Origin of the sequence: Enterobacillus tribolii (genome assembly GCF_003363015.1) — a bacterium.
GTDB lineage: Bacteria > Pseudomonadota > Gammaproteobacteria > Enterobacterales > Enterobacteriaceae > Enterobacillus > Enterobacillus tribolii.
Genome location: NZ_QRAP01000002.1, coordinates 346,030 through 461,372 on the forward strand (window position 1 = coordinate 346,030; position 115,343 = coordinate 461,372).

At 57.1% G+C, this 115,343-nt stretch carries 100 protein-coding genes (2 of these 100 only partly in view); 58 read left to right on the forward strand and 42 right to left on the reverse strand.

Annotated elements, in window-relative coordinates; genetic code table 11:
* From murE to lpxC, 12 genes are all read left to right on the forward strand, one after another.
* Positions 1-163, forward strand: partial view of a UDP-N-acetylmuramoyl-L-alanyl-D-glutamate--2,6-diaminopimelate ligase gene (gene murE / locus C8D90_RS06320; protein WP_115457577.1) — the final stretch only. 1,325 nt of this gene lie to the left of the window's left edge; the window shows 163 of its 1,488 coding nt (coding positions 1,326-1,488); the start codon falls outside the window, past its left edge; its stop codon occupies positions 161-163.
* On the forward strand, positions 160-1,536 hold the full coding sequence (gene murF, locus C8D90_RS06325; protein ID WP_115457578.1) for a UDP-N-acetylmuramoyl-tripeptide--D-alanyl-D-alanine ligase: 1,377 nt from the start codon (positions 160-162) through the stop codon (positions 1,534-1,536). The genes murE and murF overlap by 4 nt, the downstream gene beginning before the upstream one ends.
* A complete protein-coding gene (mraY, locus tag C8D90_RS06330; RefSeq protein ID WP_115457579.1) occupies positions 1,530-2,612 on the forward strand; it encodes a phospho-N-acetylmuramoyl-pentapeptide-transferase in 1,083 nt (360 codons plus the stop codon). Before murF ends, mraY begins: the two co-directional genes overlap by 7 nt.
* Positions 2,613-2,614: 2 nt before the next feature.
* Positions 2,615-3,931, forward strand: a complete 1,317-nt coding sequence (gene murD / locus C8D90_RS06335; RefSeq protein ID WP_115457580.1) for a UDP-N-acetylmuramoyl-L-alanine--D-glutamate ligase — start codon at positions 2,615-2,617, stop codon at positions 3,929-3,931.
* Positions 3,932-3,942: 11 nt separating this feature from the next.
* The gene (gene ftsW, locus C8D90_RS06340) at positions 3,943-5,145 is read left to right on the forward strand and encodes a cell division protein FtsW (RefSeq protein ID WP_115457803.1); all 1,203 of its coding nucleotides are present in this window, start codon (positions 3,943-3,945) and stop codon (positions 5,143-5,145) included.
* Positions 5,142-6,206, forward strand: a complete 1,065-nt coding sequence (murG, locus tag C8D90_RS06345; protein ID WP_115457581.1) for an undecaprenyldiphospho-muramoylpentapeptide beta-N-acetylglucosaminyltransferase — start codon at positions 5,142-5,144, stop codon at positions 6,204-6,206. The genes ftsW and murG overlap by 4 nt, the downstream gene beginning before the upstream one ends.
* 66 nt (positions 6,207-6,272) lie before the next feature.
* Positions 6,273-7,763, forward strand: a complete 1,491-nt coding sequence (murC, locus tag C8D90_RS06350) for a UDP-N-acetylmuramate--L-alanine ligase (RefSeq protein ID WP_115457804.1) — start codon at positions 6,273-6,275, stop codon at positions 7,761-7,763.
* Positions 7,756-8,676: a D-alanine--D-alanine ligase gene (locus C8D90_RS06355; RefSeq protein WP_115457582.1), complete on the forward strand. Its 921-nt coding sequence runs from the start codon at positions 7,756-7,758 to the stop codon at positions 8,674-8,676. The genes murC and C8D90_RS06355 overlap by 8 nt, the downstream gene beginning before the upstream one ends.
* Before the next feature lies 1 nt (position 8,677).
* On the forward strand, positions 8,678-9,532 hold the full coding sequence (gene ftsQ / locus C8D90_RS06360) for a cell division protein FtsQ (RefSeq protein WP_115457583.1): 855 nt from the start codon (positions 8,678-8,680) through the stop codon (positions 9,530-9,532).
* Positions 9,533-9,538: 6 nt separating this feature from the next.
* On the forward strand, positions 9,539-10,795 hold the full coding sequence (ftsA, locus tag C8D90_RS06365; protein ID WP_115457584.1) for a cell division protein FtsA: 1,257 nt from the start codon (positions 9,539-9,541) through the stop codon (positions 10,793-10,795).
* 72 nt (positions 10,796-10,867) lie between these two features.
* Positions 10,868-12,019 (forward strand): cell division protein FtsZ, encoded by a 1,152-nt coding sequence (gene ftsZ, locus C8D90_RS06370; RefSeq protein ID WP_115457585.1) that lies wholly within the window; start codon positions 10,868-10,870, stop codon positions 12,017-12,019.
* 116 nt (positions 12,020-12,135) lie between these two features.
* Positions 12,136-13,053 (forward strand): UDP-3-O-acyl-N-acetylglucosamine deacetylase, encoded by a 918-nt coding sequence (gene lpxC, locus C8D90_RS06375; protein WP_115457586.1) that lies wholly within the window; start codon positions 12,136-12,138, stop codon positions 13,051-13,053.
* 3 nt (positions 13,054-13,056) lie between these two features.
* Here the strand turns inward: lpxC and C8D90_RS06380 are convergent, their stop codons facing one another.
* The gene (locus C8D90_RS06380; protein WP_115457587.1) at positions 13,057-13,584 is read right to left on the reverse strand and encodes a DUF721 domain-containing protein; all 528 of its coding nucleotides are present in this window, start codon (positions 13,582-13,584) and stop codon (positions 13,057-13,059) included.
* A gap of 46 nt (positions 13,585-13,630) precedes the next feature.
* Between C8D90_RS06380 and secM the strand changes: the two genes are divergently transcribed.
* The 3 genes from secM (at position 13,631) to mutT (ending at position 17,415) form a co-directional block, all read left to right on the forward strand.
* Complete coding sequence (gene secM, locus C8D90_RS06385; protein WP_115457588.1) at positions 13,631-14,140, forward strand: secA translation cis-regulator SecM; 510 nt, start codon at positions 13,631-13,633, stop codon at positions 14,138-14,140.
* 81 nt (positions 14,141-14,221) lie between these two features.
* Positions 14,222-16,930 carry a preprotein translocase subunit SecA gene (secA, locus tag C8D90_RS06390; RefSeq protein WP_115457589.1) on the forward strand — a complete coding sequence of 903 codons (2,709 nt, stop codon included), beginning with the start codon at positions 14,222-14,224 and terminating at the stop codon, positions 16,928-16,930.
* 89 nt (positions 16,931-17,019) lie between these two features.
* Positions 17,020-17,415 carry an 8-oxo-dGTP diphosphatase MutT gene (mutT, locus tag C8D90_RS06395; protein WP_115457590.1) on the forward strand — a complete coding sequence of 132 codons (396 nt, stop codon included), beginning with the start codon at positions 17,020-17,022 and terminating at the stop codon, positions 17,413-17,415.
* Positions 17,416-17,462: 47 nt separating this feature from the next.
* Here the strand turns inward: mutT and yacG are convergent, their stop codons facing one another.
* The 3 genes from yacG to coaE all read right to left on the reverse strand — a co-directional run bounded on the left by yacG (position 17,463) and on the right by coaE (position 19,100).
* Complete coding sequence (gene yacG / locus C8D90_RS06400) at positions 17,463-17,657, reverse strand: DNA gyrase inhibitor YacG (protein WP_115457591.1); 195 nt, start codon at positions 17,655-17,657, stop codon at positions 17,463-17,465.
* Positions 17,658-17,734: 77 nt separating this feature from the next.
* Positions 17,735-18,487: a cell division protein ZapD gene (gene zapD / locus C8D90_RS06405; protein ID WP_115457592.1), complete on the reverse strand. Its 753-nt coding sequence runs from the start codon at positions 18,485-18,487 to the stop codon at positions 17,735-17,737.
* Positions 18,480-19,100: a dephospho-CoA kinase gene (gene coaE / locus C8D90_RS06410; protein WP_115457593.1), complete on the reverse strand. Its 621-nt coding sequence runs from the start codon at positions 19,098-19,100 to the stop codon at positions 18,480-18,482. Before coaE ends, zapD begins: the two co-directional genes overlap by 8 nt.
* A 406-nt stretch (positions 19,101-19,506) precedes the next feature.
* Here coaE and C8D90_RS06415 point away from each other — a divergent pair, with 406 nt between their 5' ends.
* Complete coding sequence (locus C8D90_RS06415) at positions 19,507-20,550, forward strand: GMP reductase (protein WP_115457594.1); 1,044 nt, start codon at positions 19,507-19,509, stop codon at positions 20,548-20,550.
* A 48-nt stretch (positions 20,551-20,598) separates the two neighbouring features.
* Here the strand turns inward: C8D90_RS06415 and hofC are convergent, their stop codons facing one another.
* The 4 genes from hofC to nadC form a co-directional block, all read right to left on the reverse strand.
* Positions 20,599-21,795 carry a protein transport protein HofC gene (gene hofC / locus C8D90_RS06420; RefSeq protein WP_115457595.1) on the reverse strand — a complete coding sequence of 399 codons (1,197 nt, stop codon included), beginning with the start codon at positions 21,793-21,795 and terminating at the stop codon, positions 20,599-20,601.
* Positions 21,792-23,186, reverse strand: coding sequence for a type II secretion system protein GspE (gene gspE / locus C8D90_RS06425; protein WP_115457596.1), 1,395 nt, complete (start codon positions 23,184-23,186; stop codon positions 21,792-21,794). The genes hofC and gspE overlap by 4 nt, the downstream gene beginning before the upstream one ends.
* Positions 23,186-23,635 carry a prepilin peptidase-dependent pilin gene (ppdD, locus tag C8D90_RS06430; protein WP_115457597.1) on the reverse strand — a complete coding sequence of 150 codons (450 nt, stop codon included), beginning with the start codon at positions 23,633-23,635 and terminating at the stop codon, positions 23,186-23,188. Before ppdD ends, gspE begins: the two co-directional genes overlap by 1 nt.
* 250 nt (positions 23,636-23,885) lie before the next feature.
* Entirely contained in the window at positions 23,886-24,776 is an 891-nt protein-coding gene (nadC, locus tag C8D90_RS06435) for a carboxylating nicotinate-nucleotide diphosphorylase (RefSeq protein ID WP_115457598.1), read from the reverse strand.
* A gap of 148 nt (positions 24,777-24,924) precedes the next feature.
* Here nadC and ampD point away from each other — a divergent pair, with 148 nt between their 5' ends.
* Both ampD and ampE read left to right on the forward strand, forming a co-directional pair.
* On the forward strand, positions 24,925-25,506 hold the full coding sequence (gene ampD, locus C8D90_RS06440; protein WP_115457599.1) for a 1,6-anhydro-N-acetylmuramyl-L-alanine amidase AmpD: 582 nt from the start codon (positions 24,925-24,927) through the stop codon (positions 25,504-25,506).
* Positions 25,503-26,357 (forward strand): beta-lactamase regulator AmpE, encoded by an 855-nt coding sequence (gene ampE / locus C8D90_RS06445; protein WP_115457600.1) that lies wholly within the window; start codon positions 25,503-25,505, stop codon positions 26,355-26,357. The genes ampD and ampE overlap by 4 nt, the downstream gene beginning before the upstream one ends.
* 70 nt (positions 26,358-26,427) lie before the next feature.
* On the opposite strand, the gene C8D90_RS06450 is transcribed toward ampE, so the two are convergent.
* Positions 26,428-27,822, reverse strand: coding sequence for an amino acid permease (locus C8D90_RS06450; RefSeq protein WP_115457601.1), 1,395 nt, complete (start codon positions 27,820-27,822; stop codon positions 26,428-26,430).
* Positions 27,823-28,530: 708 nt separating this feature from the next.
* Between C8D90_RS06450 and pdhR the strand changes: the two genes are divergently transcribed.
* The 4 genes from pdhR to lpdA all read left to right on the forward strand — a co-directional run bounded on the left by pdhR (position 28,531) and on the right by lpdA (position 35,672).
* Positions 28,531-29,295 carry a pyruvate dehydrogenase complex transcriptional repressor PdhR gene (pdhR, locus tag C8D90_RS06455; protein WP_115457602.1) on the forward strand — a complete coding sequence of 255 codons (765 nt, stop codon included), beginning with the start codon at positions 28,531-28,533 and terminating at the stop codon, positions 29,293-29,295.
* Positions 29,296-29,443: 148 nt separating this feature from the next.
* Positions 29,444-32,107, forward strand: a complete 2,664-nt coding sequence (gene aceE, locus C8D90_RS06460; RefSeq protein ID WP_115457603.1) for a pyruvate dehydrogenase (acetyl-transferring), homodimeric type — start codon at positions 29,444-29,446, stop codon at positions 32,105-32,107.
* Positions 32,108-32,120: 13 nt separating this feature from the next.
* Positions 32,121-33,992: a pyruvate dehydrogenase complex dihydrolipoyllysine-residue acetyltransferase gene (gene aceF / locus C8D90_RS06465; RefSeq protein ID WP_115457604.1), complete on the forward strand. Its 1,872-nt coding sequence runs from the start codon at positions 32,121-32,123 to the stop codon at positions 33,990-33,992.
* A 255-nt stretch (positions 33,993-34,247) separates the two neighbouring features.
* Positions 34,248-35,672, forward strand: a complete 1,425-nt coding sequence (lpdA, locus tag C8D90_RS06470; RefSeq protein WP_162844369.1) for a dihydrolipoyl dehydrogenase — start codon at positions 34,248-34,250, stop codon at positions 35,670-35,672.
* A 96-nt stretch (positions 35,673-35,768) separates the two neighbouring features.
* Here lpdA and C8D90_RS06475 read toward each other — a convergent pair whose 3' ends face one another.
* Positions 35,769-35,987 carry a hypothetical protein gene (locus C8D90_RS06475; RefSeq protein WP_115457606.1) on the reverse strand — a complete coding sequence of 73 codons (219 nt, stop codon included), beginning with the start codon at positions 35,985-35,987 and terminating at the stop codon, positions 35,769-35,771.
* 396 nt (positions 35,988-36,383) lie between these two features.
* Between C8D90_RS06475 and acnB the strand changes: the two genes are divergently transcribed.
* Positions 36,384-38,981, forward strand: a complete 2,598-nt coding sequence (gene acnB, locus C8D90_RS06480; RefSeq protein ID WP_115457607.1) for a bifunctional aconitate hydratase 2/2-methylisocitrate dehydratase — start codon at positions 36,384-36,386, stop codon at positions 38,979-38,981.
* Positions 38,982-39,123: 142 nt separating this feature from the next.
* Entirely contained in the window at positions 39,124-39,489 is a 366-nt protein-coding gene (locus tag C8D90_RS06485; protein ID WP_115457608.1) for a YacL family protein, read from the forward strand.
* A gap of 12 nt (positions 39,490-39,501) precedes the next feature.
* On the opposite strand, the gene yddG is transcribed toward C8D90_RS06485, so the two are convergent.
* Positions 39,502-40,398: an aromatic amino acid DMT transporter YddG gene (gene yddG / locus C8D90_RS06490; protein ID WP_115457609.1), complete on the reverse strand. Its 897-nt coding sequence runs from the start codon at positions 40,396-40,398 to the stop codon at positions 39,502-39,504.
* Positions 40,399-40,598: 200 nt separating this feature from the next.
* Between yddG and C8D90_RS06495 the strand changes: the two genes are divergently transcribed.
* The 4 genes from C8D90_RS06495 to C8D90_RS06510 are packed head-to-tail and all read left to right on the forward strand — an operon-like array spanning position 40,599 to position 44,559.
* Positions 40,599-41,552 carry a 2-keto-3-deoxygluconate permease 1 gene (locus C8D90_RS06495; RefSeq protein ID WP_115457610.1) on the forward strand — a complete coding sequence of 318 codons (954 nt, stop codon included), beginning with the start codon at positions 40,599-40,601 and terminating at the stop codon, positions 41,550-41,552.
* On the forward strand, positions 41,549-42,811 hold the full coding sequence (gene dtnK / locus C8D90_RS06500) for a D-threonate kinase (RefSeq protein WP_115457611.1): 1,263 nt from the start codon (positions 41,549-41,551) through the stop codon (positions 42,809-42,811). The genes C8D90_RS06495 and dtnK overlap by 4 nt, the downstream gene beginning before the upstream one ends.
* Positions 42,771-43,784, forward strand: coding sequence for a D-threonate 4-phosphate dehydrogenase (locus C8D90_RS06505; protein WP_115457612.1), 1,014 nt, complete (start codon positions 42,771-42,773; stop codon positions 43,782-43,784). Before dtnK ends, C8D90_RS06505 begins: the two co-directional genes overlap by 41 nt.
* Positions 43,785-43,794: 10 nt before the next feature.
* The gene (locus tag C8D90_RS06510) at positions 43,795-44,559 is read left to right on the forward strand and encodes a DeoR/GlpR family DNA-binding transcription regulator (RefSeq protein ID WP_115457613.1); all 765 of its coding nucleotides are present in this window, start codon (positions 43,795-43,797) and stop codon (positions 44,557-44,559) included.
* Positions 44,560-45,281: 722 nt separating this feature from the next.
* Here the strand turns inward: C8D90_RS06510 and speD are convergent.
* The 3 genes from speD to C8D90_RS06525 form a co-directional block, all read right to left on the reverse strand.
* Positions 45,282-46,076 (reverse strand): adenosylmethionine decarboxylase, encoded by a 795-nt coding sequence (gene speD, locus C8D90_RS06515; protein WP_115457614.1) that lies wholly within the window; start codon positions 46,074-46,076, stop codon positions 45,282-45,284.
* Positions 46,077-46,121: 45 nt separating this feature from the next.
* Positions 46,122-46,979 (reverse strand): polyamine aminopropyltransferase, encoded by an 858-nt coding sequence (gene speE / locus C8D90_RS06520; RefSeq protein WP_115457615.1) that lies wholly within the window; start codon positions 46,977-46,979, stop codon positions 46,122-46,124.
* A 118-nt stretch (positions 46,980-47,097) separates the two neighbouring features.
* A complete protein-coding gene (locus C8D90_RS06525) occupies positions 47,098-47,445 on the reverse strand; it encodes a YacC family pilotin-like protein (RefSeq protein ID WP_115457616.1) in 348 nt (115 codons plus the stop codon).
* Positions 47,446-47,651: 206 nt separating this feature from the next.
* On the opposite strand from C8D90_RS06525, the gene cueO reads away from it, so the two are divergent.
* On the forward strand, positions 47,652-49,268 hold the full coding sequence (gene cueO / locus C8D90_RS06530; RefSeq protein WP_115457617.1) for a multicopper oxidase CueO: 1,617 nt from the start codon (positions 47,652-47,654) through the stop codon (positions 49,266-49,268).
* Positions 49,269-49,352: 84 nt separating this feature from the next.
* Positions 49,353-49,958 carry a nitroreductase family protein gene (locus C8D90_RS06535; RefSeq protein ID WP_115457618.1) on the forward strand — a complete coding sequence of 202 codons (606 nt, stop codon included), beginning with the start codon at positions 49,353-49,355 and terminating at the stop codon, positions 49,956-49,958.
* Positions 49,959-50,052: 94 nt separating this feature from the next.
* On the opposite strand, the gene C8D90_RS06540 is transcribed toward C8D90_RS06535, so the two are convergent.
* Positions 50,053-50,430, reverse strand: a complete 378-nt coding sequence (locus C8D90_RS06540) for a YkvA family protein (RefSeq protein ID WP_115457619.1) — start codon at positions 50,428-50,430, stop codon at positions 50,053-50,055.
* A 292-nt stretch (positions 50,431-50,722) separates the two neighbouring features.
* Between C8D90_RS06540 and hpt the strand changes: the two genes are divergently transcribed.
* The gene (gene hpt, locus C8D90_RS06545; protein WP_115457620.1) at positions 50,723-51,259 is read left to right on the forward strand and encodes a hypoxanthine phosphoribosyltransferase; all 537 of its coding nucleotides are present in this window, start codon (positions 50,723-50,725) and stop codon (positions 51,257-51,259) included.
* Between the two features lie 80 nt (positions 51,260-51,339).
* Here hpt and can read toward each other — a convergent pair whose 3' ends face one another.
* From can to creB, 4 genes are all read right to left on the reverse strand, one after another.
* On the reverse strand, positions 51,340-51,990 hold the full coding sequence (can, locus tag C8D90_RS06550; protein ID WP_115457621.1) for a carbonate dehydratase: 651 nt from the start codon (positions 51,988-51,990) through the stop codon (positions 51,340-51,342).
* A gap of 148 nt (positions 51,991-52,138) precedes the next feature.
* A complete protein-coding gene (creD, locus tag C8D90_RS06555) occupies positions 52,139-53,506 on the reverse strand; it encodes a cell envelope integrity protein CreD (RefSeq protein WP_115457622.1) in 1,368 nt (455 codons plus the stop codon).
* A gap of 81 nt (positions 53,507-53,587) precedes the next feature.
* Positions 53,588-55,009 carry a two-component system sensor histidine kinase CreC gene (gene creC / locus C8D90_RS06560; protein WP_115457623.1) on the reverse strand — a complete coding sequence of 474 codons (1,422 nt, stop codon included), beginning with the start codon at positions 55,007-55,009 and terminating at the stop codon, positions 53,588-53,590.
* Positions 55,006-55,704, reverse strand: coding sequence for a two-component system response regulator CreB (creB, locus tag C8D90_RS06565; protein WP_115457805.1), 699 nt, complete (start codon positions 55,702-55,704; stop codon positions 55,006-55,008). The genes creC and creB overlap by 4 nt, the downstream gene beginning before the upstream one ends.
* A gap of 273 nt (positions 55,705-55,977) precedes the next feature.
* Between creB and C8D90_RS06570 the strand changes: the two genes are divergently transcribed.
* From C8D90_RS06570 to C8D90_RS06620, 11 genes are all read left to right on the forward strand, one after another.
* Positions 55,978-56,925, forward strand: coding sequence for an ABC transporter ATP-binding protein (locus C8D90_RS06570; protein ID WP_115457624.1), 948 nt, complete (start codon positions 55,978-55,980; stop codon positions 56,923-56,925).
* The gene (locus C8D90_RS06575; protein WP_115457625.1) at positions 56,922-57,692 is read left to right on the forward strand and encodes an ABC transporter permease; all 771 of its coding nucleotides are present in this window, start codon (positions 56,922-56,924) and stop codon (positions 57,690-57,692) included. The genes C8D90_RS06570 and C8D90_RS06575 overlap by 4 nt, the downstream gene beginning before the upstream one ends.
* A 302-nt stretch (positions 57,693-57,994) precedes the next feature.
* Positions 57,995-60,418: a DMSO/selenate family reductase complex A subunit gene (locus tag C8D90_RS06580; protein WP_115457626.1), complete on the forward strand. Its 2,424-nt coding sequence runs from the start codon at positions 57,995-57,997 to the stop codon at positions 60,416-60,418.
* 14 nt (positions 60,419-60,432) lie between these two features.
* Positions 60,433-61,050: a DMSO/selenate family reductase complex B subunit gene (locus C8D90_RS06585; protein ID WP_115457627.1), complete on the forward strand. Its 618-nt coding sequence runs from the start codon at positions 60,433-60,435 to the stop codon at positions 61,048-61,050.
* Positions 61,051-61,053: 3 nt separating this feature from the next.
* Positions 61,054-61,824 carry a dimethyl sulfoxide reductase anchor subunit family protein gene (locus tag C8D90_RS06590; RefSeq protein WP_115457628.1) on the forward strand — a complete coding sequence of 257 codons (771 nt, stop codon included), beginning with the start codon at positions 61,054-61,056 and terminating at the stop codon, positions 61,822-61,824.
* 55 nt (positions 61,825-61,879) lie between these two features.
* Positions 61,880-62,467, forward strand: a complete 588-nt coding sequence (dmsD, locus tag C8D90_RS06595; protein WP_115457629.1) for a Tat proofreading chaperone DmsD — start codon at positions 61,880-61,882, stop codon at positions 62,465-62,467.
* A 776-nt stretch (positions 62,468-63,243) separates the two neighbouring features.
* Positions 63,244-63,927, forward strand: coding sequence for a vWA domain-containing protein (locus C8D90_RS06600; protein WP_230472963.1), 684 nt, complete (start codon positions 63,244-63,246; stop codon positions 63,925-63,927).
* 3 nt (positions 63,928-63,930) lie between these two features.
* A complete protein-coding gene (locus C8D90_RS06605; protein WP_115457631.1) occupies positions 63,931-64,704 on the forward strand; it encodes a PP2C family serine/threonine-protein phosphatase in 774 nt (257 codons plus the stop codon).
* Complete coding sequence (locus C8D90_RS06610; RefSeq protein WP_115457632.1) at positions 64,673-66,088, forward strand: DNA-binding protein; 1,416 nt, start codon at positions 64,673-64,675, stop codon at positions 66,086-66,088. The genes C8D90_RS06605 and C8D90_RS06610 overlap by 32 nt, the downstream gene beginning before the upstream one ends.
* Position 66,089: 1 nt before the next feature.
* Positions 66,090-68,483 (forward strand): energy transducer TonB, encoded by a 2,394-nt coding sequence (locus C8D90_RS06615; RefSeq protein ID WP_162844370.1) that lies wholly within the window; start codon positions 66,090-66,092, stop codon positions 68,481-68,483.
* Positions 68,484-68,859: 376 nt separating this feature from the next.
* Positions 68,860-69,504, forward strand: a complete 645-nt coding sequence (locus C8D90_RS06620) for an acyl-homoserine-lactone synthase (protein WP_115457634.1) — start codon at positions 68,860-68,862, stop codon at positions 69,502-69,504.
* Here the strand turns inward: C8D90_RS06620 and C8D90_RS06625 are convergent, their stop codons facing one another.
* From C8D90_RS06625 to C8D90_RS06650, 5 genes are all read right to left on the reverse strand, one after another.
* Positions 69,505-70,221, reverse strand: coding sequence for a helix-turn-helix transcriptional regulator (locus C8D90_RS06625; RefSeq protein WP_115457635.1), 717 nt, complete (start codon positions 70,219-70,221; stop codon positions 69,505-69,507). It lies immediately after the preceding gene.
* Between the two features lie 603 nt (positions 70,222-70,824).
* Positions 70,825-72,015 (reverse strand): MalY/PatB family protein, encoded by a 1,191-nt coding sequence (locus C8D90_RS06635; protein WP_115457637.1) that lies wholly within the window; start codon positions 72,013-72,015, stop codon positions 70,825-70,827.
* Positions 72,005-73,480 carry a Na+/H+ antiporter NhaC gene (nhaC, locus tag C8D90_RS06640; protein WP_115457638.1) on the reverse strand — a complete coding sequence of 492 codons (1,476 nt, stop codon included), beginning with the start codon at positions 73,478-73,480 and terminating at the stop codon, positions 72,005-72,007. The genes C8D90_RS06635 and nhaC overlap by 11 nt, the downstream gene beginning before the upstream one ends.
* A 117-nt stretch (positions 73,481-73,597) precedes the next feature.
* A complete protein-coding gene (locus C8D90_RS06645) occupies positions 73,598-74,632 on the reverse strand; it encodes a LacI family DNA-binding transcriptional regulator (RefSeq protein WP_115457639.1) in 1,035 nt (344 codons plus the stop codon).
* A 296-nt stretch (positions 74,633-74,928) separates the two neighbouring features.
* The gene (locus C8D90_RS06650; RefSeq protein WP_115457640.1) at positions 74,929-83,196 is read right to left on the reverse strand and encodes a non-ribosomal peptide synthetase; all 8,268 of its coding nucleotides are present in this window, start codon (positions 83,194-83,196) and stop codon (positions 74,929-74,931) included.
* A gap of 899 nt (positions 83,197-84,095) precedes the next feature.
* Here C8D90_RS06650 and C8D90_RS06655 point away from each other — a divergent pair.
* The 7 genes from C8D90_RS06655 (at position 84,096) to potE (ending at position 92,182) form a co-directional block, all read left to right on the forward strand.
* Positions 84,096-84,725: a LuxR C-terminal-related transcriptional regulator gene (locus tag C8D90_RS06655; protein ID WP_115457641.1), complete on the forward strand. Its 630-nt coding sequence runs from the start codon at positions 84,096-84,098 to the stop codon at positions 84,723-84,725.
* Positions 84,726-84,913: 188 nt separating this feature from the next.
* The gene (locus C8D90_RS06660; protein ID WP_115457642.1) at positions 84,914-85,972 is read left to right on the forward strand and encodes an alkene reductase; all 1,059 of its coding nucleotides are present in this window, start codon (positions 84,914-84,916) and stop codon (positions 85,970-85,972) included.
* Positions 85,973-86,688: 716 nt separating this feature from the next.
* Positions 86,689-87,141: a peptidoglycan-binding protein LysM gene (lysM, locus tag C8D90_RS06665; protein ID WP_115457643.1), complete on the forward strand. Its 453-nt coding sequence runs from the start codon at positions 86,689-86,691 to the stop codon at positions 87,139-87,141.
* A gap of 115 nt (positions 87,142-87,256) precedes the next feature.
* The gene (locus C8D90_RS06670; protein ID WP_115457644.1) at positions 87,257-87,652 is read left to right on the forward strand and encodes a YidB family protein; all 396 of its coding nucleotides are present in this window, start codon (positions 87,257-87,259) and stop codon (positions 87,650-87,652) included.
* Positions 87,653-88,066: 414 nt separating this feature from the next.
* Positions 88,067-88,171, forward strand: coding sequence for a leader peptide SpeFL (gene speFL / locus C8D90_RS06675; protein WP_115457645.1), 105 nt, complete (start codon positions 88,067-88,069; stop codon positions 88,169-88,171).
* 445 nt (positions 88,172-88,616) lie between these two features.
* A complete protein-coding gene (speF, locus tag C8D90_RS06680) occupies positions 88,617-90,785 on the forward strand; it encodes an ornithine decarboxylase SpeF (RefSeq protein ID WP_115457646.1) in 2,169 nt (722 codons plus the stop codon).
* 80 nt (positions 90,786-90,865) lie between these two features.
* Entirely contained in the window at positions 90,866-92,182 is a 1,317-nt protein-coding gene (gene potE / locus C8D90_RS06685; protein WP_115457647.1) for a putrescine-ornithine antiporter, read from the forward strand.
* Between the two features lie 47 nt (positions 92,183-92,229).
* Here potE and C8D90_RS06690 read toward each other — a convergent pair whose 3' ends face one another.
* Positions 92,230-92,658 carry a TOBE domain-containing protein gene (locus C8D90_RS06690; RefSeq protein ID WP_115457648.1) on the reverse strand — a complete coding sequence of 143 codons (429 nt, stop codon included), beginning with the start codon at positions 92,656-92,658 and terminating at the stop codon, positions 92,230-92,232.
* 80 nt (positions 92,659-92,738) lie between these two features.
* Between C8D90_RS06690 and C8D90_RS22090 the strand changes: the two genes are divergently transcribed.
* Together C8D90_RS22090 and nikR are read left to right on the forward strand one after the other, a co-directional pair.
* Positions 92,739-92,885, forward strand: coding sequence for a hypothetical protein (locus C8D90_RS22090; protein ID WP_162844371.1), 147 nt, complete (start codon positions 92,739-92,741; stop codon positions 92,883-92,885).
* Positions 92,860-93,306 (forward strand): nickel-responsive transcriptional regulator NikR, encoded by a 447-nt coding sequence (gene nikR / locus C8D90_RS06695; protein WP_115457649.1) that lies wholly within the window; start codon positions 92,860-92,862, stop codon positions 93,304-93,306. Before C8D90_RS22090 ends, nikR begins: the two co-directional genes overlap by 26 nt.
* Positions 93,307-93,339: 33 nt before the next feature.
* On the opposite strand, the gene mltC is transcribed toward nikR, so the two are convergent.
* The 3 genes from mltC to mutY all read right to left on the reverse strand — a co-directional run bounded on the left by mltC (position 93,340) and on the right by mutY (position 95,910).
* The gene (gene mltC, locus C8D90_RS06700) at positions 93,340-94,413 is read right to left on the reverse strand and encodes a membrane-bound lytic murein transglycosylase MltC (RefSeq protein ID WP_115457650.1); all 1,074 of its coding nucleotides are present in this window, start codon (positions 94,411-94,413) and stop codon (positions 93,340-93,342) included.
* Positions 94,414-94,483: 70 nt separating this feature from the next.
* A complete protein-coding gene (locus tag C8D90_RS06705; RefSeq protein ID WP_115457651.1) occupies positions 94,484-94,756 on the reverse strand; it encodes an oxidative damage protection protein in 273 nt (90 codons plus the stop codon).
* 41 nt (positions 94,757-94,797) lie between these two features.
* On the reverse strand, positions 94,798-95,910 hold the full coding sequence (gene mutY, locus C8D90_RS06710; protein WP_376744978.1) for an A/G-specific adenine glycosylase: 1,113 nt from the start codon (positions 95,908-95,910) through the stop codon (positions 94,798-94,800).
* 142 nt (positions 95,911-96,052) lie between these two features.
* On the opposite strand from mutY, the gene trmB reads away from it, so the two are divergent.
* From trmB to C8D90_RS06725, 3 genes are all read left to right on the forward strand, one after another.
* The gene (gene trmB, locus C8D90_RS06715) at positions 96,053-96,775 is read left to right on the forward strand and encodes a tRNA (guanosine(46)-N7)-methyltransferase TrmB (protein ID WP_260503105.1); all 723 of its coding nucleotides are present in this window, start codon (positions 96,053-96,055) and stop codon (positions 96,773-96,775) included.
* The gene (locus C8D90_RS06720) at positions 96,775-97,101 is read left to right on the forward strand and encodes a YggL family protein (protein WP_115457653.1); all 327 of its coding nucleotides are present in this window, start codon (positions 96,775-96,777) and stop codon (positions 97,099-97,101) included. The genes trmB and C8D90_RS06720 overlap by 1 nt, the downstream gene beginning before the upstream one ends.
* A gap of 228 nt (positions 97,102-97,329) precedes the next feature.
* A complete protein-coding gene (locus tag C8D90_RS06725) occupies positions 97,330-98,049 on the forward strand; it encodes a YggN family protein (RefSeq protein ID WP_115457654.1) in 720 nt (239 codons plus the stop codon).
* 58 nt (positions 98,050-98,107) lie between these two features.
* On the opposite strand, the gene C8D90_RS06730 is transcribed toward C8D90_RS06725, so the two are convergent.
* Both C8D90_RS06730 and C8D90_RS06735 read right to left on the reverse strand, forming a co-directional pair.
* Positions 98,108-98,341 carry a hypothetical protein gene (locus tag C8D90_RS06730; protein ID WP_115457655.1) on the reverse strand — a complete coding sequence of 78 codons (234 nt, stop codon included), beginning with the start codon at positions 98,339-98,341 and terminating at the stop codon, positions 98,108-98,110.
* A 239-nt stretch (positions 98,342-98,580) separates the two neighbouring features.
* Positions 98,581-99,987 (reverse strand): CBM96 family carbohydrate-binding protein, encoded by a 1,407-nt coding sequence (locus C8D90_RS06735; protein ID WP_115457656.1) that lies wholly within the window; start codon positions 99,985-99,987, stop codon positions 98,581-98,583.
* Positions 99,988-100,197: 210 nt separating this feature from the next.
* Here C8D90_RS06735 and C8D90_RS06740 point away from each other — a divergent pair, with 210 nt between their 5' ends.
* A complete protein-coding gene (locus C8D90_RS06740) occupies positions 100,198-100,773 on the forward strand; it encodes a hydrolase (protein WP_115457657.1) in 576 nt (191 codons plus the stop codon).
* Between the two features lie 42 nt (positions 100,774-100,815).
* Here C8D90_RS06740 and hemW read toward each other — a convergent pair whose 3' ends face one another.
* From hemW to C8D90_RS06765, 5 genes are all read right to left on the reverse strand, one after another.
* On the reverse strand, positions 100,816-101,946 hold the full coding sequence (gene hemW / locus C8D90_RS06745) for a radical SAM family heme chaperone HemW (protein WP_115457658.1): 1,131 nt from the start codon (positions 101,944-101,946) through the stop codon (positions 100,816-100,818).
* Positions 101,939-102,532: an XTP/dITP diphosphatase gene (locus tag C8D90_RS06750; RefSeq protein WP_115457659.1), complete on the reverse strand. Its 594-nt coding sequence runs from the start codon at positions 102,530-102,532 to the stop codon at positions 101,939-101,941. The genes hemW and C8D90_RS06750 overlap by 8 nt, the downstream gene beginning before the upstream one ends.
* A 15-nt stretch (positions 102,533-102,547) precedes the next feature.
* On the reverse strand, positions 102,548-102,841 hold the full coding sequence (gene yggU, locus C8D90_RS06755; RefSeq protein ID WP_115457660.1) for a DUF167 family protein YggU: 294 nt from the start codon (positions 102,839-102,841) through the stop codon (positions 102,548-102,550).
* Positions 102,838-103,392 carry a YggT family protein gene (locus C8D90_RS06760; protein WP_115457661.1) on the reverse strand — a complete coding sequence of 185 codons (555 nt, stop codon included), beginning with the start codon at positions 103,390-103,392 and terminating at the stop codon, positions 102,838-102,840. Before C8D90_RS06760 ends, yggU begins: the two co-directional genes overlap by 4 nt.
* 70 nt (positions 103,393-103,462) lie before the next feature.
* Complete coding sequence (locus tag C8D90_RS06765; protein WP_115457662.1) at positions 103,463-104,173, reverse strand: YggS family pyridoxal phosphate-dependent enzyme; 711 nt, start codon at positions 104,171-104,173, stop codon at positions 103,463-103,465.
* Between the two features lie 25 nt (positions 104,174-104,198).
* On the opposite strand from C8D90_RS06765, the gene C8D90_RS06770 reads away from it, so the two are divergent.
* On the forward strand, positions 104,199-105,194 hold the full coding sequence (locus C8D90_RS06770) for a type IV pilus twitching motility protein PilT (RefSeq protein ID WP_115457807.1): 996 nt from the start codon (positions 104,199-104,201) through the stop codon (positions 105,192-105,194).
* A gap of 69 nt (positions 105,195-105,263) precedes the next feature.
* Here the strand turns inward: C8D90_RS06770 and ruvX are convergent, their stop codons facing one another.
* From ruvX to C8D90_RS06795, 5 genes are all read right to left on the reverse strand, one after another.
* Positions 105,264-105,686 (reverse strand): Holliday junction resolvase RuvX, encoded by a 423-nt coding sequence (ruvX, locus tag C8D90_RS06775; RefSeq protein ID WP_115457663.1) that lies wholly within the window; start codon positions 105,684-105,686, stop codon positions 105,264-105,266.
* The gene (locus tag C8D90_RS06780; RefSeq protein ID WP_115457664.1) at positions 105,686-106,249 is read right to left on the reverse strand and encodes a YqgE/AlgH family protein; all 564 of its coding nucleotides are present in this window, start codon (positions 106,247-106,249) and stop codon (positions 105,686-105,688) included. Before C8D90_RS06780 ends, ruvX begins: the two co-directional genes overlap by 1 nt.
* Positions 106,250-106,368: 119 nt before the next feature.
* The gene (gene gshB, locus C8D90_RS06785) at positions 106,369-107,322 is read right to left on the reverse strand and encodes a glutathione synthase (protein ID WP_115457665.1); all 954 of its coding nucleotides are present in this window, start codon (positions 107,320-107,322) and stop codon (positions 106,369-106,371) included.
* A 57-nt stretch (positions 107,323-107,379) separates the two neighbouring features.
* Positions 107,380-108,111, reverse strand: coding sequence for a 16S rRNA (uracil(1498)-N(3))-methyltransferase (gene rsmE / locus C8D90_RS06790; protein WP_115457666.1), 732 nt, complete (start codon positions 108,109-108,111; stop codon positions 107,380-107,382).
* A 64-nt stretch (positions 108,112-108,175) separates the two neighbouring features.
* Positions 108,176-108,679, reverse strand: a complete 504-nt coding sequence (locus C8D90_RS06795) for a SprT family zinc-dependent metalloprotease (RefSeq protein ID WP_115457808.1) — start codon at positions 108,677-108,679, stop codon at positions 108,176-108,178.
* A gap of 543 nt (positions 108,680-109,222) precedes the next feature.
* On the opposite strand from C8D90_RS06795, the gene cadB reads away from it, so the two are divergent.
* Both cadB and cadA read left to right on the forward strand, forming a co-directional pair.
* Positions 109,223-110,545: a cadaverine/lysine antiporter gene (cadB, locus tag C8D90_RS06800; protein WP_115457667.1), complete on the forward strand. Its 1,323-nt coding sequence runs from the start codon at positions 109,223-109,225 to the stop codon at positions 110,543-110,545.
* A 70-nt stretch (positions 110,546-110,615) separates the two neighbouring features.
* Entirely contained in the window at positions 110,616-112,760 is a 2,145-nt protein-coding gene (gene cadA, locus C8D90_RS06805) for a lysine decarboxylase (RefSeq protein ID WP_115457668.1), read from the forward strand.
* A 111-nt stretch (positions 112,761-112,871) separates the two neighbouring features.
* On the opposite strand, the gene C8D90_RS06810 is transcribed toward cadA, so the two are convergent.
* On the reverse strand, positions 112,872-114,278 hold the full coding sequence (locus tag C8D90_RS06810; RefSeq protein WP_115457669.1) for a sugar porter family MFS transporter: 1,407 nt from the start codon (positions 114,276-114,278) through the stop codon (positions 112,872-112,874).
* Between the two features lie 358 nt (positions 114,279-114,636).
* Positions 114,637-115,343, reverse strand: the 3' portion of a protein-coding gene (gene metK / locus C8D90_RS06815) for a methionine adenosyltransferase (protein WP_115457670.1). 448 nt of this gene lie beyond the right edge of the window; only the last 707 of its 1,155 coding nucleotides appear in the window; its start codon lies off the right edge, out of view; it ends in the stop codon at positions 114,637-114,639.

The following is a 115,343-nucleotide window of genomic DNA, read 5'->3' on the forward strand; positions in this document are numbered from 1 at the left end:
TGGCCGCGCGGAAGCCGTGACCGGCGCCATCATGCAGGCCGCCGAAGGCGACGTCATCTTGGTGGCGGGGAAAGGGCACGAAGATTATCAACTGGTCGGCAGCCGCCGGCTGGATTACTCGGATCGCGTCACCGTGGCCCGTTTGCTGGGAGTCATCGCATGATCCCGGTTTCGTTGCAAACGGTCGCCGGGATTACCGGCGGTGAGCTTATCGGCGCCGATCGTGAGATTGGCGATGTCGTCATTGACTCGCGCAAGCCGACGCCCGGTTGCCTGTTCGTGGCGCTGAAGGGCGAGAAGTTCGATGCGCACGACTTTGCTGAACAGGCCGTCGCCAACGGTGCGGCGGCGTTGCTGGTCAGTAAACGCTTACCCATAGCCGCGCCGCAGGTACTGGTTGCGGACACCCGGATCGCGCTGGGGCAGTTAGGCGCCTGGGTGCGCGCGCAGTCAACGGCGCGTGTGGTGGCGCTGACCGGATCATCGGGGAAAACCTCGGTGAAAGAGATGAGCGCGGAGATTTTACGTCAGCGCGGCAACGTGCTGTCGACGGCTGGCAACTTCAATAACGATATCGGCGTACCGCTGACGCTGCTGCGTCTCGAACCGCAGCATGACTACGCGGTGGTGGAGCTGGGCGCCAATCACGTTGGCGAAATTGCGTATACCGTGTCGTTGGCGCGCCCGGAAAGCGCGCTGGTGAATAACCTGGCGGCGGCGCATCTGGAAGGGTTCGGTTCCCTGGCTGGCGTAGCGCGCGCCAAAGGTGAAATTTTTGACGCCCTGCCGGAAAACGGCACGGCGATTATCAACGCGGACAGCAATGACTGGCCGAACTGGCAGAGCAAGTTCAGCAGGCAGCGAATCTGGCGCTTTTCTCCGGATGGCGCCGGGCAGGCGGATTTCTTCGCCGCCGACGTTCAGGTGACCCAGCAGGGCACGGCGTTCACCCTGCATACGCCGTTTGGCGATGCGCCGGTGGTGATGCCGTTGCCGGGACGTCATAACATCGCCAACGCGCTGGCGGCGGCGGCGCTGACGATGTCCGTGGGCGCGACCCTTGAGGATGTGCGCAGCGGGCTGCAAAACCTGAAGGCCGTGCCGGGGCGCTTGTTCCCGATTCGCCTGTCCGGACAGAAACTGTTGCTGGACGATACCTATAACGCCAACGTCGGTTCCATGACCGCCGCGGCGCAGGTGCTGGCCTCCATGCCGGGTTACCGGGTGATGGTGGTGGGCGACATGGGCGAGCTCGGCGCGGAAGCCGAGGCGTGTCACCGTCAGGTCGGGGAAAATGCCCGGCTGGCCGGTGTGGATAAAGTTTTGAGCGTCGGCCGGCTCAGCCGGCTGATCAGCGAAGCAAGTGGTTGTGGCGAACATTTCGGGGACAAGGACGCGCTGATTGCACGCCTGCGGGATCTGTTATGCGAGCATGCGGCGATCACCCTATTAATCAAAGGTTCACGCAGTGCCGCAATGGAGCAGGTAGTGCAAGGGCTGTCTGTGCAGGATAAGCAGGAGAATCAATCATGTTAGTCTGGCTGGCCGAACATCTGGTCAAATTTTATTCTGGCTTCAACGTCTTTTCCTACCTGACGTTCCGGGCCATCGTCAGCCTGCTGACCGCGTTGTTTATCTCCCTGTGGATGGGGCCGAAACTGATTGCCTGGCTGCAAAAGCTGCAGATTGGTCAGGTCGTGCGCAACGATGGTCCGGAGTCCCACTTCAGCAAGCGCGGTACGCCGACCATGGGCGGCCTGATGATCCTCACATCGATCACCATCTCGGTGCTGATGTGGGCGTATCCCTCCAATCCGTACGTCTGGTGCGTGCTGTTTGTGCTGCTGGGCTACGGGGTGGTGGGCTTCGTCGATGATTACCGCAAGGTGGTGCGCAAAGACACCAAAGGGCTGATTGCCCGCTGGAAATATTTCTGGCAGTCGGTGATTGCGCTGGTCGTGGCCTTCGCGATGTACGCTATCGGCAAAGATACCGCGGCAACGCAGCTGGTGGTGCCGTTCTTTAAAGACATCATGCCGCAGCTCGGTCTGTTGTATCTGCTGCTGGCCTACTTCGTGATCGTCGGCACCAGCAACGCGGTGAACCTGACCGACGGCCTGGACGGCCTGGCTATCATGCCGACGGTGTTTGTCGCCGCCGGGATGGGTCTGGTGGCCTGGGCGACCGGCAACATGAACTTTGCTGCGTACCTGCACATTCCGTACCTGCGCCATGCCGGCGAGCTGGTGATCGTCTGCACGGCAATTGTCGGGGCCGGGCTGGGTTTCCTGTGGTTCAACACGTATCCGGCCCAGGTATTCATGGGCGATGTGGGATCGCTGGCGCTGGGCGGCGCGCTGGGCACTATCGCCGTGCTGCTGCGTCAGGAGTTTTTGTTAGTGATTATGGGCGGGGTGTTCGTTATGGAAACCCTGTCGGTGATCTTGCAGGTGGGCAGCTTTAAGCTGCGCGGCCAGCGTATTTTCCGTATGGCGCCGATACACCACCACTATGAATTGAAAGGCTGGCCGGAACCCCGCGTTATCGTGCGTTTCTGGATTATTTCACTGATGCTGGTCCTGATCGGGCTGGCGACGCTTAAGGTGCGTTAATAATGGCGGACTACCAGGGAAAGAACATCGTAATCATCGGGCTGGGGCTGACCGGTCTCTCCTGTGTCGATTTCTTCATGACGCGCGGCGTGGTGCCGCGGGTTGTGGACACCCGCGTGTCGCCGCCGGGCCTGGATAAGTTGCCGGAAAACGTAGAACGCCACCTGGGCGATCTCAATCAGGAATGGCTGATGCAGGCCGACCTGATCGTAGCCAGCCCCGGCATTGCGCTGGCATCGCCGGCGCTGAGCGCGGCGGCGGAAGCTGGCGTGGAAATCGTCGGCGACATCGAACTGTTCTGCCGCGAGGCGCAGGCGCCGATTGTGGCGATTACCGGTTCTAATGGTAAAAGCACGGTCACTACGCTGGTGGGCGAGATGGCGAAGTCCGCCGGCTGGGCCGTGGGCGTGGGTGGAAATATCGGTTTGCCGGCGCTGACGCTGCTGAAGGAAGAGTACCGGCTGTATGTGCTGGAGCTGTCCAGCTTCCAGCTGGAGACCACCTCCAGCCTGAAAGCGGCGGCGGCCACGGTGCTGAACGTTACCGAAGATCATATGGATCGTTATCCGCTGGGGCTGCAGCAGTACCGGGCGGCGAAGCTGAGTATTTATGAAAATGCTGCAGCCTGCGTGGTGAATGCCGACGACGCGCTGACGATGCCGGTGCGCGGCGCCGATGCGCGTTGCGTCAGCTTCGGGGTGGACGTCGGGGATTACCATCTCAATCACCAGCAGGGCGAAACCTGGCTGCGGGTGCGCGGAGAGAAAGTCCTGAATACCCGCGAAATGAAAATTTCCGGGCAGCATAACTACACGAACGCACTGGCGGCGCTGGCGCTGGCTGATGCGGCGGGCATCCCGCGCGCGTCCAGCCTGAAAGCGCTGACGACGTTCACCGGGTTGCCGCACCGTTTTCAACTGGCGCTGGAACGTAACGGCGTGCGCTGGATTAACGACTCCAAGGCGACCAACGTCGGCAGCACGGAAGCGGCGCTGAACGGCCTGCAGGTGCGCGGTACGCTGCATCTGCTGCTGGGCGGGGACGGAAAATCCGCGGATTTCACTCCGCTGCTGCGCTATTTGCAGGGCGACAATCTGCGTCTGTACTGCTTCGGCCGCGATGGCGATCGGCTTGCCGCGCTGCGTCCGGAGATTACGGAACGCACTGAAACGATGGAACAGGCGATGCGGCAGATTGCCGGCCGGGTGAAAGAGGGCGATATGGTGTTGCTGTCGCCGGCCTGCGCCAGCCTGGACCAGTTTAAAAACTTTGAACAGCGCGGCGATGAGTTCGCCCGCCTGGCACGGGAGCTTGGCTGATGCAGATTCGGTTGCCGCTTCCCCGTTTAGGACTGATTCGCCGCCTGCGCGAATGGGTCATGGGGTCGGGAGAAAGCGATACCGCTACCTTTGTTTTGTATGACCGCACGTTACTGTGGCTGACGTTCGGCCTTGCCGCCGTGGGCTTTATCATGGTGACGTCCGCGTCGATGCCGATCGGGCAGCGTCTGGGCGAAGATCCGTTTTTATTCGCCAAGCGTGATGCCCTGTATCTGGGCCTGTCGCTGGCAATCGCGATGATTACGCTGCGCATCCCGATGGAAATCTGGCAGCGTTACAGCAACATTATGCTGCTGATCGCGCTGCTGATGCTGGTGATCGTGCTGGTGGTGGGCAGCTCCGTCAACGGCGCTTCCCGCTGGATAGCCCTGGGGCCGCTGCGTATTCAGCCGGCTGAGCTGTCGAAGCTGGCGCTGTTTTGTTACCTCTCCAGTTATTTGGTGCGCAAGGTGGATGAAGTGCGCAACAACTTCTGGGGGTTCTGCAAGCCGATGGGCGTGATGGTGGTGCTGGCGGTGTTGCTGCTGGCGCAGCCGGACCTGGGCACGGTGGTGGTGCTGTTCGTCACCACGCTGGGGCTGCTGTTTTTGGCCGGCGCGAAGCTGTGGCAGTTCCTGGCGATCATCGGCTCCGGTATTTTCGCCGTGGTGCTGTTGATCATCGCGGAGCCGTACCGTATGCGGCGCGTTACGTCATTCTGGAATCCGTGGGCCGATCCGTTCGGCAGCGGCTACCAGCTTACCCAGTCGCTGATGGCGTTCGGCCGCGGCGAACTCTGGGGGCAGGGGTTGGGAAACTCGGTGCAGAAGCTGGAGTATTTACCTGAAGCGCATACCGACTTTATTTTCTCCATTCTCGGGGAAGAACTTGGTTATATCGGTGTGGTTTTGGCGCTGTTAATGGTATTCTTCGTGGCTTTTCGTGCAATGTCGATCGGACGGCGCGCGTTGGAGTGCGATCAGCGCTTCTCCGGTTTTCTGGCATGCGCCATCGGTATCTGGTTCAGTTTTCAGGCGTTAGTGAACGTTGGCGCGGCGGCCGGTATGTTGCCGACCAAAGGGCTGACGCTGCCTCTGATCAGTTACGGTGGTTCCAGCCTGCTGATTATGTCGACGGCGCTGACGTTATTATTACGTATTGATTTTGAAACCCGTCTGGCGAAAGCGCAGGCGGTGGTAAGGGGTTCCCGATGAGTGGCGAAACCAAGCGGTTAATGGTGATGGCGGGCGGGACCGGCGGACACGTGTTCCCCGGGCTTGCCGTCGCGCATTATCTGCAGGCGCAGGGATGGCAGGTGCGCTGGCTGGGAACGGCTGACCGTATGGAAGCGCAGTTGGTGCCGCAACACGGTATCGAAATTGACTTCATCCGTATTTCCGGCCTGCGTGGCAAAGGGCTTAAAGCTTTGCTGGGCGCGCCTTTCCGTATTATCCGCGCGGTGTGCCAGGCGAGAGCGATCATGAAGGCATACCGGCCGGACGCGGTGCTCGGCATGGGCGGATACGTCTCCGGTCCCGGCGGTATGGCGGCATGGCTGTGCGGTATCCCGGTGGTTCTGCATGAACAAAACGGTATTGCCGGCCTGACCAACCGCTGGTTGTCCCGTATTGCCCGCCGCGTGTTGCAGGCGTTTCCGGGCGCGTTTCCCGATGCGCCGGTTGTCGGCAACCCGGTGCGTGAGGACGTGCTGGCGCTACCCGTGCCGCAGCAACGGCTGGCCGGGCGCGAAGGACCGATCCGGGTGTTGGTGGTCGGCGGCAGCCAGGGCGCGCGCGTGCTCAATCAGACGATGCCGCTGGTCGCCGGACTATTGGGCGACAAAATAACGTTGTGGCATCAGGTTGGTAAAGGGGCGTTGCCCTCCGTGCTGGCCGATTATGAAAAAGCCGGACAAACCGGTCACAAGATAACGGAATTCATTGACGACATGGCGGCGGCCTACGGCTGGGCCGACGTGGTGGTATGCCGCTCCGGCGCGCTGACGGTCAGCGAAATCGCTGCGGCCGGCCTGCCGGCGCTGTTCGTGCCGTTTATGCACAAAGATCGTCAGCAATACTGGAATGCGCTGCCGCTGGAGAAAGCCGGCGCGGCAAAAATTATCGAGCAACCGCAGTTTACGGCACAGGCTGTGGCGGAGACCCTGTCCGGCTGGGACAGAGCGACGCTGCTGGGCATGGCCATGAAGGCGCATGAAGCGGCGATTCCGGACGCCACGGCGCGTGTAGCGGCGGTGATCGAAGAAGTTGCTCACTAATTTACCGAAGAGGGTCGGAAACGGCCTTCCGTGATGATGAAACACAGAGAAACAGTGAATAAGAACGTGAATACTCAACAACTGGCGAAACTGCGCACCATGGTGCCCGAGATGCGACGCGTCCGGCACATTCACTTTGTCGGCATCGGCGGTGCCGGCATGGGCGGTATCGCGGAGGTGTTGGCTAACGAAGGGTATCAGATCAGCGGTTCCGATCTGGCTCCGAACCCGGTGACGCAGCAACTGAGCGAGCTGGGCGCGGAAATTTATTTTCACCACCGCCCGGAAAACGTGCGGGACGCCAGCGTCGTCGTGGTTTCGACGGCGATTTCCGCGGATAACCCGGAGATTGTGGCGGCGCGCGAGCTGCGTATTCCGGTGATCCGCCGCGCGGAAATGCTGGCGGAGCTGATGCGTTTTCGTCACGGCATCGCCGTTGCGGGCACGCACGGCAAGACCACCACAACGGCGATGGTTTCCAGTATTTACGCTGAGGCCGGGCTGGACCCGACCTTCGTGAACGGCGGCCTGGTAAAATCTGCGGGCACGCACGCTCGGCTGGGTTCCAGCCGTTATCTCATCGCGGAAGCGGATGAGAGCGACGCCTCCTTCCTGCATTTGCAGCCGATGGTGGCGATTGTGACGAATATCGAAGCCGACCACATGGATACGTACCATGGCGATTTCGAAAATCTGAAGCAGACGTTCATTAACTTTCTGCACAACCTGCCGTTTTACGGCCGCGCGGTGATGTGCATTGATGACCCGGTGATCCGCGAGCTGTTGCCGCGCGTTGGTCGTCAGATCACCACCTACGGTTTCAGCGATGACGCCGACGTGCGGGTGGAGAATTACCAGCAGCACGGCGCGCAGGGTACGTTTGAACTGCTGCGTCAGGACAAGCCTGTGCTGACGGTGACGTTGAATGCGCCGGGCCGCCATAATGCGCTGAACGCGGCGGCGGCCGTCGCGGTGGCGACGGAAGAAGGGATCGAAGACGATGCGATCCTGCGTGCGCTGGTGAATTTTCAGGGTACCGGACGCCGTTTCGATTTCCTGGGTGAATTCTCGCTGGAGAACGTTAACGGAAAAGCGGGCAAGGCAATGCTGGTGGACGACTACGGTCATCACCCCACGGAAGTGGATGCGACTATCGACGCGGCGCGCGCCGGTTGGCCCGATCGCCGGTTGGTGATGGTTTTCCAGCCGCACCGTTATACCCGCACGCGCGATCTGTATGACGACTTTGCCCATGTGCTGGCGAAAGTGGACGTTCTGCTGATGCTGGAGGTTTATCCGGCCGGCGAAGCGCCTATTCCTGGGGCTGACAGCCGTTCCCTGTGTCGCACCATTCGCGGCAGAGGAAGACTTGACCCGGTGCTGGTCACCGAGGCGGCGCAGCTACCGGCCACGCTGGCGCAGTTTCTGGAGCCCGGCGATCTGATTTTGACGCAGGGTGCGGGTAATATTGGCAAAGTAGCGCGTACGTTGGCTGAATCGAAATTACAGCCGGTAAATGCAGAACCAACTAAATCGGATGAGAAGCATCATGGCTGAGAAAGTAGCGGTGTTATTGGGTGGTACCTCGGCAGAGCGCGAAGTGTCGCTGATGTCCGGCAAAGCGGTGCTCGAAGGGCTGCTTGAGGGCGGTGTTGACGCACATCCGGTTGATATTAAAGATTTTCCCGCCACCAAGCTGAAAGAAGCGGGATTTGATAAAATTTTCATCGCGCTGCATGGCCGCGGCGGCGAAGACGGCACCCTGCAGGGAGTGCTGGAGTTCCTCGGCCTGCCTTATACCGGCAGCGGCGTGATGGCTTCTGCCCTGACGATGGACAAACTGCGCACCAAGCTGGTGTGGCAGGCGTCCGGGCTGCCGGTGTCGCCGTTCGTACTGGTCACCCGCCGGGACTTTGACGCCGGACTGACGGCGGCGCTGCAGGAGAAGATCCGCGTGCTGGGGCTGCCGTTGGCGGTTAAGCCGAGCCGTGAAGGCTCCAGCGTTGGTATGAGCAAGGTTGAGCAGGCCGGTGATTTGCAGGCGGCGCTGGAAAAAGCGTTTGAACACGACGACGAAGTGTTGGTGGAGACCTGGCTGAAAGGCGCGGAATATACCGTGGCTTTCCTGGGCGACGAGATCCTGCCTTCCATCCGCATTCAGGCGGCCGGTACGTTCTACGACTATGAAGCGAAATATTTGTCGGACGCCACGCAGTATTTCTGCCCGAGCGGCCTGAGCGACGAGAAAGAGCAAGAGCTGGCCGAGCTGGCCCGCCAGGCCTATAAGGCCCTGGATTGCCGCGGCTGGGGGCGTGTGGACGTGATGGCCGACGAACACGGCAACTTTTATTTGCTGGAAGTGAATACCTCGCCGGGAATGACCAGCCACAGCCTGGTGCCGATGGCGGCGCGTCAGCGCGGGATGAGCTTCTCGCAACTGGTCGTGCGTATTCTGGGTCTGGCGGACTGATATGTCGCAGGCGGCTCTGAACGTGCGCAATCCGGAGAAGAAAAGCTCCGGCCGGCGTAGCAACGGAACTCAGCTGGCGGGGATAATTTTCCTGCTGATGGTGCTGGGAGCCATTGCCTGGAGCGGATGGATAGTGATTGGCTGGATGAAAGACGCCAGCCGTATGCCCCTGTCAAAGCTGGTGGTGACCGGCGAGCGCCATGTCACCACCAACGATGACATTCGTCAGTCGATACTGGCGCTGGGGGCGCCGGGAACGTTCATGACGCAGGATGTGGACGTTATCCAAAAACAGATTGAGCGCTTGCCCTGGATTAAACAGGCCAGCGTCAGAAAACAGTGGCCGGACGAGCTGAAAATCCACGTAGTGGAGTACGTACCGGTCGCCCGCTGGAACGACATGCGGCTGGTGGATGCGGAAGGTAAACCCTTCAGCGTACCGGCCGGGCGCACGGTGCCGCCGAACATGCCGCTGCTGTACGGCCCGGAGGGCGGCGAGCCGGACGTGCTGGAAGGCTATCGCACGATGAGCAAGACGCTGGCGGCCAGCCGGTATGTATTGAAATCCGTGTCGATGACCGCGCGGCACTCATGGCAGCTGGGGCTGGACAATGGCATCCGGCTGGAGCTGGGGCGCGACAATCCGGAACAGCGGCTGAGCCGTTTTATCGAGCTTTACCCGGCCCTGCAGCAGCAGGGGCTGGCGCAGAATCAGCGGGTGAGCTATGTCGATTTGCGCTATGACAGCGGGGCGGCGGTAGGATGGGTGGCGCTTCCGGTTGAAACGGAGCAGACGCCGCCGCAGGACGCGAGTCATCAACAGAATCAGCAACAGAATCAGGTACAGGCAGGCTAAACAACGATGATCAAGTCGACGGACAGAAAACTGGTAGTTGGACTGGAGATCGGTACGGCGAAGGTCGCCGCATTGGTAGGGGAAGTTCTGCCCGATGGCATGGTCAATATCATCGGCGTGGGCAGTTGCCCGTCGCGCGGTATGGATAAAGGCGGCGTGAACGATCTGGAATCCGTCGTAAAGTGCGTCCAGCGTGCGATTGATCAGGCCGAACTGATGGCAGACTGCCAGATTGCGTCGGTTTATCTGGCGTTATCCGGCAAACATATCAGTTGCCAGAACGAAATCGGGATGGTTCCTATTTCGGAAGAAGAAGTCACGCAGGAAGATGTGGAAAACGTGGTGCATACCGCCAAAGCGGTTCGCGTGCGCGATGAGCACCGTGTTTTGCATGTTATTCCGCAGGAATATGCCATCGATTATCAGGAAGGCATAAAAAATCCGGTTGGGCTTTCAGGTGTGCGCATGCAGGCGAAAGTACATCTGATTACCTGTCATAATGACATGGCGAAAAATATCGTTAAGGCCGTGGAACGCTGCGGGCTGAAGGTCGATCAGCTGATTTTTGCCGGTTTGGCCGCCAGCTACGCCGTGCTGACCGAAGACGAACGCGAACTGGGCGTTTGCGTCGTGGATATCGGCGGCGGCACGATGGACATTGCCGTATATACCGGCGGATCGCTGCGTCACACCAAAGTGATCCCCTACGCCGGCAACGTGGTGACTAACGATATCGCCTACGCGTTCGGTACGCCGCCGACGGATGCCGAAGCCATCAAGGTGCGCTATGGTTGCGCGCTGGGTTCCCTGGTCAGCAAGGATGAGAGCGTTGAAGTGCCGAGCGTGGGCGGTCGTCCGCCGCGCAGCCTGCAGCGCCAGACGCTGGCGGAGGTTATTGAGCCGCGCTACGTCGAACTGCTCAACCTGGTGAACGACGAAATTTTGCAGTTGCAGGAACAACTGCGCCAACAGGGCGTCAAACACCATTTAGCGGCGGGTATCGTCCTGACGGGCGGCGCGGCGCAAATTGACGGTCTGGCGGCCTGCGCCCAGCGCGTGTTCCATACCCAGGTGCGTATCGGACAGCCGCTGAACATCACGGGATTAACGGATTATGCCCAGGCGCCGTACTATTCAACGGCGGTTGGGTTATTGCATTACGGTAAAGAATCTCACCTCAGCGGCGAGGGAGAGGTTGAAAAACGTGCATCAGTCGGCAATTGGTTTAAGAAAATCAACAGTTGGCTGAGAAAAGAGTTTTAAAGTTTAGAAAAAGAGATCATTCTTAAATTTAACGATGGTCTCGCAGCGACAGGCACAGAACGGAGAGAAACTATGTTTGAACCTATGGAACTTACCAACGACGCGGTGATTAAAGTCATCGGCGTCGGCGGGGGCGGCGGTAATGCCGTGGAGCACATGGTGCGCGAGCGCATCGAAGGTGTTGAATTTTTTGCTGTTAACACCGACGCTCAGGCTTTGCGCAAAACCGCGGTGGGCCAGACCATCCAGATCGGCAGTGGCGTTACCAAAGGGCTGGGCGCCGGGGCGAACCCGGAAGTCGGCCGTAACTCTGCGGAAGAAGACCGCGACGCCCTGCGCGCCGCGCTTGAAGGCGCCGATATGGTGTTTATCGCCGCGGGTATGGGCGGCGGTACGGGTACCGGCGCTGCGCCGGTGGTCGCCGAGGTCGCCAAGGATCTAGGCATCCTGACCGTGGCCGTGGTCACCAAGCCGTTTAACTTTGAAGGCAAGAAGCGCATGGCGTTTGCTGAGCAGGGCATCGCCGAACTTTCCAAGCACGTTGACTCGTTGATCACCATTCCCAACGATAAGCTGCTGAAAGTTCTGGGCCGTGGTATTTCCCTGCTGGACGCTTTCGGCGCCGCCAACGACGTGCTGAAAGGCGCGGTACAGGGCATCGCCGAACTGATCACCCGTCCGGGTCTGATGAACGTCGACTTCGCGGACGTGCGTACCGTGATGTCTGAAATGGGTTACGCCATGATGGGCTCCGGCGTCGCCAGCGGTGAAGATCGCGCGGAAGAAGCTGCCGAAATGGCGATTTCCTCCCCGCTGCTGGAAGATATCGATCTTTCCGGCGCGCGCGGCGTGCTGGTTAACATTACCGCCGGCTTCGACCTGCGTCTGGATGAGTTCGAAACGGTGGGTAATACCATCCGTGCGTTCGCCTCCGACAACGCTACCGTGGTTATCGGTACGTCGCTGGATCCGGAAATGAATGACGAGCTGCGCGTTACCGTGGTAGCGACCGGCATCGGCATGGATAAGCGCCCTGAAATTACGCTGGTGCCGAACAAACAGCAACAGCAGCCGATCGATCAGCGTTACCAGCAGCACGGTTTGTCCCCCCTGACACAGGAAAGCAAGCCGGCGGCGAAGGTCGTGAACGATCAAAGCGCGCAGGGAAGTAAGGAACCTGACTACCTGGATATTCCGGCGTTTTTGCGTAAGCAGGCAGATTAAGCGTCAGAAAACTTGGTATCTCAGCTCTTTGTGCTAAACTGTCACGCCGCCTTTAATATACAATTGAGAATAGTTATTAAAGGTGGTTGGCTGGATATACACTGCGAGATAAAACGATGATCAAACAACGGACATTAAAACGTATTGTGCAGGCGACGGGTGTCGGTCTCCATACCGGCAAGAAAGTCACCCTGACGATGCGCCCAGCCGCGGCTAATACCGGGGTCATCTATCGTCGCACTGACTTGAATCCACCGGTTGATTTCCCGGCTGATGCAAAATCCGTGCGTGATACCATGCTCTGTACGTGCCTGGTAAACGAGCATGACGTGCGTATTTCAACCGTAGAGCATCTGAACGCTGCTCTGGCGGGGCTGGGTATTGATAACATTATTATCGAAGTCGATGCGGCGGAAATTCCGATCATGGACGGCAGCGCAAGTCCTTTCGTCTTCCTGCTGCTGGATGCCGGAATTGAAGAGCTGAACGTGGCGAAGAAATTCCTGCGCCTGAAGCAAGCCGTGCGCGTGGAAGATGGCGATAAGTGGGCCGAACTGGCGCCGTACAACGGCTTCAGCCTGGACTTCACCATCGACTTCAACCACCCGGCGATTGATTCCAGTTCACAACGCTACCGTATGGACTTCTCCGCGGACGCTTTCGTGAGCCAGATCAGTCGGGCGCGTACCTTCGGCTTCATGAAGGATATCGAATACCTGCAATCCCGCGGCCTGTGCCTGGGCGGCAGCTTTGATTGCGCCATCGTGGTTGACGATTACCGTGTGCTGAACGAAGACGGGCTGCGTTTCGACGATGAGTTCGTGCGCCACAAAATGCTGGACGCCATCGGCGACCTGTTCATGTGCGGCCACAACATTATCGGCGCGTTTACCGCCTATAAGTCAGGTCATGCGCTGAACAACAAACTGTTGCAGGCTGTGCTGGCTAAACAGGAAGCCTGGGAATTCGTAACGTTCGAGGACGATGCGGAGTTGCCGGTAGCCTTCCGGGCGCCGTCTACGGTACTGGCATAAGCTTTACCGTTTTTTATTACGACTGGTTTCGTTGGTATCTCTCTCTCCGGCCAACGCAGCCAGTCGTTTTAGTTTTGCCTTCAGTTTTTCCGGGCTGCGCTCTGCCAGCGATTCCAATTGTGCCGCACTTTCCGCGCTGAGTTTACGGGCGGGACGAGCCGGGTCCGCCATCACTTCCTGATTTATCTCTTCTTTTGCTGTTTTTATCGCCATTTCCGTCATCAGGGAAGGATTAATCCTGATGTCGATTGCCGCTAATGATGGTAAAATCTCAGCCCTGAGCGCGGAAAGCAGGCTGGATTGTTCATAGCGTAAACGCATCATCCAGCTGGCGTTGCCTGTCTCCAGAATCAGGATACCCTGGCGAAAGTTCGCGACCCGGCACCATGGCTGCAACGGTGCGGGTAACAGCGCTTTCACCGCCCGGTTGAGTTTGAGCAGGGCAACGGCACGTTGTTGTACGTTGCGCAGCGCACCGGCACTGTTGTCGTTGAACAGGGTATCCAGAGATTGAGGGCGACTATCGCGCATGGCTGCGGCTCCGCTGTGACTGATTTCATGTAATGGTATAACGAGCGTGATTGGTATTCTAAATCGTTGGCGACAATTTGGCAGACGTTATTTCTGGCCTCATCTCCTGTTGGGGATGGTCGCGGCTACGCTCGGGGTGCCTGCGGCGCCGGCGGCCTCTGAACAACAAGTCTCCAGCTTCGCGCCCGGTTTGCAGCATCTGATTGATGCCCATACTACCTATGATCTGGTCAGTTTGCAGGCCGGTAAACGTCGCGGCGGCTTCTGGCCGGTGGATTACTGGCATCAGCATGCCCTGCGTAACGCCATCCGTCACCTGACGTACACCATTTCTTCTCCCGTTGCGGTTCACGGCAAAGCCGGAGCCAGCGAGCGACAGGTCCAGCAACTGGCGTTGCTGAGTTCGCTGCTGACCATGCAACCTGCCCGGCCGCCGCAGGCCGACTCTGTTTCTCCGTCCGTAAAACCCGAGCCTTTTAAGGCGCGTAACGTTGCGGCACTGTGGTTAGCCAGTGTCCGGGGTATTCGCGCCGGACCTCAGCAGCGCATTTCCTGAATTCTCCGTTAGACCGGATACATACACGAATTATGGATTTGGGACGCCATAACTTACCGTCCCGTAAGAGATTTTTAGAGAATGTTAATTAAGCTGCTGACTAAGGTTTTTGGTAACCATAACGATCGTATTTTGCGCCGCATGCGCAAAGCCGTAACGCTGATCAACCAGATGGAACCGGAGATGGAAAAACTCTCCGATGACCAACTGAAGGCGAAAACCGATGAGTTCCGTGAGCGCCTGGCGAAAGGCGCAGTGCTGGAGTCCCTGATCCCGGAAGCCTTTGCCGTGGTGCGCGAGGCCAGTAAACGCGTGTTTGGCATGCGTCACTTTGACGTGCAGCTGCTGGGCGGTATGGTGCTGAACGATCGCTGCATCGCCGAAATGCGTACCGGTGAAGGTAAAACGCTGACCGCGACCTTACCGGCCTACCTGAACGCGCTGAGCGGTAAAGGCGTGCACGTGGTGACGGTGAACGACTACCTGGCGCAGCGCGACGCCGAAAATAACCGCCCGCTGTTTGAGTTCCTGGGGCTGACTGTCGGCATTAACCTGCCGGGTATGGCGCCGCCGGCCAAACGCGCGGCCTATGCCGCCGATATCACCTACGGCACCAACAACGAATATGGCTTTGACTACCTGCGTGACAACATGGCGTTCAGTCCGGAAGAGCGCGTACAGCGTAAGCTGCACTATGCGCTGGTGGACGAAGTGGACTCCATCCTGATCGATGAAGCGCGTACCCCGCTGATCATTTCTGGTCCGGCGGAAGACAGCTCCGAGATGTACATCAAGGTCAATAAACTGATCCCGAAACTGATCCGTCAGGAGAAAGACGACTCGGATACGTTCCAGGGCGAAGGGCACTTTTCCGTGGACGAAAAGGCACGTCAGGTTAACCTGACGGAGCGCGGCCTGGTGCTGATTGAAGAGCTGCTGATGGATGCCGGCATCATGGAAGAGGGCGAGTCGCTTTATTCTCCGGCCAACATCATGCTGATGCACCACGTCACTGCCGCGCTGCGTGCTCACGCGCTGTTTACCCGTGACGTCGACTACATCGTGAAAGACAACGAAGTGATTATCGTCGACGAACACACCGGCCGCACCATGCAGGGTCGTCGCTGGTCTGACGGTCTGCATCAGGCCGTAGAGGCCAAAGAAGGGGTGGAAATTCAGAATGAAAACCAAACCCTGGCATCCATCACCTTCCAGAACTACTTCCGTCTGTATGAAAAACTGGCGGGCATGACCGGTACTGCGGACACCGAAGCATTCGAATTCCGCTCTATCTATCGTCTGGATACCATCGTCGTGCCGACCAACCGTCCGATGGTCCGTAAGGATCTGCCGGATCTGGTTTACATGACCGAGCAGGAGAAGATCGCGGCGATTATCGAAGATATCCGCGAGCGTACCTCCAAAGGGCAGCCGGTGCTGGTCGGTACTATTTCCATCGAGAAGTCGGAAGTGGTGTCCCGCGAACTGGATAAAGCGGGCATCAAGCACAACGTGCTGAACGCCAAATTCCACGCCAAAGAAGCGGATATCGTCGCTCAGGCCGGTCAGCCTGCCGCTGTTACCATCGCCACCAACATGGCGGGCCGTGGTACTGACATCGTGCTGGGGGGCAGCTGGCAGACAGAAATCGCTGAGCTGGAAAACCCGACTCAGGAACAGATCGATCAGATTAAAGCCGACTGGCAGGTTCGCCACGACGCGGTGCTGGCCGCCGGCGGTCTGCATATCATCGGTACTGAGCGCCATGAATCGCGCCGTATCGACAACCAGCTGCGTGGCCGTTCTGGCCGTCAGGGCGACCCGGGTTCTTCCCGCTTCTACCTTTCTATGGAAGACTCCCTGATGCGTATCTTCGCCTCCGATCGCGTGGCGGGTATGATGCGTAAGCTGGGGATGAAGCCGGGCGAAGCTATCGAACACCCGTGGGTGACGAAGGCGATTGCCAATGCCCAGCGCAAAGTGGAAAGCCGCAACTTCGATATTCGTAAACAATTGCTGGAGTACGATGATGTGGCTAACGATCAGCGTCGCGCCATCTATACCCAGCGTAATGAACTGCTGGATGTCAGCGATGTGAGCGAAACCATCACCAGCATCCGCGAAGACGTCTTTAAGACGGTGATCGACAACTACATTCCGCCGCAGTCGCTGGAGGAAATGTGGGACGTGCCGGGGCTGTGCGAACGTCTGCAAAATGATTTTGATCTCGACCTGCCAATCAAAGAATGGCTGGATAAAGAACCTGAGCTGCACGAAGAAACGTTACGTGAGCGTATTCTGGAAAAAGCGATCGAAATCTATCATCAGAAAGAAGAGTTCGTTGGCGTTGAGATGATGCGTAACTTTGAAAAAGGCGTCATGCTGCAAACGCTCGACTCCTTGTGGAAGGAGCACCTGGCGGCGATGGACTATCTGCGTCAGGGCATCCATCTGCGTGGTTACGCGCAAAAAGATCCGAAGCAGGAGTACAAACGCGAGTCTTTCTCCATGTTTGCCTCCATGCTGGAAGCGCTGAAGTATGAAGTCATCAGCGTGCTGAGCAAGGTGCAGGTGCGCATGCCGGAAGAGGTTGAGGCGATGGAGCAGCAGCGCCGCGAAGAAGCGGAGCGTCTGGCCCGTCAGCAGCAGCTTAGCCATCTGGATGATGAAACCGCCGCCGCTCAGGATCTGGCAACGCAGACCGGCGAGCGGAAAGTGGGTCGTAACGATCCCTGCCCGTGTGGTTCCGGTAAGAAATACAAGCAGTGCCATGGCCGCTTGCAGGGATAATCACTTCCCGATGCCCGTCTGACGGCGGGCACGATCTTTCAGCAGGGGATACGCGGCGCGTGTCCCTTTTTATTGTCAGGAGCGCAACTGTGACGCGTAAACATCTGCATATTGCCGTGGGGATCATCCGTAATGAAAAGGGTGAGGTTTTTATCACCCGTCGCGTTGGGGATTCACACCTGGCGGGGCTGTGGGAGTTTCCCGGCGGAAAAATTGAAGCGGGGGAAAGCCCTGAACAAGGACTGCGGCGGGAACTGATGGAAGAAACCGGGATTCAGGTGCAGCAAAGCGAACTGTTATGCAGCCTGGATCATCACTTTGATGATCGCACCGTGACGCTGTACTTCTACCTGGTAGAACACTGGCAAGGCACGCCGTTTGGCCGGGAAGGACAGCCGGAACGCTGGGTTCATCAGCATGCGCTTAACGCTGGTGAGTTTCCTGAGCCGAATAAACCGGTTATTGAGCTACTCAACAATGCCTGAATACCTGACCGGCACCCCGGAGCCTGTTAACGGCGCCGGGGCCGGGATCAAGGTTCTTCGCTCCAGCTGTCTGATTCAGACATATCGTCATTGCTGGGAATACGCTTCTCTTCGTCCGCCCATTCACCCAAATCGATCAACTGGCAGCGTTTGCTGCAAAAGGGCCGATAGGGGCTCTCTTCTCCCCAGATAACCGGTTTACCGCAGTTGGGGCAGTTAACCACCGTAATATCCTGCTCCATGATTTTCTCCTCTGTATTGCCGGCTTTTCCCCTATTGTCGCCGGTTATGGCGCGGAATACAAAGTTTGCTCCCGTACTCAGCAGCAGGAAAGATTGAATATCAGACGCTCCGGTACCGTGCCGTGTTCGCTGTCCAGCGGCAGGAAACGGATGGCAAAGCGGGTTTTGTGGCCGGAGATCTGCGGGTAAAGCGCCGCTTCCAGAGGCAGTTGCAGCCGCAGCAGGTTGGCGCCTTCGGCATTTTCCTGATAGAAACCGTTCAGGCTGGTCATGGGTTTAAACGCGGCGGAGTTTCTGATTAATTGCAGAATCAGGGCGAGTGCCTGATAGAGCGGCGTCAGAGAGTTTAACCATTCCTCGGACTGCTGATTGCGAACGTCCTGAGGGAGATGCAGCCAGAGATGCAGCGTGGGCAAATCGAAGCTGCAACATCCTCCCGGAATGCTCAGACGCTGGCGCACCAGCGCAATCAGGCGGTCGTCGCGCAGGCTCTGACCGATGCGCGGCGCCGACATCAGCGACGCCGAACTTTCCTTTAGCTGCTGGCTCAGCTGAGACACCATTTCCGTATCCACGCCGGGCACTTCCGACCATTGCGACAATTTACGCTGTTGGCGTTCCAGCTCTTTCAGCAAATCGGTTCGTACTTCGCCCCGTTCCAGCACGTCTAAAAATTCAGAGATAGTCCGGAAAAAGGCCAGGGTAGACACCTCATCGTGCAGGCTGTGGTTCTTATACAACTGTTGCAGCAGATAATCCAGGCGCAGCCAGGTGCGCATTTTTTCGTTTAATGGGTGTTCAAACAGAATGGTGCCGGTGTTTTCACTCATGATGTCGATCCTGTTTAAGCGCGGCCAGTTCAAGATAATGACGGTGTAATGCGGCAACACGCGGTGCGAGGGTTTCCGCCGGCTCGCTGTTATCAATGATGTCATCGGCGCAGGCCAGGCGTTGTTCCCGGGTTGCCTGCGCGGCCAGAATATTTTCCGCCTGCTGACGGGAAACGCCGTCGCGGGCCAGGGTGCGTTCCAGCTGAAGATCGGGGGGAAGATCGACAACCAGTACCCGATCCGCCCGTTCAGTCAGGCCGTTTTCCACCAACAGGGGAACCACCCACAGGGCATAAGGTTGGGTGACCTGAGAGAGTTGATGCTGGGTTTCCTGTTGAATAAGCGGGTGCAGCAGATTGTTCAGCCAGGTTTTTTCTGCCGGGGAAGCGAAAATAATTTCCCGCAATGCGGCGCGGTGCAGGGTGCCGTCGGCATTCAGTATCTGTGCGCCGTGACGGGCGGCAATTTGCGCCAGTGCCGGGGAGCCGGCGGCCACAACCTGGCGGGCGATAATATCCGCATCAATAACCGGGACGCCTAAGTCGCTGAATGCCAGAGCAACGGTGCTTTTGCCGCTGCCGATACCCCCAGTCAATGCAACAATGTAAGTCATGGCTTCTCTGTATTGTGTTTGCTCAGGTGGCGATGATGCAAACAGGTAATAAATGACACGCGCATCATAATGTTCTGTGCGCCAAGTGCAAGCCGCCATTGAGCAGCATATAAGTGACAATATTTCACAGATCCCCGTCAAAAGAAATAACACGGTGCTTTCGGTGCCGATTGAAAGGTAAAACAAGACTTAAATACAGGTTTCTGGCGCGGTGGAGGCGTAAAAAATGTGATGTGTGACGGCTTGGCTGACGCGGATAAATTTATGGGAGTGTACTGCAAAAATTGATTAAATCGCAGTCTTGTCGGCGCATTATTCTTGCGTATGATAACACTACTGGAAGTGGCGTCATTTGCACGCCCCCGATCACGTTGCGATCCGTCGCCATAACCAGGAAGCGTTATTCATGCGTATTGAAGAAGATTTAAAGTTAGGCTTTAAAGATGTATTGATTCGTCCCAAGCGTTCCACGCTGAAAAGCCGTTCAGAGGTGGAGCTGGAGCGTGAATATACGTTTAAACACTCCGGACACCAATGGTCGGGCGTTCCTATCATTGCGGCCAATATGGATACCGTCGGCACTTTCCGCATGGCGGAAGCCCTGGCGTCATTCGATGTACTGACTGCCGTTCACAAGCATTACACCGTTGAAGAGTGGCAGGCTTTCGTTAACGAAATGCCGGAAAGCGTGCTGCGTCACGTTATGGTTTCTACCGGCACTTCCGATGCCGATTTCGTTAAGCTGAAGCAAATTCTGGCGCTCTCCCCGTTGCTGAAATTCATCTGTATTGACGTTGCCAACGGCTATTCCGAACATTTTGTCGAATTCTTGCGTAAGGCGCGTGAAGCCTGCCCGGACAGCGTGATCTGCGCCGGTAACGTAGTCACCGGTGAAATGGTGGAAGAGCTGGTTCTTTCCGGCGCGGACATCGTGAAGGTCGGCATCGGCCCCGGCTCCGTGTGCACCACCCGGGTAAAAACCGGCGTTGGTTATCCGCAACTGTCGGCGGTGATTGAGTGCGCAGACGCGGCTCACGGTCTGGGCGGACAAATCGTTTCCGACGGCGGCTGCACCATGCCCGGCGACGTAGCCAAAGCGTTCGGCGGCGGCGCGGATTTCGTTATGCTGGGTGGTATGCTGGCCGGGCATGATGAGTGCGGAGGCAAGATCGTGGAAGAAAACGGCGAGCGTTTCATGTTGTTCTACGGAATGAGCTCCGCTTCCGCAATGAACCGTCACGTCGGCGGTGTCGCGGAGTACCGTGCTGCGGAAGGTAAAACGGTTAAGCTGCCGCTGCGCGGGCCGGTAGATAACACTATCCGCGATATTCTGGGCGGCCTGCGTTCAGCCTGCACCTACGTGGGTGCTTCACGCCTGAAAGAAATGACAAAGCGCACGACGTTCATCCGCGTGGCGGAGCAGGAAAACCGCGTATTCGGTAAAGAGTAACGCCATGACCGCGGCGGCGGGGTCGTTGCCGCGGTTATTCCCTCCTGTTTACCCCAAAACGCTTCCCAACTGAAAAATCGGTAAATACATTGCCATAACCAGCGATCCCACAATGATGCCGATAACCGCCATCATCAGCGGTTCTGTGGTTTGGGCCAGCGCGTCACCGATTTGTTGCGCCTGCTGTTGGTAGTGTTCCGCCAGTTTTTCCAGCAGCGTATCCAGCGCTCCTGACTCTTCCCCAACCCGGATAAGCTGGAAACAGAGCGCCGGCAGCATGGGTTGGCGGGAAACCGCAATACTGAACGATTCCCCCTGATTCAACTCCCCAATAATGTTTGTCATGGCCTGACGAAACAGGATGTGATCGACGCTGCGGGCGGCGTTATCCAGCCCGCTGAGTAGGGGGAGGCCTGCGGTTTGCGTCATATTCAGCGTGTGAAACAGCTGGCCGAGGTGGGTGGCCGTAATCAGGCCGCGCAGCAACGGAATGCGGATAAGGAACTTTTGCCAGCGTTGCCGCCATGATGGCGTTCGGTGCCAGTGGCGGCGGATAAACACCCCGGCCAGGAGCAATGAGGGCGCAACTACCGGCGCCGTGCGTCCGATAATGTCCGACAGCTTGAGCAGGAAACGGGTAAACCAGGGCAACGGGGCGTTGAAACTCTGATAGAGCGACGCGAACTGCGGCAAAACCCAGATGAGCATCATCAGCGTGACCAGCAGCGCGGTGATACAGACAATCAGCGGATAGCGCATGGCTTTCCTGAGCCGCTGCTTCAGGAGGTAGTGCTGTTTTTGCTGATGCGCCAGTGCCTGACAGCACAGCGCCATGTTGCCGGTCAGTTCCGCGGTGGCGATGGTTTTGGCGTAAACCGGCGGAAAAATATCTCCATACTCCTCCAGCGCTTCAGAAAGCGTATTTCCCTGTTCCACCCTGGCGGTTAACTGCGTCAGCAGACAGCGCCAGTGCCGTTGGGGATGATCATCCGCCAGCATTTGCAGGGATCGTACCAGCGGCATTCCGGCATGCAGCAACGTTGCCAACTGTTCCAGGCAGTGAATTTGTTCCTGCGGCGACCAGCGGTTGGTTCCCAACCGTTGATGTTTCCGTATGCGCAAAGGGTGGAGGTCATGCGCCAGCAGCGTCTGAAGCACCTGAGCGGCATCATGGGCCAGCATATCGCCCTGCCGGGGTTCGGCATGTTCCGTCAGCGCCTGCCACCTGAAAATAAACCAGTTCATGACAGGGGATCGCCCAATACGCGCATAACTTCCTCACAGGATGTTTCTCCCCGGTGAGCCAGTTGCAAGGCGGTTTGCCAAAGCGTTCTGGTTTCTTGGCGTAACGCCGCCCGTTGCAGATCTGCGGCCGTGCCTCCGTTCAGCAGAACGTGTTGGATGGCCGCACCGACGGGAAGAAACTCATACACGGCGGTACGTCCATAGTAACCGCCGATGCAGTGCGGGCAGCCCGCCGCCTTCCAGCGCCGGAATACCCCCTGCCATCCGGGCGGGGGAGGCACTGCTGATTCATCCTGATAACGGCAATGCGGGCAAAGCCGCCGCACCAGCCGTTGCGCGATAACCAGGCGGATGCTGCCGGCGAGCAGATGTGGGGAAATACCTAACTGCGCCAGCCGGATGAGCGTTTCGCAGGCGGAGTTGGTATGCAGCGTGGACAGCACCAGATGGCCGGTCTGTGCCGCGTTGATGGCGATGCTTGCTGTTTCCGCGTCGCGGATTTCGCCGATCATAATGACGTCGGGATCCTGACGCAGCAACGCGCGCAGCACGGTATTGAACTGTAATCCCGCTTTCGTGTTAATCGCGGTTTGGTTAATGCCGGGCAGCGGTGATTCAATCGGGTCTTCCACGCTGCAAATATTGATTCCGGGCGCGTTCAGGTAGTTCAGGCTGCTGTACAGCGTCACGGTTTTTCCGCTCCCCGTCGGGCCGGTAACCAAGATCAGGCCCTGCGGCAGCTTCAGTATCTGCCGGTACTGCTGCAACGCGTCCTCATCCAGCCCCAACTGTTCAAGCGTCATTGGCGTATTTTGCTCCTGTACGACCCGCAGCACCGCTTTCTCTCCCTCCCGGACGGGCAGGGTGGCGATACGCAGCGTATGTGCGGTTTGGTGAAGCTCCAGCGTCAGCTGGCCGTCCTGAGGCAAACGGCGTTCGGCGATGTCTAAACCGGCGAGCACCTTCAGCCGCGGAATAATGCGTCCGGGATGGCAGGAAAAGGGATAATTGAGCGGTTGCAGAACGCCGTCGATGCGCAGGCGTACCTGAAGGCCGCCATCGCGCGGCTCCAGGTGAATATCGGAGGCGCGGCGTTCCAGCGCAAGCCGGAGCAGTTCATCCAGGGCTTCCTCCGTGCGGGCGTCCTCTGCGGGCATCTCCGGGGCATCGTCATCGTTCTGTACGGGCGTTTGCCGGGACTCAAGCTGTGCTGCCTGCCAGTGCTGCCAAATTACGGTTTTGCCGCTGGCGAAACGCAGGGTTTGCAGCAGCGTTTCATCCGGGGCGCTTGGAGCGGCCAGCGTCAGGGTCTGCGGTGTTTCTTCCACAATCCGGTATTGGTGCTGGCGGCAAAGGCGCCGGACGGCGGCGGAGGCGTCTGTGGAGGCCATCAGTTCGCTCCCGGCGCCGGCGTAAAACGCAGTACGCTTTCACAGGCGCTGACTAATGAGGCATTGTCGGCGGCCGTGCAGGTCCGGCTCCAGCTTAAATCACCGCTGCTGCTGTCTGGCTGTGGCGTCATGATGACGGAAAGCCCGGCCAGCGCCTGCTGCCCGCTCAGACGAATCACGCCCTGCTGAACGCTGACGGTGCTGACGTAGTTGCTGCTTTTTCCTTCCGGTATGCCCTGGCTGCCGCTGTTGCATCCCGTCAAAACGCCCTGTTCCAGCGCACAAAGCTCGGTTGCCGTTTTGTAAGGCATGATGCTTTGCAGCAGGTCCGTCATGGCGGCTTTCTGAATATAGCTCTGGTAAGCCGGAAGACCGGCGGCGCTCAGAATGGCGATGATGGCGATCACCACCATCAGTTCGATCAGGGTAAATCCGGATTGTCGCGTCATAGCTGTCCTCTTTGCTCAATGATGTCCCGGCGCAGAGCATGCGCCGGGATACGAAGCAACGCCATGATGAGAACGTCAGGCCGGAATGCGTTTTGAAGAGAAAATACGTTCGTTGCGTGAACGGACAAAAAGTTGCGTGGGCTTTCGCAAATATGCCCTGTGGCGGCCCCTTCCGGGCGCCGTCAACGCAGGCAGGACGCGAAGAGGGGGAGGATAAACACCGGGCATGAAGCCCGGTGCTCAGGGGGCATTATTTAAAACGCATGGACAGATCGAGCGCGCGGATATGCTTGGTCAGCGCGCCGACGGAAATAAAATCGACGCCGGTTTTGGCGAAGATCGGCAGGGTTTCGTCGGTCACGTTGCCGGAAACCTCCAACTGAGCTTTACCGTCGGTCAGCTTGACGCCTTCGCGCATCATGTCGGTCGTGAAGTTGTCCAGCATGATGATGTCCGCACCGGCATCCAGCGCCTGCTGCAGCTCGTCGAGGGACTCAACTTCCACCTCTACCGGAACATCAGAATGCATCCAGAACGCTTGTTCCACCGCCTGCTTAATGGAGCCTGCGGCGATGATGTGGTTTTCTTTGATCAGATAGGCGTCGGACAGCCCCAGGCGGTGGTTGTTGCCGCCGCCGCACAGCACGGCGTATTTCAGCGCGGTGCGCAGGCCGGGAATGGTTTTACGGGTGTCCAGCAACTGGGTACGGGTGCCTTTCAGCAGCGCGACGTAGTGGCTGACCGTGGTCGCCACGCCGGACAGCATTTGCAGGAAGTTCAGCGCGGTACGCTCGCCGGTAAGCAGAATGCGGGCCGGGCCGTGCAGACGGCACAGCTGCTGGTTCGGCGTCAGGCTGTCGCCGTCTTTGACCAACCATTCAACCTTCACCTTATTGCCGAGCTGAAGAAAAACCTCGTCCAGCCAGCGGACGCCGCAAAAAACACCGGCTTCACGGGTGATGATCGTGGCGCTGGCCTCTTTATCTTCCGGCAGAAGCTGGGCGGAAAGATCGCGCCCGGCGTCGACTTCGCCGCCTAAATCTTCCCGTAAGGCCTGGGCGACAGAGTAAGGGATGTCGTTCTCAATGCGTTCCAGCAGGTCCGCCCGGCGGGCGTCGGCACTGTAGCGGCGTGTCGGCATAGCAAAACTCCAAAAGTTGCGGATAAGCGTGTCGGTCCCCGCCAGTCCGGCGGCGGGGCACTGTTGATAATGGCAGGACACAGCCTGACATAATCATGCTACCCTGTTGCCGTATTTAGTGCTACCTGAGCCCGGAGCGAGCCGAACGATGCAACTGGATAACGGATGGATTCGCGGCGTGAAGCGCGTGCCTTCCCCGCACTTTGATGAGCGTCCTGAAGGGGAACAGCCTTCCCTGCTGGTGGTACATAACATCAGCCTGCCGCCGGGGGAGTTCGGCGGTCCGTACATCGATCAACTTTTTACCGGCACCCTGCAGGCGGAAGACCATCCGTTTTTTGCTGAAATTCAGCATCTGCGCGTTTCCGCACACTGTTTGATTCGCCGGGACGGGCAAATTGTCCAATATGTTCCGTTTGATAAGCGTGCCTGGCATGCCGGGGTGTCCAGCTTTGAGGGCAGGGAGCGCTGCAATGATTTTTCTATCGGAATTGAGCTGGAAGGGACAGATACCCTGCCGTTCACCGGGGCGCAGTATCAGGCGCTGACGGCGATCAGCGTGCTGCTGCTGCGCCATTATCCGATTACGCCGCAACGGATCACCGGGCACAGCGACATCGCGCCCGGCCGTAAAACCGATCCGGGGCCGGCGTTTTGCTGGGAAGCATACCAAAGACAACTGAATAACTGTTTGGCATTGACTGTTGCAAGGGAGAGTGAGCACGAATGACGTTATTTTCGTTATTACTGGTACTGGTATGGGAGCGGTTGTTCAAGCTGGGCGAACACTGGCAGATCGACCATCGGTTTGAGCCCCTGTTCTGCCGGAGCGGCAAAGCGTCGCTGATGAAAACGATTCTGATGGCCGTTGTCTGGATGGCGGTGATATACGTCATTCTCAAACTGGCTGGCGGCCTGTTCTTCGGGGTGATCTCGTTGCTGTTGTGGATCGTCATCGCGCTGTTTTGCATCGGCGCGGGCGAAATCCGCCGGCACTATCGCGATTACCTGACGGCGGCACGCAAAGGCGAGGCGGATGCGGCGTCGCGGATGGCCGACGAGCTGGCCCTGATCCACGGGCTGCCGCAGGAGTGCAGCGAAGAAGAACGGCTGCGCGAATTGCAGAATGCGCTGGTCTGGATCAACTTCCGTTTTTATCTCGCGCCGTTGTTCTGGTTTGTGGCGGCGGGGCCGTTCGGCCCGGTGGCGCTGGCGGGATATGCTCTGCTGCGTGCCTATCAGACCTGGCTGGCGCGCCGCGCTACGCCGCTGGAGCGGGCGATGTCCGGCGTGGACCGCCTGTTGCACTGGCTGGACTGGATCCCGGCACGTCTGGCGGGCGTGGCCTATGCGTTGCTGGGGCACGGCGAGAAAGCGTTGCCGGCCTGGCTGGCTTCGCTGACGGACGGCCGTACCTCCCAGTACTCCGTGCTGACGCATCTGGCGCAGTTTTCCCTGGCGCGCGAGCCGCATACCGATGCGGTGAAAACGCCGCGCGCGGCGGTGACGCTGGCGCGTAAAATCACGATGGTGCTGGTGGTGATCGTCGCGTTGCTGACGATTTACGGGGCGCTGATGTAAGCCGTTTCCCTGAAACAGAAAAGCCCGGCGCTCTTATTCAGCGCCGGGCTTTTTTTATGTATTGCGAAACTTACTGACTGGAAGAGACGCCGACGCCGCGGCTGGCCTGCTGTTTCACCCAGTAGCCGATACCCAGGATAATCAGCCATACCGGAATCAGCTCTACGGAGATGCGGATGCCCGGCGTCATGTACATGATGATCAGAATGCCGCACATGAACAGCAGGCACAGGTAGTTGCCCAGCGGGTACCACAGCGCCCTGAACTTCGGCGTCACGCCTTCGCGGTTTTTGGCGGCGCGGAAGCGCAGGTGAGCCAGGCTGATCATCGCCCAGTTGATAACCAGTGCGGAAACGACCAACGACATCAGCAGCTCGAACGCTTTACCCGGCATGAGGTAGTTGATGACGACGCACAGCGCCGTTGCCAGAGCGGAAACGCCGATAGCCACGACGGGTACGCCGCGTCTGTCAACCTTCAGCAGCGCCTTCGGACCATTGCCTTGCCTGGCCAGTCCGAACAGCATGCGGCTGTTGCAGTAAACGCCGCTGTTATACACCGACAGCGCGGCGGTCAGTACCACGATATTCAGGATGGTCGCGACAACGTTGCTGTCCAGCTCGTGGAAAATCATCACGAACGGGCTGCCGCCTTCGACCACTTTGCCCCACGGATAGAGGGAAAGCAGGATGGACAGGGAGCCGATATAGAAAATCAGGATACGGTAGATAACCTGGTTGGTGGCTTTGGGAATGCTCTTCTCCGGGTTTTCCGCTTCAGCGGCGGTAATACCGACCAGCTCCAGCCCGCCGAAGGAGAACATGATGACCGCCATCGCCATCACCAGCCCGCTGATGCCGTTGGGGAAGAAACCTCCCTGCGCCCACAGGTTGGTGACCGTGGATTCCGGCCCGCCGCTGCCGCTGGCGAGCAGCCAGGCGCCGAACACGATCATCCCGATAATCGCCGCCACTTTAATGATGGAGAACCAGAACTCCATTTCGCCGTAAATTTTTACATTGGCGAGGTTAATCGCGTTAATCGCCAGGAAGAAGACGGCCGCGGAAACCCAGGTGGGGATCTCCGGCCACCAGTACTGAACGTAAATGCCCACGGCGGTCAGTTCCGCCATGCTCACTAGCACATACAACACCCAGTAGTTCCAGCCGGAGGCGAAGCCGGCGAAGTTGCCCCAGTATTTATAGGCGAAATGGCTGAACGAACCGGCTACCGGCTCTTCCACCACCATTTCCCCCAGCTGGCGCATAATCAGAAATGCGATAAAGCCGCCGATGGCGTAGCCGAGAATGACGGAAGGCCCCGCCATCTTGATAGTTTGCGCGATGCCCAAAAATAACCCGGTTCCGATTGCTCCCCCGAGCGCGATTAGCTGAATGTGGCGGTTTTTTAGGCCGCGCTTCAGCTGCTCCTGGTGCGGCTGATCATGCTGCTGCCGATCACTCATGTCTTTCATCCTCTCAAGTTGCGGTGCGCATAAGCGTGACGGCACCGCAAACGACCCATAGTTGTAATTTTATAGATACACTGCCTGTATATTTATATTTACACTTCGTCTGTCATTAAGTAGCTGAGCCAGCTACCAATATGCGAAGAATAATGATAAGCGCGGGAAAATGCACCTTATTTAATGGGGTGGAAATCTCACTATAGGACAGAAGTGCAAGCCCGGGCGAAAATTGGGCAGAAATGAGAGGTTACCGAAATAATTTCACGAAAGGGCCGAAATACGGTTTGCCTTCAGTTTTGTATCCCCGGTATTCGTACCGATTTCAGCGATAGGCATGATTGAAACAGTGCGCCCTCCCGGCATGATGCATTATCAAAACCCAATAAAATAAAAACTCACAATGTATGAATTTTTATTCGTTATTGGCGCTGCTTTCTCGCTTCAGTATGACTACTCTTCGTTTCAAAAAAGTTAAAACCGCGGCCGCGATAGTAAAGGAAATGGCAGAACAAAAGTTGTGCTATTGCTGTGTTCTGTTAGTGCTTTTGTTAAAAAATGCCGGCTTTCATGATTTCCATCAAAGCCTGTATGGACACAAGGTGAATAGTTTGTTACTTTAGCGTCACGTTTTTAAAATTGGTATTACCAATTGACTCCGCGCCATCCGCTGAGAAAATACGCTACCCGCAGAGAAGATAAAGCCACATGGCCTACAGCAAAATTCGCCAGCCTAAATTGTCAGATGTCATTGAACAGCAACTGGAATATCTGATTCTGGAAGGCACCCTGCGCCCGGGAGAAAAGCTGCTGCCCGAGCGTGAGCTGGCAAAGCAATTTGATGTATCGCGCCCTTCTTTGCGGGAGGCCATTCAGCGCCTGGAGGCTAAAGGCCTGCTGTTGCGCCGTCAGGGCGGCGGCACCTTCGTTCAAACCAACCTTTGGCAGAGCTTCAGCGATCCGCTGGCCGCGCTGCTGGCCGACCATCCCGAATCACAGTTCGACCTGCTGGAAACCCGTCACGCCCTGGAAGGCATCGCCGCCTATTATGCCGCCCTGCGCGGTACGGAAGAAGATCTGGCGCGCATCCGCGATTGCCACCAGGCAATTCAGCTGGCGCAGCAGAGCGGCGATCTGGACGCGGAAGCCGATGCGGTCATGCAGTATCAGGTGGCGGTAACCGAAGCGGCGCACAACGTGGTGCTGCTGCATCTGCTGCGTTGTATGGGGCCGATGCTGGAACAGAACGTCAGGCAAAACTTCGAAATGCTGTATGCGCGCCGTGAAATGCTGGTGAAGGTCGGCGATCACCGCGCCAGTATCTTCGAAGCCATTATGGCCCGCGAACCGGAAAAAGCCAGGGAAGCCTCGCACCGGCATCTGGCTTTCATTGAGGATGTGCTGCTGGAAATGGGGCGTGAACACAGCCGTCGCGAACGTTCGCTGCGCCGCCTCCTGCAGAGAAAGGAATAAGTCTTGGCTCCCTCCGGGGGCCTTTAGTGCAACATCTAGGCAACCAAGTGATTGGGCCTGTCTTGGTGTATTTTCCTGAACCACAGTGAAAATGCACACAAGACCGGCTCTTGATAAACAAACCATTAGACAGATAAGGAATACCACCATGTCAGATCGTTTAAACAATGACGTGGACCCGATCGAAACCCGCGATTGGTTGCAGGCGATCGAATCGGTCATCCGTGAAGAAGGCGTAGAGCGCGCTCAGTACCTGATCGATCAGGTGCTGGGTGAAGCCCGTAAAGGCGGCGTGAACCTGCCTTCTGGCGCGGTCAACCGCGATTATGTGAACACGATCGCGGTGGAAGATGAGCCGGCTTACCCCGGAAATCTGGATCTGGAACGCCGCATCCGTTCAGCCATTCGCTGGAACGCCGTTATGGCGGTGCTGCATGCGTCGAAGAAAGATCTGGAGCTGGGCGGCCACATGGCGTCTTTCCAGTCTTCCGCCACGGTATACGAAGTCTGCTTTAACCACTTCTTCCGCGCGCGTAACAATAACGACGGCGGCGACCTGGTTTACTTCCAGGGCCACATTTCCCCGGGTATCTACGCCCGCGCTTTCCTGGAAGGTCGTCTGACTGAAGAGCAGATGAATAATTTCCGCCAAGAAGTTCACGGTAAAGGTCTGTCCTCTTATCCGCACCCGAAACTGATGCCGGAATTCTGGCAGTTCCCGACCGTTTCCATGGGTCTGGGGCCGTTGGCTGCGATCTATCAGGCGAAGTTCCTGAAGTACCTGCAACACCGTGAGCTGAAAGACACCTCCGCCCAGCGCGTGTACGCTTTCCTGGGCGATGGCGAGATGGACGAGCCGGAATCCAAGGGCGCGATCACCATCGCGACCCGTGAGAAGCTGGACAACCTGTGCTTCGTCATCAACTGCAACCTGCAGCGTCTGGACGGCCCGGTCACCGGTAACGGCAAGATCATCAACGAGCTGGAAGGCATTTTTGCCGGCGCCGGTTGGAACGTGATCAAAGTGATCTGGGGCAGCCGCTGGGATGCGCTGCTGCGTAAAGACACCAGCGGTAAACTGATTCAGCTGATGAACGAAACCGTTGACGGCGACTATCAGACCTTTAAATCCAAAGACGGCGCTTACGTGCGTGAGCACTTCTTCGGTAAGTATCCGGAGACCGCCGAACTGGTTAAAGATATGACCGACGACGAGATCTGGGCACTGAACCGTGGTGGTCACGATCCGAAGAAAGTGTTTGCTGCCTTCCAGAAAGCGCAGGAAACCAAAGGTCAGCCGACCGTCATCCTGGCCCACACCATCAAAGGTTACGGCATGGGCGATACCGCCGAAGGCAAGAACATCGCTCACCAGGTGAAGAAAATGAACATGGACGGTGTGCGTTACTTCCGCGACCGTTTCAACGTACCGGTTGCCGATGCGGACATCGAAAAGATGCCGTACCTGACCTTCGGGCCGGAAACCGACGAGTACAAATACCTGCATGAACGCCGCCAGGCGCTGAAAGGTTATGTGCCGAGCCGTCTGACTCACTTCAGCGAGAAGCTGGACATTCCGGCACTGTCTGACTTCAGCGCGCTGCTGGAAGAGCAGAGCAAAGAAATCTCCACCACCATCGCCTTTGTGCGTGCCCTGAACGTGATGCTGAAGAACCCGTCGATCAAAGATCGTCTGGTGCCGATCATCGCCGACGAAGCGCGTACCTTCGGTATGGAAGGTCTGTTCCGTCAGATCGGTATCTACAGCCCGAACGGCCAGCAGTACACCCCGCAGGACCGTGAGCAGGTGGCTTACTACAAAGAAGACGAGAAAGGCCAGATCCTGCAGGAAGGCATCAACGAGCTGGGCGCCGGCGCGTCCTGGCTGGCTGCTGCGACCTCCTACAGCACCAACGATCTGCCGATGATCCCGTTCTACATCTACTACTCCATGTTCGGGTTCCAGCGTATCGGCGACCTGTGCTGGGCGGCGGGCGACCAACAGGCGCGCGGCTTCCTGATCGGCGGTACTTCAGGCCGTACAACCCTGAACGGCGAAGGTTTGCAGCACGAAGACGGCCACAGCCACATTCAGGCGCTGACCATCCCGAACTGCATCTCCTACGATCCGGCGTTCGCGTATGAAGTCGCCGTGATCATGCATGACGGCCTGGAGCGTATGTACGGTGAGAAGCAGGAGAACGTTTACTACTACATCACCACGCTGAACGAAAACTACCACATGCCGGCGATGCCGCAGGGTGTGGAAGACGGCATCCGCAAGGGGATCTACAAGCTGGAAACCCTGGAAGGCGCCAAAGGCAAAGTTCAGTTGCTGGGTTCCGGCTCCATCCTGCGTCACGTGCGTGAAGCGGCGGAAATTCTGTCCAAAGACTACGGCGTGGGCTCCGACGTTTACAGCGTCACCTCCTTCACCGAGCTGGCCCGCGATGGTCAGGACTGCGAGCGCTGGAACATGCTGCACCCGCTGGAAACCCCGCGCGTGCCGTACATCGCTCAGGTGATGAACGACGCACCGGCGGTGGCATCCACCGACTACATGAAACTGTTTGCCGAGCAGGTTCGCACCTACGTGCCGTCCGATGATTACCGCGTACTGGGCACCGACGGTTTCGGCCGTTCCGACAGCCGTGAAAACCTGCGTCACCACTTTGAAGTCGATGCGTCTTACGTGGTGGTTGCCGCTCTGGGCGAACTGGCTAAACGCGGCGAAGTTGAAGCTTCCGTAGTGGCTGAAGCCATTAAGAAATTCAACATCGATCCTGAGAAAGTAAACCCGCGTCTGGCATAAGAGGTAGAGAATAATGGCTATCGAAATTAAGGTTCCGGACATCGGTACCGATGAAGTTGAAGTTACCGAAGTGATGGTCAAGGTCGGTGACAAAGTGGAAGCCGAACAGTCGCTGATCACCGTGGAAGGCGACAAAGCTTCCATGGAAGTGCCTTCCCCGCAAGCGGGCGTGGTGAAAGAGATCAAGATTGCGGTGGGCGATAAAGTCGCTACCGGCACGCTGATTATGGTTTTCGACGGCGCTGATGCGGCATCCGCCGCGCCGGCCAAAGCCGAAGAAAAACCGGCCGCTGCCGCACCGGCCGCCGCTTCCGCGGTGAAAGAAGTGAACGTGCCGGATATCGGCGCGGATGAAGTTGAAGTCACGGAAGTGATGGTGAAGGTCGGCGATAAAGTAGAAGCTGAACAGTCGCTGATCACCGTGGAAGGCGACAAAGCCTCCATGGAAGTGCCCGCGCCGTTCGCCGGCGTGGTGAAAGAGATTAAAACCAGCGTCGGCGGTAAGGTGAAAACCGGTACCCTGATCATGACCTTCGAAGTTGCCGGTGCGGCCCCTGCCGCAGCGGAAGCACCGAAAGCCGCTGCGTCTGCCGCGCCTGCCGCCTCCGCGGTGAAGGACGTCAACGTGCCGGACATCGGCGGTGATGAAGTTGAAGTCACTGAAGTGATGGTCAAGGTCGGCGACAAGGTGGAAGCTGAACAGTCACTGATCACCGTGGAAGGCGACAAAGCCTCCATGGAAGTGCCCGCGCCGTTCGCCGGCGTAGTGAAAGACATTAAGGTCAGCGTCGGCAGCAAGGTAAAAACCGGCACCCTGATCATGTCGTTCGAAGTGGCTGGCGCCGCGCCTGCTGCCGCTCCGGCACAGGCCGCCGCACCTGCCGCTGCCGCAGAAGCGCCGAAGGCCGCAGCGCCTGCCGCGGCTCAGCCGGCGGACAAAGGCGAGTTCTCCGAGAACGATGCCTACGTGCATGCAACCCCGGTTATCCGTCGCCTGGCACGCGAGTTCGGCGTCAACCTGACCAAGGTGAAAGGCACCGGCCGTAAAGGCCGTATCCTGCGCGAAGACGTTCAGGCCTACGTGAAAGAAGCCGTTAAGCGTGCCGAAGCCGCTCCGGCCGGCGCGACCGGCGGTTCTCTGCCGGGCCTGTTGCCGTGGCCGAAGGTGGACTTCAGCAAGTTCGGTGAAGTGGAAGAAGTCGAACTGGGTCGTATCCAGAAGATCTCTGGTGCTAACCTGAGCCGTAACTGGGTGATGATCCCGCACGTTACGCACTTCGACAAAACCGACATCACCGAGCTGGAAGCCTTCCGTAAGCAGCAGAACGCTGAAGCCGAGAAGCGCAAGCTGGACGTGAAGATCACCCCGGTGGTGTTCATCATGAAAGCCGTTGCTTCCGCGCTTGAGCAGATGCCGCGCTTCAACAGCTCGCTGTCTGAGGATGCCCAGCGTCTGACGCTGAAGAAATACATCAACATCGGCGTTGCGGTTGATACGCCGAACGGTCTGGTGGTTCCGGTATTCAAAGACGTCAACAAGAAGGGCATCATTGAGCTGTCCCGTGAGCTGATGACTATCTCCAAAAAAGCGCGTGACGGTAAGCTGACCGCCGGCGAGATGCAGGGCGGATGCTTCACGATCTCCAGCATCGGCGGCCTGGGCACCACCCACTTCGCCCCGATTGTGAACGCGCCGGAAGTGGCTATCCTGGGCGTTTCCAAATCTGCGATGGAGCCGGTGTGGAACGGCAAAGAGTTTGTGCCGCGCCTGATGATGCCGATCTCTCTGTCCTTCGACCACCGCGTGATCGACGGCGCAGATGGTGCGCGTTTCATTACCATCATCAACAACACGCTGTCTGACATCCGCCGTTTGGTGATGTAAGGCGCGTGAAGGCCGGCCTGGGGCCGGCCTTTTTTTCAAAGCCGCTGGAGCTAACTCGCTTCAGCAATGGAGTTGAGACTTTCGTTACCGGATCATAGCTTTACAGAAATGTTAACAATTCTGTAAACTACGGGCGGTACGAGCGTCCCGGTGGATGATGGGCGTAAAAACACACTCTCGCCGCAACTAATGACGTAATACATGTGTGCGCCAGCAACGACGTCCACCCGCCGGATAAACAATAAAGAGGTCATGATGAGTACTGAAATTAAAACTCAGGTCGTGGTACTTGGGGCGGGCCCTGCAGGTTACTCTGCTGCTTTCCGTTGCGCGGATTTAGGTCTGGAGACCGTTCTGGTGGAGCGTTACTCCACCCTGGGCGGCGTATGTCTGAACGTAGGCTGTATTCCTTCCAAGGCGCTGCTGCACGTTGCCAAAGTGATCGAAGAGGCAAAAGCGCTGGCGGAGCACGGCATCGTTTTCGGCGAGCCGAAAACCGATATTGATAAAGTGCGTCTGTGGAAAGAAAAAGTCATTACTCAACTGACCGGCGGTCTGGCCGGCATGGCGAAAGGCCGTAAGGTCAACGTTGTGAACGGCGTGGGTAAATTTACCGGCGCCAACACGCTGGAAGTGGAAGGCGAGAACGGCAAAACCGTGATCAACTTCGACAACGCCATCATCGCGGCCGGTTCCCGCCCGATTCAACTGCCGTTCATTCCGCACGACGATCCGCGCGTTTGGGACTCTACCGATGCGCTGGCGCTGACCACCGTACCGGAGCGTCTGCTGGTTATGGGCGGCGGTATCATCGGCCTGGAAATGGGCACCGTATATCACGCGCTGGGTTCCCAGATCGACGTGGTGGAAATGTTCGATCAGGTTATTCCGGCGGCTGACAAAGACGTGGTGAAAGTGTTCACCAAGCGCATCAGCAAGCAGTTCAACCTGATGCTGGAAACCAAAGTGACGGCGGTAGAAGCCAAAGAAGACGGTATCTACGTCACGATGGAAGGCAAGAAAGCGCCGTCCGAGCCGCAGCGCTACGATGCGGTGCTGGTTGCTATCGGCCGTGTGCCGAACGGCAAGCTGCTTGATGCCGGTAAAGCCGGGGTCGAAGTTGACGACCGTGGCTTCATCCACGTCGACAAACAGCTGCGCACCAACGTGCCGCACATCTTCGCCATCGGCGACATCGTCGGTCAGCCGATGCTGGCGCACAAGGGCGTGCATGAAGGCCACGTTGCCGCTGAAGTTATCGCCGGCAAAAAACACTACTTCGATCCGAAGGTGATTCCGTCCATCGCTTACACCGAGCCGGAAGTGGCATGGGTAGGCGTGACCGAGAAAGAAGCCAAAGAGAAAGGCATCAGCTTTGAAACCGCTACCTTCCCGTGGGCGGCTTCCGGGCGCGCCATCGCTTCTGACTGCGCTGACGGCATGACCAAGCTGATCTTCGACAAAGAAACTCACCGCATCATCGGCGGCGCGATCGTTGGCGCTAACGGCGGCGAGCTGCTGGGCGAGATCGGTCTGGCGATTGAGATGGGCTGCGATGCGGAAGATATCGCGCTGACTATCCATGCGCACCCGACGCTGCATGAGTCCGTAGGGCTGGCGGCGGAGATCTACGAAGGCAGCATCACCGATCTGCCGAACCCGAAAGCGAAGAAGAAGTAATGCGCTGAAGGTCAGACAAAAATGGCTCCCGTCCGGGAGCCATTTTTTTGCCTCACCCTCGGGCGGGGCCGTTCAGGATATGATAAGCGGAAAGCGTCAGTCGTCCCTGAAACTCAGGAAAAAGACGATAGCGATAAAGATCAGCCCGACCGCCAGAGAAAGCAGGAAAAAGCGCATTCCCCAGCCCAGCGGGCCTTCATCGATGGCGCTTTCCGTCAGGCAACGGCCGTGCTGCATCAAAAACTCAGGCTGATAGCTGTCCAGCATGAAAAACAGGATCGCAATGGCGACGATGACGGCGGCGACTTGTGTCACAGTTAAAAATAGGTCTGTTCTATCCCATGAGCGCTTCATTTCGCTTCCCTGCATCCGTTAATGGTTGAAAAGAGGGGGAGATAATACTTAAGCCGTTAAGAGAATATTACTCTTCTGGGGTAATTTTTAAGATATTTCCCGCTTTTTGCAAGATTATTCCGGTAGGATTAGTCTTGTTTTTCTCAATGTTGAATTTATGTAAAAAATTTAACATCACGGTCAAATCCTGATATGCTAAAGCAGCATAACCGGGTACCCTACACCCACGGATGTTTTTATCGGTGACCCGGAGAAGGGTGTGTTCCGTGAATCGTCCGGGCACGGTATTCCTGACGCATCACGGGACACACCCTCAGCCCATAACGAACCATAAGTAATGAGAGCGAGGAGAACGTCGTGCTAAAAGAATATCGTGAGCACGTGGCCGGGCGTGCGGCGGAAGGCGTGGTGCCGAAGCCTATTGATGCCACCCAGATGGCAGCGCTGGTTGAATTGTTAAAGAATCCGCCGGCAGGCGAAGAAGCATTCTTGCTGGATCTGCTGACAAACCGTGTCCCACCGGGCGTTGATGAGGCTGCTTACGTTAAAGCTGGTTTCCTCGCTGCCGTTGCGAAAGGCGAAGCCGTTTCTCCTCTCGTTTCTCCGGAAAAAGCCATTGAATTGCTGGGTACCATGCAGGGTGGTTATAACATCCATCCGCTGATTGATGCCCTGGATGATGCTAAGCTGGCGCCGATTGCCGCGAAAGCCCTGTCCCACACCCTGCTGATGTTTGACAACTTTTACGACGTAGAAGAAAAAGCCAAAGCCGGCAATCCGCATGCGAAACAAGTGATGGAATCCTGGGCCAATGCGGACTGGTTCCTGAGCCGTCCCGAACTGGCGGAAAAGCTGACCGTCACCGTATTCAAAGTCACCGGCGAAACCAACACCGACGATCTCTCCCCGGCGCCGGACGCCTGGTCCCGTCCGGATATCCCACTGCACGCCCTGGCGATGCTGAAGAGCCCGCGCGACGGCATTGAGCCGGATCAGCCGGGCAACGTTGGCCCGATCAAGCAGATTGACGCACTGGCGCAGAAAGGCTACCCGCTGGCCTACGTCGGCGATGTGGTGGGCACCGGTTCTTCCCGTAAGTCCGCTACCAACTCGGTGCTGTGGTTTATGGGCGAAGACATTCCCTACGTGCCGAACAAGCGCGGCGGCGGCGTGGTATTGGGCGGCAAGATTGCGCCGATCTTCTTTAACACCATGGAAGACGCCGGCGCACTGCCGATCGAAGTTGACGTATCCAGGCTGAATATGGGCGACGTGATCGACATTTACCCCTACAAGGGGGAAATCCGCAATCACGACACCAATGAGCTGCTGGCGACGTTCGAGCTGAAAACCGAAGTGCTGCTGGACGAAGTCCGCGCTGGTGGCCGTATTCCGCTGATTATCGGCCGCGGTTTGACCACCAAGGCGCGTGAAGCGCTGAATCTGCCGCACAGCGAAGCGTTCCGCCACGCCAAGCCGGTCACCGACAGCGGCAAGGGTTACACGCTGGCGCAGAAGATGGTCGGACGCGCCTGCGGCACCAAGGGCATCCGCCCGGGCCAGTACTGCGAGCCTAAGATGACCTCCGTAGGCTCTCAGGACACCACCGGCCCGATGACCCGCGACGAGCTGAAAGACCTGGCCTGTCTGGGCTTCTCCGCCGATCTGGTTATGCAGTCCTTCTGCCATACGGCGGCTTATCCGAAGCCGGTTGACGTGACCACGCACCACACGCTGCCGGACTTCATCATGAACCGCGGCGGCGTTTCCCTGCGTCCGGGCGATGGCATTATTCACTCCTGGCTGAACCGCATGCTGCTGCCGGATACCGTGGGCACCGGCGGCGATTCGCATACCCGTTTCCCGATCGGCATTTCGTTCCCGGCCGGCTCCGGCCTGGTGGCGTTTGCCGCCGCGACCGGCGTTATGCCGCTGGACATGCCGGAATCGGTGCTGGTGCGCTTTAAAGGCAAAATGCAGCCGGGCATCACCCTGCGCGACCTGGTTCATGCCATTCCTTACTACGCGATTCAGCAGGGCCTGCTGACCGTGGAGAAGAAGGGCAAGAAAAATATCTTCTCCGGCCGCATCCTGGAAATTGAAGGTTTGCCGGAGCTGAAGGTAGAGCAGGCGTTTGAGCTGGCGGATGCTTCCGCCGAGCGTTCCGCCGCCGGTTGTACCATCAAGCTGGATAAAGCGCCGATTACTGAATACCTCCATTCCAACATCGTTCTGCTCAAGTGGATGATCGCCGAAGGTTATGGCGACCGCCGTACGCTGGAGCGCCGTATTCAGGGCATGGAGAAGTGGCTGGCCGATCCGCAACTGCTGGAAGCCGATGCCGATGCGGAGTATGCCGCAGTTATCGACATCGACCTCAGCCAGATCACGCAGCCGATCCTGTGCGCGCCGAACGATCCGGATGACGCGCGCCTGCTGTCTGACGTGGCCGGTGAGAAGATCGATGAAGTGTTCATCGGCTCCTGCATGACCAACATCGGCCACTTCCGCGCGGCGGGTAAACTGCTCGACGGCCATAAAGGCCAGCTGCCGACCCGCCTGTGGGTAGCGCCGCCGACCAAGATGGACGCTGCACAACTGACCGAAGAAGGCTACTACAGCGTATTCGGCAAGAGCGGCGCGCGTATCGAGATCCCGGGCTGCTCCCTGTGCATGGGTAACCAGGCGCGGGTAGCCGACGGCGCGACCGTGGTGTCGACCTCGACCCGTAACTTCCCGAACCGCTTGGGAACCGGCGCGAATGTCTACCTGGCTTCCGCTGAACTGGCGGCCGTTGCGTCGTTGCTGGGACGCCTGCCGAACCCGGAAGAGTATCAGCAATACATGGCTCAGGTAGATAAAACGGCGGCGGACACCTACCGCTACCTGAATTTCGACCAGCTGAACGAGTACACCAAGAAAGCTGACGACGTCATCTTCCAGACTGCGGTCTGAAGCTGATATCATCTGCCGGTTGAAACGGGGGAGGCATAAGCCTCCCCCGTTTATTTTTGCAGATTGAGAGCGGCGTTGGGGGCGGCATGAATCAGAGGGCGTTACACTATAAAAGACGGAATGCGTCGCGGAGGGCTTAAAAATGGATTATGAATTTCGCCATGATGCCGCCGACCGGGTGGTTGCCGTATTTTCGATGGGACATGAGGTCATCGGGCATTGGCTGACAGAAGAAGTGAAGGGCGATCTCACCATCATCGACCAGGTAGAGGAAATGGCGGCGCAGCTTAAGGGCAGCGAGCGCCAGTGGCAGCGGGATGGTCATGAGTACACGCTGTGGATGGATGGTGAAGAAGTGATGGTCCGGGCCAACCAGATTGATTTCAGCGGTGATGAAATCGAAGAGGGAATGCACTATTACGATGAGGAAAGCCTCTCGCTGTGCGGCGTGGAGGATTTCCTGCAGGCGCTGAAACAGTACCGCCGTTTTGTGCTGACGGGGGAGTAAGCACGGGCGTGATTACTTCTGTGTCGTTTGCGGCACGTTGCGGCTGGCGCTCCAGCACAGCAGCGAACCGGCAATCACCATGCCTACGCCGGGCCAGAAGGCGGCGGAGGGCAGGGTGTTCAGCCACAGACTGGCGATCAGCGTCGACAGCAGCGGCGTGAAATAAGAGAGGGCGGCGACCAGCGTGGCGTTGCCCTTTTTCATGGCGCTGTCCCAGCACAGGTAGGCTAACGCGGTGGACGCTCCCATCAGCAGCAGTTCAAAACCGGCGGTAACGGAGAAGCGAAATTCTTTCAGCGGCTGAAATAGGAACATCAGCCACAGGGTGGCGGCCGTTGCCAGCAGGAACAGCGGCAACGCGCCGCGCGGGCCGCAGTAGCGGCGCAACAGGTTGGAGTAAAGCGCCCAGGCGAACGCCGCGGTGAACGCCAGGCCGTAAGCGACCGGATTGCCGGCGAGGTTGGCGGTAAACTCCCGCAGGCTGAGAATATCGCCGTTGCTGACCACCCATACCACGCCGCAGAACGCCAGCAACACGCCGGGCCACAGCCACCAGCGGACGCGCAGCCCCAGCAGCGGCAGGGCGAACATCAGCGTCAGGCTGGGCCAGAGATAATTGATCAGCCCCAGTTCCAGCGTTTGCTGGCGGGAGTCGGCCAGGCCGATCGCCAGCGCGAAAGACGTCATGTACACCACAAATAACAGGCCGCAGCCGTACAGGTAAACCGGATGCTGACCCTTAATGTGGGGTTTCCCCGCCACCAGCCAGACCAACAGTCCGCTGATCGTATAAATCGACGCCCCTGCACCGAACGCCCCCAGCGCTTCCGACAGGCTGCGGGTCAGCGCTACGCTCATGCTCCACAGCAGAATGGCGACGACGCCCAGCAAGGTGGCGGTTTTGTTCACGATGGGGGCTCTCCCTGTCTGTTAGATTACCGCTGACTTTATCATTTTCCCGCGTTGACGGCAGTGTTGTCGCTGTGAAATGATTTCATTCAATCAAAAAGATCTTTTGTAATCATTTAATAACTGAGATCCGGTTCTCTTTCTTAAATTTATGATTGAATATAATCAAATTGATTTTATTCAATCACTGGACGGACACAATGAATATCAAAAAAGGCATAGAGAGAATTCCGGGCGGCATGATGGTCGTTCCGCTGGTAATCGGCGCCGTCATCAACACCTTCTTTCCCCAGGCACTGGAAATCGGCGGTTTTACGACCGCCTTGTTTAAAAACGGCGCGGCTCCCCTGATTGGCGCGTTCCTGCTGTGTATGGGGGCAGGGATCAGCGTTCGCGCCGCGCCGCAGGCGCTGTTGCAGGGCGGCACCATCACCCTGACCAAACTGCTGGTAGCGATGGCGTTAGGGCTGGGCGTAGAGCATCTGTTCGGCGCAGAGGGGATTTTTGGTCTGAGCGGCGTGGCGATCATTGCTGCGATGAGCAACTCCAACGGCGGGCTGTATGCGGCGCTGGTCGGAGAATTCGGCAACGAGCGTGACGTTGGCGCCATCTCGGTGCTGTCGCTCAACGACGGCCCGTTTTTCACCATGATCGCGCTCGGCGCGGCAGGGATGGCGAACATTCCGCTCATGGCGTTGGTCGCCGTGTTAGTGCCGCTGGTGGTAGGGATGAGCCTGGGCAACCTTGATCCGCAGATGCGTGACTTCCTGACCAAAGGCGGGCCGCTGCTGATTCCTTTCTTCGCTTTCGCCCTTGGGGCGGGTATCAACCTTGAAATGCTGTTACAAGGCGGCGTAGCCGGCGTTCTGCTCGGCGTACTGACGACCTTTATCGGCGGCATCTTTAATATTCGCGCCGACCGCCTGGTCGGGGGAAGCGGCATCGCCGGTGCCGCCGCCTCCAGCACCGCCGGGAACGCCGTCGCAACGCCGCTGGCGATCGCTCAGGCGGACCCCGCGCTGGCTGACGTAGCCGCCGCCGCTGCGCCATTGATTGCGGCGTCGGTCATTACCACGGCGATTCTTACGCCGCTGCTGACCTCCTGGGTCGCCAAACGGAACAGCACGGCGATGAATAAGGAAGAACGCGCATGAAAATGATCGTTATTGCGGATGATTTCACCGGCGCCAATGACACCGGTGTGCAGTTGGCGAAGAAAGGGGCGCGCACCGAAGTGATGCTCAGCGCCGCGCAAAAACCTTCGCGCCGGGCGGATGTGCTGGTCGTTAACACCGAAAGCCGCGCGCTGCCGGCGGAACAGGCGGCGCAGGCCGTACGGCAGGTGCTGGAGCCGTATTGCCGCGACGCGGAGAACATGCCGCTGATTTACAAGAAGATTGACTCCACCCTGCGCGGCAACGTCGGCGCGGAGGTTGAGGCGGCGATGACGGCATGCGGAGCGCGGCTGGCAATTGTCGCCGCGGCGATCCCCGCGGCCGGGCGCATTACACGGGCGGGGGAGTGCCTGGTGAACGGCGTTCCCCTGCTGGAAACCGAATTTGCCAGCGATCCCAAAACGCCGATAGTTTCTTCACGCATCAGCACGCTGCTGGAGCGACAGACATCTCTGCCTGTGCACGAGATTGCGCTGGAAAGCGTGCGTGACGGAACCCTGGGCGCCCGGCTTGCGGCATGCGCCGCCGGCGGGCTCGCCATGGTGGTGCTGGACGCGGAGAACGACAACGATCTGGCGCTGATTGCGGTTGCGGCGGACGTCCTCAGCGAACCGTTCCTGTGGGTTGGCGCGGCAGGCCTGGCGAATGCGCTGCCGGCGAAGCATTACCTGCGTAGCGGAGCGGCATTGCCGGTGCTGGTGGTGGCGGGTTCGATGAGCGAGGCGACCCGGCGCCAGGTGGCCTTCGTGCTGCGTGAAAAGCTGGCCGACGTCGTGGATATCGACGCGGACGAGCTGCTGACGGGGAACGGTGAGCGCATCGTGCGCGAGGCGAGTGAAATCCTGAACCGCGGACGGCATTGCATTCTGCGCACCAGCCGCAGCGAGGAAGATCGTCATGTCATCGACGATCTGTGCGCCAGCCACGGCATGAGCCGGCAGGCGCTGGGAGAGACGCTGAGTGGTCGCCTGGGGGAAATTACCCTGCGCATTACCGGATGCAGCAATATCGGCGGCCTGTTCCTTACCGGCGGCGATATCGCCATTGCGGTGGCTAACGCCCTTGGCGCGGAAGGGTACCGGATACTGAGCGAGGTGGCGCCCTGTATCCCTTGCGGCACGCTGGTGAACAGCGAGGTAGATGATTTACCCGTGATCACGAAAGCGGGCGGCTTCGGCGGCGAAACTACGCTGCGCGATGCGCTTTACTTTATTGAGGAGATGTACAGTGAGCACTAAGACAATTGCGGTAACAATGGGAGATCCGGCGGGCATCGGGCCGGAAATTATCGTGAAGTCCCTGACGCAGGGGGCGTTGAATGGCGTGCCGGCGGTGGTGATCGGCTGCCTGCAAACCCTGCGGCGCCAGCAACAGATGGGCATCGTACCGGCTGCGGAGCTGCGCGTGATTGAACGCGTCGCCGATGCCCGCTTCGCGCCGGGCGTTATCAACGTACTTGACGAGCCGCTGGCCGATCCTGACGCGCTGACACCGGGGAAAGTGCAGGCGCCGGCCGGCGATCTCGCCTACCGTTGCGTAAAACGGGCGGCAATGCTGGCGCTGGCGGGCGAGGTTCATGCCATCGCCACCGCTCCGCTGAACAAAGAGGCGCTGCATAAGGCGGGGCATATGTACCCCGGTCATACCGAGCTGCTGGCGAAGCTGACTGACAGCCAGGATTACGCCATGGTGCTGTACACCGATCGGCTGAAGGTTATTCACGTTTCAACCCATATTGCCCTGCGTAAATTTCTCGACACCCTGAACCAGCCGAGGGTGGAGACGGTGATCCGCATCGCCGACGACTTTCTGCGCCGGGTGGGGTATGACAATCCGCGCATCGCGGTGGCCGGGGTAAACCCGCATGCCGGGGAAAGCGGATTATTCGGCGACGAGGAAATCCGCATCGTCGCACCGGCGGTGGAGGCGATGAAGGCGCAGGGTCTTGACGTTTACGGGCCGTGCCCGCCTGACACTGTATTTTTACAGGCGCATGAAGGCATGTATGACATGGTGGTGGCGATGTACCACGATCAGGGGCACATTCCGCTCAAGCTGCTGGGCTTCTACGATGGCGTAAACATCACCGCCGGTCTGCCTTTCATCCGCACCTCGGCGGATCACGGCACGGCCTTTGATATTGCCTGGACGGGAAAAGCGAAATCTGAGAGCATGGCTGTCTCGATCCAATTGGCGATGCAACTGGCGTAACAGCATAACAATGAAGGGAAAAAGTCGTCTTGACCAGATTATGGATTACCTGAAGAACCATAGTCTGGCTACCGTAGAGCAACTGGTTGAGGCGGTTGACGCCTCACCGGCGACCATCCGCCGCGACCTGATCAAGCTGGATGAACAGGGCGTGATCCAACGCAGCCACGGCGGCGTGGCGCTGCGGCGCTTTATCCCTTCCCAACCAACCACGACTGAAAAGCAGCAACGCAACCGCGCCGAAAAACAGGCGATTGCCCGCCAGGCGGCGCAACTGGTGCGCCCCGGCGACGCGGTGGTGCTGGACGCAGGAACGACGACGCTGGAACTGGCGCGCTGCCTGACGCATTTACCGCTGCGGGTGATTACCGTGGATCTGCATATCGCGTTGTTTCTTTCTGAGTTTAAGCAAATAGAAGTGACGATTGTGGGCGGGCGGATTGATGACAGCAGCCAGTCTTGCATTGGCGAACACGGGCGCCGGCTGCTGCGGGGAATTTACCCGGATATCGCTTTTTTGAGCTGTAACTCGTGGAGTTTGGAGCACGGGGTGACGACGCCGACGGAGGAGAAGGCGGGGCTGAAGCAGGATATTATTGCGAATGCGCAGCGGAAGGTGTTGCTGGCGGACAGCAGTAAGTATCAGGCGTTTTCGTTGTTTTGTATTACGCCGCTGGAGGCTTTCACTGATGTGGTCAGTGATGTGGGGCTGCCGGGGGACGTGCAGGGGGTGCTGCGGCAGCAGGGGTTTAGGGTGGAGTTGGTGCAGGTTTAAAAGATTAATGTGTGTGGGGGAGTGGTGTGGGTTCCGTACGCGATAGGCTCCGGGTTCTCATGTGGCTCCTCTGCGGCGTCCGGGCAAAGGGCGGGTTGGCGCCCGCCCTCTGCACTCCCGCGCCTTAGGTGCAGGCCGCCTTCCCCGCCCGCTACGCGGGTCCCTTCCTCGCTCTTTTGGGCCTAAGGCACCGGCTGCGGAAGGGCATCCTGCCCATCCTCGCCTCGCCCGGCTTCCATGCCGGGCGTGCCGACCCAAAAAGCTCGTCAGCGGGTCAGGAAGCCTGTGGCTTATTTATTGTTTTTGGGGAGAGTGTTTCAGAGGCTTTCCATTAATTATTAAAAACTGATTCTGTGTTCATTATTGCTTTTGGCAAAGTGCTTCCGAAGTCAAATTGAATATATCAAAAGCTCATTTCTTTTTTCTTTAAACAAACAATACAAAAGCCTTTGGCCTCAGCCGCCGCTGAGGGAGTACATCGGGCCAGCACGAACCGCATGGATGCGGTGAGAGGCGAGGATGGGCAGGATGCCCTTCCGCAGTCGGTGCTGTGAGGCCCGATGTGCGACTGAAGGGACCGGCGAAGCCGGCGGCGGATGCCGGCCCGCACCTAAGGCGCGGGAGTGCAGAGGGTGGCCGCCCGCCACCCTTTGCCCGGACGCCCGCAGAGGAGCCGCATTGAGCTCCGGAGCCTCCGGCGTACGGAACCTCACCGCGCCACCTCACACCGCCGGAATATTCCTCCCATAATAAATCTCATGCATCTCCCGCCACAGCAAATCCGTTATCCTCTCCCGTTCACGCGCCTCCAACTCCTCCGGACTCGCATTAAACAAATAATGTTTAAGATCAAACTCTTTCAACATCATCTTGGTATGAAAAATATTCTCCTGATACACATTCACATCCACCATGTGGTACAGCGCTTTCATATCATCGGACATAAAGTTTTGAATCGAGTTAATTTCATGATCGATGTAATGCTTCACGCCGTTAACGTCACGGGTAAATCCACGTACGCGGTAGTCCAGCGTGACGATGTCGGATTCTAACTGGTGAATCAGGTAGTTCAGCGCTTTCAGCGGTGAAATGACGCCGCAGGTGGACACCTCAATGTCTGCGCGGAACGTGCATAATCCGTCCTGCGGGTGGCTTTCCGGGTAGGTATGAACGCAGATATGGCTCTTGTCGAGATGGGCGACCACGCTGTCGGGCAGCGGTCCGGGTCTTTCCGATTGGTCCACGCTGCCGGGATCCATCGGTTCTTCGCAGACCAGAATGGTGACGCTGGCGCCCTGCGGATCGTAGTCCTGGCGGGCGATGTTGAGGATGTTGGCGCCGATAATGGAGCAGGTTTCGCTGAGGATTTCTGTCAGGCGATTGGCGTTGTACTGTTCATCAATGTAGGCGATGTAGCCGTCCCGGTCATCCGGGGTCTTGGCGTAACAGATGTCGTAAATACAAAAACTCAGGCTTTTGGTCAGGTTGTTGAAGCCGTGCAGTTTAAGCTTGTGCAATTTGGGCCACCTCCTTGATGGACGGGTTTACGGGGCAATGTAAAGTCAGGCGTTGAGCGCATCCAGCAGATATTGCGGCAGCGCGAAGCTCCCCTGATGAATGGCCGGGGTGTAGTAACGGCAGTGCAGGTTGCTGGCGCGGAAGCGTTGTTCCAGCTCGGCAATCGTGAGCTGACGCAGCGCCGGGTTCTGTGAAGCCCAGGCGAAAGTCATGATGCCGCCATAGTAGGTCGGGATCGCCGCCTGATAAAAACCAACGTCGCCGAAGTAGTGACTCAGCTTGCGGTGGCTGTTGACCGCTTCGTCCTGTTGCAGGAAGCACACGCCGTTCTGGGCAACGAAGATGCCGCCGTCGTTCAGGCAGCGGGCGCAGCCTTCATAAAACGCTGACGTGAACAGGCTTTCTCCGGGGCCGATGGGATCGGTGCAGTCGGAGATGATGACGTCAAACTTTTCCTGCGTTTGGTTGACGAAGTTTACCCCGTCGTCGATCACCAGCCGGAAGCGCGGATCGTCGTAAGCGCCGGCGTTATGGTTGGGCAGATAACGCCGGCAAAATTCCACGACGCCGGCGTCGATCTCTACCATAGTGATTTGCGTCAGATCCTGGTGACGGCTGACTTCGCGCAGCATCGCGCCGTCGCCGCCGCCGATGATCAGCACGCGCTTCGCTGCGCCATGCGCCAGCAGCGGGACGTGGGTCAGCATTTCGTGATAGATGAATTCGTCGCGCTCGGTGGTTTGCACCACGCCGTCTAACGCCATAACCCGCCCCAGATGGGCGTTGTCAAAAATGATCAGGTCCTGATGGTCGGTTTTTTCGTGATAAATAACACGATCGACGGTGAAATATTGGCCGAAACCCTGATGCAGCGTTTCGTGCCAGCTTTCCGGATGTGACATGGTTTTATCCTTCCGTTAACAGCCATAGAAAATTGGCGCAACATGATAGCCTGATTCCGCCGCGCGTTGCACGGCGAAACTGCCATGGAAAAGGAAAAACGGGATCGGGAAGGGAAAATTAGTTGGCGTAAGCCAGCAAACCCAGAGAATCACGGGCCAAATATTTGCATTTGGCGGAAGTCGGGATGTTGATGCCGCTCAGATCGCGGTAGCTGTCTTCGCCCAGCGCCTTCATTTTCTGCGCATTGTAGTTGGAGAGATCCCAGCCGTTACGGTTGGCGAAGAACACGATGGCTTTTTTAATCTGCGCATTGGGCAGATCGTGATAACCGCAGTCGTTTTTCAGGAACACAAAAATCGCCGTCAGATCGGCCAGATCTTCAGACTGCATTTCATCAATGGCCTGGCTGGCGGATGAGAATCCCAGCATGCTCATCAACAGCAGTATCAGCGAACATTTCTTCATAAAAACTAACTACAGAATTATTAAACGTAGCGGTGACGGTATCACACTCCGGGTGATGGCTACAGCGTTTCTTGTTAATACACTGCATCATTATTTACGCGCTTTCGATAAATAACGCCTTGACCTTCCCCTTAGTGGAGGGTCTACGCTGATTAACCAAGAGAAAACTATCGAAAACCGCTGTCTAATAATTAGGGAGTTTAAAGATGCTCCGTCGTGATTTTATTAAGTTAACCGCCCTGTTGGGGGCTGCCGGTACATTACCTGCCTGGAGCCGGGCCGTCTTTGCTGCAACTGAACGCCCGGTGCTGCCCGTTCCCGCCCTGCTTAAGCCGGATGCGCAGGGGCGTATCGATTTACGCGTGCAAAGCGGAGCCATGAACTGGCTGCCCGGAAAAACTACGCCGACCTACGGGATCAATGGCCCGCTGCTGGGGCCGGCGCTGAGCCTGAACCGGGGGCAGGCCGTCAATATTCATGTTCATAACGCTCTGCAAGAAACCACAACCCTGCACTGGCATGGCATGGAGGTGCCCGGCACCGCCGACGGCGGGCCGCAGGCGACGATTGCCGCCGGTCAGGACTGGCAGGCGGGCTTTACCGTGGATCAACCTGCGGCCACCTGCTGGTTCCACCCTCACACTCACGGCGAAACCGGTCGCCAGGTTGCGATGGGGTTGGGGGGGCTGATTCTGGTGCACGACGAGGAGAGCCAGAAATTACCCCTTCCCAAACAGTGGGGCGTGGATGATGTACCGGTGATTTTGCAGGACAAGCGCTTTACGCCGGAAGGCAAGATTGACTATCAGCTTGACGTCATGACCGCCGCGGTTGGCTGGTTCGGCGACCAGATGCTGACTAACGGCGCGATATACCCGCAGCACAACGCGCCGCGCGGCTGGCTGCGTTTGCGCTTCCTGAACGGCTGCAATGCGCGTTCGCTGAAGCTGGCGGCCGGTGACGGGCGTCCGCTGTACGTGATCGCCAGCGATGGCGGTTTCCTGGCGGAACCGGTGAAGCTGACTGAGTTGCCGATCCTGATGGGCGAGCGTTTTGAAGTGCTGGTGGATACCCGCGACGGAAAGCCGTTCGACATCGTTACGCTTCCGGTCAGCCAGATGGGCATGACGCTGGCGCCGTTTGACCAGCCGCTGCCGGTTCTGCGTGTCCAGCCGACGCTGCAACAGGGGGAAACCCGGATGCCGGATGCGTTGGTGAAACTCCCGGCGCTGCCTCCAACAGAAGGGCTGACCTCCCGCTGGCTGCAACTGATGATGGACCCGAAGCTGGATATGATGGGCATGCAACTGATGATGAAGCGCTACGGCATGGCGTCGATGGCCGGTATGGACATGAAGGGGCACGGCGGCATGATGGAAGGAATGGATCATGGCGCTATGCAGCACGGTGATATGCAGCATGGAGGTATGCAGCATGGCGGCATGGCAATGAAGGACCCGGCATCTGGTTTTGATTTCCATCACGCCAATAAAATCAACGGCGCGGCATTCGACATGAGTAAGCCGTTGTTCCACGTCAAACAGGGGCAGTATGAGAAATGGACCGTGTCCGGCGAAGGCGACATGATGCTGCACCCGTTCCATATTCACGGCACGCAGTTCCGCATTCTGTCGGAAAACGGTAAGCCGGTAGAGGCGCACCGCAGCGGCTGGAAAGACACCGTGAAGGTGGAGGGCTGGCGCAGCGAGGTGCTGGTACGCTTCAACCATCCCGCACCGGCGGAGCGCGCGTACATGGCGCACTGCCATCTGCTGGAACATGAAGATACCGGCATGATGATGTCCTTTACGGTGGGGGCATAAGACGACCGGCCGCACGTTTTTGCTGGACAGCGTGCGGCGGGTGGCGACAATGGAAGATTCCTTAATCCCTGAAGGACCAACATAATGAATACGATCGAAGCCATTCAACAACGTCGCGCCACCAAGTCTTTTGACGCGAGCCACAAAATGAGTGCCGAAGAGCAAAAAGCCCTGCTGAACATTGCGCTGCAAAACGCGCCCAGCGCGTTTAACCTTCAGCACTGGCGTCCGTTGCTGGTGAACGACCCGGCTCAGCGTGAGAAGATCCGCGAGGCTGCGTGGGGGCAGGCGCAGGTGACCGATGCGTCGATGTTGGTGGTGCTGTGCGGCGATCTGTCGAGCTGGGAATCGCAGGTGAAAAACATATGGGGCGCGGCGGCTGAGCCGGTGCAGCAGTATATGTTCTCCGCCATTGATCAGTATTATCGCGGCAAAGCGCAAACCCAGCGCGACGAAGTGATGCGCAGCAGCGGCATTTTCGCCCAGACCCTGATGCTGGCAGCCAAAGCGCAGGGCTACGATTCTTGCCCGATGGACGGCTTTGATTTCGACGCCGTGGGCAAAATCATCAACAAGCCGGAGCATTACCAAATCGGCCTGATGGTTGCCATTGGCAAAGGGACCAGCCAGCCTTACCCGCGTATCGGCAAACTGCCGTTTGATGATATCGTGAAGGTTGATCGTTTCTGATATGACTGCCGGTATGGGGATTACGTCATGCCATATCGGCTATTCTTGTCTCCGGGCGTGGGTGATGCTGGTGTATCCGGCGGGAGCTAATGTATCAGTCAAACCAATCTGACATTTTATCCTTGGTCTGCTGCTTAACATCGCTATCAATGTGCATACCGACAGCGCCCAGTGCACCGGCTAAGACACCCATGTCATCGGTAAACCCCACCGCAGGAATGGCATCGGGGATGGCATCAATGGGTAAAACAAAGTAAGCCAGCGCGGCGTAAATGGTGCTTTTGGCCCAAATCGGTGTGTCCGGACGCTGTGCTGCGAAATATAACCACAACGATTTTTCAATGACTTCGATTCCGGCTTTTTTGGCCGCAGCTACCGTTTTATGCCAAAAACTTCCCTCATTAAAATCATCAGCCCGGGTAAATTTATTATCTTTATTGAAGTCACCGGGCTGAGTTGATTCAGTATCCATATTTAAGTTTCTTTCCTATGGGCATATAAGGTGTTTAGTATGTTTTATGTACTTTTTAGAGTAAATGCCTTTTTGGGGAAGAGTCGTTTATCCTGTATAAGGGCGCTATCCGGCATATTTTTCAGAATAAACACTAAAGGTGAAATCTGTTCCTGATACAAGTAGAATGCGCCCCCTTGCTTGCGCCTGTTCTGGTGCGCCCATGTTTGTGAGATAATCGGTGTATCAATTTTAGCAGATTCTCATCACGAAGTTCGCTATTTAACTGATTATAATCAATAAGATATATACTATGAAACATACCGTAGAAGTCATGATCTCCGCCGATGAGATCAAAAACCGTATTTCCGAGCTGGGCCGCGAAATCGGCGACCGCTATCGCGCCAGCGGCAACGAACTGGTGCTGGTGGGGTTGCTGCGCGGCTCTTTTATGTTCATGGCCGATCTCTGCCGCGCCATCGACGCGCCGCATGAAGTGGACTTCCTGACCGCTTCCAGCTACGGCAACAACATGAACAGCTCGCGTGACGTGAAGATCCTGAAGGATCTGGATGAAGATATCCGCGGTAAAGACGTGCTGATCGTGGAGGACATCATCGACTCCGGCAACACCCTGAGCAAGGTGCGCGAACTGTTTTCCCTGCGTGGTCCGGCGTCCCTGGCGATCTGTACGCTGCTCGACAAACCGAGCCGTCGCGAAGTGGATGTGCCGGTTGAGTGGGTCGGGTTCTCTATTCCGGACGAGTTCGTCGTCGGATTCGGCATCGACTATGCGCAGCGTTACCGCCACCTGCCGTATGTCGGCAAGGTCGTGATGCTGGATGAATAAAGTCCGGTAAAAAGAAAAGCCCCGGCGTTTTGAACCGACGCCGGGGCTTTTTTGCCTGAATTCAGAACGAATACAGGCGCTTAGTGATTCTGTAACAGCGTCGCCATTGCGTTGCGGTAGCGCAGTTCCAGCGTTTCACGGCTGGTGGCCGTGATATCCAGATCGCGCAGGCGTCCGTCCTGTAAACCGTAAACCCAGCCGTGAATCATCGCTTTCTGCCCGCGCTTCCAGGCAGATTGCATGATGGTGGAGTGACCCAGGTTATACACCTGCTCCACAACGTTGATTTCGCACAGGGTATCAATGCGTTTTTCCGGCGGCAGTTCACCCAGCAGGGAGCTGTGCTTGTACCACAGGTCGCGGATGTGCAGCAGCCAGTTGTCGATCAACCCCAGTTCGGGGTTTTCCACCGCGGCTTCTACGCCGCCGCAGCCGAGGTGGCCGCAGATAATGATATGTTCTACCTGCAACACGTCTACAGCGTATTGCACCACGGACAGACAGTTCAGATCGGTGTGGATGACCAGGTTGGCGACGTTACGGTGAACGAAAAGCTCGCCAGGTTCCAGACCCGTCAGGCGCTCCGCGGGAACGCGGCTGTCAGAACACCCTATCCATAGGAAACGTGGACGCTGAGCCTGAGCCAGACGGCCGAAGAACTCAGGGTCTTCCTCTTTTACCTTGGCCGACCAGGCCTGGTTATTCGCGATAAGGGCTTCTATTTCTTTCATAATAAGTATCGTTATAGCTATCAGGGATAATCGTTTGTAACAGAGATTTTACGCTGAAGTAATATAGGCCAATCGCGGTCGTTTGAAAATCAAAAGTGTGATGTACCCCGCATGAAAAACGGCAGGGACGCCCCTGCCGTCTGCATAATTATTTCCACAACCGGAAGCGTTCGTCCTCCGGAGCCCCTTCCGCCGCGGGTTGCGCGCCTTTCCCCTGGGCAATCTGATACCAGTCGATGCGGCGGGTAAGCAGCATGATGGCGGCCAGAATGGCGAACAGCAGCGCGGTACCCAACATCAGCGCGTTGTCGGTGGATTGCAGCAGCATGTAGAGCACGCCGTACAAGGTCAGCAAACCTGCGCCGAAGCCGATACCCCGGAGCCAGCCGCGCAACACCGCGCTGAGGTAAATGCCGATCAGCACGCAGCAGGCCACCGCCGCCAGCAAGTAGGCATACCTGAAGCCGATGCGTTCGGAGAAGGCCAGCAGAATCAGGTAGAACACCGACAGCGCTGCGCCAACCAGCAGATACTGAATCGGATGCACGCGCAGGCTGGTCAGCATCTCAAACAGAAAGAAGGCAACGAAGGTCAGGCCGATAAACAGCACCGCGTATTTTACCGAGCGCTCGGTAAGCTGATAATGATCGACCGGCTCCATCAGGTTGACCAGAAACGTCGGCACGCTGGTAAACGGCAGCTTGTCTGCGTCGTCAGTGAAGCGATCGTTGATGTTGTTGGCGAACCAGGTGCTGCGCCATTTGGCGTCGAATCCCTGGGCCGTGACGTTACGCTCGTCCGGCAGGAAATCGCCCAGGAAGCTGGGGTGCGGCCAGTTGCTGCTCAGGTTCATCTCCGTGCTGCGGCCCAGCGGAACCACCTCCAGCGAGCGGCTGCCGCTGAGTTGCAGATCAAATCCGGCGCTGAATGATTCCTTCTCCAGCAACGCCGGGGAGACCGGGGCGTGAATGCCCTGTACGCGGCCGTTGCCGAGCGTGCCTGGCTCAAAGCCGATGTCCGCATCGTCCAGCTTCAGCGGTGAAATATAGCGGATACCGCGCGCGTCGCTCAGGTAGACGGCCAGATAGGGGCGCCCCAGCGTGACGTGCTTATCCTGCTGCAGATCCGTCAGGGAGACGTTTTTGAACTGCGCGTCGAAGCGCAGCTTTCCCTGATACACCTGCGTCTGATACAGCCCGACCTTACGAGCCTCCACCTGCGGGTTGCCGCTGACGTTCAGCGTATCCGGCAGGATATAACGCAGGCCGTTTTGCTGGGCCTCCTGATGCTCGCCGTTACGCAGTTCGACGATGATGTTACGGGTATAAGGCACCACAATCACCGGCGCCATGATGCGCTGCGCGCGGCTGTGAATGCTGCTTACCTGGTCGATGACCTGATTTTGATAGCGTTCCCGCTCCTTTACGACATCAAGCAATTGCTGCACCGGCAGCAGCATGATCAGCATGCAGCCGAGCAGCGCGGCGATTTTGAAAAAGAGAGTTGATTTCAGCATGGCTTATCCTCCTGGAATGTGGGAGGAGAATAAGCCCGCTGCGTGAAGCGCTCATGTCGTCGTGTGAAGGGAGGGTGAAGTTCAGCCTGTTTTTAGCGTTAATACCGCCTGCGCGCCCTGCGGGGGATGATTATGAAGCGCGATATTGCCCTGATGCAGGCGTGCGACCTCACGTACGAAAGAGAGGCCGAGGCCGCTGCTTTTCTGCCCGTTGGCGCGTGGCAGGGAGTAAAAACGTTCGAAAATGCGCGTTTGAGCGAAGTCGGGAATGCCGCTGCCGTTGTCGGTGACGCTGATGGCGTAGCGTTCTCCCTGTTGCTCGCCGCTGACCGTGATTTCGCCCTGTTCCGGAGTGAAGTCCAGCGCGTTGTCGATCAGGTTGGAAACCGCCTGGGTGACGAGCAGCGCGTCGCCGTGCAGCAGGCAATCTTCCGCGTGAACGAGGCGCAGGCGCACTTTACGGGTCACGGCCTGCGCTTCTTTGTCGGCCACGACCTGATGCAGCAGCGCCGCGATGTCCAGCGCAGTCGTTTCTGCGTCGGCCCGGCTTTCCAGCCGTGCCTGCACCAGCATTTTGTCGATCAATTGCTGGATGCGCTGGCTCTGTTGCTGAATGTTGTGGCTGAAACGGCGGGCAGCCTCCGGCGGCGGGTTTTCCTGCAAAATCTCCGCCGCGCCGCGAATGGCGGCCAGCGGGCTTTTCAGCTCATGGGTGAGGGTATGAACGTATTGTTCGATATAGGCTTTCCCTTCCAGCTTCAGGCGCATGCTTTCCAGCGCCTGCGCCAGCCGGCGTAGCTCGAGGCTGTCGATGGCGGGCAGCACGGCCGGTTCGCCATCCGCCACCTGTCCGGCATAGTTCACCAGCCGGGAGATGGAGCGGTTGATCCACCAGACGAAACCCATGCCGATCACCAGTGCGATGCCCAGCAACCAGACCCCGGCGATCTGAATCCGCCGTTCGCTGCGTTTGATGACCGGCGCCATCGCCAGGTTCGGTTTGCCCACGCTCAGTACGCCGATGATTTTGTCGCCGTTGTAGACCGGGGCGGCGACGTACATCACCGCGCTGTCGTCATCGTTGGGGTCGGTGCGTGAGCTGCGTGCGCCATAGCGGCCGCGCAGGGTCAGCCAAACGTCGTTCCACTGTGAGTAATCTTTGCCCAGCGCTTCTCCGCTGGAGTCGAAAATCACCTTGCCGGCGGCATCGGTGAGATAAACGCGGTATTCGTTGCGGTTTTTGCGGATCCCGGCAATGTTGGCGCCTATCGGGCGTTTGTTCAGGCGAGCGAAGGCGTTCGCCAGCTGGCCGTTGGCGACGCGGCCCTGCGTTATGTCGGCATAGGCGAACTGGGCCAGCAGGTTGGCGGTGTCATTCAGCGTGCCTTCCGCCGCGCGGCGCACGCCGGGTTTAACCTCCTGCATGAAGATGTTCAGCACGAAGTAACCGGCAACGGCGACGATAAGAAAGTAGCCCAGCAACAGGCGCAGGCCGAGCCTCATGCTTTCAGCCCCAGGCTGTAGCCCAGGCCGCGGTGGGTCTGGATGGGCGATTGCTCGGTGTTGATGGAACGCAGCTTGGCGCGCAGGGTTTTGATGTGGGTGTCCACGGTGCGCTCCAGGCTCTCTTCCGCACCGGCCCAGACGGTGTCCATCAGTTGCTGGCGGGAGAAAACGCGCCCCGGCGCAAGCAGCAGGGTTTTCAGCAACAGGAACTCATAGCGGGTGAGGGCGAGCGGCTGCTGGCAGTAGCTGACATAGGCTTTGGCTTCGTCCAGCGTGAAATCGCCGAGCGCCAGGGCGCAGTCCTGACTTTGGATGGTGCGCTGTTTCTGCAACCGGCGCAGAATCGTGCGCACTCTGGCGCACACTTCGCGCGGGGAGAACGGCTTGGCGACGTAGTCGTCCGCGCCGATTTCCAGGCCGATGATGCGATCGATTTCCTCGCTGCGGGCGGTGAGGAACAGCACCGGCAGGTCAGGCCGCCGGGCAAGCAATTGGCGGCACAGGTCGAAACCGTTGATGTCGGGCAACCCGACGTCGAGGATCGCCAGCTCCGGCTGGCTTTGCGCCAACGCGTTCAGCGCCGGCTGACCCAGCGAAAACCAGCACACCTCGAACCCTTCGCTCTCCAGGGTATAAATCAGGGTATCGGCGATGCTGGCTTCATCTTCAACTAACCATATCAGCGGGTTCACCATTCCTGTCCTTGAATTGGGGGGCGTCTGCCCATATGTAAATTAATCGGATTGTATTATATCCCGTGTTTCGTACATTACCGGCGTAAATGCCGCAATCTGAAAAACAGCGGGTGAAGGGCGGATGGCCTGAGCGCGGGGAATGTGTCAAAATATCACCACTTCGATCACATTATTCAGGCTCACATCACCCCGTCACATCATCGCAGCCGGGTGTCCGTGACTTTGCCGGACCCGTCGCGGCGGACTTTTCACTAAGGTATTCCAATCATAATGACAAATGCACTGGAACTCGCGCAACTGACCAAAACCTATGCGGGTGGCGTTCAGGCGTTGCGCGGTATCGATTTACAGGTAGAGGCCGGCGATTTTTATGCGCTGCTCGGCCCGAACGGCGCAGGAAAATCGACGACCATCGGCATTATCAGCTCGCTGGTGAATAAGACTTCCGGCAAGGTCAACGTCTTCGGTTACGACATCGATCGCGATATCGTCAACGCCAAGCGGCAACTGGGGCTGGTGCCGCAGGAATTCAACTTCAACCCGTTTGAGACGGTGATGCAAATCGTCGTCAATCAGGCGGGCTATTACGGCGTCGCGCGGGCGGAAGCCGTGCGCCGGGCGGAAAAGTATCTGGGCCAGTTGGATCTGTGGGGCAAACGCAACGAGCGGGCGCGTATGCTTTCCGGCGGGATGAAGCGCCGCCTGATGATTGCCCGCGCCCTGATGCACGAGCCCAAGCTGTTGATCCTTGATGAACCGACCGCCGGGGTAGATATTGAGCTGCGCCGTTCGATGTGGGGATTTTTGAAGGAGCTGAACGCGCAGGGCACCACCATCATCCTGACCACCCATTACCTGGAAGAAGCGGAGATGCTGTGCCGCAACATCGGCATTATCCAGCACGGGGAGTTGGTGGAAAACACCTCAATGAAGGAGCTGTTGTCCAAGCTGAAATCGGAAACTTTCATTCTCGACCTGAATGCAAAAAGCCCGTTGCCGAAGCTGGACGGCTACCACTACCGCCTGACGGATACCTCGACGCTGGAAGTCGAGGTGTTGCGCGGTCAGGGCCTGAACGGCGTGTTCAGCCAACTGAGCGCGCAGGGCATTCAGGTGCAGAGTATGCGTAACAAGGCCAACCGGCTGGAAGAACTATTTGTCGCGCTGGTGCACGATAACGCGCGCACCCCGCAATCAGCGCAGGAGAACAAGGCATGACCCGACTTTACTGGGTGGCACTGCAAAGCATCTGGACCAAGGAAATTCACCGCTTCGCCCGCATCTGGGTGCAAACGCTGGTGCCGCCGGTGATCACCATGACGCTCTACTTCATCATCTTCGGCAACCTGATCGGTTCGCGCATCGGTGAAATGCACGGTTTCGACTATATGCAGTTTATCGTGCCCGGCCTGATCATGATGGCGGTGATCACCAACTCTTACGCCAACGTGGCCTCTTCATTCTTCAGCGCCAAATTCCAGCGCAACATTGAAGAACTGCTGGTGGCGCCGGTGCCCACGCACGTGATTATCGCCGGTTACGTCGGCGGCGGCGTGGCGCGCGGCATTTGCGTCGGGGTATTGGTGACGCTGGTTTCGCTGTTTTTCGTGCCGTTGCAGGTACACAGCTGGTGGATTATTGCGGCGACGCTGTTATGCACCGCGATCCTGTTTTCGCTTGGCGGCCTGCTGAACGCGGTGTTCGCCACCACGTTTGATGACATCAGCCTGGTGCCGACCTTCGTCCTGACGCCGCTGACCTACCTGGGCGGGGTGTTTTACTCGCTGACCCTGCTGCCGCCGTTCTGGCAGGCGGTGTCTAAGCTGAACCCCATCGTGTATATGATCAGCGGCTTCCGCTACGGTTTCCTCGGCATTCACGATGTGCCGCTGGAGTTTACCTTCGCGGTGCTGGTGGCGTTTATCGTGGTGTTCTATCTGCTGGCGTGGTATCTGATTCAGCGCGGACGCGGTCTGCGTACCTGACAGCGCCTGGGCGGGGCAGATGTTCCGCCGTAATATGAAAAGCCCGGCCTTATCCGCCGGGTTTTTTTATGGCGGCTATCTTCAACTCCTGAACGTCAGTGTTTGTGCCCATAATTAAAATTTCATCATAAATCATAATATTACCTGTTAATGGTTCTCATTTCGCCTGCTGATTTTGACCTCCGTCATGATATGACTTTTTTAAGTCCAGTGATGTATTGAGATTTGACCACCGTCAATTACCGTTTTTCAGCAATCATATACTTGAATGGTAGGATAATTATCATTATGAGTTAACCGCCATGGACAGTTTTTTAAAGCAGCTCCTTTCCCGCTCGCTGTCGCGCCGGGATTTAGTCAAAAATACATCCAAAGTCAGCTCTGCGATCGCCTTAGCCGGCGCTATCCCACTCCCTTTTTCTGCTTCCGCCTCCGCCGCCGAAGTACCGGACGGGCAGGAGTCCGTTCGCCACAGCGCCTGCCTGGTGAACTGCGGCAGCCGCTGCCCGCTGCGGGTGGTGGTGAAGGATGATGTGATTGTCAGGATTGAGCCTGAGGATTGCCCGGACGAGAATGTGTTCGGCAAACATCAGATCCGCCCCTGCCTGCGCGGACGCTCCAGCCGCTGGCGCGTTTATAGCCCGGACCGGCTGAAACATCCGCTGAAGCGGGTCGGGAAACGCGGGGAAGGTAAGTTCAAACGTATTTCCTGGGAAGAGGCCACGAAATACATTGCTGATGAGCTGAAACGGATTATTGATAAATACGGTAACGAAGCCGTTTATTACAATTATCAGTCCGGCGCCTATTATCACAACCAGGGCACCACCGCCTGGAAGCGCCTGCTGAACATAACCGGCGGCTACCTGCGTTATTACAATACCTACTCTACGGCGCAAATTTCCGTCGCCACGCCGTACACCTTCGGTGAATACGGCGCCAGCCATTTTGATCAAATCCGTCATTCCGATTTGGTGGTTTTCTTCGGTATGAACCTGTCGGAAACCCGGATGTCCGGCGGCGGGCAGGTTGAAGAACTGCGCCGGGCGCTGGAGAGTTCACAGGCGCAGGTCATCGTGATCGATCCGCGTTATACCGACTCCGTAATCACCGAGCATGCGGAATGGCTGCCCATCCGGCCGACCACCGACGCTGCGCTGGTTTCCGCGCTGGCCTGGACGCTGATAACTGAAAACCTGATCGATGAGGCGCTGGTTAACCGTTATTGCGTCGGCTTCGACGGCAGCACGCTGCCTGAAGGCGCGCCGTCCAACGGCAGCTATAAAGACTACATCCTGGGCACCGGCAGCGATAATACGCCGAAAACGCCCGAATGGGCGGAGGCGATCACCGGCATTGCCGCATCGCGCATCCGCCAGCTGGCGCGGCAGATCGCCGGAGCCAAAGCCTGCTATATCGCGCAGGGGTGGGGGCCGCAGCGTCATGCCAACGGCGAGCAGAGCGTACGCGCCATCAACACCCTGCCGCTGCTGACCGGCCATTTCGGCCTGCCGGGCACCAACACCGGCAACTGGCCTTATGCCACCAAATACGGCGTGCCCAGCCTGCCGGACGGCAACAACCCGGTGACGACCGCCATCCCCTGCTATTTGTGGACCGACGCGGTGCTCAACCCGGAGATCATTACCGACAAGACCCACGGGCTGCGCGGCAAAGAGAAGCTGGATGTCGGCATTAAGTGCATCGTCAATCAGGCGGGAAATACGCTGGTGAATCAGCATGGCGACATCAACCGCACCAGCAAGATTCTGGAAGACGACACCAAGTGCGAATTCATTCTGGTGATCGATAACCACATGACGCCCAGCGCGAAATTCGCCGACATTCTGCTGCCCGAAACCAGCTATCTGGAGGCGCAGGATCTGGTGGATAACTCTTATGCATCCGGATCGCACCATTACATGATCGCCATGCAGCCGGTGGTGAAACCGATGTGGGAAGTCCGCAGCACCTACGACATATGCGCGGATATCGCTGCGCATTTCGGTCAGCGCGACGCCTACACGGAAGGCCGCACGCAGGCGCAGTGGATCGAAAAGCATTACGCCGAGGTGAAAGAGAAGCGTCCTTATCTGCCGGAGTGGTCGCAGGCGAAAGAAATGGGCGTGGTGGATCAACAGGCTGCGACGGAGCAGCAAGGCATCGCGCTGGCCGGTTTCCGTCAGGATCCTGTCGCCAATCCGCTGAAAACGCCGTCGGGTAAAGCGGAAATCTATTCTGCACGGCTGGAAAAACTGGCGCGCGAATGGGTATTGCCGGAAGGGGACAAGATTACCGCGCTGCCGGAGTTCTGTGCGGCGAAAGAGTCTCACCTGGATACCTCGCTGACCGGCAAATACCCGCTGCAACTGAGCGGCTTCCATACCAAAGGCCATACCCACTCCACATACTCCAACGTGCGCCAGCTTCATGAAGCGGCGCCGGACGAGATCTGGATGAACCCGCTGGATGCGCGTCAGCGCGGCATCGCCAACGGCGACAAGGTCCGGGTGTTCAACGACCGCGGCGTGGTGGAGATTCAGTGTAAGGTCACCCACCGCATTATTCCCGGCGTGGTGGCGATGCCGGAAGGGGGCTGGACGCGGCGCAACGCGGCGGGCGTGGACGTCGGCGGCTGCATCAATACCCTGACGTCGCACAGCGTATCGCCGCTGGCGAAGGGGAATCCGCAGCATACCAACCTGGTTGAAGTGAGTAAGGTCTGAGGAAGGGGACGTTTATGACACAGTATGGATTTTTCGTAGACTCATCCCGTTGTTCGGGCTGTAAGACCTGTCAGGTGAGCTGCAAGGATAAAAAGGACCTGGACGTGGGGCCGAAATTCCGCCGGGTATACGAATACGGCGGCGGCAACTGGATTCAATCCGGCCAGGCCTGGGTACACAACACCTTCAGCTACTACTTGTCTATCGCCTGCAATCATTGCGACGAGCCGACCTGCGTGAAAGGCTGCCCCACCGGCGCCATGCATAAGCGCCCGCAGGACGGCCTGGTGGCGGTAAATCAGGATATCTGCGTCGGGTGTCGCTATTGCGAAATGCGCTGCCCGTACGGCGCGCCGCAGTTCGATGCAGAGAAGCAGGTGATGTCGAAATGCGACGGCTGCTTCGATCGTGTGGAGCAAGGGCTGAAGCCGGTGTGCGTGGAGTCCTGCCCGCAGCGGGCGCTGGATTTCGGCCCCATTGACGAACTGCGTAAGAAATACGGCACGCAAAACGCGTTTGCGCCGTTGCCGGACCCGTCGCTGACGCGGCCCAACCTGATCGTGAAACCACATCCGGCGGCCCGCCCCTCCGGCGATGCCGAAGGCGCTATCCAGAACCCGAAGGAGGTCTGAGTCATGCACGAGTTACCGTTAGTGTTCTTTACCGTGCTGAGCCAGAGCGCGGTCGGCGCCTTTATTCTGCTGCTGCTCGCCAGTGCCGGCGAAAAAGCAGAAGAGCGGAAGCTGGGCTTCAGCCTGTTTTGCGCCATGTGCCTGTTCGGCGTCGGGCTGGTGGTCGGTATGCTGCACCTGGGGCAGTTGCTGCGCGCGTTTAACCTGTTCTTCGGCATCGGACGTTCGCCAATGAGCAACGAAATTGCGCTGTCCGCCCTGTTTGCGGCCTCCGGGGGCATCGCTGCGCTCGGGCTGTGGTCCGGTAAAGGCGGGTTGTTCCGCCCGCTGGCCTGGTTCGCCGCCGCCGTGGGCGTGGCCTTCGTAGCGGCTATTCCGACGGTGTATCAGATTGAAACCGTCGCGGCCTGGAAAACCGGTTATACCTGGCTGGTGATGCTGCTGACCGTTCTGACCGGCGGCGGGCTGGTTGCCGCGCTGCTCGGCGCCCGTAAGGCCGGGCTGTGGGTCGGGACGATCGGGATGTTGCTCAGCCTGCTGATCCGCCCGAGCTATTTGTCGGTGCTGTGGCAGGCAGACAGCATGATGGTCGCGGGGCAAACCGTGTGGTTCGGCATGCAGGTGTTGCTGTTGTTGCTGGCCTTGTGCGGTGCGGTTTATGCGTTGCTGCGTCAGCCGCCGCGCGCCTGGTTGTTTGCCTGCGCGGGCGGAATTTTGGTCTCCGAGCTGCTGGGGCGCATTGCGTTCTACAATCTGTGGGCTGTAGCGATGTAACTGAATACCGGCCGGCGTTGTTTGCCGGCCGGGTAATGATGATGAAGGAATCCCGGTGCAGAATCTTGCCCTTATGCCGCGCTTTTTAGGCGCGCTGTTTTACTATTCTCCTGCAACCCGGACCGTCCGCGATCTGCTCGCGGCGTTTTCATCCGGAGATTGGGAAACGTTTTATGACTGGCCGGAGCCGCAGGAAATCCGGGCCTTATGCGCCGACATGCAGGAACCGGACGATTATGCGTTCTCCGTGCTGTTTGAAGGGCAGGGGAAAATGGAGGCGCCGCCGTGGGGCTCAGTCTATCTGGATAAAGACAACCTGCTGATGGGAAACTCGGCGGTCAGCTATCGTCGCTTTTTACAGCAGCATGGGTTGGCGCTGGCGTCTGACATTAACGAGCCGGAAGATCAGTTCGGCCTGATGCTGCTGGCGCTGGCGGCCCTGCTGGAAGCGGAAAACACGGCGGCGGCGCATATTTTGCTGGAACAGCATTTGCTGCCCTGGGGCTACCGGTATCTGGATTTGCTTAAAGCCAACCGCGTCAGTGCGTTTTATGCCCGGCTGGCGCGGCTTACGGAGATTTTCCTGCGCGACATGCAGGAAAAGGCGCGGCTGAAACCGTCCGAACCGCGCCTTTGGTTCTGATGACGTTCGCTCACGGCCCGCAGCAGGAGGGGGTCGTGAGCGGCTGTGTTGCGTTCTTCGCACATCAGCGCATGGGCGGTTGTCGCCCGGAATGCATTGTTCAGAATGGCTTGTTTTGGGGCGCTGCGTACGAAGGGAAAGAGGTAAAGCGCGCCTGAGCGCGCTAAGAGCACCAGGAAGTGCTGAAACGGAGGTTACATACCCGCGTTGATCGCGGTTATATGAGTCAATAAACCGACAATAACGCAGGCACTGACGGCCAGCAAAACGAATATACTTACTCGCATTAAACTTGTATTTCTCATAATGACTCCTTATCGGGGTGATCGGAAATAAACATTTCCGGTGACGCCTGCCGACGCTATTTATTTAACTCTTCCTTAAGCGTTTTGTCGGATAATTTCACGGCTCTTTTAATAAAAACAGGGTATCGCCACAAATAACGCTGGCGATATAACTAATTTATTTCATTGGATTTTTATTTTTATTGAGTATAACACGTTATATTTTTATTTGTCGTTCGTACAGGCTTTATTAGATTAAATCAAAGAAAAGTGTTTTTATTAGGCTTTGTGATAAAAGTGTAGAAAAAGACAACAAATCATTCGCGTTTATCCGTTTTACGGCGGACGGTACGTGTCATTTTGTACCCGGTAACCGGGTAAGAAAAAAGTGCAGCGCTATACCGCGAATCAGGAGCGAACAGGTTTACACCAGACTGATCCGCATATTACCATCCTCCGGTTTATATCTCGGGCTATCAATAAAAGGAGTGAATGATGGCGAATATCATGATACCGGACGTGGCCCTGGTGGATAACACCGAGCAGCGAACTCCGTTGGTTCTGGTGCTGGACGCCTCGGGAAGCATGACGGGCAAGCCGATTGATGAACTGAACCGGGGCATCAGGCTGCTGGAAGAAGAACTAAAAAAAGACGTGATTGCTTCCAAGCGTGTGCGGTTGCTCATTATCCAACTGGGCGGCATGGATGAGTGCCGGATCGTACAGGACTGGTGCGATGCGATGGACTTCACCGCGCCGGTTCTGGAAGCCAGCGGGACCACGCCGATGGGGCAGAGCGTGAACCTGGCGCTGAGGGAAATTGAAAGCGAAAAGCAGCGCTTTAAAGAAGCCGGTATCCCGTATACCCGCCCCTGGCTGTTTTTGATGTCTGACGGCGAGCCGACCGATCTGTGGCAGGACGCGGCGCGAAATTGCCGTAATGCCGAAGCGGATCATAAGGTTGCGGTGTTCCCGATTATGGTGGAAGGGGCATCGGCGGAAGTGATGGGCAGTTTCAGCAATAACGGTACGCATGCGGTGAAAATGCTGAACGGGCTGAAGTTCCGCGAGCTTTTCCTCTGGCTCAGCGCCAGCATGCAGGTGGTATCGCAGTCCACGCCGGGAGGCCTGGCGCAGCTGCCGTCAACCGACAGCTGGGCAAACGTGCCGGTATAACGCATGGAATGGAAAGTTTGCGCCGCGTCGGTGTGCGGAGCCGCTCATCTGGCGGCGGACACGCCCTGTCAGGATGCCTTTCACTGGGTCCGTACGCCGTCATTACTGCTGGCGGCCGTGTGTGACGGCGCGGGGTCGGCCCGTTGCGGCGGGCCGGGCGCGCAGCGGGTTTCCCGTGAATTCGCCACCCGGCTGGCGCAGGAGCCTGCGCTGGCGACGTTTCATGGCGACGAAATAGCGGCGCAGGTGTTTGCGTTGCTGGCGGATATCCGCCTGGGCCTGCAACGGGAAGCTGAAGAGGAGCAGGGCGCGTTGGGCGATTTTGCCTGTACGCTGGTGGCCGCCTGTCTGTTTGACGATCACGGCTGGTTAATTCATCTCGGCGATGGCGCGGCGGCAGCCGTGGTGAAGGATCGCGCGGATGTGGTTTCGCTGCCGGAAAACGGCGAATACGTGAATCACACCTGGTTCCTTACCTCCCCGGACTGGCGCGAGCACGTACGTATCACACCGCTGCACGGGCCGGTGACGCAAATTGTCCTGATGTCCGACGGCGTGCAGCCTTTTGCCATGAACAAGGGCGGAACGCAGCTTTTCGGCCCCTTTATTGATCCCGTACTGCGTTTCCTTGACGGCGTGGATGAAACGCAGGGATCGCAGGCACTAAGCCATACGCTGTGCGATCCCCGTATTGATGCGATTACCGGGGATGACAAAACGTTATTGATTGGCATCAGGGAAGAGTATGGTCAGGACGACGCGCCCCTGTTGGTATGACGGGCAAAAGCGCCCGATTGAACCCGGCGGGCTGATTAAGAGCGGCGGGGCGGGCAGCGTTTATCACCTTGCCGGCGGCAGGGTCGTCAAGATTTACCACGACACCATCGACAAAGCGTATTACCAGCGCAAGATTGCGGCGATGCTGACGCTGACGCCGCACCTGCCGCCGGTGCCCGGCAAACATGACCTTATTCAGCTGGCGTGGCCGGTTTCTTCCCTGCTTGATAAAAAACAGCGCTTTGCCGGCTTTATCATGCCCGAGCTGGACGTAAAGGCCAGCATTGAACTGGAATACATTCTTCAGGAACGCCAGGCGCGGGCGCACGGTCTTCCGGTCGGGCTGGGGGCGAAAGTCAGCCTGGCCGCCAACCTTTGTACGCTGGTTACCGCGCTGCATCAGCAGCGGCACCGTATCATCGATCTCAAACCAATCAACCTGCGCTTTTATAAAGAGAGCCTGCACGTCGCGATGCTGGACTGCGACGGCTTCAGTATTCAGGGCCATAAAGAGCGCTTTCCCGCAAATCAGTTTACCTCAGACTATTTAGCGCCGGAGTTTCAGGCGAGCGGGCGGATCCCGGAAGACGGAGAGGAGTATCAGGATCGTTTCGCCCTGGCCGTTATTCTGTTCCAGTTACTGAACTTCGGTATTCATCCTTACAGCGGCAGGCTGGTGAAAGACGACCTGCCGACCGACCTGCCCGGCCGCATCCGCCATCGTCTCTATGCCTACGGGCTGAAACCGCATCGCTTTATCGAACCTTCACCGGTCAGCGGCCACCAGTCGATGCCGCAGGCGATCCGGGAACTGTTTGATCTGGCGTTTGCCGCCGCCGCGCATGAGCGACCGTCTGCGCAGGTATGGGTGCAGTGCCTGCGGCCTTATGCGTTACGCAGCAACGACTTACTGAAGGTGTGCGCGAAAGATCCGGAGCATCAGCATTTTGCCGGCCATCCGTGTGCGGCCTGCGCCCGTACGGCGCTGTTGACCCGCACCGCACAGGCGCAGAAAACCACACAGCGTCAGCAGAAGAAGAGGAAAAGGGTTGCCGCTGCGCAGCCGGTAGTGCGGGCGGCGGTAGTCCGGCCGCCTCCGGCCCCGGTGCCGGCAGGGCCGCCGTCACATTGGCGCATGGGGTTTTATGGCTTGCTGTCCGTGGCGGCGCCGGTCATTTTCGCCTTATTAACAGCGATGCTTTCCCAGCAGCTAAGCCAGGATTTAGGCAACTTTAACGCTATGATCGCCGGGTTTATCGCGTCGGACTATTTCGAACAGATGACCAGCGGCATGATTGGCCTCATCAGCGTATTGATAGTGTTTATCATGATCGTGATGTTGGTTGTCCTCCCCTTCAATGTTATCCGCCGCTCCGGCCCCTGATATGAAATACGTATGGGGCATCATCATTGCACTGATCGGCGTTTGGTTACTGATTCCCTGGTGGCCGGCGGGCGTCATGCTGGCGCTTTATCATGCGCTGAACATGCTGAGCGGGGCGCTGTGGCCTGATGCGCTGGCTCCCCAGGAACACTGGTTTTTAACCTCGCTGTGGCTGGCCGGCGTGCCTGTGTTGCTCTCTTCTCTGCTGGCGTTCCGTGCAAAAAAAGATAAACGCTACCTGCTGATTTGCGGCACCGTTTTTGTGTCGCTGCTGACAATCAGCCTGTTCAATATGCCGCTGACGGCCGAAGGCGGACGCCGCTGGAAGGTGGCAAATGAGTTGCAAAACACAGCATGGAGAAGCTATTACAGCACGGGTGAATCGCTGGTGAACAGCATTGAGGAGAGCGCCTTCAGGGAACGGGAAAAGGCACAAAATAATCTGGGGCGGCTGATAGCCGAGTCTGGCAAGCGTCAGCCGCTGAGTTACCTGCCGGAGGACGCGGCGACGGCGGAAGCGATTTGGCGCCGGGCGATCGATGGCGAGGGTATTGCGCAGCTTGAGGAGCGCGCGTCCTGGCTGGTTGATCAGCCCGATCTGATGATGGCAGCCGCCATTCTTGGGATGGAACGGACAAACGTGGCGCTCGATCCGCGCCGGCCGGGATTCGTGAATGTCATCCTGGCCAACCCCCATGATGGGCAGGCCTGGCAGGGGCTGGCCCTGCAGGAGATCCTGACGCTGCACAACGGCAGGGAAGCAGGAGAAGCCATTAACAAGGCGCTCGGCGCATTGATCGTCGCGGAACTGTCAGGGAATACGGCGTCGCCGCTGAAGGCGCGTTTCGAGCAGATGTGTCGAACCTTGCCCGACTGGGTGCAGCAAACTTACGCAATTTTGCAGGCGCGCGCGCAGGTTGATAGTGCCCGGCATCAGGCGCAGGCGATCCCGCCGGAAACCGCCGCACTGGCCGACCGGGGGCTTCCCCTGCCGCTTAACGCCTTCCGGGACGTGTCGTATTTACAGAACAAAAATTACGGACAGGCTAACGTTGACTACGGGAAGTACGGCATTTTGCCGGAGAGCACGAGCGCCATCGGTCTTCCGGCGATGCGCGATCATATCGGCCAGGCAACGGTACAATTGTCGATAGACACCAACGCGGCTGGCGTGCCGGTCCTGATTTACGTTGAGCAGGGAAGTGGTTATTGGCAGGTAGACAGCGTTGCACGCAGTGCTGCGCACTCCTGGCGCTTCACCCCGACGGGAAAGCCGGAGCGCCGCATTGTGCCGGTCGAATTTGTTGATAACCGCATGGGCTGGGAAGGTTACTATGCCGGGGTTGAGCAGTTAGCTCAGGCGCTTGCCCTGCGGATGGCGCGCAATAATCCGCCAGCCGGGGACGATCCTACCCGTCAGCTGATGACGTTTCGCAGCGGGAACATCCCGGAGAAAGGCGGGCGTCTGGTGGTTAGCCGCCCCCGTGATTATCTGCGCAGTTCTCCGGCCCAGCGTACCGAAGGCACGAACGCTCAGCGTTGGAAATCTAGCGTACAGGAACTGCGGCAGCGTAACCAAACCACTCCACGGGATACTGACTTACTGAATCACCTGGCGACGCTGGAATTCATGTATTACAACGTTATGCACCGCCTCGACGCCCCCCGTGAAACCGATCCGGCAATCCGGTATGAGATGTTACTGTCATCGCGAAAACACTTTCTGGAGCTGATTGCGCTGGAACCAAATGGGTTTCGCGGATGGTATGGCTGGGCGCTGACCTGGGTTGACGAGGATGCGGAAGTAATGGCCGGCGGTACGGTGATTGCGCGACAGCTGGCGGCAAAGGTGGACAAACGGGCGACCAGACTGATTCAGGTCTTCGAACGGATGATGATGATGCGTTTGCCGGATAATGGCCGCAAGCGTTTCAGTACGATCATGGCGCGTATGGAACAACGCTATCAGATGACGCCTCCCGAGAGTGAGAATAACGCCAGCGACTACCTGGCGAACCGGGAAAAACTGGCGGCGCAGATCGTGCCGGCGGCTCAGCCGCTTCCAGCGCGTGCCGCGGGCCGTTCAACGGCGGGAAGGGAAAAGATGGCCGTGGTTGAGGGAGAAAGCGGCGTCGTTGACTTCGCGCGCGCGGGCGTTACGCCGGCGACCCGTTTTTCGCCGAAGAAAATACAGACTGCAGGCAGCACTCCCGCAGCGGGAGAGGTGTATTTGCAGATTGATGTCGATCGTACCGGTACGCCGTTGCTGGTGATGGTGACGCAGAGCAGCGGTTCCGAGGCGTTGGATCAGGGCGCGGTAGAAACGGCCTATCTATGGCGCTTTAGCCCGGGCGGAGCGGGAAAACAGGTTGATGTGGTGGTTGGCTATCCGTAACGCTGTCCGCCGCCGCACATTTCTTTTCACGCCATTTGGGGGAATCATTTTTTATATCTGAAGATAAATGGGAACGCCATAATTTATCGGCTGCAAATCTTAATTTTTCGATATATCTGTACGTAGATAATAAAACACCGGGGAAGAACGTCGTATTGATTTGCATTAAGATTATTCCAGGTGTGATTATATGGCTGGTATCAGAGAGGAATTATGCAGTCTGAATTTTGTGTGCTGCCTGCCGTCTGTTAACACAAATTAAATAGCCGGGGACGGTTTAAAAGAATTATTATTATTATGTCCCGGCATGCTCTTGATAAAGCTTCACTGATGTTACCGGATTAAATTATTTATAAATCCATATACAGGTAACATTATGTTTAATATTTATAGCGTTAACTACTCATCACTGGGTAATGATAAATCGGAAGATCTTTTTATGTTGAGAAAGAATACATTTAAAGACCGCCTGCAATGGGCCGTTAGTTGTTCTGACGGTAAGGAGCTTGATCAGTTTGATAATGATAACGCCGACTATATATTTGGTGTGAAAGATGGAATGATTATATGTGGTACGAGAATGATCGATATGAAATACAGTAATATGCTGACGAATACGTTCTCATCATTTTTTAAGAAAGTTGTGATCCCTGAGGGTAACTTCATTGAATCCACTCGCTTTTTCGTGGACAAAGAAAGAACCCGACTGCTGCTGGGGCGCAGGTTTCCTGTTACCCGGGTTTTGTTCCTGTCGCTGATTAACTATGCGAGGCAGCATCACTATGACGGCATTCTTGCCGTTGCCAGCCATCCGATGATGCATATCATCAGAACGTCAGGGTGGAATGTCTCTGTGCTGGAGACCGGCATTTCTGAAAAAAATGAGCCCGTTTACCTGTTACTCGGGCACGTAGACCCGGAAAGTCAGGAAGCATTGAAAACCAGAATATTCAGCAATGAAACTGTTCCGGATGTAAATGCGTTAAGCGCCTGGCCGTTGTCTTCCGGGGCAATGATGTAATTAACTCACCGGTTTAATCAGCTGAAGTTCCATGCCAAGACGGACAGCATGCCGGGCGTTCGCCACCCCCAGTTTTTTGACGATATTCGACATATGAAATTTGACGGTGCGCGTTTTTATTCCCAGGATAATTCCCGTTTCCTGGTAGGTTTTACCCACGCTGGCCCAGTAGAGGATTTCGTTTTCTCTGTCGGTAAAGCGGGTACTTTTTTCTGAATTTGAGGCGTTTTTTTCTGATAGCGCCATCAGCGTCAAATACTTTTCATGCACGGAGGCGAGCAGGATAGAAATATCCCCCTTGTTCTGGCTGAGCGTGTGCGTAATGTCGGCTCTCATTTCTGCGGGGATGATGAACGACAGCGTGACCAGGTTGTTGTTGTAGTCATGCAGGACAAACGTGTATCCGTTAACCAAACCAAACTCGCGGGCCTGATCGAACAGCCCGGAAAAGTGAAAACCGGAGCCGGTCAGCAGATCTTCATCCCATGAGAAGGGGGTCAGCCGGTTCAGCGCCGTGATGACGACCGGATCGGTATATTGCAGGCCGTTCTCCGTATAACGTTTAACCCATTCGTCCGGGTAATTCGTTACGCCGAAGATACATGACATATCTTTCTTGGATAACACCACGTAGGCCCAGGTGAGTTCTCCGAAATCATTTAATACCGTTTCAAGGTGATTTCTGATAATATTACTAATATTTTCTTCGTTTTCCATTAACGGCTCCGGCAACGCAAAACGGCAGAAGAGCATACGCCGTACGTGCTTCCAGCATTCGGTTCAGGGTACAGGTCAAAGTACAGTCTGTTACTGCCCTTACAGCCAGATTATTTTACCCCATAATATGTACTACTATCAGTGCAGATAACGTCTGTGCCGGCGTAAATTCCGGCTAAAAACTCCGCACTTTTCTTTAATGAGTTCGGGGAACAGACTGTCAAACACCAGGGAAATAATCAATAATTATAATGAAACAAGAACAACACGACCAGAGATGGTCGTGTTGTTTTTTTATGCGCAAACGGTCAATGTGGCCTGTTTAGTGAGCGGGAACGGTTCCTTTTATCCGGTGTTCCGGGGGGAATAAAAGAAAGGAAATGCTTTATGAAGGGCATGGCTTTTAACAGCCATGGGGCGGAATGGCGGTGAATATAACCAATTTTCCTTATCATCTGGCGTTTTTTTTTCATTATCCGGCGCGGATAAAACTCTGCCAGAAAGCGGGCTTCCTTTCCCGGCTGACTGGCAGATTCCTGGTTATGTTGGCGTTAGATCAAATTAAAGCAGTACCGCTCTGTATGGCGGTTAATTGCGCGGCATTCAGTCTTGCTTTGCCGGCGTAATGCGCATCAGTCCCTCGAGCGCTTGTTCCAGATAACGGCGCGGGCAACCGAGGTTCAGGCGGATAAAGCCTGAACCCAACGGGCCGAAACCGTTACCCATGGATGGCGCAATGCCGGCGCATTCCGTCATCACCTTTTTCAGCTCTTCATCATTCAGGCCCAGCGCGCGGCAGTCCATCCATATCAGGTAGGTGCCCTGCGCGGGCGTGATTTTTGCCCAGGGCAGCCAGGCGGCGACCTGCTCCGCGAACCACGCCCGGTTTTCGGCCAGATAGACCAGAAGTTCGTCCAGCCACGGCGCGCCGTCGCGATAAGCCGCGCTGGCAGCTTCCATCGACAGCGCGTTGAAAACGTCCAGCCCGTGCGCGTTCAGCCGTTGGGTAAAATTATCCCGCAGCGTTTCATCGGGGATCAGGAAGTTCGAAATACGCAGTGATGAAAGGCCGAAGGTTTTGCTGGCCGACGTTGCCGCGATGACCCGCGGATGCCAGCGCGTGCCCAGGTGCAGCACCGAGGTGAAGGTGCTGCCGGGCAGCAGCAGGTCGGCCCAGATTTCATCCGACAGCACGGTGACGTCGTATTTTTCGCACAGGAACAGCAACTGGGTCAGCTCATCCGCCGACCAGCAGCGCCCCGTCGGGTTATGCGGGTTGCACAGAATGAACAGGGAGGGGCGCTGCGTGTGCAGCAACGCTTCCAGCTGTTCGAAGTCCATGACGTAGCCCTGTTCCGCATCCTCTTTCAGCGGGTTTTCCAGCAGCGTGCGCTGGTTGAGCGTCACGATTTTGGCGAAGGAGCCATAATACGGCCCCTGTACCACGACGCCGTCGCCCGGTTTGCTGAGCATCTGCAGCAGCAGCGCCAGGCCCGGCACCACGCCTTCAATGCTGCATACCCATTCCGGCCGGAGCGCCAGCCGGTGGCGTTTGGCGAACCACCTGACCAGCGCATCGTAGTAACCGGCGTCGCGTTCGCTGTAACCGAAAACGCCGTGGTCGACCCGGTGATGCAGGGCCTCCCGCACGTTCGGCGGGCAGGGAAAGTCAAAATCAGATACCCACATGGGTAACAACGACGGCGCGGACATTCCCGGATTACGCGCCATAAAATCCCACTTTACCGATCCCGTATTATGACGGTCGACGATCAGGTTAAAGTCATTTTGCATTTATTACCGTCCTCGTTTCCTGTTCTGTAGCCATGCTTTCCGCCGCTGCGGTTTTTGGCGTTCTGGCGATGCCGAAGCCGGTGAAGCCGTAAATCAGCGCGAAGAAAATGGCGGCGTAGCATTGGATGGCCCAGGGCAACAGATCGAGCGTGCTGACGCCGAGCGTCGTCGCCATGTACACGCCGGCCGACGTCCAGGGCAGCAAAGGCTCGATGACGGTGCCCGCATCCTCGATGGTGCGCGACAGGTTCTTGGTGTCGAGGCCCATGCGGAGGTAGGCGTCTTTGAACAACTCGGCGGGAACCAGCAGCGCCAGTTTGCCGTCGCTGGTGGCGCCGGTAACCAGAATGGTGGTGCCGATGGTGGCGGCGATCAGCTGGCCTACGGAGCGGATAACCGTCAGCAGGCGGTTGATGATGATGTTCAGCGCGCCGGTAATCGTCAGGGCGCCGGCAAAGGAGAAGGCGCAGAATACCAGCAGAATGGTGCTCATCATGGAGAACATCCCGCCACGGTTCAGCAGACGCGGCACGTCGGCGATGATGCCTTCTGCACCCTGCGGGAACATCGAGATGTTAAAGCCGTCCATGAACGCGTCCAGGCCCTGTTTAATGCTCAGCCCTTGGAAGATGATGCCGAGCACGACGGCCAGCAGGCAGGCGGACAGCATTGCCGGAATAACCGGCTTTTTACGGACAGCGCCCCACAGCACCAGCACCGGCGGCAGCAGCAGCAGGATGTTGAAATTGTACAGACCGTCCAGCGCGGTGATGATGTCGGTGACCCGCTGCGGCGTGGCGACGTCACCCATCATGCCGCTGTGGCCGGCGATCAGGTAAACCACTGCGGCCAGGACGAAGCTGGGAATGGTGGTGTACATCAGGTGTTGAATATGCTCATACAGCGTCGTATCGGCGACGATGGCGGCAAAGTTGGTGGAGTCGGACAGCGGCGAGATTTTATCGCCGAAGTAGGCGCCTGAAACCACGGCGCCCGCGGCGGCGGCCAGCGAGACGTCCAGCCCTGCGGCAACGCCCATCAGCGCCACGCCGACGGTGCCGGCCGAGCCCCAGGAGGTCCCGGTACAGACCGACACCACGCTGGTGAGGAAGAAGGCGGCGATCAGGATGTACTGAGGGCTGATCAGCTTGAGGCCCCAGTAAACCATGTAAGGAATGGTGCCGCTGAACATCCAGGTGCCGATCAGCCCACCCACGCAGATCAGGATCATAATGACCGGCATGGCCTTCGCCAGCTTGCTGACGATGGAATGCATGATCTCATCCCAGCTGTAGCCCTGCCACCAGGCGATGCCTGCGGCAATGGTGGCGGAGAAGAGTAACAGGGGTTCGATACGCAGCTCCATGACGCCATAGCCGATGATCAGCAGGGCGAGCATGGAAACGATAGGAATCAGCGCCAGCCCAAACGAGAGCGTTTTCTTGTCGTTTTCTTTCGCATTCATGATGGTGCTCCAGATGTGTGGTGTGGCCTTAGGGTAGGGGGAATCGTGTGGTTCAAACGTGATCTCTGGAAGCAAGTCATGTAAGCGCTTACATGGAGTTTTGAAGTGGAATATTCATCACAGTTTTGCTGATTGACGTTCAATATCTCCGCTGAATGGAGGAGATACCGAGTCACGCAGTACCAGCTCCGCGCTGAAAACATGGGCGCGGGGCGGTGGCGTCTGCTCCTGAGCTAACTGGATGGCGAGCTGGCTGGCGCGCCGGGCCATGCGCTCCACGGGGTAATGCATCGTGGTGAGCGCGGGGTAGAGGTAGCGGGCCATCACGACGTCATCGAAACCGACCAGCGACAGTTGCTCCGGCAGGCGCAGACCGCGTTGATGCAGGGTGCGCATCATGCCGGCAGCCATCACGTCGTTGAAAGTGAAGGCGGCGGTAAACGGCACGCCGCTGTTAAGCAGCTTTAGCGCGGCGGTTTCGCCGCCTTCTTCGTCAAACGGTACGCTGATCACCCAGTTTTTCTCCGGCATGATACCGTGTTCGACCAGGGCCATGCGGTAGCCGGTCAGGCGCTGTTCACGATCGGCGATAGGCAGGTCCGAGGTGATGCAGGCGATGCAGCGATGCCCGTTAGCGATCAGATGCTCGGTTGCCAGCCGTGCCGCGGAGACGTTGTCGAGCCAGACGCAGCGGTTCGCCAGCGCGGGAATATAGCGGTTCACCAATACCATGGCCGGGGAGTGCGCGCCGTAGCGGATCAGCTCTTCATCGGATAAACGGCTGGCATGTACCACGATGGCTTCGCAACCCTGGTTGATCAGAAAATCGATGCCGGATTTTTCCAGCTTTTCCTGGTGCCCGCCGCTGCATACCATCAGCCGGTGCCCCTGCTGGCGGGCCACCTCTTCCACGCCACGGGCGAGACGGGAGAAAAAGGGATCGGCCAGATTCCCCGTCAGCAGGCCCAGCATGTCGCCGCTGCGTTTGGCCAGCGCCAGGGCGGCGGCGTTACGCCGGTAATGCAGATCGCGCATGGCTTTCTCAACGCGCTCGCGGGTGACCGGTTCAACGTAGGCGGTCTGGTTGATAACGCGCGATACGGTGGCGGTGGATACGCCGGCCAGCAGCGCAACCTCTTTCATCGTCGTCATATCACGTAGTGTCCTTTTTTATTCTGGGTGGTATCAGTTTTTTCTGAGACTCATCTTATTCCATTTCGTGCGCCGGACAATAAAGGGAATATCGATACGTGACGCCTCCCCGTTTCTTCTTTTTGGCACGGGGGTGGGATTGCGTATTTGTGCGGGGGAGGGCAAGCCGCCGATGAGCGGCAGAGAGCATGTGGATGAAAAGTTCGGTGCGGTTACCTCCGAACGGGGTGTTTTTGCGGGGTTAAGCGGGAATACCCGGCATTTTTGCCGGGCATTCCCGTTGAGGAACGAATATGTTACGGCAGGTTTTTACGCAGCGCCGCGGTTAACGAGGCCGCCAGTTCCTGACGATGGGCCTGCTCTATCATCATCGTATTATGATTGCCGCCGATCTGTTGCACGGTAATCGACGCGGCCGGTAGCGCGGTATCCCATCCCATCGGCGAGTCATCCTCGCGGCAATACCCTGCGGGTATAACGACTTGACCGTGAGAGTAAAGGTCCGTGAGCAATTCCTGATCCTCCTGACGGGCTTTGAAGAGGTGAATATCGAGGTCATGCGGCACGATATTGGCGGTTTCAATCAGTTGGGCATAATGGAAGCACTGCCGCCACGTTGCCGACTGAGTGCTGATTCCCGCACGTTGCACGGCGTCCACGATTTCATCCAGCGGGCGATTCTGCAGGCTTTGCAGCCAGTCGTTGTCCTGTACCTGACGTGTCGCCCTCAGCCAGTGCAGCAGCATGTGTTCCGGCCCGAACACCGTGGGAACCGGCGGGCACAGGGTGTCGATCAATCCGACGAAGGCGATCTGCTCGCCCTCATCCTGCAGGCGTGCGGCAACTTCCCAGGCCAGTACGCCGCCGGATGAATAACCGGCCAGATAATAAGGCCCGTCCGGCTGAACCTTCCGTATCATCCCGACCATTCTGGTGGTCAACTCCGCCAGCGTTGCGGGCTGTTCGACCGCTTCGTCCTGCCAGGGCAGGGCATAAACCGGAAACGCCGGATCAATATGTTTCGCCAGTTCAAAGGCATAAACGTAATCACCGAAACCGCTCGGCGTGAAGAACAGCGGCGCGTGTTCACCTTCGCGGCGTATCGCGATGGCCGCATCGCCCGTAGCGCCTGACGGGTTCGTCAGCGCTTCGGCTAATGTGGAAAGCTCCGGCGTAATAAACAGTTGCTGTAAGGAAAGAGGATAACCCAGGGCTTTTACCCGGTTGACCATGCGTACCGCCAGCAACGAGTGGCCGCCCAGCGCCATGAAGTTATCGTTGCGGCCGATCCGTTCCGCGCCGGGCAGCAGCTCGCGCCAGATGGCGGCCAGCTGTTCCTCCAGCCCTGCCCGCGGCGCTTTGTAGTTGCTGCTGCGCATTACCGCGCCGTTGTCCGGCTCAGGAAGCGCACGCCGGTCCAGCTTGCCGTTGGTGGTCAGCGGCATGGCCTCCAGCCGGGTGTAGCTGCGCGGCACCATATATTCCGGCAACCGGCCGGACATCCAGCGGTGCAGCTCCTCCGCGTCGGGCGCCGGTCCTTCAGACGCGGAGACCCACCAGGCGGCCAGGTAGCGGCTTTCCCCCTGACCGCAGGCCTGCACGGCGGCTTCGCGTATGCCGGGATGCTCGGCAAGCTGTATCGCCACTTCGCCCGGTTCAACCCGGTAGCCGCGTATTTTCACCTGTTCATCGTTGCGGCCGAGGAACTCAAGGCTTCCGTCGGGCAACCAGCGGGCCAGATCGCCGGTGCGGTACATATGCATTGCGTCCTGATGGATGAACGGGTCGGGCAGGAAGCGTGTCTGCGTCAGCTCCGGCCGATTCAGGTAGCCGCGGGCGACCTGAGCGCCGCCGACATAGAGTTCGCCCACCGCGCCCAGCGGAACAAGCTGCTGGTGGTGATCCAGCAGATAAATGCGGGTATTGGCGATGGGGTAGCCGATGGAGGCCGCCGGCGAGGTTGCCTCTATCATGCGCGACGTCACGAGGACGGTGCTTTCCGTCGGCCCGTAGCTGTTTCTTACCTGCACGCCCTCCGGCACGGCCAGCGGCCAACTGCGGATGATATCGCCGCCGATCAACAGCTGGCGCAGGTTTGCCGGCAGGCAGTTGCTGGCGATGGCCACTTCCGCCAACGGCGTGATGACATAGGAAATCTGCGCTTCGCTGTCGCGCCACCAGTGCAGCAGAGCCTCCGGATCGCCGACGGTATGAGGCGGCGGCAACAGCAGCGTAGCGCCTTGCACCAGCGCGGGCCAGACTTCCCATACACAGCCGTCAAAGCTCAGGCCGGCCATGCTGGTGGCGTACTCTCCGGCCTGCAGCCCGATGGTTTCTGCATACCAGTGAATGAGGTTAAGCAATTGCCGGTGCTCGACCATCACGCCTTTCGGCTGGCCGGTGGAGCCCGATGTGTAAATGATATAGGCCAACTGCCCAGGTTGCGTACGGCACGGGGGATCGTCGTCCCGAGTTGGCAGGCGGTCGACGTCCTCCAGTGACAGCATGGGCGTGTCGTGCTGACCTAACGCTTTGCGGCCCGCGGCGTCCGCGAGTAGCAGGACGGCCTGACTGTCTTGCAGGATGTAGTGCAAACGCTCGCTGGCGTAGGCGGGATCGAGGGGAACATAGGCCGCGCCGGTTTTGAAAATAGCCAGCAGGGCGGCGATCATGCCAATGCTGCGTTCGGAGCACAACGCAATCCGGCTTTCCGGGCCGATGCCGCGGGCGATCAGATCGTGCGCTATTCCATTGGCCTTCTGGTTAAGCTGGGCGTAGCTCAAACGGCCGTCGCCGCAGATCAGCGCACTGGCCTGCGGCATCTGGCGCGCCCGGGTGGCGATCAGGTCGTGGGTGAACGCCGCCTGGCAGTAATCTCTGGCGGTGTCGTTGAGCTGCTCCAGCAAAAAGGTGACTTCATCGTCGGGGATGATCGCCAGTTCGCACAGCGGCGTATCCGGGGCATGCTCCAGCGCGTCGGTCAGGGCGTGCAGCGCCCGTTGCATATAGCTACAGATGCGCTGCGGTTCAATGGGGGAGGCGACCTGCGCGGTGACGACCAACGATGTCTGGTTGTCATCAACCGACAGAACCAACGGATAGTTGGTACGTTCTTCCGCATCCAGCAGCGTTACGCCCTGCGGCAAATCAATGCCTTCCCCGTTGTTGTGGCGATAGTTGAGCAACGCGTTGAACAACGGAGTGCCGGCCGGAATGTTGCTGCACCGCTGCGCCAGGGCCAGCGTGGCGTGTTCATGCGCCAGCAGTTCGCTCAGGCGGACGTGCGCCCGGCGTACCGCGACTTCGGTTTCCGCGTCGTCGATGTCCAGCCTTAACGGCAGCGTATTAATGAACAGGCCCATCGCGCGATCGACCCCTTCACCGGCCGCCATCCGGCCCAGCAGGACGGTGCCGAAGACAGCGACATCACGGCAGCTGGTGCGCGCGATGATCAGCGCCCATGCCAGATGGCATAAGGTCGCCAGGCTGATGCCCAGCCTCTTTGCCTGCTGGCGCAGGCGCTGATTCAGGTCGGTCGGCAGAATGCGCTGTGCGTCGGCGATATGCTGGCCGTCGCCATGTATATCGCTGATACCGTATGGCAGAACCGGTTCGTCGATGTCGTCCAGCATGGCGCGGAAGAAGCGCTCATGTTCGTCGTAACCGGGACCCAGCCGGGCCTGGGCGACGGCGTTGCGGAAAGGCTGTACCCCCGGCAAGGTATGGGCGTTGCCGTCCAGAATGACGTTCACTTCCTTGATCATCAGCGCCAGCGTTGAGTGATCGCCGATCAGATGGTGCCACTGTTGCAGTACGCACCAGCTTCCGTCGGGCTGCGGGGCGGCGACGAAATGGAACAACGGCGGTTGGGTAATGTCCTGACGGGTATGGCGGGGATGGTAACGTTCCAGCAGTTGCCGGCCGATTTCGCCGTCCTGCGGATCAAGCGCTGGTTCGGTCAGCGACAGGCGGGCGTTACGGTACACCACCTGCACGGGCGTTGATAATCCTTCGCAGAAAAATGCCGTACGCAGGATATCGTGACGATCGATAACCTGTTGCATCGCGGCCAGCCAGCGGTCGAGCAGATCGCGGCTGCTGAAGCGCAGCAGTGCCGACAGCAGGTAGGGATCGCCTTCTTCAGCCAGCAGATGATGGAAAAGAATGCCTTCCTGTAACGGCGACAGGGCGTAGATATCCTGCACGTTGGCGCTTCCTCCGGGAAGCCGTGCGGTCAGGGCATCGATCTCGTTCTGGCTCAGCGTAACCAGCGGCAGCATATCCGGGGTGATGCGCGGGCAGTCCGGCGGAATGCGGTTCTCCGGGATGTCGATGTCATGCTGTGTGGTCAGCGCCTGTGCCAGCGCGGAGAGCGTCGGGTTGGAAAACAGCGCCAAACCGTCGGCCGGCAACCCCGCCTGGCGCAGCTTCCCGGCCAGTTTTACCGCCAGCAGGGAATGACCGCCCAGCTCGAAAAAGTTATCGTGCCGGCCGATGCGTTCCACGCCGAGTAACTCAGACCAGATGGTCGCCAGCAACGTCTCGGTGTCTCCCTGAGGCGCTTCATACGTTTCATGCTGAAAACTTTCCGCCGTAGGCGGCGGCAGTGCGCGGCGATCCACCTTGCCGTTCGGGGAGAGCGGCAGCGCCTCCAGCAGCATATAGGCCGCCGGGGCCATATAGCTGGGCAGCGCCGTACCAATATGCTGGCGCAGCAGGGCGGGCAACGCGGTCGCATCCGCGTTTTTTTGCGGCACGATCCAGGCGATGAGGCGCGCGTTTCCGTCGGCGTCCTCAACGGCGTCAACCACGGCTTCGTTTACCGCCGGATGTGCGGCTAACTGAGCTTCGATTTCCCCCAGCTCAATGCGGAAGCCGCGGATTTTGACCTGCTGATCGTTACGGCCGATATATTCCAGGCTGCCATCGGGCAGAAAACGCATTAGGTCTCCGGTGCGGTATAAGCGTCCGTTTGGCTCGAAAGGATCGTCAATAAAGCGTTCCGCGGTCAGATCCGGCCGGTTCAGATAGCCGCGCGCGACCTGCGTGCCGCCGATATACAGTTCGCCTATCGCCCCTAACGGCACCTGCTTGCCTTGCGGATCAAGCAAATAGAGGCGCGTGTTGGTCAGCGCCCGGCCGATGGAGGGCACCGGCAGGCCGGTGTTCGCCGGGCCGGACGTGACGACGACGGTCGCTTCCGTAGGGCCATAATTATTAATGACGTCCAGGTGCGGCGGGGCGGGCAGCGGCCAGCGGCGGAGGCGATCGCCGCCGATCAGGAGCTTACGCAGCGTCGGGGGGATATTTCCGTTTGCTAGCGCCACTTCGGCGAGCGGCGTAATCATAAAGGCCACGTGCGCGTCGCAATCGCTCCACCAGGTCAGCAATGCTTCGCTGTCGCCGACGGTATGCGGCGGGGGAAGCAGCACCGTCGCGCCCTGCGTCAGCGCCGGCCAGATTTCCCATACGCTGGCGTCAAACCCCACGCCCGCCATGTTGGGCGTGCGTTCGCCGGGCTGTAATCCGCTGGCCTCAAGGTGCCACATAATCAGGTTCGTCAGGCTGCGGTGCTCGACCATCACGCCTTTAGGGTTGCCCGTTGAGCCGGAGGTATAAATCACATAGGCCAGATGGTGCGGCTGCGTTCGGTTCTGCGGCGGCGCATGGGCTGGCATCGGCGGCAGCGGTTGCTCAAGGTTAAGGATCGGCAGCGGTTGTTCGCCTACCGCGCGCCGGCCGATCTCGTCGGCGATTAACAGCACCGGAGCGGCGTCTTGCAGTATGTATTGCAGGCGCTCGCCGGGATAGCTCGGATCAAGCGGAATATACGCACCGCCTGCTTTTAACACCGCCAGCAGCGCCACGATCATGTCTGCGCTGCGCGCGCTGCAAACGGCGACCCGGCTTTCCGGGCTGATGCCTTTTTCAATCAGATGCAGCGCCAGTTGGTTAGCCCGCGCGTTCAGCTCGGCATAGCTCAGGGATTTATCGCCGCACTCTACGGCGCAGGCATGCGGCGTGAGCTGGGCGCGGGCCTCAAATAACGCATGGACCGAGTGATTGACGGGGTAATCCCGGGTGGTTTCGTTCCAGGCCTTCAGTTGGTCGTGTTCATCATCGGTTACCAGCGCGTAGTCCTGAACCGCCGACTGCGGCGCAGACGCGGCCTGTTGCAGCAGCAAAAGCAGGTGCTGATTCGCCCGCTGGATATATTGCTCCGGCACCGACGCCGCATCATAGAACCAACGGAAGGCGCCGTCTTCCTTGCTGATTTGCAGGATTGCGCGGGCGCCGGAGGAGAGGACCTTTTCCATCATGGCGCCGGACGCCATCTCATGGTGTTGGCCGGGGAGCAACAATACCGTTGTCGGCCATACCTGCTGGCTGCCGTCGGCATGGTTCACCATGACGGCCGGGTAATAAGGCGTGCGGGACAGCGCCTGAGCATACTCGTGGCGGAGGGATTCCTGTATCTGCGGGAATGTTTGCGTTGTGTCCAGTGAGATTTGCAGCGGCAGGGTTTGCTGGCATAAGGCCCCCGTTCCTTCCCAGAGCCTGATGCGATCGGCTTCCAGCCAGCCGATTTGGAAGTCACTGCGATTTTCCATCCGCGCCAGATAAATTGCCAGCGCGGTAAGCACCGGTTCGGCTCCGCGCTGCCCGGTGTATTGTTGCCAGGCGGTGTTTTTCCAGCTTGGCGTCGAGGCTTGTTGTTGGTGCAGAACCGGAAATACGATGGGAGCGAAATGCGTCAGCCGGGGTTGCCAGAACGGTTGCTGCGGGGCGGCGGCGGCATAGGCCCGGGCGAGCAGGTCCGCATCGGTGCGGGTAATCAGCGGAAGCTGTGAACCGGCCTGCAACTGATAGCGCTGCGCCAGCAGGCGGGCATCAAAGGAGGCGCCGTCGGCGTGACGGAATGCCCCGACCATCACGGCGCCTGAGCCGGTGGCGATCTCCCAGCCATCGTGATGAATCGCGAGTAGCGTGCCGGGATTGGCGTTGCAATCCGATGGAATGACCTTCAGAGAACCTGCGCTGATGGCCTGCGTTCGATCGGGCAACAGGATTTTGATCGGGCAGACTTTAGCGCCGTAATGCAGCGCATTCGCGAACCGTTGCAGCTCGGCGGCCGGTTGATCCCAGCAAAGAAACCCTGCGGCGGCGGGCAGGCGGCGGTGCGCATAAAAACTGCCGGCAACGTCGTTTTCAGACTGCCCGGTTATGTACTGATCGAATTCGGCTACGCTGCTCTCCGGCCGTGAACAGCATGCCAGCAAAATTTCCAACAGCCTTTGTTGCAGGGCATCGAGCTGGGGTTGGGAATGCGCGTACTCGGCATCGATTAACATAACGTCCAGTTCTTTGGTTTGCGGGTTTTCATAAAACATGATTTGCAAATCATTGACGGCAATATTCCCGCCGTAATACCACTGGGTCCGGCACCCGGCAAAAGAGACGCCGTGATCAAAAGAAATAATGTTAATAGCAGGGCCAAACCAGGATGAGTCCGGGCTTACCTGATCCCGGCGAATATCTTCGCCGCGGTACAACTGAAACCGCATTATTTTGGCAATATCAGCGGCGACTTGCTGAATAAATTCAGAAATGGTTTTCTCAGGAGTGATGTTGATAATCAGCGGAATAACGTTGGACGTCATCCCGATGCAATGCTTCTCACGCGTACCGGTTACCGGGAGGCTGAAATTCAGCGCGCACTGGCCCGTCACGTTGTAGAACAGCAAGGCCGTTGCGGCGAGGAATATATGCGCCCGCTTAACGCCGGTGTTCCGTGCCAGTTCTTCCAGCCAGGAAACGTCTTTTTCCTCCAGCAGGGAGGCGCTGGTTAAGGTGTCGGCATACGGAATGCGTTGTTCTTTTCTGGTTAACGTCCTTGGCATGTCGGTAGTGTAGTCTTGCCAGAACGCTTTATCGGTAGCAAAACGCGGAGAACTGCGATATCGGGCATCGCTTTCATTGAGCTGGTTGAAGTCGGAAGGCTCAAATTCGGGGAGAGGATTGTGGGATGAGAGGGCGTTGTAATTAAGCACAATGCGCCGGGTTAATTCTTCGCCGCTCCGGCCGTCAAAGAGAATATGATGCGCCCTGCGGTAAAACAGATACGTTTCCGGCGCCAGTTTTAATAAAGCGAATCGCAGCAGATCCTGATCGGTGGCTGATATTACCCGGTACGCATCATTGTGCATCCAGTTTATCGCCCGCTGCTTCGGGTTATCGCCGTTGCTGAAATCAATTTCTATCATTGAATCAGGGGCGCGCGGCGTTTGGTATTGATAAAGCTCACCATTTTTTTCAAAAAAATGGGCGTGTAAATAAGGCATTTCGTTTAAAACAATGTTGAATGCCTGTTGTAGCCGTTTGAAATTAATGTCGCCCTCAATAAGCGCATAACTCCATATATTAAAGGGGAAATTTTCCGTGAATTTTTCGCTTAGCCATAGCTCGCGCTGTGCGGCGCTGACCTCATATATTTCATCCTCCGGGCTTGCGATGGAGTAATTATTACTAATGGCTGTCGAACTATTTCCTGAGTGATTATTCATGGTAGCACCTTATCATCCGATAGTTTTATTACCTTGCTCATAAGAATTAAAAGCCAATGCTTACAATGAGTTGAATAATTACCGCGGGAATATATTACATGTCTATTATGACAGTTTTACTTAATTGTTAATCAACTCTTCTTTATTCTTTAACCAAGAATGCCCTCATTAGCAAATAAAGGGTAAGGCGCAGAGTAGGAGTTGGAATGTAATGATATTGCTATCAGTTTCTTATATTAAGAGATAAACCAACGTAAAGTTTCCTTTCGTATTTAAGTTGTCGTATGAATTTACGTTAGGGTGACTTTATGAATCAGGTGGCTTTTGTCGGACAAATTCGGGATTTTTTGAGATGAGGGTAATTTTTAGCTTTTTCATATCGTAAATTTCCGGGGTAAGTTGCCGGAAAGGGCCTTGAATGAGGTCTTATGGATCATAATTTATTTATGAGCCAACGAAAAATTCCGTATTTTGGCGTCAGAGTGAAAATGCTAAATAAAAGGTGGTCTGGTATGACAGTTTTGCTTAACTATGGACAGGCAATTTCTTTATTCTGGATTGGTATTATCAGCGTAGGTTTGGTATTGGTGTGATCTGTTTTATTATCGCTGGTTATCCTATGTTATCTGCGCTAAATCATTAAACTTCTCTTTGTTATGCAGCTATTTATTTTTCAATAATTCAAATGGAGGGAATAATGAGGGTATTTAGTGTTGTTGCTTGCTTTTTTCTTAATTCACTATAAAAATGTTTATATGTGTTTAATTTTGGATTTTTATATCGCAATTATCAATTTTAATTAAATTAATTGTCGCGCAAAAGGTGATCACGCAGTAGACAGGCAATGCACATATTCAGTGACTTTTATGGCATGCAGAATGGTCATGTAAGGAGAGAAAATGGCATTGATTACTCCGAAAAATAATCCAGGGTATACACAATTAGGGGACCATCGTATTTTAGTGCTGGAACCCAACTACATTTCCTGGCTGGGTATCTACAGCTTGATAAAAGAGGTTGATGGAAAAGAAGAAAATATATGCCGTTTGTTTAAAGTGAAAATGCTGTACGACATTTCATGTTCTTTTTTACCTGACGTTATTTTATTGCCGTCGGTTGACGGTAATATGAATCTTTTGGCGTTGATACAACAACTTTCCAGCCTGGCCTCCCACTCATCCCCCCCGCGTATCGTGGCGTGCCTTAAGGACAATATTCCCTATCTGGACAATTTATTGTATTCGCTGGGTGTGCAGACGGTTGTCACCTCACTTTGTTCTCCGGAAGAGCTGATAAACAGCCTTACGAAAGAAGCCGGTGAGCAGACGGTGTTGTTTACGCCGCAGGAGCGGAATATTCTGCAGGAAATGCTGGCCGGTCGCAGCATTGACAGAACGGCAAAGATGATGGGGAAAAGTATTTATGCCATCAGCTCTCAGAAGCAAGCCGTGATGCAAAAGCTGAAGATGCGTAATCCGATAGAACTGCAACTGCTTGGCGGAAGGCTGATCGCATCAGGCATCAAATAGGAGCGCTAATCATCTGGTGGGGCGTAAATACGCTTGGACATTGAATGACGTGCTTAGGTGATGTCCAGGCACGACATTATGATTATTGTTCCATAAACGGAATAGTCATTCCCATTTCCCTGCGTTTATTCCGCCTGTTTTTTCACCGAAGATGTTCGTCTCAAAGACGAAAATATAAGGACATCATCATGAGCAACATCTTCAGCCCTGTACAGGTAGGCAAATACGCCTTAAGCAACCGTATCGTCATGGCGCCGATGACCCGTTCGCGGGCGCAGGTTGATGGCACGCCGGGTGAGCTGGCTGCGGAGTATTACGCCCAGCGTGCGGGAGTGGGGCTGATAGTGGCAGAAGGGACGCAGCCCTCGGATGACGGGCAGGGATATCTGACCACGCCGGGTATTTACACCGATGCGCATATTGCCGGCTGGAGAAAGATTGCGGATGCCGTTCATGCGAAAGGCAGCCCTATTTTCATTCAGCTGATGCATGCCGGACGGATGTCCCATCCTGATAACACGCCTCATCATCGCCAGGGTGTTGCGCCGTCGGCCATCGCTCCCGGCACGGGGATGTTTACCATGACTGGGTTGCAGGATATTCCGCAGCCGCGCGCCCTGACCACTGAAGAAGTGCGCAGTACCGTTAATGATTTTCGTTTTGCCGCACGCTGTGCGGTTAACGCCGGGGCTGATGGCGTTGAAATTCATGGGGCGAATGCTTACCTGATTCAGCAGTTCCTGGCGCCCAGCGCAAATACCCGTGATGATGAGTACGGCGGTTCTATCGAAAACCGTGCGCGCTTCGCGCTTGACGTCGCGGCCGCTGTTGCGCAAGAGATTGGCGCGGAACGCACGGCGATTCGATTGTCGCCGGGCACCAGTATGTGGGGGATTGATGAGGGGGAAGAAGGCCCGGATCTTTATCGTTACCTGGTGGCGGAGCTTAACAAGCTGGGCCTGGCTTATCTGCACATCATGCATCAGGGCAACGAACCGTTGCTGGCTGATATCCGCCGCTTGTGGCAAGGCGTGCTGGTGCTTAACCGCCCCGGACGGGCGCGTGAAGATGTGGGGGCGGACGTGACTTCCGGCCTGGCGGATCTGGAAGCCTATGGTCAGATGGTGCTGGCGAATCCGGATTTCGTGGTGCGGCTGCAGTCGGGCGCACCGATGAATGAGGCCGATCGTAATACTTTCTTTGGCGGCGGGGCGCAGGGTTATACCGATTATCCCTTCTTACCGTAACGGATTCATATTCGTATTATTCATCCGCCGGGAGAGCTCTTCCGGCGTTATGCGTAATTAGGAGAATCCTAAAGTTATCTGAGCGATAAGATTAATTAAATAATAGTGCCCGGCAGATATTCTGAAAGTTGCTCATTAGCTTTTATTGCTGCAGAGCAAGGCACGTAAAGCCCAAAATGTTGTAATGCGATATGATTTAATCATTTCAAGAGGAAAAACCCTTCTTCTTGTCATCATCATCCCTTTCAGCGCGCTATTTCTGGTAGCGCGTTTTTTTTATGTAATTTCATTGTCAAAAGCGATTATCTCTCTTTGCTTAACTGCGTATTTTAGGCTTATTCCTAATTGGGCTTTATATTCTGTTAATAAAAATATTTACACGCCACGGCACCGCCACAGGCGGCCTGGCCCCTGATTTTCGCCTGATGTTGGCGCACCCCGTTATATCAACGGCATACGGTTCAATTTTCGCACGGCGGGACGTGTCTGGCGTGAAGATAACGGCGGGGCACCGCATGATGATCTCTGAACGCTACAGTTTGATGCCTTGAATGGTGCGTTCTTGTACAGGATTCCTCCGGATTTTCCTTATCCATGACCATTATGTGGTTAATACGAAAGGTCTCATAGCGATTTTTGTCCTATTATTGTATAGACTCTGGTTCCGTGCTGTTACGCACGGGAAAACGTTTTTACCCATAAAATGGAGAGGCAAAATGGGACTGTTTAGTTTTGTGAAAGAGGCAGGCGATAAGCTATGGGATGCCGTGTCCGGTAACAACAATCGGGCAGAACAAGGGGAAAAACTGAAAGAACATATCAACAATCTGGGTATTCCGGATGCGGACAAAATTGATGTGCAGGTAGCGGAAGACGGTACGGCGACGGTGGGAGGCGATATCGTTTCTCAGGCGATCAGAGAGAAAATCATGGTTGCTGTCGGAAACGTAGCCGGGATTAGCCAGGTAAACGACAATATGTCGGCCACCGAGGCCGGTGACGAGAGCCGTTACTACACGGTGAAATCCGGTGACACCCTCAGCGCTATTTCTAAAGCCATGTATGGCACGGCCAACGAATACCAGCGTATTTTCGAAGCCAACAAGCCGATGCTGAAGCACCCAGACAAAATTTATCCCGGCCAGGTGCTGATTATTCCTAAAAAATAACAGGTATTACGGATGACGCTATTCCGGGAAGAGGAGTAGCGTCTTTCTTTTTTATGGATTCGGACGGATGTGCTGCGGCGCTCCGATCATCAACACATTTAGCAGGATTTACATCATGGGTTTACTCGATCAAATGGCCGGTATGCTGGGCGGTCAGGCCGGCAAACTAGGTCAATATCAGGCAATTTTATCCTGGCTGGAAAGCCAGGGCGGCATTCAGGGCGTATTGGATAAGTTCCGTCAGGGCGGTCTGGCGGCAATCGTCGAATCCTGGATCAGCAGCGGTGCAAACCTGCCGATCTCTGCCGAACAGATTACCTCTGTGCTGGGCTCCCCGGCCATCGGACAGCTGGCGGAAAAACTGGGCATGAATACTCAAACCACTTCCGCATTGATAGCCGAATATCTGCCGAAGATGATTGACGGCCTGTCACCGGAAGGTGAAGTACCTGCTCAGCAGGATCTGCTGTCAGAAGGGCTGAATTTGCTTAAGGGTAAATTGTTCAGCTGATTGACTGTCACGATTTGGTACGACTGCGCGACCGGTTATTTATCTGCCGGTCGCGTTTTTTTGTGATTAATATCACAATACCATCAAATGGTAATCTGAATACAGATGCAAAGTTTATAGCCTGGCATGCACTTTGTTTAATCACGAAATTATTTTCTTATTTCGTTTTTTAACATTTCATTATCATTTTATCGTACCGAGAATTATCTGATAGCGAGTCATTTCGGCGATATGTGCTCAGGGATTGTTTTTAATTTGTTATTTTTCTATTTTGTAGTGAATTTATGCAGACATAATTCATCATGCGTTGTTTTTGACTGTTGATGCGCTGGGGTTTAGTGATGGACCTCACAGTTTGGAAAAAGGCAGTCGCTACAATGTGCTCAGATTTCCAAATGTCCGAGGAAATATAAAATGGAAAATAACAACAGGTCATGGCCCCATATCAGGCGGGTGACGCATATTATGATGATGGCTCATCGTAGTTGCTTTGACTTTCATATCTTCAACTCCAAATAACTCCCTCCTTTACGATGGCATTCCTGCGTCTGGCGGAGAGTCATTGTCTGAGCTAAGGATCGTGTCCGTCCGTTAATGATGCGCACCCGATACCGGCTTAAATAATATTTTGATTTGTTCGTTATTTATCTGCATGTCGTGGATATCTATGGCAAATCATAACTAACTCCCGTTGTTGCAACGATGCCTTTGCCGGCAGGGAACACCGCATTAGACGTGCGGATTATTCTCGCTGTGATGCCGGCAGTCTTCGGTTCGGTTTATTCGTGGAATTTTTTTCCATGAATTCTCCTTAACGAAGGCGGAATAAGACTTTCCGTTTGAACGATAATGAACCCTGGCGTTTATTATTGCGGCCCCGGCTTGTCTTAATATTTTGGGCTTATCTGAAGGGCATTATTTAATGGCCTCAGGGGAGCCTTGCCTTTAAAAAGAGATAAATGAAATGGCTCAGTTTAATAATAAAGTCGCTGTAAGCGTTGATGTGACTTCTTGCTTTAGTACCACCAGGGAAACCGTCGATATTCGTAATACGGATTTTACGGATATCTCCGCCGTTGTGTTGTCGGTAGTGGACGCCGTCAGCGGAATGCTGGAGAACGTGGAACAAACCGGTTTCGGCCTGCCGGTGTTTGTCGCGGTGTGCGATGAAGATGAGTTGCCGCCGTCCATTCTGCCGCGGGTTACCGGCGTATTTGAAATGAGCGACGGCAACGGCGAATTTTATGGCAAACAACTGGAAGCCGCGGCCGTCCGCTATGAAAACGACATGCTGCCGCCGTTCTTCGGACGTTTGATGGACTACGTGAGCAAAGGCTACGCCGCGTTTGATTGCCCCGGTCACCAGGGCGGGCAGTTCTTCCGCCGCCATCCCGCCGGGCGTCAGTTCTTCGACTATTTTGGCGAAACGCTGTTCCGCTCCGACTTGTGCAACGCCGATGTGGCAATGGGCGACTTGCTGATTCATGAAGGCGCGCCCTGCGCTGCGCAGCAGCATGCGGCCAAGGTCTTTAACGCCGATAAAACCTACTTTGTGCTTAATGGCACCTCATCCTCCAACAAAGTGGTGCTGAACGCCCTGCTGGCGCCGGGCGATCTGGTGCTGTTCGATCGCAACAACCACAAATCCAACCATCACGGCGCGCTGTTGCAGGCCGGAGCTACGCCGGTGTACCTGGAAACTGCGCGCAACCCGTTCGGCTTTATCGGCGGGATCGACGCCCACTGTTTTGAAGAGAAATACCTGCGTGGTCTGGTGCGTGAAGTCGCGCCGGATCGGGCGCAGGAAAAACGTCCGTTCCGTTTGGCGGTGATTCAGTTGGGAACCTATGACGGCACCATCTACAACGCCCGTCAGGTGGTGGATAAGATCGGTCATCTGTGCGACTACATCCTGTTCGATTCCGCCTGGGTCGGGTACGAACAGTTCATTCCGATGATGAAAGATTGTTCGCCGTTGCTGCTGGATCTGAACGAGAACGATCCGGGCATTCTGGTGACCCAGTCGGTGCATAAACAACAGGCCGGTTTCTCCCAGACGTCGCAGATCCATAAAAAAGACCGGCATATCAAAGGCCAGGCGCGCTATGTCAACCATAAACGTATGAACAATGCTTTTATGATGCACGCGTCCACCAGTCCGTTTTACCCGCTGTTCGCCGCGCTGGACGTTAACGCCAAAATGCACGAAGGCGAGAGCGGTAAACGCATGTGGATGGACTGCGTTAAGGTCGGCATCGAAACCCGCAAACTGCTGCTGAAGCTGTGCCATCACGTCAAACCCTTCGTGCCGACGTTGGTGGACGGTAAAAAGTGGCAGGATTTCAGCACCGAAGAGATGGCTAACGACCTGCGTTTCTTCAACTTTATCCCCGGCGAGCGCTGGCACGCCTTCGAAGGGTACGCGGAGCACCAGTACTTCGTTGACCCCTGCAAGCTGATGCTGACCACGCCCGGCATTAACGCCGAAAGCGGCGAGTATGAAGCATTCGGGGTGCCGGCGACGATTTTGGCTAACTTCCTGCGTGAAAACGGCATCGTGCCGGAAAAATGCGATCTGAACTCCATTCTGTTCCTGATGACCCCGGCGGAAGATATGGCGAAGATGCAGCATCTTGTCGCCCAGATTGCCCATTTTGAACGCTTATTGGACGAAGATGCACCGCTTTCCGAAGTGCTCCCCTCCGTGTATGCCGCCAATGAAGCGCGCTACCGCGGTTACACCATCCGCCAGCTGTGCCAGGAGATGCACGATCTTTACGTCAGCCATGACGTGAAACAGTTGCAGAAAGAGATGTTCCGTAAAGCTTACTTCCCGAAAGTAGCCATGAACCCGCAGCAGGCCAACCTGGAGCTGGTACGCGGCAACGTTGAGCTGGTGGCGCTGAACCAGGCGGAAGGGCGCATCGCGGCGGAAGGCGCGCTGCCTTACCCGCCGGGCGTGCTGTGCGTGGTTCCCGGTGAAATCTGGGGCGGCGCGGTGCAGCGGTATTTCCTGGCCCTGGAAGAGGGGATCAACCTGCTGCCCGGCTTTGCGCCGGAGCTTCAGGGGGTTTACATCCAGGAAGACGAGGACAACCGCAAGCGCGCCTACGGCTACATGATTAAACGGTAATCGGGCGTTCACTGAGCACAGACGGGAAGCGCGTGATTTCTCCGCGTTTCCCGCACGGAAAAGAATAAGAGAGAACGATTATGAGTACCTCAAAAAACAAAATGGGCGTGGTCCAGCTAACGATTCTGACCGCGGTAAATATGATGGGGTCCGGTATCATTATGCTGCCGACCAAGCTGGCGGAAGTCGGGACTATCTCCATCGTCTCCTGGCTGGTGACGGCGGTGGGATCGATGGCGCTGGCCTATGCGTTCGCCAAATGCGGGATGTTCAGCCGCAAGTCCGGCGGGATGGGCGGTTATGCTGAATATGCGTTCGGCAAGTCCGGTAACTTTATGGCGAACTATACCTACGGCGTGTCGCTGTTGATCGCCAATGTCGCGATTGCGATTTCCGCCGTGGGTTATGGCACCGAGCTTATCGGCGCCGCGTTGTCGCCGTTGGGTATCGCGATCGCCACCATCGGCGTGCTGTGGCTGTGTACCGTTGCCAACTTCGGCGGCGCGCGCATCACCGGACAAATCAGCGGCGTGACCGTTTGGGGCGTGATCATCCCGGTGGTCGGGATCTCCGTGATTGGCTGGTTCTGGTTCAGCCCGGAAATGTACGCCGCATCCTGGAACCCGCATCATATGCCGGCATTTGAAGCCGTCGGTTCTTCTATCGCCATGACGTTGTGGGCGTTCCTGGGGCTGGAATCCGCCTGCGCCAACACTGACGTGGTGGAAAACCCGGAGCGCAACGTGCCGATCGCCGTTTTGGGCGGGACGCTGGGTGCGGCGGTGATTTATATCATCTCCACCAACGTGATTGCCGGTATCGTACCGAATATGGATCTGGCTAACTCCACCGCGCCGTTCGGCCTGGCGTTTGCGCAGATGTTCACGCCCGGCGTGGGTAAAGTCATCATGGCGCTGATGGTGATGTCCTGCTGCGGTTCGCTGCTGGGCTGGCAGTTCACCATCGCCCAGGTGTTCAAATCCTCGGCGGACGAAGGCTACTTCCCGAAAGTCTTCTCGAAAATCACCAAGGCTGAAGCGCCGGTTAAAGGCATGCTGGTCATCGTGATTATTCAGACGCTGCTTTCCCTGATGACCATCAGCCCGTCGCTGAACAAACAGTTCAACGTACTGGTGAACCTGGCGGTAGTAACGAACATTATTCCTTACATCCTGTCGATGGCGGCGCTGGTGATTATTCAGAAAGTGGCGAAGGTTGATCCGGGTAAAGCCCGCGTGGCGAATATCATTGCGTTAATCGGGGCGATTTACAGCTTCTATGCGCTGTACTCCTCCGGGGAAGAGGCGATGATGTACGGTGCTATCGTAACTTTCTTGGGCTGGACGCTGTACGGGCTGATCTCGCCGCGCTTTGAGATGCGTAATAATAACGTGTAACTGAAAGAGAAACGGGAGAGCCAGCGGGCGCTGGCTCTGACCGGAATTTATTTCTTAACGGCCAGCAGTACGGAAGAGGCCTTAACCAACGCAACAACGCGTGAACCGGCGGCCAGCGCCATTTCTGCCAGGCTTTCGTTGGTGATCACTGAGGTCAGGGGCAGACCGGAATCCGTTTTGATATGTACCGTTGCGTTAACTGCGCCTTTTTCGAGCGTGGTAATCACGCCGGCGAACTGGTTACGGGCGGAAAAACGCAGGCCGCAATCTTCTGAAGCCAGAATAACCCACGGCGCCTTGATCAACGCGATGGCTTCCTTTCCGGTTTCCAGACCGAGCGATTTCTGGCTTTGGGCCGTAACGATGGCAACCAGCTTATCGCCGCCGGGAAGCGTAAGCTCCACTTCATCATTAACCGCGCCGTTGGCAACTGCGGTAACGGTACCGGTGAGCTGATTGCGTGCAGATACTGACATGAATCTTCTCCTGAATTAGGGGCATGGGTTTGTCATCATAAGTGACATTTGTAATGCTATTCCATCCGGGATGGCGGGATATGTGGGATGAATCAAACCCGTTTGGCGATATTGCAGCAAAACAAGGGATTACGCATATTTTCCGTGCGTTGCCGATGGCATACTTGGCGATATCCTTTTTTATTCTGCAAGGTGTAACGGATGCAGCGGGTAACGCTTTCCCTTGATGATGACCTGATGGCGGAAATTGACGCCATTATTAAAGAACGCAATTACCAGAACCGTTCGGAGGCTATCCGCGATTTAGCCCGGGCCGGGTTACAGGCGACGGCGCTGCCGGAGCATGACGCCGCCAACTGCGTCGGCGCGCTGTTTTACGTTTACGATCATGAGGCGCGCGAGCTGTCGAAACGGCTGACGCGGACGTTCCACGATCATCACGATCTTTCGCTCGCCAGCCTGCATGTGCATCTCGATCACGGCAGTTGCATGGAGGTTTCCCTGCTGAAGGGGGAGACGGAGAAGGTGCGGGAGTTTGCCAAGCAGGTTATCGCCGAGCGCGGCGTGCGTCACGGCAAGCTGGTGCTGGTGCCGGGCGAAGACGGCCACGATCATGGCCATCATCATCATCACGAGCACGACGAATAAAAAACGGGGAGCGTTTTCGCTCCCCGTTAGCCATTATCCCCGGCGATAGCCTTTCTGCGCCGTATTCACCTTGTGCAGGTAGCGCCGTGACTCCGCCGAAGGATGGCGGGTGGTCAGCGCCTGATAGATATCGCCCGGCGACATCTGGTTCATGATGTTGACCGCCTGCGCTCTGTCGCTGGAGAAGACCCGCAGTACGCTGCCCGCGCCGCCATTGTAGGCGGTGATGACTGCGTAACGCCGCGACGTCGCGTTTTTGATCCCGCCCAGATAGTTGTTCTGCAAAATCGCCAGATAAGCCGTACCAGTGTCGATGTTATTTTCCGGATCGAACAGATAACTGCGGCTCGGCGTACCCCATTTGCCTTTCTGCTTGAAGACGTCTTTACCCGCGGTGTGCTGGACCACCTGCATCAGCCCGAGCGCGTCGGAGCCGCTGACCGCATAGGGGTTGAAGCTCGACTCGGTCTGCATGATCGCCAGAATCAGCGACTCATCCACGCCGTATTTCTCCGATGCCTTGCGCACCATGCCGAGGTATTTATGGGCGCGTTTATCCAGGTGATTGGGCACCAGTTGCAAAGTGACCGAGTAGATGACGTGCAGACCGGAGGTACGCTTGCGCAGCTTGTTCTGCAGCAGGTAGTCGGCGAAGTGGTTGGCGCGCCACTCCCAGCGGATCGGCTGGCCTTCATTGTCCAGTACCTGGCCGTACAGGAACGGCTCTTTGCTGATCTGAATGTCGTTGGCGTCGGAGTAGAGGTCTACCGAACCGGGATCGTCGCCCATCAGCAGGGTGAGAATGATCGCTTGCTTCAGGCTGGCGGTGGGATCGGTGGTAGAAATAGTCTCTACGGTGATTTGACCGCTTTCGAAGTTAATGTGGCTGCGCGTCAGGTATTGATCGGAGTATTTGACGTAATCCTTCGGTCCGGCGATCAGAACTTCGTTCAGGCCCCAGATATTTTCGATATTGTGGGCAAACTGGCCCATCAGGATGTCGAAGCCGTTGGTGTCTTTGACGTAGGCTTCGTTGTACTCCGATTTTTTCCCGGAGCAGGAGATGAGCAGCGGAATCAGCAGGAGCAGCGCAAAAAATTTTTTCATCGTAACTGTCATAACCGTAAAGCCGGATTGACGCAACGCCGGGGGGCAGGGACGTAAGCCCCGCCCGGCATCACTCGCTCGGAGGGGTATACCCTTCAATGTGCACGTCGTGCCCTTCGAACAGGAAATTCACCATTTCCTGCTCCAGCAATTTGCGGTCATCCGCGTTCATCATGTTCAGTTTTTTTTCGTTGATGAGCATGGTTTGCTTGGACATCCACTGCGCCCACGCTTCTTTGGAAATTTCGTTATAAATCCGTTTGCCCAGTTCGCCCGGATACAGCTGAAAATCCAGCCCTTCGGCTTCTTTATTCAAAAACGTGCAAAAAATGGTTCTGCTCATGGAGTGTCCTCATGATGTAGTAAAGTCCGGGCATCCTGTGCTTATCCTGCTTCCTTACCCAACTGTTGCAACAACCGTTCAACGGGGGCGGCTAACCCGACGGACGGGGGCTGCGCTAAGTTATACCAGAGTCCGGCGCCTTCATCCATGCAGGCGCTGCGTTCGGGTATTTCCAGCAGCATTGGCACGATGTCCAGATGGAAGTGGCTGAAAGTATGGCGGAAGGCGGTGAGCTGGTGTAAATCGGGAGATACACAGCCGGTGCGGGCAAGATGATCCCGCAACGCTTGTTCGCCGCCAAACTGCGGGAAACAGTACAGCCCGCCCCACAGGCCGACGGCCGGGCGCTGTTCCAGCCAGACGCGCGTTCCCTGTTTGATCATCAGGAAGTAGCCGGTTTTTTCCGGCAGCGTCTGTTTGGGTTTCTTGCCCGGATAGCTTGCCCAGTCGTGATTGGCGTAAGCGATGCAGTCCGCGCTGAGCGGGCAAAGTTCGCACTTGGGTTTGCTGCGGGTGCAGACCATCGCCCCCAGATCCATCATCGCCTGATTGAAACGGCTGACGCCGTCGGCGGGCGTGACGTCGGCGCTGATTTGCCACAGGCGGTTTTCGACCTCTTTTTTCCCCGGCCATCCGGCGACGGCATAACAGCGCGCCAGTACCCGTTTCACGTTACCGTCGAGGATCGGGTAATGCTGGCCGAGCGAGAGCGAAAGAATAGCGCCGGCGGTGGAACGGCCCACGCCGGGCAGCGCGGCGACCTCGTCGAACGTGGCAGGAAACTCACCGCCGTGCCGCTCAACGATGGTCTGCGCAGCCTTGTGTAAATTACGCGCCCTGGCGTAGTAGCCCAGCCCGGTCCACAGATGCAGCACTTCGTCCAGCGGGGCGGCGGCCAGATCGGCGACGGTGGGGAAACGCGCCATGAAACGGTTGAAGTAGGGAATCACCGTGGCAACCTGGGTTTGTTGCAGCATGACTTCCGAAAGCCACACCTGATAAGGCGTTTTCGGGCTTTGCCAGGGAAGGGTTTTACGCCCGTAGCGGTCGTACCAGGCCAGTACGGCCTGAGCAAACTGTTGCGCCTGCATCATAAGCGTGGAATGATCCCCCGTAAAATGGCGTCGGTAAAAAACAGGCTGCGATTGCAGCACAGTGCGCCCGGCCTGTAAACCGGAAGTTAGCGCCGGGCCGGGAATATCTGCCTGTGGTGACGTACACTGAATTAGCGCTTGTGAAAACAGGCCAACTTTGCATAATGCGCCTTTACTTTTTTGCATTCAGACGAACAAAACGATGATAAAGAACGACGTAATTTCGCCGGAATTTGATGAAAACGGACGCGTACTGCGTCGTATCCGCAGTTTTGTGCGCCGTCAGGGGCGGCTGACCAAAGGGCAGCAGCAGGCGCTGGAAACGCTCTGGCCGGTGATGGGCGTGGAATATGAGCCGGAGTTGCTCGATCTGAACGCCCTGTTCGGGCGCGAGGCGCCGACGGTGCTGGAGATCGGCTTCGGCATGGGCGCGTCCCTGGTGACGATGGCGGCGCAGCACCCGGAGCAGAATTTCCTCGGCATTGAGGTACACTCTCCCGGCGTAGGCGCCTGCCTGGCGTCGGCACAGGAGGCCGGGGTGACCAACCTGCGCGTAATGTGTCATGATGCGGTGGAAGTGCTGGAGAAGATGATTCCGGATGGAGAACTGGCGATGGTGCAGTTGTTCTTCCCCGATCCCTGGCACAAAGCGCGTCACCACAAGCGGCGCATTGTTCAGGCGCCGTTTGCCGAGCTGGTGAAAAGCAAGCTGCGCACCGGCGGCGTGTTCCACATGGCGACCGACTGGGAAAACTATGCGGAACATATGCTGGAAATTATGAACGGCGTCGCGGGATATAAAAACCTGTCCGGCGACAATACATACGTCCCCCGGCCGGATTCACGTCCGTTAACGAAGTTTGAACTGCGTGGGCAGCGTCTGGGACATGGTAACTGGGATCTGATGTTTGAGAGGATAGCTTAATGGCCATACAACGCAGCCGTCGTTTGCGCAAGAAGATGCATATTGATGAGTTTCAGGAGATCGGTTTCAGCCTGAGCTGGCGTTTCCCGGACGGCACCGGTATTGATGAAATCGACCGCAAGGTCGACAGCCTGATTGACGACGTTATCGACCCTAACGGGCTGGCGTTTGACGGCAGCGGCTACCTGAGCTGGGAAGGCTTGATCTGCCTGCAGGAAATCGGCCGTTGCACCGACGAGCACCGCCAGTTGGTGAAGAAGTGGCTGGAAGATAACGGCATGCTGGACGTCACGGTCAGCGAGCTGTTTGATATCTGGTGGGATTGATTTCCCGGTAACTGATTTTGCAGATAAAAGCCTCCGCGAGCCGGAGGTTTTTTTTAGCCCGCATTCATGCCGGCTTTAAGAATGAGCTGTATGGCGACGGCAGGCGCTTTTGTTTATCGTGTGAACGGTTTCCTCCGGCGGTGGTCAATGTATTCATACGCGGGAAATAGTTCAGGCGTTATCTTTTGATTTGTTCAGAGAGCGCCTTTTGATTTTTCAGGAGAAAGTATGATCCGTAGATTGACGCTGCCCTTGCTGATGCTGACCGCATGGCAGGCGCAGGCAGCATGGCAGTGCAACGTACAGCCGCAGGACGACATTATTATCAATGAGAGTCAGGTTCAGGTGGTTGGCGCCAGCGGCAACCTGCAAATTGATAAAGACGGGAACGTGATGCGCGACGGTAAAGCGTTGACGCTGAACGCCAGGGCGCAGCAGCAGGCGGTGGACTACCAGGCGGCGCTGCGCAAGGATCTGCCGTGGATTTATCAGGGCGCGCAGACGCATCTGGAAAAGGCGCGTTCTTCGCTGGATAACGTGCTGGTACAGGAGCTGGGCAGCGACAGCAACGTGCGCAATCGTCTGACGACGCTCAACGGCGAGCTGAAAAAGCAGATGGAGCGCGTGCTGGAAAAACGCAGCGACGGTTATGCTTTCCACCATCAGGCGATCAAGCAGGTGGAGCAGGATGGTCAGAAACTGGTGAACTCCGCGATGGGCGGCGTTATGCAGGACAGCATCAATGAAATGGGGCTGAAGCAGGCCACTAAATCCGATAATCCGCTCAAAGCGCTGATGGGGAACCTGGGCGGTTTGCAGCAGGCGGTGCAGAAAGAGTGGAAGAATCAGGAAAAAGAGTTTCAGGGATTCGGACAAGACGTATGCAACCGCATGACGACGCTTGAAACACAGCGTAAAACGCTGATCGGCGAACTGCCGCAGGGCTGATTAAAGCCGGAAAAGAAAAAACCGCCGGAACGATGGCGGTTTTTTTTATCCGTCGGCCTCAGGCCGGCTGATAACTGATCGAGTGCTCCGGCGCGTCGGATTTAGTATCCAGCACGACGTTCCACAGCCCGCTGTATGGCACGCTCAGGTACGCTTCGCCGTTGCCGCGTGCGGTAATCACTGCGCTTTGGGTGGCGCGCTCGCCGGTCAGGTGAAGATGGAAATCATGGGTGCAACGCACGATGACCGTATCACCGGCGAACAGGTTAAGACAGGTACGTACTATCGACATATATTTCTCTCCCGCACATAGACAAAAATCCATAGCTAAATCGATTCGCTTGTGATGTTCCTCACATAACGCACGGTCCATAAGAGCAAATTGTGACCGTTCAAATAATGACCTTTATCAAATTTTGTTGCAGTTAGTAAAAAATATTAATAACCGTAAAGGGGTATCAGCAGGAGTAATAACGGGGTTAACCAAGAGAAAGGGCACGGTGAACGATCCCGTGCCCTTGGTTTTGCCGGTTAAATTTCAGGAACTTTAACGTAGCTGCTGAGCATCAGCACCATGCTCTCTTTCGTTTCCGCCGAGTTAAAGCGGAAGGTGTGGCCCTGACGATCGCCGCCGATATACCAGGATATTTCAGTTTTCCCGGCCGCAATGGCCTTACGCACAGCTTTATCTACGTCCAGGTAGTGGAATTTGCGCGTGTTATCCAGGTAGAGAATGGCGTCTGAGTTGTAGTTACAAGACGGACGGTTATCCCAGGTCACGCTGTTTTCGTTCCAGTCGGAAGAGCCTGCCGGGTAGAAGAAGATCTGGTCAGCGCCGCTTTCTTCTTTCGCGCCATAAAGCCGGATGCGGTACTTGAAGTTCGCCAGCTCGGTTTCGGACAAACCCTGCGGCAACGGCGGAATTTTAAACTTCACCAGCGCCAGCGTTTCCGGGTTGGCCTTACGTCCGCCGTCTTTCCAGTTGTCCTGCAAAATCAGATCAGGTTTCTGCCCGAAGTTGGCGTTCGGCTCCTGACTGCTGACGTAGCTGTCATCAATGGCGGGTGAGTAGTCATAAGGTACGTTAGTGCCGCAGTCCATATTGTTGTTCATGCACAGCTCAGCCATGAATTTCGCGCCGTTTTCCGTCCAGCCGTTCATGAAATCGGCGTGCGCGGTGTAGATCCCTCCCCAGTTCTCCGTGCGTTGATCGCCTTGCATTGTCGGGTCCATGGAAAGCTGGATTTTCGACGTATCCAGTGACGTAATCTGCGGTAATACCCAGGCAATGTTCATATTTACCGTCGGTATTTTAACCGGGAAGTCCGCCGGGCAAGCGCCGCTGACGCTATAGGCGGCGTTCATTTTTCCGTGTACGGGCTTAAGGTTTACGCCGTCCCAGCAGTTGGGGAAGGCAATGCCGATATTGAATTGCACCGCATCGCCGGCGGCGCGCAGTCCGCAGACTTCACCGGCTTTATTGCTGTAGCCTTTGCCGTTGCCGCACAGAAACGTGATGTGACTGTTTGGCCCAGTACCGTGATGGTCGCCGGCCAGCAGTTCCAGGCCCGGCGGGAACGGGGTCAGCGGATTGGTGTCAACGTTGCTGGCCTGGTAGTAGGTTTTCTGATAGGCCGGCTTAACGATCTCGCCGTCAGGCAGCTTCATGGTGGGAACCCAATATGCGGAGGAATCAGCTTTATTATCGCAGGTGGTGTCCGGCTTGGCGCGCAACGTGGCGTAGGACGAGTAGGCGTCGGTGTGCGTATTGCCGAAAAAGTCATGCAGCATCGCCTGATTGGGCTTGCCGAACATCATGATGGCGTCGTCGCCGAGCGTGTGATGATAAGCGCAGGTCGCCTGAGCCTGGGGGCCGGCATGAACGGTAAAAGAGGCGATACCGGCCATCAGGGCGGCGCTGAGAGTTGAGTACTTCATGGTTTGCTCCATTTGATAAACAGTGGATGTGGTTATTAACAGGAGAGAGCAACCATGGAGAAATCACATACCGTCATAAAAAATGATGTGAGTCCGTGAGGAAAAATGAGGGTGGGGGAAAGTTAAACAATCTTACATATTTCCGACTGAGGCCTCTTTCCGGGTGAGGTAACGTATTACGCTGACTTTCCCGTTATCACAGGAGTTTTTATGTTGTCACTGAACCCTGCCGAAACTGCGCTGGTGCTTATCGATCTTCAGGAAGGCATCCTGCCGTACGCCGGCGGACCGCATTCGGCGCAGGACGTGCTGACGCGCGCCGCCGCGCTGGCCCGTCATTTCCGTGCGCATCAGGCGCCGGTGATACTGGTGCGCGTCGGCTGGTCCCCGTCGTTTGACGATGCCCTGAAGCAGCCGGTGCAGGAGTCGCCTCATGCCCGCCAACTGCCGGAAAACTGGCTGACTTATCCGGACGTGCTGGGCGTGCAGGAGACGGACATCCACGTGCTCAAGCGCCAGTGGGGCGCGTTCTACGGCACCGACCTGGACTTACAGTTGCGTCGGCGCGGAATTAAAAACATCGTGCTGGGCGGCATTGCGACCAATATGGGCGTGGAATCCACCGCGCGCAATGCGTGGGAGCATGGCTATGCGGTGGTGATGGCGGAAGACATTTGCAGTACGGTTGACGCCGTGCAGCATGAACACAGCTTTCGCTATATTTTTCCGCGCATTGCCCTCATTTCCGACTGTGAAGGGATCACCGCGGCTATCGGGAGTAAATGATGCGGCGGCCCCTCATAACGCATCGGGATGAGGGACGCGGGGCTAGAGGAAGAGTTCCAGCAGGGCGTTGAGGAACAGCTTGCCGTGCTCGGTGATTTGCCAGTGCTCCGGCGTCTCGGTGATGTAGCCCTGTGCCAGGGCCTGATCGAGCTGCGCATGGATGACGCTTTCGCTCAGTCCGGTCAGGTTCTGGAATTCGCGGCGCGGTACTGCCTCCAGCAGGCGGAAGCGGTTCATAAAGAATTCGAACGGCTTTTCCGCATCTTCCACCTGATGCTGTTTGTCCAGATAACGCCCCTGCATATAGCCGCGCGGGTGACGGGTTTTCGCCGTACGCAGCAGTGTGCCGTCCGGCCGGGTGACTTTTCCGTGCGCGCCGCAGCCGATGCCCAGATAGTCGCCGAAACGCCAGTAGTTCAGGTTGTGCTGACACTGGTAGCCGGGTTTGGCGTAGGCCGAGGTTTCGTATTGCTGATAACCCGCCGCGCTGAGCAGGCGGTGGCCCTGTTCGAAGATGTCCCACAGCGCGTCGTCGTCCGGCAATTTCGGCGGACGGGAACCGAACAGCGTGTTCGGCTCAATGGTCAGCTGATACCAGGAGAGATGGGGCGGGGCAAGTTCTATTGCCTGACGCAAATCGTCAAGCGCTTCTTCCAGGCTTTGATCCGGCAGACCATGCATCAGATCGAGATTAAAGCTGCGCAGCCCCAGTCCGGCGGCAAGCCGCGCGGCGCGCTTTGCTTCTTCCGGGCCATGAATTCGCCCCAGTCGTTCCAGCTTTTGCGCGCTGAAGCTTTGTACGCCGATAGAAATCCGGTTCACGCCGGCCCGCTGGTAGGCGCTGAAACGATCGGCTTCAACGGTGCCGGGGTTGGCTTCCATCGTGATTTCGGCATCGGCGTCCAGCGCGATGCGGGCGCGCACGCCGTCCAGCAGGCGCTGCATTCCCGCGGCGCTCAGCAGGCTGGGCGTACCGCCGCCGATAAAAATGGTGCTGATGCTGCGCCCCTGCGCCAGCGGCAGATCGGCATCCAGATCCGCCAACAGGTGATCCACGTACTCTTGCGACGGAATCTCGCCTTTCTGCGCGTGTGAGTTGAAGTCACAGTACGGGCATTTTTGCACGCACCACGGGATGTGAATGTAGAGGCTCAGCGCCGGCAGGTTAAGCATTACTCAGGGCTTCCAGCAACAGTTTCAGCGCCTGGCCGCGATGAGAAAGCGCCGTTTTCTGTTCGCGCGTCAGTTCCGCCGCCGAACGGCCCAGCTCCGGAATGGTAAAGATGGGATCGTAGCCGAAGCCGCCGTCGCCGGTGGGGGCGAAGGCGATCTCTCCGGCCCAGCTTCCGTGGCAGACAATCGGCGTCGGATCGGCCGCGTGGCGCATATAAACCAGCACGCAGTGGAACTGCGCCTGACGCTGGCCCGCCGGTACATCTTTCAACGTTTCCAGCAGTTTTTCCAGGTTCGCCTGATCACTGGCGTCTTCGCCGGCGTAGCGCGCCGAATAGATGCCCGGCGCGCCGCCGAGCACGTCCACCGCCAGGCCGGAATCATCGGCAATGGCCGGCAGGCCGGTAGCCTGCGCCGCGTGACGCGCCTTGAGGATGGCGTTCTCAATAAAGGTCAGCCCGGTTTCCTCCGCGGAGTCTACGCCCAGATCGGTTTGCGCGACGACGTCGAGGCCGAAATCCGCCAGCAGGCTGGCGAGTTCGCGAACTTTACCGGCGTTACCGGTAGCTAATACGACTTTTTGCATAACGAATTCCTGAAATTATTGAGGGAGCAACGCGGCGACTGGTTCAGGGAACTGCTGGGGCTGGCTGATGCGTAACTGCTTATGCCGGCCAAGTTCGCCTTTCTCAATGACGACCTGACTTTTAGCAACGCGGAACTGCTTGGCGATGAATTTTACAAGATGGGCGTTGGCCTGACCATCCACCGGCGGGGCGGTGATGGCGACTTTCAGTTCATCGCCGTGCAGTCCGATGATTTGGTCACGGCTGGCTTTGGGCTGGATATAGAGTCGTAATACCAGCCCATCATCGGTAAGCTCGACAGCACTCACAGAATCGCCCAGATTGGGCCGAACGTATCCATGCCCAGATAGTTCAGCAGGTACAGGACCAGGATCACCACCATAGCGGAGAAATCCAGCCCGCCCATGGCCGGAATAATGCGGCGTACCGGCGCCATCAGCGGCTCGGTCAACTGATGCAGTACGTAGTCCAGCGGGCTGCGGCCCTGGCTGACCCAGCTCATGATGGCGCGCACGATGATGGCCCAGAACACCAGATAGCCGGCGGTTTTCACCAGAGAAATCAGGCCGAATAACAAGTTATACGCGCTGAACGTGATCTCGCCGCTCTGAATCAGCAACAGCAGCGGGTATTTGATCGTCATCAGGATAAATGCGACCAGCAGCGATGCGGTGTCGATTGGGCCCAGCGCGGGAATGACGCGGCGCAGCGGGCCGATGATCGGCTGGGTCAGGCGCACCACGAACTGCGCCAGCGGGTTATAGAAATCGGTACGTGCCCACTGCATCCAGACGCGCAGCAGCAGAATCATGGCGTAGAGGTCGATGATGGTCTTGACCAGAAAAGTCATTGTCAGCATGAAAGCCCTTTCGTTCCGTTAGTGATAAAAAATATAAATCAATTGGTTAGCGCAAATCCGGCCTGCGTTCTTACTGTGCCGGGCCGTAGTCGCGGGCGCCGAAAATCGCCGTGCCGATACGCACCAGCGTACTGCCTGAGGCAATTGCGGCATCCATGTCATGCGTCATGCCCATCGACAGAGTATCGACCTGCGGATAACGCTGCTTTAATGCCAGAAATGCCTGCTCCATACGATCAAATACCGCCTTCTGTTTGGCGAAGTCCTCTTCCGGCGCCGGAATTGCCATCAGGCCGCGCAGGCAAAGACGCGGCAGGGAGGCGATTTCCGCCGCCAGCGCGTCCAGTTCTCCGGGGAGAATGCCGGACTTGCTCTCTTCATCGCTGATATTGATCTGGATAAGCACGTTCAGCGGCGCCTTCTCTGCCGGGCGCTGTTCATTCAGGCGCTGGGCGATTTTCACACGATCCAGCGTATGAATCCAATCAAAGTGCTCGGCAACCAGGCGGCTTTTATTGGACTGCAACGGGCCGATAAAGTGCCATTCCAGCGGGGTATCCGCCGCAGTCCGGGTGAAATACTGAATTTTTTCCACCCCTTCCTGCACGTAGTTTTCACCGAAGGCGAGCTGTCCGGCGGCAATAGCATCTTCGATGTCGCTCACAGGTTTGGTTTTGCTTACCGCAAGCAGCGTAATTTCCCGTGGATCGCGTCCGCAGCGTTGAGCGTCAGTGGCGATCTGGCTCCTGACGGAGGTCAGATTTTGTTGGATAGTCGTCATGATGATTTTAGAGGCGATATTCAAAATGGACTTCAATGAGTTATTGGAGAGTAGTGTAAAGCAAAACGCATCGGATCTGCACCTTTGCGCCGGTTATTCGCCGGTGTTGCGCATTGACGGGCAACTCCGGCGGCAATCCGGCCCCTTATTGCACCCCGCGTTATTGTCACGCTGGCTTGATGGCTGGCTGTCGCCGGCGCAGAAGCAGGCGTGGGAGACACAGCATCAGGTTGATTTCGCGCTGGCGCACGACGGCGTACGCCTGCGCGGGCACGCGTTTATGCAGCGCCATGGTCCGTCCCTGGCATTGCGCCTGATCCCTTCCAACTGCCCCCTGCCGGCGGAGCTGGGTATCCCGCTGGCGCTGATTGAACAACTGTATGCGCCTGAGGGGCTGATTCTGGTATGCGGTGCGACGGGAAGCGGGAAGTCCACAACGCTGGCATCGCTGATACAGATGCTCAACCGTGAAAGCGCGCTGCATATCATTACGTTGGAAGATCCCGTGGAGTTTCTGCATCAGGGCGACCGGGCCCTGATCCAGCAGCGCGAGCTGGGCGTGCATGTGGCCGGTTTTCAGCAGGGGCTGCGCGCCGCGCTGCGTGAAGATCCGGACGTGTTGCTGCTGGGAGAGCTTCGGGACACCGAAAGCATTCGTCTGGCCCTTACCGCGGCGGAAACCGGGCATCTGGTTTTGGCGACGCTGCATACCCGTGGCGCGCCACAGGCCGTGGAGCGGTTGGTGGACGTTTTCCCTGCGGGAGAAAAAGAGTTCGTGCGCACATTGTTGGCGGGAAGCCTGCGCGCCGTGCTGGCGCAGCAACTGCTGCCGCGCGCCGGCGGCGGACGGGTGGCTGCGTTTGAGCTGCTGCTGGGTGTTCCGGCAGTAGGGAGTCTGATCCGCGAAGGGAAAACGCATCAGCTGGTCAGCGTGCTGCAAACCGGGCAACGCCAGGGAATGATAAGTTTTGAACGAAGCATAGCGGCGCTGAGGAGAGACGACGTGATTCATTCGCCGTAGCTTACCCGCCGCAGGCGTACTGGCGGGAATTTTGCACAAAGGAGGAATAAAAAGCGGAGCGGCGTGCGTTTATGCTCCTTGTTGATCAAACCAGCTTTCCAGAATCACCACCGCTGACGCCGCGTCTACGCTGCCTTTATCCAGGGCACGGAACCCGCCGGTATCAAACAGGTGTGATTTGGCTTCTACGGTGCTCAGGCGTTCGTCGTGAAGCGCCACCTGTACGCCGAAGCGGCCGTGCAGGCGGTTGGCGAACTTACGCGCCTGCGCGGTGACCGGCTGTTCGGTGCCGTCCATATTCAGCGGCAAGCCCACCACCACCAGGTCCGGTTGCCATTCGCGCAGCAGCTTTTCCACTTTTTGCCAGTCCGGCGTGCCGTCCTGCGCTTTGAGCGAGGCCAAAGGGCGGGCGGTGCCGGTGATCTCCTGCCCGATGGCGGCACCGATGCTGCGGGTGCCGAAGTCAAAGGCGATAATAGTCCGGCTTTTCATCAGGCGTGCCCTGCGGAAGCGGGGATGCTGCGGATATCAACGCCAAGCTTCGCCGCCGAGCTGACCCAGCGTTCGGCAATGGGCGCATCGAACAGGATGCTGGTGTCGGCTTCCACCGTCAGCCAGGCGTTGTCCAGGATTTCCTGTTCCAACTGGCCGGGGCCCCAACTGCTGTAGCCCAGCGCCACCAGGTAGTCTTCCGGTTGTTCCTGCGTTCCCAGCGTTTCCAGAATGTCGCGCGAGGTAGTCAGCATGGTATCGGAGGATACGCTCACGCTGGAACCAAACCCCGGACGCGGTGAATGCAGGATAAACCCGCGATCTTCGGCCAGCGGCCCGCCGGAGAACACCGGCTTGTCCAGCCGGATAGCCGGATCGCGCTCCCCGGCGGAAACCTCCAGTTTATCCAGCAGCACGGAAAGGGTTAACTGTTCCAGAGGTTGATTGATGACCAGCCCCATAGCGCCGTCCTCGCCGTGCTCACACAGATAGATCACTGAGCGTTTAAAACGGCTGTCCGTCATGGAGGGCATCGCGATTAAAAAATGGTGCCTTAAATTCATCGTAGTAGCCCAATGTTTATTTGATCTTTTGTTTGGCCCAGTATGCGAATTTTTTCCCCGGAAGTCACGGGAAGGAGCGCCGCCCGTGGCGGGCGGCGTAGGTGACAAATAACCGGGAGTTACTGTTTGGCTGCCAGACGTTTTTCAATGGCGTCCATCAGCATGCCGGTAATGGATACCGGGAAGGCCGCTTCAATTTCACGTGCGCAGGTGGGGCTGGTCACGTTAATTTCCGTCAGGCGATCGCCGATAATATCCAGACCGACGAAGATCAGCCCTTTCTCTTTCAGGACCGGTGCAACCCGGCGGGCGATGGCCCAGTCGCTTTCCGTTAACGGGCGCGGTTCGCCGCGGCCACCGGCCGCCAGGTTGCCGCGCGTTTCGCCGCTTTTCGGAATTCGTGCCAGGCAATAGGGCACCGGTTCGCCGTCGACGACCAGCACGCGCTTGTCGCCGTCAGAGATCGCCGGCAGAAAGTTTTGCGCCATGCAGAAACGGGAGCCGTGTTCGGTCAGGGTTTCGATGATGACCGACAGGTTAGGGTCCTGAGGCTTAACGCGGAAAATGGAGGCGCCGCCCATGCCGTCCAGCGGCTTGAGAATGATGTCCTGATGCTTGTCGTGGAAAGCGCGGATGTGTTCGGCGCGGCGGCTGACCAGTGTATCCGGCGTCAGCTCCGGGAACCAGGCGGTGAACAGCTTTTCGTTGCAGTCGCGCAGGCTCTGCGGCTTATTGACGATCAGGGTGCCTTCGGTTTCCGCCCGCTCCAGGATATAGGTGGCATAGATATATTCGGTATCGAACGGCGGATCTTTACGCATCAGGATCACGTCGAGATCGGCCAGCGCGATGTCCTGCTCGCCGTGAAATTCATACCAGCCGGCCTTATCTTCCTTCACGCTGAGCAAACGCGTGTTGGCGCGCGCCTGACCGGTGTACAGATAAAGATCGTTCATTTCCATGTAATGCAGTTCGTAACCGCGGCGCTGCGCTTCCAGCAACATGGCGAAACTGGTGTCTTTCTTGATGTTGATGGAGGAAATGGGGTCCATCACGATGCCAAGCTTAATCATTCTTTTCTCCGTTTTCCGGGGGTGACTCCAAGTGTACGTGATTTTATGGCGTACTGATCACCCCAAATCGCCGAAACGCACCTGAAGGGCGGTAATTGCCGTCAGTGCGGTGGTTTCGGTGCGTAATACACGCGGCCCCAGCAGAATATCGGTGAACCGGTACTCTGCGGTCATGGCGATCTCCTGCTCCGATAATCCTCCTTCCGGGCCAATCAACAGGCGTACGGCGGAGACCGGTTGCGGCAGGGTGTTGATGCTGTTGCTGGCCCGCGGATGCAGGTTGAGCTTCAGCGCATCGTCCTGTTCCGCGCACCAGGCTTCGAGCGTCATCACCGGCCTGACTTCCGGCACCCGGTTGCGGCCGCACTGTTCGCAGGCCGCAACGGCAATTTTCTGCCACTGATTCAGTTTCTTATCCATACGCTCGGCGTCGAGGCGTACGCCGCAGCGTTCGGAAATCAGCGGCGTGATCACGTTCACGCCCAGCTCGATGGATTTCTGAATGGTGAACTCCATCTTTTCCCCGCGGGAAATAACCTGACCCAAATGCAGTTGCAGCGGGGACTCGCGATCTTCAGTCGTTCCCTCACCCACACGCACGCGCACGTTCTTCTTGCCTGCCTGAATGATTTCGGCGTCAAAAACCTGATTACTGCCGTCAAACAGTTGCAGCGTCTGGCCTGCCGTCATTCGCAGCACGCGCCCAACGTGGTTGGCGGCATCTTCACTCAGCTCGATTTCGCCCGGATGGGTAATGCGTTCCGGATGATAGATGCGGGGAATACGCATGGGTAATTTTTTCCTCGGTTACATGTTGTCCGCAGCGGATTATACGAAGCAGCGTGCGCCGGGGCTAACCTTTTTGCCGCTGTAAAATGTCCCCGCAATGGCGGCAGCGGTATTCTGACTCGCCGCGCACGACGCGGTTATGGCGGCGCAGCGTCAGCTGGTGGGTTTGGCAACGGCATGTATAAGGAAACGTTTTTCCGGCAACGGAGGCGACGGCAAAGCGATGCGTACGGCGCGGCGCGAGCTCCAGGATCTCGCCCATCATCCATTGCCATTCCCGGCCATGCGGCGCAACGTTGCCGAAATGACGGTAGACCAGTAAATGCGCCAGTTCGTGCGGCACCACTTCCTCAATAAAGGGCTGACCGTTTTCCGCCAGTAAAACCGGATTGATACGGATTTCCCACTCTTTCAGCCAGGCTGTGCCGGCGCTGGTGCCGCGCTGGCGGTAGGTGATTTTGGGTTCCGGGTACTGTGCGTCGAGGCGCTGATTGGCTTGCTGCAGTTTGTCGCGCAGGCAGCGCATGACGGCCTGTTGCAGGGTAATGGGAACGCGGGGCATATTCATGGCCGCCAGCATAGCCGATGCGCCGGAAGGATGGCAACCGCCGTGAATAAGAAGGCTCTTATTTATTAGGCGTGCTTCGTTTCCCTACTCATTGAAAATAAGGAATTAAATTTTATCAGGTTAATATTTGTTCGGGGTGTTATAAATTAGCGCTGTTAAACTATGGTAATGGCGGGGCTGTATTGATCAAGTATTCGCGTTAATAACCCTATTAAGGTTGTCAGTTTAAATGCCTGTATATTTTTTATCCTTATAAATTAAGTGGATAGGTTATGTTTCTTTGGTGCTTGGAGAAGCTAATAATTAGCTGAAATAAAAGGAATAAAATTTATCTATTAATATTATTCCTAATGTACAACTGCAAAAAATGAATTCATACCTATACTTATACCAACCGTTGCCATTGGTCGTGAAGTAAGTGATACCAGACAACGTATCTAATAAGGCGCACCTTTTATTACGTGCCATTGCCGCAAAATTTGCGGCAAGTGCGCGGGGCAAGGTGTTGCCTGAAACTATAGTCCTCGATGGGAGACGCTGTTTATGGCATCTGCAAAGAAAATCGGCCTTATTGCCTGCACCGGGGTAGTGGCCGGTAACATGATGGGCAGCGGCATCGCCTTGCTGCCTGCCAACCTGGCAAGTTTGGGCTCTATTGCGGTATGGGGTTGGATTATTGCGCTGATCGGGGCGATCTCCCTGGCTTATGTTTATGCCCGGCTGGCGACAAAAAACCCGCAGGAAGGGGGGCCGATCGCCTACGCCGGCGAAGTGGGGCCGGCATTCGGCTTCCAGACGGGCGTGCTCTATTACCATGCTAACTGGATCGGTAACCTGGCTATCGGGATCACCGCGATTTCTTACCTTTCTACCTTCTTCCCGGTGCTGAACAGCCCGGTTCCCGCGGGGATCGCCTGTATCGCCATCGTGTGGATTTTCACCTTTGTTAACATGCTGGGCGGCGCGTGGGTCAGCCGTTTGACCACTCTGGGGCTGGTGTTGGTGTTGATCCCGGTGATCGGCACCGGGATTTTCGGCTGGTACTGGTTTGATCTGGGGACCTATCAGGCTAACTGGAATACGTCCGGCACGACGGATTACCAGGCTGTCATCAAAAGTATCCTGCTGTGCCTGTGGGCGTTTATCGGCGTAGAGTCCGCAGCGGTGAGCACCGGCATGGTGAACAATCCGCAGCGTACCGTACCGCTGGCGACCATGATGGGCACCTTTTTGGCCGGTATCGTGTATATCGCTGCCACCCAGGTGATTTCCGGCATGTACCCGGCGGCGCACATGGCGGCCTCCGGCGCGCCGTTCGCTGAAAGCGCCTCCACCATGGTGGGGAGCTGGGCCGGCCCGGTAGTTTCCGGCTTTACCGCTTTCGCCTGCCTGACGTCGCTGGGTTCCTGGATGATGTTGGTAGGGCAGGCCGGCGCCCGTGCGGCGCATGACGGCAACTTCCCGAAAATTTACGGCGAGATGGATAAAAACGGTATCCCGAAAAAAGGGTTGTTCCTGGCTTCGATCAAGATGACCATTCTGATGGTGCTTATTACCGTAATGAACTCGACCGGCGGCAAAGCTTCCGACCTGTTCGGCGAGCTGACCGGGATCGCGGTGCTGCTGACCATGCTGCCGTACTTCTATTCCTGTATCGACCTGATCCGTTTCGAAGGGCTGAACGTTAAAAACCTGCTCAGCCTGATCGCCGCTGTATTGGGCAGCGTGTTCTGCTTTATTGCCCTGATGGGCGCCAATTCTTTCGAACTGGCCGGGACATTTATTATCAGTCTGATTATCCTGATGTTCTACGCGCGTAAGATGGGCGTGAAAAAGAACGACGTGAATCAGGCTTCGTCTTCCTAATCCCACAATAACGCCGGATGACGCATCCGGCGTTAACACATCCGCTGAAAGCTGTCTGGAGAGTGTTTACATGAATATCATTGCCATAATGAGTGACGTCAGCGCCTATTTTAAGGAAGAGCCACTGCGCGAACTGCACGAAGAGCTGGAAAGGCAGGGGTTCCGCATCGCCTATCCCAAGGATCGTGCCGACCTGCTCAAGCTGATCGAAAACAACGCGCGGCTGTGTGGTGTCATTTTCGACTGGGATAAGTACAACCTGGAGCTGTGCGAAGAGATTAGCCAGCTCAATAAAATTTTGCCGATTTACGCCTTTGCCAACAGCTATTCGACGCTGGACGTTACCATGAACGACCTGCGGCTGAACGTGCGCTTCTTTGAGTATGCGCTGGGGACGTCCGGCGACATCGCGACCAAAATCCGTCAGAGCACGGATGACTATATCGATACCCTGTTGCCGCCGCTGACCAAGGCGCTGTTTAAGTATGTGAAGGAAGAGAAATATACCTTCTGTACGCCGGGGCACATGGGCGGTACTGCGTTCGAGAAAAGCCCGGCGGGCAGCCTGTTCTTTGACTTCTTCGGCGAAAACACGATGCGCGCCGATATCTCCATTTCGGTTTCCGAACTGGGATCGCTGCTCGATCACTCCGGTCCGCACAAGGAGGCGGAAGAGTATATTGCCCGCACGTTCAACGCTGAACGCAGCTACATCGTGACCAACGGAACCTCGACGGCCAACAAGATCGTCGGCATGTACTCGTCTCCCGCCGGCAGTACCCTGCTGATTGACCGTAACTGCCACAAGTCGCTGACCCATCTGCTGATGATGAGCAACGTGGTGCCGGTTTACCTGCGCCCGACCCGTAACGCTTACGGTATTCTCGGCGGGATCCCGAAGGAGGAGTTTACCCGCGCCAGCATTGAGGAGAAGGTGAAGAATACCCCCAATGCGACCTGGCCGGTGCACGCTGTTATTACCAACTCCACGTATGACGGCCTGTTCTACAACACGGACTACATTAAGCAAACGCTGGACGTGAAATCGATCCACTTTGATTCCGCCTGGGTGCCTTATACCAACTTTCACCCGATTTATGCGGGCAAGTCCGGCATGAGCGGCGAGCGCGTACCGGGTAAAGTGATTTATGAAACGCAGTCCACGCATAAACTGCTGGCGGCGTTCTCTCAGGCGTCGATGATTCACGTGAAAGGCGACATCAACGAGCGCACCTTCAATGAAGCCTACATGATGCACACCACCACGTCGCCGCACTATGGCATCGTGGCCTCCACCGAAACCGCCGCGGCGATGATGAAGGGCAATGCAGGCAAGCGTCTGATCTATGGCTCTATCGATCGGGCGATCCGTTTCCGTAAGGAAATCCGTCGCCTGCGCGCGGAGTCTGACGGCTGGTTCTTCGACGTCTGGCAACCGGACAATATCGATGAAGTGGCATGCTGGCCGTTGAATCCGCGCAACGAGTGGCACGGGTTCTCTAAAATCGACAACGATCACATGTACCTCGATCCGATCAAGGTCACCATTCTGACGCCGGGGATGAGCCCGATGGGAACGCTGGAGGATACGGGAATTCCGGCATCGATCGTGTCGAAGTATCTTGATGAACACGGCATTATCGTCGAGAAAACCGGGCCGTATAACCTGCTGTTCCTGTTCAGCATCGGTATCGACAAAACGAAGGCGCTCAGTCTGCTGCGCGCGTTAACCGACTTCAAACGCGTTTATGATCTCAACCTGCGCGTGAAGAACGTATTGCCTTCTCTGTATCAGGAAGCGCCGGAGTTCTACAAAGACGTGCGTATTCAGGATCTGGCGCAGGGCATCCACGCCCTGGTGAAACACCATAACCTGCCGGATCTGATGTACCGCGCCTTTGACGTGCTGCCGCAGATGGTCATGACGCCGCACGACGCGTTCCAGGAAGAGGTGCGTGGCAATGCGCATGAGTGCCCGCTGGATGATCTGATCGGTAAGGTCAATGCCAACATGATACTGCCGTACCCGCCGGGTGTGCCGGTGATTATGCCGGGAGAGATGCTTACCGAAGAGAGCCGTCCGGTGCTGAGCTTTCTGCAAATGCTGTGTGAGATTGGCGCGCATTATCCGGGGTTCGAAACTGATATCCACGGTGTATACCGGGATGATGACGGCAAATATGTGGTCAGCGTACTGAATGACGGCGGTGCGTAAATCAGATAAATGCTCGATCAGGCCGGGGATGTTTCCCCGGCTTTTTTATGCATAAAAAAGCCGCACCGGGGGAGGTGCGGCAAACATGCATGAATCCAAATTCAGGAGAGACTAGCGGGAACCGATGTTGCGCAGCGCTTTGCCGGACATCAGGTTGCGTTCGATGTGCTCCAGGGAGATGTTTTTGGTTTCCGGCACCAGAGCGATGGTCAGGATGATAAACACCACGTTCAGCGCGGCGTAGACCCAGAAAGTGTGCGCGCTGCCCAGTGAATTCAGCATGGACAGGAAGGTGGCGCCCACGATCATGTTAGCGATCCAGTTGGTGGCGGTGGAGCAGGTGATGCCGAAGTCACGGCCTTTCAGCGGCTGAATCTCAGAACACAGCACCCAAATCAGCGGGCCGGCGCTCATCGCAAAACCGACGATAAACATCAGCAGCATGATGATGGCGAAGTATTGGGAGAAGGCGGAGGTAATGCCGATGTTCAGCATCGTGCCGAGGATACCCATGCCCAGCGCCATGACGATAAAGCCGAGGATCAGCGTGGGCTTGCGGCCCCAGCGGTCAACCAGGCCGATGGCGATGAAGGTCGCCAGCACGTTAACCAGCCCGACGATCACGGTGCCCCACATTTGCTGTTCAGTGCTGGCGAAACCCGCCAGTTCGAAGATTTTCGGCGCGTAATACATGATGACGTTCATGCCGGTGAATTGCTGCATGACCTGCAACAGCACGCCGAGGAATACCGCGCGGCGGAAGTTTTTATTCTCTTTGAATAAGGTCCAGCCGGTTTGTTTCAGTTTCAGGCTTTCACGGATTTCGTTCAGCTCGTCACGCGCCTGTTCGCTGGTGTCACGCAGTCTTTCCAGCACGCGTTTCGCCTGTTCATGGCTGCCGCGCGACGCCAGCCAGCGCGGGCTGTCCGGCAGGAAAATTACGCCGATGAGCAGCAGCACCGCAGGGATGGTGATGACGCCTAACATCCAGCGCCAGGCGCCGGTGTAGCTGAAGGCGGTGTCGGACAGGTAGGCGGCCAGAATACCGATGGTGATCATCAGCTGATACATGGAGATCATGCTGCCGCGGATCTTCTCCGGCGCGATTTCAGACAAATAAATCGGCGCAGTATAGGACGCGATGCCGACCGCCAGGCCGAGTAAAATACGGGAGATAATCAGGCTTTCAACGTTAGGCGCCAGCGCGGAAAGCAGCGACCCGACGACAAACAGTACGGCGCCGATCATCAGGCTGTAACGGCGCCCCAGACGGTAGTTCATCCAGCCGCTGCCGACGGCGCCGACCGCTGCGCCGAACATCATGGAACTGACCACCCACTCCTGCTGAGAGCTGGTGATCTGGAAGGTTTCGCTCAGGAAAGGCAAGGCGCCGGCAATGACGCCGATGTCCAGGCCAAACAGTAACCCGGCCAGCGCGGCCAGGAAGCAGACAAAAAATGTCATGCTGGCATTTGACCGGGCATGGTGTGCCGGTTGGGAACTCGCGGTGCTGCTCATACTGCCTCCGGGATCGTCGGACATTACATTTTGATTAGGCGCTATGTTAGGAAACCTCCAATAAAAAGGAAGTGCGCGGGATCACATAAATGTAATCGTTTACACAAAGAAGATGAAAACAGGCATGGATGAAATTACTGAAACAGAGATGGGGTAATTACGAATTTCTCATTATTTATATGAAATATAACTAATTTTAATTACAAAAGTATTTGATTGGTATTAACGAAATGACGAAGGCTTTGGCTGGGAATTATTGAGGATACGTCATTTTTAATTTCTTTGTGTAATCGTTTTCATTGCGGGAAATAAAAACGGCAGACCAAAGCCTGCCGTAGATAAATGAATGTCTGCGATCTTATTTCAGACCGGCCGCTTCACGCAGTTGCTGCGCTTTGTCGGTTTTTTCCCACGGGAAGTGCTCGCGGCCAAAATGACCGTAAGCTGCCGTTTCACGGTAGATCGGCTGAATCAGGTTAAGCATCTGGATCAGGCCGTACGGACGCAGATCGAAGAATTCACGCACCAGCTGGATCAGGCGGTCGGACGACACTTTCTCGGTGCCGAAGGTTTCCACCATGATGGAGGTCGGCTCCGCCACGCCGATGGCGTAAGAAACCTGAATCTCACAGCGCTCCGCCAGACCGGCGGCCACGATGTTTTTCGCCACGTAGCGGGCGGCATAGGCGGCGGAACGGTCAACCTTGGAAGGATCTTTGCCGGAGAAGGCGCCGCCGCCGTGACGGGCTGCGCCGCCGTAGGTGTCTACGATGATTTTACGGCCGGTCAGGCCGCAGTCGCCCATCGGGCCGCCAATAACAAAGCGGCCGGTCGGGTTGATGAAATATTTGGTTTCGGCAGAGAGCCACTCAGGCGGCAGAACCGGCTTGATGATTTCTTCCATCACCGCTTCGCGCAGATCGTGCTGGCTGATTTCTTCCGCATGCTGGGTCGACAGCACGACGGCGTCGATGCCGGCGATTTTACCGTCGTCATACAGGAAAGTGACCTGGCTTTTGGCGTCCGGACGCAGCCAGGGCAGGGTGCCGTTTTTACGCACCTGAG

Coding starts and splice junctions, on each gene's coding strand:
- murF (WP_115457578.1), top strand. CDS start 160: ATGATCCCGGTTTCGTTGCAAACGGTCGCCGGGATTACCGGCGGTGAG.
- mraY (WP_115457579.1), top strand. CDS start 1,530: ATGTTAGTCTGGCTGGCCGAACATCTGGTCAAATTTTATTCTGGCTTC.
- murD (WP_115457580.1), top strand. CDS start 2,615: ATGGCGGACTACCAGGGAAAGAACATCGTAATCATCGGGCTGGGGCTG.
- murG (WP_115457581.1), top strand. CDS start 5,142: ATGAGTGGCGAAACCAAGCGGTTAATGGTGATGGCGGGCGGGACCGGC.
- C8D90_RS06355 (WP_115457582.1), top strand. CDS start 7,756: ATGGCTGAGAAAGTAGCGGTGTTATTGGGTGGTACCTCGGCAGAGCGC.
- ftsQ (WP_115457583.1), top strand. CDS start 8,678: ATGTCGCAGGCGGCTCTGAACGTGCGCAATCCGGAGAAGAAAAGCTCC.
- ftsA (WP_115457584.1), top strand. CDS start 9,539: ATGATCAAGTCGACGGACAGAAAACTGGTAGTTGGACTGGAGATCGGT.
- ftsZ (WP_115457585.1), top strand. CDS start 10,868: ATGTTTGAACCTATGGAACTTACCAACGACGCGGTGATTAAAGTCATC.
- lpxC (WP_115457586.1), top strand. CDS start 12,136: ATGATCAAACAACGGACATTAAAACGTATTGTGCAGGCGACGGGTGTC.
- C8D90_RS06380 (WP_115457587.1), bottom strand. CDS start 13,584: ATGCGCGATAGTCGCCCTCAATCTCTGGATACCCTGTTCAACGACAAC.
- secA (WP_115457589.1), top strand. CDS start 14,222: ATGTTAATTAAGCTGCTGACTAAGGTTTTTGGTAACCATAACGATCGT.
- yacG (WP_115457591.1), bottom strand. CDS start 17,657: ATGGAGCAGGATATTACGGTGGTTAACTGCCCCAACTGCGGTAAACCG.
- zapD (WP_115457592.1), bottom strand. CDS start 18,487: ATGAGTGAAAACACCGGCACCATTCTGTTTGAACACCCATTAAACGAA.
- coaE (WP_115457593.1), bottom strand. CDS start 19,100: ATGACTTACATTGTTGCATTGACTGGGGGTATCGGCAGCGGCAAAAGC.
- C8D90_RS06415 (WP_115457594.1), top strand. CDS start 19,507: ATGCGTATTGAAGAAGATTTAAAGTTAGGCTTTAAAGATGTATTGATT.
- hofC (WP_115457595.1), bottom strand. CDS start 21,795: ATGAACTGGTTTATTTTCAGGTGGCAGGCGCTGACGGAACATGCCGAA.
- gspE (WP_115457596.1), bottom strand. CDS start 23,186: ATGGCCTCCACAGACGCCTCCGCCGCCGTCCGGCGCCTTTGCCGCCAG.
- ppdD (WP_115457597.1), bottom strand. CDS start 23,635: ATGACGCGACAATCCGGATTTACCCTGATCGAACTGATGGTGGTGATC.
- nadC (WP_115457598.1), bottom strand. CDS start 24,776: ATGCCGACACGCCGCTACAGTGCCGACGCCCGCCGGGCGGACCTGCTG.
- ampD (WP_115457599.1), top strand. CDS start 24,925: ATGCAACTGGATAACGGATGGATTCGCGGCGTGAAGCGCGTGCCTTCC.
- ampE (WP_115457600.1), top strand. CDS start 25,503: ATGACGTTATTTTCGTTATTACTGGTACTGGTATGGGAGCGGTTGTTC.
- C8D90_RS06450 (WP_115457601.1), bottom strand. CDS start 27,822: ATGAGTGATCGGCAGCAGCATGATCAGCCGCACCAGGAGCAGCTGAAG.
- pdhR (WP_115457602.1), top strand. CDS start 28,531: ATGGCCTACAGCAAAATTCGCCAGCCTAAATTGTCAGATGTCATTGAA.
- aceE (WP_115457603.1), top strand. CDS start 29,444: ATGTCAGATCGTTTAAACAATGACGTGGACCCGATCGAAACCCGCGAT.
- aceF (WP_115457604.1), top strand. CDS start 32,121: ATGGCTATCGAAATTAAGGTTCCGGACATCGGTACCGATGAAGTTGAA.
- lpdA (WP_162844369.1), top strand. CDS start 34,248: ATGAGTACTGAAATTAAAACTCAGGTCGTGGTACTTGGGGCGGGCCCT.
- C8D90_RS06485 (WP_115457608.1), top strand. CDS start 39,124: ATGGATTATGAATTTCGCCATGATGCCGCCGACCGGGTGGTTGCCGTA.
- C8D90_RS06495 (WP_115457610.1), top strand. CDS start 40,599: ATGAATATCAAAAAAGGCATAGAGAGAATTCCGGGCGGCATGATGGTC.
- dtnK (WP_115457611.1), top strand. CDS start 41,549: ATGAAAATGATCGTTATTGCGGATGATTTCACCGGCGCCAATGACACC.
- C8D90_RS06505 (WP_115457612.1), top strand. CDS start 42,771: ATGCGCTTTACTTTATTGAGGAGATGTACAGTGAGCACTAAGACAATT.
- C8D90_RS06510 (WP_115457613.1), top strand. CDS start 43,795: ATGAAGGGAAAAAGTCGTCTTGACCAGATTATGGATTACCTGAAGAAC.
- speE (WP_115457615.1), bottom strand. CDS start 46,979: ATGTCACATCCGGAAAGCTGGCACGAAACGCTGCATCAGGGTTTCGGC.
- C8D90_RS06525 (WP_115457616.1), bottom strand. CDS start 47,445: ATGAAGAAATGTTCGCTGATACTGCTGTTGATGAGCATGCTGGGATTC.
- cueO (WP_115457617.1), top strand. CDS start 47,652: ATGCTCCGTCGTGATTTTATTAAGTTAACCGCCCTGTTGGGGGCTGCC.
- C8D90_RS06535 (WP_115457618.1), top strand. CDS start 49,353: ATGAATACGATCGAAGCCATTCAACAACGTCGCGCCACCAAGTCTTTT.
- C8D90_RS06540 (WP_115457619.1), bottom strand. CDS start 50,430: ATGGATACTGAATCAACTCAGCCCGGTGACTTCAATAAAGATAATAAA.
- hpt (WP_115457620.1), top strand. CDS start 50,723: ATGAAACATACCGTAGAAGTCATGATCTCCGCCGATGAGATCAAAAAC.
- can (WP_115457621.1), bottom strand. CDS start 51,990: ATGAAAGAAATAGAAGCCCTTATCGCGAATAACCAGGCCTGGTCGGCC.
- creD (WP_115457622.1), bottom strand. CDS start 53,506: ATGCTGAAATCAACTCTCTTTTTCAAAATCGCCGCGCTGCTCGGCTGC.
- creC (WP_115457623.1), bottom strand. CDS start 55,009: ATGAGGCTCGGCCTGCGCCTGTTGCTGGGCTACTTTCTTATCGTCGCC.
- C8D90_RS06570 (WP_115457624.1), top strand. CDS start 55,978: ATGACAAATGCACTGGAACTCGCGCAACTGACCAAAACCTATGCGGGT.
- C8D90_RS06575 (WP_115457625.1), top strand. CDS start 56,922: ATGACCCGACTTTACTGGGTGGCACTGCAAAGCATCTGGACCAAGGAA.
- C8D90_RS06580 (WP_115457626.1), top strand. CDS start 57,995: ATGGACAGTTTTTTAAAGCAGCTCCTTTCCCGCTCGCTGTCGCGCCGG.
- C8D90_RS06585 (WP_115457627.1), top strand. CDS start 60,433: ATGACACAGTATGGATTTTTCGTAGACTCATCCCGTTGTTCGGGCTGT.
- C8D90_RS06590 (WP_115457628.1), top strand. CDS start 61,054: ATGCACGAGTTACCGTTAGTGTTCTTTACCGTGCTGAGCCAGAGCGCG.
- C8D90_RS06600 (WP_230472963.1), top strand. CDS start 63,244: ATGATGGCGAATATCATGATACCGGACGTGGCCCTGGTGGATAACACC.
- C8D90_RS06605 (WP_115457631.1), top strand. CDS start 63,931: ATGGAATGGAAAGTTTGCGCCGCGTCGGTGTGCGGAGCCGCTCATCTG.
- C8D90_RS06610 (WP_115457632.1), top strand. CDS start 64,673: ATGGTCAGGACGACGCGCCCCTGTTGGTATGACGGGCAAAAGCGCCCG.
- C8D90_RS06615 (WP_162844370.1), top strand. CDS start 66,090: ATGAAATACGTATGGGGCATCATCATTGCACTGATCGGCGTTTGGTTA.
- C8D90_RS06620 (WP_115457634.1), top strand. CDS start 68,860: ATGTTTAATATTTATAGCGTTAACTACTCATCACTGGGTAATGATAAA.
- C8D90_RS06625 (WP_115457635.1), bottom strand. CDS start 70,221: ATGGAAAACGAAGAAAATATTAGTAATATTATCAGAAATCACCTTGAA.
- C8D90_RS06635 (WP_115457637.1), bottom strand. CDS start 72,015: ATGCAAAATGACTTTAACCTGATCGTCGACCGTCATAATACGGGATCG.
- nhaC (WP_115457638.1), bottom strand. CDS start 73,480: ATGAATGCGAAAGAAAACGACAAGAAAACGCTCTCGTTTGGGCTGGCG.
- C8D90_RS06645 (WP_115457639.1), bottom strand. CDS start 74,632: ATGACGACGATGAAAGAGGTTGCGCTGCTGGCCGGCGTATCCACCGCC.
- C8D90_RS06650 (WP_115457640.1), bottom strand. CDS start 83,196: ATGAATAATCACTCAGGAAATAGTTCGACAGCCATTAGTAATAATTAC.
- C8D90_RS06655 (WP_115457641.1), top strand. CDS start 84,096: ATGGCATTGATTACTCCGAAAAATAATCCAGGGTATACACAATTAGGG.
- C8D90_RS06660 (WP_115457642.1), top strand. CDS start 84,914: ATGAGCAACATCTTCAGCCCTGTACAGGTAGGCAAATACGCCTTAAGC.
- lysM (WP_115457643.1), top strand. CDS start 86,689: ATGGGACTGTTTAGTTTTGTGAAAGAGGCAGGCGATAAGCTATGGGAT.
- C8D90_RS06670 (WP_115457644.1), top strand. CDS start 87,257: ATGGGTTTACTCGATCAAATGGCCGGTATGCTGGGCGGTCAGGCCGGC.
- speFL (WP_115457645.1), top strand. CDS start 88,067: ATGGAAAATAACAACAGGTCATGGCCCCATATCAGGCGGGTGACGCAT.
- speF (WP_115457646.1), top strand. CDS start 88,617: ATGGCTCAGTTTAATAATAAAGTCGCTGTAAGCGTTGATGTGACTTCT.
- potE (WP_115457647.1), top strand. CDS start 90,866: ATGAGTACCTCAAAAAACAAAATGGGCGTGGTCCAGCTAACGATTCTG.
- C8D90_RS06690 (WP_115457648.1), bottom strand. CDS start 92,658: ATGTCAGTATCTGCACGCAATCAGCTCACCGGTACCGTTACCGCAGTT.
- C8D90_RS22090 (WP_162844371.1), top strand. CDS start 92,739: ATGTGGGATGAATCAAACCCGTTTGGCGATATTGCAGCAAAACAAGGG.
- nikR (WP_115457649.1), top strand. CDS start 92,860: ATGCAGCGGGTAACGCTTTCCCTTGATGATGACCTGATGGCGGAAATT.
- mltC (WP_115457650.1), bottom strand. CDS start 94,413: ATGAAAAAATTTTTTGCGCTGCTCCTGCTGATTCCGCTGCTCATCTCC.
- C8D90_RS06705 (WP_115457651.1), bottom strand. CDS start 94,756: ATGAGCAGAACCATTTTTTGCACGTTTTTGAATAAAGAAGCCGAAGGG.
- trmB (WP_260503105.1), top strand. CDS start 96,053: ATGATAAAGAACGACGTAATTTCGCCGGAATTTGATGAAAACGGACGC.
- C8D90_RS06720 (WP_115457653.1), top strand. CDS start 96,775: ATGGCCATACAACGCAGCCGTCGTTTGCGCAAGAAGATGCATATTGAT.
- C8D90_RS06725 (WP_115457654.1), top strand. CDS start 97,330: ATGATCCGTAGATTGACGCTGCCCTTGCTGATGCTGACCGCATGGCAG.
- C8D90_RS06730 (WP_115457655.1), bottom strand. CDS start 98,341: ATGTCGATAGTACGTACCTGTCTTAACCTGTTCGCCGGTGATACGGTC.
- C8D90_RS06735 (WP_115457656.1), bottom strand. CDS start 99,987: ATGAAGTACTCAACTCTCAGCGCCGCCCTGATGGCCGGTATCGCCTCT.
- C8D90_RS06740 (WP_115457657.1), top strand. CDS start 100,198: ATGTTGTCACTGAACCCTGCCGAAACTGCGCTGGTGCTTATCGATCTT.
- hemW (WP_115457658.1), bottom strand. CDS start 101,946: ATGCTTAACCTGCCGGCGCTGAGCCTCTACATTCACATCCCGTGGTGC.
- C8D90_RS06750 (WP_115457659.1), bottom strand. CDS start 102,532: ATGCAAAAAGTCGTATTAGCTACCGGTAACGCCGGTAAAGTTCGCGAA.
- C8D90_RS06760 (WP_115457661.1), bottom strand. CDS start 103,392: ATGCTGACAATGACTTTTCTGGTCAAGACCATCATCGACCTCTACGCC.
- C8D90_RS06765 (WP_115457662.1), bottom strand. CDS start 104,173: ATGACGACTATCCAACAAAATCTGACCTCCGTCAGGAGCCAGATCGCC.
- C8D90_RS06770 (WP_115457807.1), top strand. CDS start 104,199: ATGGACTTCAATGAGTTATTGGAGAGTAGTGTAAAGCAAAACGCATCG.
- ruvX (WP_115457663.1), bottom strand. CDS start 105,686: ATGAAAAGCCGGACTATTATCGCCTTTGACTTCGGCACCCGCAGCATC.
- C8D90_RS06780 (WP_115457664.1), bottom strand. CDS start 106,249: ATGAATTTAAGGCACCATTTTTTAATCGCGATGCCCTCCATGACGGAC.
- gshB (WP_115457665.1), bottom strand. CDS start 107,322: ATGATTAAGCTTGGCATCGTGATGGACCCCATTTCCTCCATCAACATC.
- rsmE (WP_115457666.1), bottom strand. CDS start 108,111: ATGCGTATTCCCCGCATCTATCATCCGGAACGCATTACCCATCCGGGC.
- C8D90_RS06795 (WP_115457808.1), bottom strand. CDS start 108,679: ATGAATATGCCCCGCGTTCCCATTACCCTGCAACAGGCCGTCATGCGC.
- cadB (WP_115457667.1), top strand. CDS start 109,223: ATGGCATCTGCAAAGAAAATCGGCCTTATTGCCTGCACCGGGGTAGTG.
- cadA (WP_115457668.1), top strand. CDS start 110,616: ATGAATATCATTGCCATAATGAGTGACGTCAGCGCCTATTTTAAGGAA.
- C8D90_RS06810 (WP_115457669.1), bottom strand. CDS start 114,278: ATGAGCAGCACCGCGAGTTCCCAACCGGCACACCATGCCCGGTCAAAT.